At 65.7% G+C, this 95,494-nt stretch carries 94 protein-coding genes and 1 pseudogene (1 of these 95 only partly in view); 40 read left to right on the top strand and 55 right to left on the bottom strand.

Annotated elements, in window-relative coordinates; translation table 11 throughout:
• Positions 1 to 966 precede the first annotated feature (966 nt).
• The gene (locus BLU54_RS13530; protein ID WP_091909200.1) at positions 967 to 1,494 is read left to right on the top strand and encodes a metal-dependent hydrolase; all 528 of its coding nucleotides are present in this window, start codon (positions 967 to 969) and stop codon (positions 1,492 to 1,494) included.
• 20 nt (positions 1,495 to 1,514) lie between these two features.
• On the opposite strand, the gene BLU54_RS13525 is transcribed toward BLU54_RS13530, so the two are convergent.
• A complete protein-coding gene (locus tag BLU54_RS13525) occupies positions 1,515 to 2,531 on the bottom strand; it encodes an SDR family oxidoreductase (protein ID WP_235837951.1) in 1,017 nt (338 codons plus the stop codon).
• Between the two features lie 1,157 nt (positions 2,532 to 3,688).
• Between BLU54_RS13525 and BLU54_RS13520 the strand changes: the two genes are divergently transcribed.
• Together BLU54_RS13520 and BLU54_RS13515 are read left to right on the top strand one after the other, a co-directional pair.
• Positions 3,689 to 5,794, top strand: a complete 2,106-nt coding sequence (locus BLU54_RS13520) for a copper resistance system multicopper oxidase (protein WP_091909195.1) — start codon at positions 3,689 to 3,691, stop codon at positions 5,792 to 5,794.
• The gene (locus tag BLU54_RS13515; protein WP_170845150.1) at positions 5,791 to 6,987 is read left to right on the top strand and encodes a copper resistance protein B; all 1,197 of its coding nucleotides are present in this window, start codon (positions 5,791 to 5,793) and stop codon (positions 6,985 to 6,987) included. Before BLU54_RS13520 ends, BLU54_RS13515 begins: the two co-directional genes overlap by 4 nt.
• Before the next feature lie 247 nt (positions 6,988 to 7,234).
• Here the strand turns inward: BLU54_RS13515 and BLU54_RS13510 are convergent, their stop codons facing one another.
• From BLU54_RS13510 to uvrA, 3 genes and pseudogenes are all read right to left on the bottom strand, one after another.
• A complete protein-coding gene (locus tag BLU54_RS13510; protein WP_091909188.1) occupies positions 7,235 to 7,675 on the bottom strand; it encodes an Hsp20 family protein in 441 nt (146 codons plus the stop codon).
• Between the two features lie 280 nt (positions 7,676 to 7,955).
• Positions 7,956 to 8,519 carry a flavin reductase family protein gene (locus BLU54_RS13505; RefSeq protein WP_091909185.1) on the bottom strand — a complete coding sequence of 188 codons (564 nt, stop codon included), beginning with the start codon at positions 8,517 to 8,519 and terminating at the stop codon, positions 7,956 to 7,958.
• Between the two features lie 167 nt (positions 8,520 to 8,686).
• Positions 8,687 to 14,698 (bottom strand): annotated as a pseudogene (gene uvrA, locus BLU54_RS24240) (excinuclease ABC subunit UvrA); the annotation flags it as partial.
• 542 nt (positions 14,699 to 15,240) lie between these two features.
• Here uvrA and BLU54_RS13495 point away from each other — a divergent pair.
• Positions 15,241 to 16,083, top strand: coding sequence for an aldo/keto reductase (locus tag BLU54_RS13495; protein ID WP_211435353.1), 843 nt, complete (start codon positions 15,241 to 15,243; stop codon positions 16,081 to 16,083).
• A gap of 396 nt (positions 16,084 to 16,479) precedes the next feature.
• On the opposite strand, the gene BLU54_RS13490 is transcribed toward BLU54_RS13495, so the two are convergent.
• Positions 16,480 to 16,953, bottom strand: a complete 474-nt coding sequence (locus BLU54_RS13490; protein ID WP_091909178.1) for a MarR family winged helix-turn-helix transcriptional regulator — start codon at positions 16,951 to 16,953, stop codon at positions 16,480 to 16,482.
• A gap of 145 nt (positions 16,954 to 17,098) precedes the next feature.
• Entirely contained in the window at positions 17,099 to 19,462 is a 2,364-nt protein-coding gene (locus tag BLU54_RS13485; RefSeq protein WP_091909176.1) for an amylo-alpha-1,6-glucosidase, read from the bottom strand.
• A 582-nt stretch (positions 19,463 to 20,044) separates the two neighbouring features.
• Between BLU54_RS13485 and mutS the strand changes: the two genes are divergently transcribed.
• The 3 genes from mutS to loiP all read left to right on the top strand — a co-directional run bounded on the left by mutS (position 20,045) and on the right by loiP (position 25,732).
• Positions 20,045 to 22,855, top strand: a complete 2,811-nt coding sequence (mutS, locus tag BLU54_RS13480) for a DNA mismatch repair protein MutS (RefSeq protein ID WP_091909255.1) — start codon at positions 20,045 to 20,047, stop codon at positions 22,853 to 22,855.
• Positions 22,856 to 22,859: 4 nt separating this feature from the next.
• On the top strand, positions 22,860 to 24,374 hold the full coding sequence (locus tag BLU54_RS13475; RefSeq protein ID WP_091909174.1) for a hypothetical protein: 1,515 nt from the start codon (positions 22,860 to 22,862) through the stop codon (positions 24,372 to 24,374).
• Positions 24,375 to 24,964: 590 nt separating this feature from the next.
• The gene (loiP, locus tag BLU54_RS13470) at positions 24,965 to 25,732 is read left to right on the top strand and encodes a metalloprotease LoiP (RefSeq protein WP_091909170.1); all 768 of its coding nucleotides are present in this window, start codon (positions 24,965 to 24,967) and stop codon (positions 25,730 to 25,732) included.
• Positions 25,733 to 26,018: 286 nt separating this feature from the next.
• On the opposite strand, the gene BLU54_RS13465 is transcribed toward loiP, so the two are convergent.
• The gene (locus tag BLU54_RS13465; protein ID WP_091909168.1) at positions 26,019 to 26,585 is read right to left on the bottom strand and encodes an FKBP-type peptidyl-prolyl cis-trans isomerase; all 567 of its coding nucleotides are present in this window, start codon (positions 26,583 to 26,585) and stop codon (positions 26,019 to 26,021) included.
• A 32-nt stretch (positions 26,586 to 26,617) separates the two neighbouring features.
• Here BLU54_RS13465 and BLU54_RS13460 point away from each other — a divergent pair, with 32 nt between their 5' ends.
• Together BLU54_RS13460 and BLU54_RS23775 are read left to right on the top strand one after the other, a co-directional pair.
• Complete coding sequence (locus tag BLU54_RS13460) at positions 26,618 to 27,826, top strand: cupin domain-containing protein (protein WP_091909166.1); 1,209 nt, start codon at positions 26,618 to 26,620, stop codon at positions 27,824 to 27,826.
• 210 nt (positions 27,827 to 28,036) lie between these two features.
• A complete protein-coding gene (locus BLU54_RS23775) occupies positions 28,037 to 28,309 on the top strand; it encodes a hypothetical protein (RefSeq protein WP_091909164.1) in 273 nt (90 codons plus the stop codon).
• A 564-nt stretch (positions 28,310 to 28,873) separates the two neighbouring features.
• Here BLU54_RS23775 and BLU54_RS13450 read toward each other — a convergent pair.
• The 9 genes from BLU54_RS13450 to BLU54_RS13410 all read right to left on the bottom strand — a co-directional run bounded on the left by BLU54_RS13450 (position 28,874) and on the right by BLU54_RS13410 (position 37,837).
• Positions 28,874 to 29,650 (bottom strand): MBL fold metallo-hydrolase, encoded by a 777-nt coding sequence (locus BLU54_RS13450; protein WP_091909161.1) that lies wholly within the window; start codon positions 29,648 to 29,650, stop codon positions 28,874 to 28,876.
• A gap of 11 nt (positions 29,651 to 29,661) precedes the next feature.
• Complete coding sequence (bamC, locus tag BLU54_RS13445; protein WP_091909158.1) at positions 29,662 to 30,792, bottom strand: outer membrane protein assembly factor BamC; 1,131 nt, start codon at positions 30,790 to 30,792, stop codon at positions 29,662 to 29,664.
• Between the two features lie 123 nt (positions 30,793 to 30,915).
• Entirely contained in the window at positions 30,916 to 31,806 is an 891-nt protein-coding gene (dapA, locus tag BLU54_RS13440) for a 4-hydroxy-tetrahydrodipicolinate synthase (RefSeq protein ID WP_091909154.1), read from the bottom strand.
• Positions 31,807 to 32,010: 204 nt separating this feature from the next.
• Positions 32,011 to 33,219, bottom strand: a complete 1,209-nt coding sequence (locus BLU54_RS13435) for a tryptophan--tRNA ligase (RefSeq protein WP_091909151.1) — start codon at positions 33,217 to 33,219, stop codon at positions 32,011 to 32,013.
• Between the two features lie 2 nt (positions 33,220 to 33,221).
• Complete coding sequence (locus BLU54_RS13430) at positions 33,222 to 33,896, bottom strand: site-2 protease family protein (protein ID WP_091909148.1); 675 nt, start codon at positions 33,894 to 33,896, stop codon at positions 33,222 to 33,224.
• A 416-nt stretch (positions 33,897 to 34,312) separates the two neighbouring features.
• Positions 34,313 to 34,942: an L-threonylcarbamoyladenylate synthase gene (locus BLU54_RS13425; RefSeq protein ID WP_091909145.1), complete on the bottom strand. Its 630-nt coding sequence runs from the start codon at positions 34,940 to 34,942 to the stop codon at positions 34,313 to 34,315.
• Positions 34,943 to 35,097: 155 nt separating this feature from the next.
• Positions 35,098 to 35,940, bottom strand: a complete 843-nt coding sequence (locus BLU54_RS13420; RefSeq protein WP_091909142.1) for a PHP domain-containing protein — start codon at positions 35,938 to 35,940, stop codon at positions 35,098 to 35,100.
• Positions 35,941 to 36,057: 117 nt separating this feature from the next.
• Positions 36,058 to 36,975 carry an alpha/beta fold hydrolase gene (locus BLU54_RS13415; RefSeq protein ID WP_091909139.1) on the bottom strand — a complete coding sequence of 306 codons (918 nt, stop codon included), beginning with the start codon at positions 36,973 to 36,975 and terminating at the stop codon, positions 36,058 to 36,060.
• Complete coding sequence (locus tag BLU54_RS13410) at positions 36,965 to 37,837, bottom strand: ferritin-like domain-containing protein (RefSeq protein ID WP_235837955.1); 873 nt, start codon at positions 37,835 to 37,837, stop codon at positions 36,965 to 36,967. The genes BLU54_RS13415 and BLU54_RS13410 overlap by 11 nt, the downstream gene beginning before the upstream one ends.
• A gap of 358 nt (positions 37,838 to 38,195) precedes the next feature.
• Here BLU54_RS13410 and BLU54_RS13405 point away from each other — a divergent pair, with 358 nt between their 5' ends.
• From BLU54_RS13405 to BLU54_RS23325, 3 genes are all read left to right on the top strand, one after another.
• The gene (locus tag BLU54_RS13405; RefSeq protein WP_091909133.1) at positions 38,196 to 38,720 is read left to right on the top strand and encodes a gamma carbonic anhydrase family protein; all 525 of its coding nucleotides are present in this window, start codon (positions 38,196 to 38,198) and stop codon (positions 38,718 to 38,720) included.
• Between the two features lie 51 nt (positions 38,721 to 38,771).
• Positions 38,772 to 39,719, top strand: coding sequence for an Hsp33 family molecular chaperone HslO (gene hslO, locus BLU54_RS13400; protein WP_091909129.1), 948 nt, complete (start codon positions 38,772 to 38,774; stop codon positions 39,717 to 39,719).
• A 117-nt stretch (positions 39,720 to 39,836) separates the two neighbouring features.
• Positions 39,837 to 40,529: a hypothetical protein gene (locus tag BLU54_RS23325; RefSeq protein WP_139169693.1), complete on the top strand. Its 693-nt coding sequence runs from the start codon at positions 39,837 to 39,839 to the stop codon at positions 40,527 to 40,529.
• Between the two features lie 1,239 nt (positions 40,530 to 41,768).
• Here BLU54_RS23325 and ftsB read toward each other — a convergent pair.
• From ftsB to BLU54_RS13355, 8 genes are all read right to left on the bottom strand, one after another.
• The gene (ftsB, locus tag BLU54_RS13390; protein ID WP_091909125.1) at positions 41,769 to 42,173 is read right to left on the bottom strand and encodes a cell division protein FtsB; all 405 of its coding nucleotides are present in this window, start codon (positions 42,171 to 42,173) and stop codon (positions 41,769 to 41,771) included.
• A gap of 87 nt (positions 42,174 to 42,260) precedes the next feature.
• Positions 42,261 to 43,544 carry a phosphopyruvate hydratase gene (gene eno / locus BLU54_RS13385; protein ID WP_091909122.1) on the bottom strand — a complete coding sequence of 428 codons (1,284 nt, stop codon included), beginning with the start codon at positions 43,542 to 43,544 and terminating at the stop codon, positions 42,261 to 42,263.
• Positions 43,545 to 43,688: 144 nt separating this feature from the next.
• A complete protein-coding gene (kdsA, locus tag BLU54_RS13380) occupies positions 43,689 to 44,546 on the bottom strand; it encodes a 3-deoxy-8-phosphooctulonate synthase (RefSeq protein ID WP_091909119.1) in 858 nt (285 codons plus the stop codon).
• On the bottom strand, positions 44,543 to 46,225 hold the full coding sequence (locus tag BLU54_RS13375) for a CTP synthase (RefSeq protein WP_091909116.1): 1,683 nt from the start codon (positions 46,223 to 46,225) through the stop codon (positions 44,543 to 44,545). The genes kdsA and BLU54_RS13375 overlap by 4 nt, the downstream gene beginning before the upstream one ends.
• A gap of 267 nt (positions 46,226 to 46,492) precedes the next feature.
• On the bottom strand, positions 46,493 to 49,261 hold the full coding sequence (locus tag BLU54_RS13370; protein WP_170845149.1) for a DNA internalization-related competence protein ComEC/Rec2: 2,769 nt from the start codon (positions 49,259 to 49,261) through the stop codon (positions 46,493 to 46,495).
• Between the two features lie 495 nt (positions 49,262 to 49,756).
• A complete protein-coding gene (locus BLU54_RS13365) occupies positions 49,757 to 50,551 on the bottom strand; it encodes a TatD family hydrolase (RefSeq protein WP_091909109.1) in 795 nt (264 codons plus the stop codon).
• A 418-nt stretch (positions 50,552 to 50,969) separates the two neighbouring features.
• The gene (locus BLU54_RS13360) at positions 50,970 to 51,677 is read right to left on the bottom strand and encodes an ABC transporter ATP-binding protein (RefSeq protein WP_091909106.1); all 708 of its coding nucleotides are present in this window, start codon (positions 51,675 to 51,677) and stop codon (positions 50,970 to 50,972) included.
• Positions 51,670 to 52,923 (bottom strand): lipoprotein-releasing ABC transporter permease subunit, encoded by a 1,254-nt coding sequence (locus tag BLU54_RS13355; RefSeq protein ID WP_091909252.1) that lies wholly within the window; start codon positions 52,921 to 52,923, stop codon positions 51,670 to 51,672. Before BLU54_RS13355 ends, BLU54_RS13360 begins: the two co-directional genes overlap by 8 nt.
• A gap of 269 nt (positions 52,924 to 53,192) precedes the next feature.
• Between BLU54_RS13355 and BLU54_RS13350 the strand changes: the two genes are divergently transcribed.
• From BLU54_RS13350 to BLU54_RS13330, 5 genes are all read left to right on the top strand, one after another.
• The gene (locus BLU54_RS13350; RefSeq protein WP_235837950.1) at positions 53,193 to 54,338 is read left to right on the top strand and encodes a regulator; all 1,146 of its coding nucleotides are present in this window, start codon (positions 53,193 to 53,195) and stop codon (positions 54,336 to 54,338) included.
• A gap of 214 nt (positions 54,339 to 54,552) precedes the next feature.
• Positions 54,553 to 56,253 carry a single-stranded-DNA-specific exonuclease RecJ gene (gene recJ, locus BLU54_RS13345; RefSeq protein ID WP_091909100.1) on the top strand — a complete coding sequence of 567 codons (1,701 nt, stop codon included), beginning with the start codon at positions 54,553 to 54,555 and terminating at the stop codon, positions 56,251 to 56,253.
• Positions 56,254 to 56,321: 68 nt separating this feature from the next.
• A protein-coding gene (prfB, locus tag BLU54_RS13340; RefSeq protein ID WP_139169692.1) for a peptide chain release factor 2 occupies positions 56,322 to 57,426 on the top strand; the annotation gives its coding sequence in 2 pieces (ribosomal slippage) (positions 56,322 to 56,402 and positions 56,404 to 57,426; 1,104 coding nt in all).
• 363 nt (positions 57,427 to 57,789) lie between these two features.
• Positions 57,790 to 59,319, top strand: coding sequence for a lysine--tRNA ligase (gene lysS / locus BLU54_RS13335; RefSeq protein WP_091909097.1), 1,530 nt, complete (start codon positions 57,790 to 57,792; stop codon positions 59,317 to 59,319).
• A 267-nt stretch (positions 59,320 to 59,586) separates the two neighbouring features.
• Positions 59,587 to 60,249, top strand: a complete 663-nt coding sequence (locus tag BLU54_RS13330; protein ID WP_091909094.1) for a glycine zipper 2TM domain-containing protein — start codon at positions 59,587 to 59,589, stop codon at positions 60,247 to 60,249.
• 486 nt (positions 60,250 to 60,735) lie between these two features.
• Here BLU54_RS13330 and BLU54_RS13325 read toward each other — a convergent pair whose 3' ends face one another.
• The gene (locus BLU54_RS13325) at positions 60,736 to 61,632 is read right to left on the bottom strand and encodes an RNA polymerase sigma factor (protein WP_091909092.1); all 897 of its coding nucleotides are present in this window, start codon (positions 61,630 to 61,632) and stop codon (positions 60,736 to 60,738) included.
• Between the two features lie 56 nt (positions 61,633 to 61,688).
• On the opposite strand from BLU54_RS13325, the gene BLU54_RS13320 reads away from it, so the two are divergent.
• On the top strand, positions 61,689 to 62,288 hold the full coding sequence (locus tag BLU54_RS13320) for an ATP-dependent Clp protease proteolytic subunit (RefSeq protein ID WP_091909089.1): 600 nt from the start codon (positions 61,689 to 61,691) through the stop codon (positions 62,286 to 62,288).
• A 707-nt stretch (positions 62,289 to 62,995) separates the two neighbouring features.
• On the opposite strand, the gene iscX is transcribed toward BLU54_RS13320, so the two are convergent.
• From iscX to iscR, 8 genes are all read right to left on the bottom strand, one after another.
• Entirely contained in the window at positions 62,996 to 63,193 is a 198-nt protein-coding gene (gene iscX, locus BLU54_RS13315) for a Fe-S cluster assembly protein IscX (protein WP_091909086.1), read from the bottom strand.
• A gap of 70 nt (positions 63,194 to 63,263) precedes the next feature.
• Positions 63,264 to 63,602: an ISC system 2Fe-2S type ferredoxin gene (gene fdx / locus BLU54_RS13310; RefSeq protein WP_091909084.1), complete on the bottom strand. Its 339-nt coding sequence runs from the start codon at positions 63,600 to 63,602 to the stop codon at positions 63,264 to 63,266.
• Between the two features lie 25 nt (positions 63,603 to 63,627).
• Positions 63,628 to 65,484 carry a Fe-S protein assembly chaperone HscA gene (hscA, locus tag BLU54_RS13305; protein ID WP_091909081.1) on the bottom strand — a complete coding sequence of 619 codons (1,857 nt, stop codon included), beginning with the start codon at positions 65,482 to 65,484 and terminating at the stop codon, positions 63,628 to 63,630.
• A gap of 327 nt (positions 65,485 to 65,811) precedes the next feature.
• Positions 65,812 to 66,384 carry a Fe-S protein assembly co-chaperone HscB gene (gene hscB, locus BLU54_RS13300; RefSeq protein ID WP_091909079.1) on the bottom strand — a complete coding sequence of 191 codons (573 nt, stop codon included), beginning with the start codon at positions 66,382 to 66,384 and terminating at the stop codon, positions 65,812 to 65,814.
• Positions 66,385 to 66,390: 6 nt separating this feature from the next.
• Positions 66,391 to 66,714 carry an iron-sulfur cluster assembly protein IscA gene (gene iscA / locus BLU54_RS13295; RefSeq protein ID WP_091909075.1) on the bottom strand — a complete coding sequence of 108 codons (324 nt, stop codon included), beginning with the start codon at positions 66,712 to 66,714 and terminating at the stop codon, positions 66,391 to 66,393.
• Positions 66,715 to 66,766: 52 nt separating this feature from the next.
• Complete coding sequence (iscU, locus tag BLU54_RS13290) at positions 66,767 to 67,189, bottom strand: Fe-S cluster assembly scaffold IscU (RefSeq protein ID WP_091909072.1); 423 nt, start codon at positions 67,187 to 67,189, stop codon at positions 66,767 to 66,769.
• Positions 67,190 to 67,206: 17 nt separating this feature from the next.
• Positions 67,207 to 68,430, bottom strand: a complete 1,224-nt coding sequence (locus BLU54_RS13285) for an IscS subfamily cysteine desulfurase (RefSeq protein WP_091909069.1) — start codon at positions 68,428 to 68,430, stop codon at positions 67,207 to 67,209.
• A gap of 31 nt (positions 68,431 to 68,461) precedes the next feature.
• Complete coding sequence (gene iscR, locus BLU54_RS13280) at positions 68,462 to 69,010, bottom strand: Fe-S cluster assembly transcriptional regulator IscR (protein ID WP_091909067.1); 549 nt, start codon at positions 69,008 to 69,010, stop codon at positions 68,462 to 68,464.
• Between the two features lie 542 nt (positions 69,011 to 69,552).
• Between iscR and BLU54_RS13275 the strand changes: the two genes are divergently transcribed.
• Positions 69,553 to 70,524, top strand: a complete 972-nt coding sequence (locus BLU54_RS13275) for an NAD(P)-dependent oxidoreductase (protein WP_091909064.1) — start codon at positions 69,553 to 69,555, stop codon at positions 70,522 to 70,524.
• Positions 70,525 to 70,937: 413 nt separating this feature from the next.
• On the opposite strand, the gene BLU54_RS13270 is transcribed toward BLU54_RS13275, so the two are convergent.
• The 3 genes from BLU54_RS13270 to BLU54_RS13260 form a co-directional block, all read right to left on the bottom strand.
• Entirely contained in the window at positions 70,938 to 71,612 is a 675-nt protein-coding gene (locus BLU54_RS13270; RefSeq protein ID WP_235837948.1) for an MlaC/ttg2D family ABC transporter substrate-binding protein, read from the bottom strand.
• A gap of 400 nt (positions 71,613 to 72,012) precedes the next feature.
• Positions 72,013 to 73,548, bottom strand: coding sequence for an MATE family efflux transporter (locus BLU54_RS13265; protein WP_211435352.1), 1,536 nt, complete (start codon positions 73,546 to 73,548; stop codon positions 72,013 to 72,015).
• 726 nt (positions 73,549 to 74,274) lie between these two features.
• Positions 74,275 to 74,472, bottom strand: a complete 198-nt coding sequence (locus BLU54_RS13260) for a CsbD family protein (protein ID WP_091909058.1) — start codon at positions 74,470 to 74,472, stop codon at positions 74,275 to 74,277.
• Positions 74,473 to 74,772: 300 nt separating this feature from the next.
• Here BLU54_RS13260 and BLU54_RS13255 point away from each other — a divergent pair, with 300 nt between their 5' ends.
• Positions 74,773 to 76,155 carry an MATE family efflux transporter gene (locus BLU54_RS13255; protein ID WP_235837947.1) on the top strand — a complete coding sequence of 461 codons (1,383 nt, stop codon included), beginning with the start codon at positions 74,773 to 74,775 and terminating at the stop codon, positions 76,153 to 76,155.
• A gap of 497 nt (positions 76,156 to 76,652) precedes the next feature.
• Positions 76,653 to 77,663: a tyrosine-type recombinase/integrase gene (locus BLU54_RS13250; protein ID WP_091909056.1), complete on the top strand. Its 1,011-nt coding sequence runs from the start codon at positions 76,653 to 76,655 to the stop codon at positions 77,661 to 77,663.
• Here BLU54_RS13250 and BLU54_RS13245 read toward each other — a convergent pair.
• The 18 genes from BLU54_RS13245 to BLU54_RS13175 form a co-directional block, all read right to left on the bottom strand.
• Positions 77,647 to 77,919 (bottom strand): hypothetical protein, encoded by a 273-nt coding sequence (locus tag BLU54_RS13245; RefSeq protein ID WP_091909053.1) that lies wholly within the window; start codon positions 77,917 to 77,919, stop codon positions 77,647 to 77,649. The two genes, BLU54_RS13250 and BLU54_RS13245, sit on opposite strands and share 17 nt — an antisense overlap.
• Before the next feature lie 396 nt (positions 77,920 to 78,315).
• The gene (locus BLU54_RS24380; protein ID WP_268874523.1) at positions 78,316 to 78,720 is read right to left on the bottom strand and encodes a DUF551 domain-containing protein; all 405 of its coding nucleotides are present in this window, start codon (positions 78,718 to 78,720) and stop codon (positions 78,316 to 78,318) included.
• On the bottom strand, positions 78,653 to 79,093 hold the full coding sequence (locus BLU54_RS23320; RefSeq protein ID WP_139169691.1) for a 2-C-methyl-D-erythritol 2,4-cyclodiphosphate synthase: 441 nt from the start codon (positions 79,091 to 79,093) through the stop codon (positions 78,653 to 78,655). The genes BLU54_RS24380 and BLU54_RS23320 overlap by 68 nt, the downstream gene beginning before the upstream one ends.
• A 12-nt stretch (positions 79,094 to 79,105) precedes the next feature.
• On the bottom strand, positions 79,106 to 79,675 hold the full coding sequence (locus BLU54_RS13235) for a hypothetical protein (RefSeq protein WP_139169690.1): 570 nt from the start codon (positions 79,673 to 79,675) through the stop codon (positions 79,106 to 79,108).
• 40 nt (positions 79,676 to 79,715) lie between these two features.
• Entirely contained in the window at positions 79,716 to 80,126 is a 411-nt protein-coding gene (locus BLU54_RS13230) for a hypothetical protein (RefSeq protein WP_091909044.1), read from the bottom strand.
• Positions 80,123 to 80,779 carry a hypothetical protein gene (locus BLU54_RS13225; RefSeq protein ID WP_091909040.1) on the bottom strand — a complete coding sequence of 219 codons (657 nt, stop codon included), beginning with the start codon at positions 80,777 to 80,779 and terminating at the stop codon, positions 80,123 to 80,125. Before BLU54_RS13225 ends, BLU54_RS13230 begins: the two co-directional genes overlap by 4 nt.
• Positions 80,776 to 81,930 carry a hypothetical protein gene (locus BLU54_RS13220; RefSeq protein WP_091909036.1) on the bottom strand — a complete coding sequence of 385 codons (1,155 nt, stop codon included), beginning with the start codon at positions 81,928 to 81,930 and terminating at the stop codon, positions 80,776 to 80,778. The genes BLU54_RS13225 and BLU54_RS13220 overlap by 4 nt, the downstream gene beginning before the upstream one ends.
• Positions 81,931 to 81,932: 2 nt before the next feature.
• Positions 81,933 to 82,442, bottom strand: coding sequence for a siphovirus Gp157 family protein (locus tag BLU54_RS13215; protein ID WP_091909033.1), 510 nt, complete (start codon positions 82,440 to 82,442; stop codon positions 81,933 to 81,935).
• A gap of 8 nt (positions 82,443 to 82,450) precedes the next feature.
• A complete protein-coding gene (locus BLU54_RS13210; RefSeq protein ID WP_091909031.1) occupies positions 82,451 to 83,068 on the bottom strand; it encodes a hypothetical protein in 618 nt (205 codons plus the stop codon).
• A gap of 8 nt (positions 83,069 to 83,076) precedes the next feature.
• Positions 83,077 to 83,727, bottom strand: coding sequence for an AAA family ATPase (locus tag BLU54_RS13205; protein WP_091909028.1), 651 nt, complete (start codon positions 83,725 to 83,727; stop codon positions 83,077 to 83,079).
• A gap of 78 nt (positions 83,728 to 83,805) precedes the next feature.
• On the bottom strand, positions 83,806 to 83,967 hold the full coding sequence (locus BLU54_RS23765; RefSeq protein ID WP_170845147.1) for a hypothetical protein: 162 nt from the start codon (positions 83,965 to 83,967) through the stop codon (positions 83,806 to 83,808).
• Positions 83,964 to 84,152 (bottom strand): hypothetical protein, encoded by a 189-nt coding sequence (locus BLU54_RS13200; protein WP_091909025.1) that lies wholly within the window; start codon positions 84,150 to 84,152, stop codon positions 83,964 to 83,966. The genes BLU54_RS23765 and BLU54_RS13200 overlap by 4 nt, the downstream gene beginning before the upstream one ends.
• Before the next feature lie 26 nt (positions 84,153 to 84,178).
• Positions 84,179 to 84,601, bottom strand: a complete 423-nt coding sequence (locus tag BLU54_RS13195) for a hypothetical protein (RefSeq protein WP_139169689.1) — start codon at positions 84,599 to 84,601, stop codon at positions 84,179 to 84,181.
• A gap of 40 nt (positions 84,602 to 84,641) precedes the next feature.
• Positions 84,642 to 84,893 (bottom strand): hypothetical protein, encoded by a 252-nt coding sequence (locus BLU54_RS13190; RefSeq protein ID WP_139169688.1) that lies wholly within the window; start codon positions 84,891 to 84,893, stop codon positions 84,642 to 84,644.
• A complete protein-coding gene (locus BLU54_RS23760; RefSeq protein ID WP_170845146.1) occupies positions 84,890 to 85,042 on the bottom strand; it encodes a hypothetical protein in 153 nt (50 codons plus the stop codon). The genes BLU54_RS13190 and BLU54_RS23760 overlap by 4 nt, the downstream gene beginning before the upstream one ends.
• Positions 85,039 to 85,341: a hypothetical protein gene (locus BLU54_RS13185; RefSeq protein WP_091909017.1), complete on the bottom strand. Its 303-nt coding sequence runs from the start codon at positions 85,339 to 85,341 to the stop codon at positions 85,039 to 85,041. Before BLU54_RS13185 ends, BLU54_RS23760 begins: the two co-directional genes overlap by 4 nt.
• A gap of 99 nt (positions 85,342 to 85,440) precedes the next feature.
• On the bottom strand, positions 85,441 to 85,893 hold the full coding sequence (locus BLU54_RS13180; protein WP_091909014.1) for a hypothetical protein: 453 nt from the start codon (positions 85,891 to 85,893) through the stop codon (positions 85,441 to 85,443).
• 8 nt (positions 85,894 to 85,901) lie between these two features.
• A complete protein-coding gene (locus BLU54_RS13175; protein ID WP_091909011.1) occupies positions 85,902 to 86,564 on the bottom strand; it encodes a LexA family transcriptional regulator in 663 nt (220 codons plus the stop codon).
• 93 nt (positions 86,565 to 86,657) lie between these two features.
• Here BLU54_RS13175 and BLU54_RS13170 point away from each other — a divergent pair, with 93 nt between their 5' ends.
• Entirely contained in the window at positions 86,658 to 86,873 is a 216-nt protein-coding gene (locus BLU54_RS13170) for a Cro/CI family transcriptional regulator (protein WP_091909008.1), read from the top strand.
• A 33-nt stretch (positions 86,874 to 86,906) separates the two neighbouring features.
• Here BLU54_RS13170 and BLU54_RS13165 read toward each other — a convergent pair whose 3' ends face one another.
• A complete protein-coding gene (locus BLU54_RS13165) occupies positions 86,907 to 87,203 on the bottom strand; it encodes a hypothetical protein (RefSeq protein ID WP_091909005.1) in 297 nt (98 codons plus the stop codon).
• A gap of 90 nt (positions 87,204 to 87,293) precedes the next feature.
• On the opposite strand from BLU54_RS13165, the gene BLU54_RS13160 reads away from it, so the two are divergent.
• The 18 genes from BLU54_RS13160 to BLU54_RS13090 form a co-directional block, all read left to right on the top strand.
• Positions 87,294 to 87,515, top strand: a complete 222-nt coding sequence (locus tag BLU54_RS13160; RefSeq protein ID WP_091909002.1) for a hypothetical protein — start codon at positions 87,294 to 87,296, stop codon at positions 87,513 to 87,515.
• On the top strand, positions 87,515 to 87,736 hold the full coding sequence (locus tag BLU54_RS13155) for a hypothetical protein (RefSeq protein ID WP_091908999.1): 222 nt from the start codon (positions 87,515 to 87,517) through the stop codon (positions 87,734 to 87,736). The genes BLU54_RS13160 and BLU54_RS13155 overlap by 1 nt, the downstream gene beginning before the upstream one ends.
• The gene (locus BLU54_RS13150) at positions 87,729 to 88,520 is read left to right on the top strand and encodes a DNA cytosine methyltransferase (protein ID WP_091908996.1); all 792 of its coding nucleotides are present in this window, start codon (positions 87,729 to 87,731) and stop codon (positions 88,518 to 88,520) included. The genes BLU54_RS13155 and BLU54_RS13150 overlap by 8 nt, the downstream gene beginning before the upstream one ends.
• A gap of 9 nt (positions 88,521 to 88,529) precedes the next feature.
• Complete coding sequence (locus BLU54_RS13145) at positions 88,530 to 89,549, top strand: DUF1376 domain-containing protein (RefSeq protein ID WP_091908993.1); 1,020 nt, start codon at positions 88,530 to 88,532, stop codon at positions 89,547 to 89,549.
• Complete coding sequence (locus tag BLU54_RS13140) at positions 89,539 to 90,144, top strand: hypothetical protein (protein ID WP_091908990.1); 606 nt, start codon at positions 89,539 to 89,541, stop codon at positions 90,142 to 90,144. Before BLU54_RS13145 ends, BLU54_RS13140 begins: the two co-directional genes overlap by 11 nt.
• Positions 90,145 to 90,245: 101 nt before the next feature.
• Entirely contained in the window at positions 90,246 to 90,740 is a 495-nt protein-coding gene (locus tag BLU54_RS13135) for a RusA family crossover junction endodeoxyribonuclease (protein WP_235837945.1), read from the top strand.
• The gene (locus BLU54_RS13130; RefSeq protein WP_091908985.1) at positions 90,737 to 90,964 is read left to right on the top strand and encodes a hypothetical protein; all 228 of its coding nucleotides are present in this window, start codon (positions 90,737 to 90,739) and stop codon (positions 90,962 to 90,964) included. Before BLU54_RS13135 ends, BLU54_RS13130 begins: the two co-directional genes overlap by 4 nt.
• Positions 90,961 to 91,131 (top strand): hypothetical protein, encoded by a 171-nt coding sequence (locus BLU54_RS23755; protein WP_170845145.1) that lies wholly within the window; start codon positions 90,961 to 90,963, stop codon positions 91,129 to 91,131. The genes BLU54_RS13130 and BLU54_RS23755 overlap by 4 nt, the downstream gene beginning before the upstream one ends.
• A gap of 1 nt (position 91,132) precedes the next feature.
• Positions 91,133 to 91,606, top strand: a complete 474-nt coding sequence (locus tag BLU54_RS13125) for a hypothetical protein (RefSeq protein WP_091908982.1) — start codon at positions 91,133 to 91,135, stop codon at positions 91,604 to 91,606.
• Entirely contained in the window at positions 91,603 to 91,737 is a 135-nt protein-coding gene (locus BLU54_RS24375; protein WP_268874522.1) for a hypothetical protein, read from the top strand. The genes BLU54_RS13125 and BLU54_RS24375 overlap by 4 nt, the downstream gene beginning before the upstream one ends.
• Positions 91,734 to 91,937, top strand: a complete 204-nt coding sequence (locus BLU54_RS13120) for a hypothetical protein (protein WP_091908980.1) — start codon at positions 91,734 to 91,736, stop codon at positions 91,935 to 91,937. Before BLU54_RS24375 ends, BLU54_RS13120 begins: the two co-directional genes overlap by 4 nt.
• The gene (locus BLU54_RS23315) at positions 91,934 to 92,185 is read left to right on the top strand and encodes a hypothetical protein (RefSeq protein ID WP_139169687.1); all 252 of its coding nucleotides are present in this window, start codon (positions 91,934 to 91,936) and stop codon (positions 92,183 to 92,185) included. Before BLU54_RS13120 ends, BLU54_RS23315 begins: the two co-directional genes overlap by 4 nt.
• Positions 92,182 to 92,445, top strand: coding sequence for a hypothetical protein (locus BLU54_RS13110; protein WP_091908974.1), 264 nt, complete (start codon positions 92,182 to 92,184; stop codon positions 92,443 to 92,445). The genes BLU54_RS23315 and BLU54_RS13110 overlap by 4 nt, the downstream gene beginning before the upstream one ends.
• 3 nt (positions 92,446 to 92,448) lie before the next feature.
• A complete protein-coding gene (locus BLU54_RS23750) occupies positions 92,449 to 92,625 on the top strand; it encodes a hypothetical protein (RefSeq protein ID WP_170845144.1) in 177 nt (58 codons plus the stop codon).
• Positions 92,626 to 92,685: 60 nt separating this feature from the next.
• Positions 92,686 to 93,633: a hypothetical protein gene (locus BLU54_RS13105; protein WP_091908970.1), complete on the top strand. Its 948-nt coding sequence runs from the start codon at positions 92,686 to 92,688 to the stop codon at positions 93,631 to 93,633.
• Positions 93,634 to 93,639: 6 nt separating this feature from the next.
• The gene (locus BLU54_RS23995; RefSeq protein ID WP_211435351.1) at positions 93,640 to 94,053 is read left to right on the top strand and encodes a hypothetical protein; all 414 of its coding nucleotides are present in this window, start codon (positions 93,640 to 93,642) and stop codon (positions 94,051 to 94,053) included.
• A complete protein-coding gene (locus BLU54_RS13095) occupies positions 94,050 to 94,520 on the top strand; it encodes a terminase small subunit-like protein (RefSeq protein ID WP_211435350.1) in 471 nt (156 codons plus the stop codon). Before BLU54_RS23995 ends, BLU54_RS13095 begins: the two co-directional genes overlap by 4 nt.
• Positions 94,517 to 95,494, top strand: the 5' portion of a protein-coding gene (locus BLU54_RS13090) for a hypothetical protein (RefSeq protein WP_091908968.1). It continues 393 nt past the right edge of the window; only the first 978 of its 1,371 coding nucleotides appear in the window; its start codon is at positions 94,517 to 94,519; its stop codon lies beyond the right edge, outside the window. The genes BLU54_RS13095 and BLU54_RS13090 overlap by 4 nt, the downstream gene beginning before the upstream one ends.

Genomic DNA, 95,494 nt, shown 5'->3' with positions numbered 1-95,494 from the left:
CTCTTCAGTTCAATTCCTGTTACTTGTTTCATCCTTGCGGATGTGTCGCTCACTCAAAGTGCTGACAAGTCATGATGAATCACGACTTACCTATTACTTAGTGTGAGACTTGATTACTTTTGCAAAGACCGCGGCACGAATGCCACAGCCCGCTCGCCATCAAGTGCCCACACTTATCGGCTGTAAATTTTTAAAGAGCATCGCGCTAACTTGACAAACCAGCTATACTAAATCTGGCTTGCTTCGTTTGCTGCGTCGCTGCATCAGCAGCAGAGAAACGAGATTATGAAGCAATCTTCTTCGTTCGTCAACAGGTTTTTTTCGCTTACCGTTTCGTTCAACCACTCAACGAAACGCGCACTGCAAAACCCGCTCACTCACCGGAAGCTCGTCACTCACTCTCCCGTCCCTGCCGCTTGCACTCGTTGAAGTCCGTGCAGCAGAGGAACGAGATATTAGGACGAGAACCGCGTCTTGGCAAGCGTTTTCTTCGCCGGATTCATCAAGGGGTCATGTCGACCCGCCGACCGGCCTGTCCTGGGAAGGCGTTACCCTGCTTTGCGTTAAAAATTGAACGGAGCCGGCTGACGCAAGGGCTGCACGCGCACCCGCCCAGCCGCCTCCCCCGCCCGACCCGTGACCTTCAGGGGAATCAGCGTCGGATGGTAGTCGCCACACCTGTCGCGGCGTTGCCTCAATTCGTCAGGCCTCAACACGCCTCCCTGCATCCGGGTCCCGGAGCTGGTGCGACTATGCACGCCGTGTCTGCCTGGGCCTGAATGACGCGCGGCTGAGACAGGCCGCTCGCAGTCGCCTCCGCCCCACCTCCCGTGCCCTATCCGAAATCGGACTTTTCCCCGAGATCTCGGGCTTTTTTCCAAGTTAACTGTGCATTCGTACAGCTTTCTGCGAATATAGTCGTCCTGGATAGAAATACAGCAGAGCGCGCCTGTCGCGCCCGCATTGATGGCGTCGAATCGAGCACACCACGTAACCGGCTGGGCGGCCGGAGTCATTGCCGCCGCGATCGTCCACAAGGCCGGCGCGGCAGGCCCCTGGCAGATATGGACGGCCTTGAGTTTCATCGCGGCAGTGGCGGGCGGCACCGCGCCCGACTGGCTCGAAGTGGCATGGTGGTCGCGCAAGCGGCGCCTATGGATCACCCACCGCACGCTGACCCATTGGGGCCTCGGCTGGATCGGCCTGGCGGTCTATACCTATCGCCACCTCGGACAGCACCCACTCGCAGCGCTCGGGCTTGGATTCGCGTGCGGCGGCATCATGCACCTGCTCGCCGATTGGCCAAACCCCTTAGGGGTGCCTTGGCTGCTGGGCAGACATTCGCTGAATTGGTGGAACAGCGGCCGTTGCGACATTGCGGTAGTGGCATTGGCTTGGCTAGCCGCGTTCGCTGTATTCGATCATGCGTGGCTGCACGACGTGCATAACGATCGGGTGGTGCGGATGTTCCGCGCGATGCAGTCGTCAAGCTGACCCCCGCGCGGTCGCGAGCATCAGGTGCGCGGACGCCGGCGTGCCTGTTGCGCGAACAGCGCGATGCCGAGGCCGACGAGCCCGCTTGCCGCCAGCCAGGTGGTCGCGCGAGACTCATGGACCGCGCGCGTATAGGCACTGCTTTCGAGGACGAAGCCGTTCTTGCCAGATCGTTCCTGCAACGGGGCCGTGCTGGCATACAGCGAGTCGTCCTGGGTCTCCCGCGGTTTGGAGGTCAGTTGCATCCGCGCGCCAATCCGTTTCATCAACGCGTCGTATGTGCTCGGCGCCTGGCGCCCAGCAATCGAGAAGGCGCGCGATGCGCCGCCCACGTAGATATCGCGCTGCGGCCGTTCGGCGGCTTCGAGGATGGCACGGGCCACCACTTCGGGCGCATACACTGGCGCCGGCAGTTTCGGCTCGACGTCGAGATAGTTCTTTGCATGCGCGACGAACATCGTATCGATGCCGGCCGGCTTGATCAGCGTCACCGATACCGGCGCGTTCTCTGCCAACAGTTCCATTCGTAACGCGTCGGTATAGCCTTTCACCGCATGCTTCGACGCGCAGTACACGCCTTGCAGCGGCACGGCGATATCGGACAGCTCGCTGCCGAGGTTGATGATCGCGCCGCCCCGCGCCTTCAGGTGCCTTGCGGCAATGCGGGCCCCCTGCACGGTGCCCCAGAAGTTCGTGTCGAACAACCGCCGCTGATCGTCAAGGGAAACATCTTCCAGCTTGCCGTAAATCGACACGCCGGCATTGTTGATCCACGTATCAAAGCCGCCGAAACGGTCGATTGCCTGTTGGGCCGCAGTTTCCAACTGGTCGCTGTCGCCCACGTCCGCTACCGCGAACGCGGCGTTCCCACCGGCTGCATTCAGCTCGTCCGCCAGCGATTGCAGCGCAGCGCTGTCTCGCGCGATCAGGAACAGCCGTGCGCCGCGTCGGCTCGCCATGCGCGCCGTGACGAGACCAATGCCGCTGCTCGCGCCCGTGATGACGATTGTCTGTTGGTCGATAGGCTTCAGCTTCATCATCGCTCCTTGTGCTCAACTGCGTTTCGCCGGCCCGGTCGGACTGGCACCGAATGAATCGCGTGCAAGCGATTCATTCAGCAAACCGCGTTCCGGGAGAACCGGGGATCAGCCCGACACGCGCTTCGACGGACGACGGACGACGGACGACGGCCGGCGTGCCCTGCGTCATCCGGCGCCTACGTGTCCATGGCAGCCAGGGCGCCTCGCACACACTACGATAGGCAAACGGCTGGCGACTCCGACACAAACCATCCGACACAAACCATCCGACACGAACCCTCCGCGCCTCGCCGCGCTGATCCGCGTCTCTCCACGCCCAGTCGGCAGGCCCGTGCCGCCGCGACCGAAACGCATCGCAGCCGCGACAATTGCCGTCGTCCGGCCGCATGCTAGACTCGCCTCATGAAGGATTCGGGCCTTTTCAGACTGTTTCTCGTGCTGTGCCTGATAGGCAGCACGCTGCTCGCCGTAGCCGCCGCGCCAGCGGCTTTCCGCGCGAGTCGGCACGAGCATCGCGTCGATTCCGCCGCCCACGTGCGAACCCGGGTGCTTGCGGCGGCAGCGGCGACCAGGTTGACTGCAAGGTCCGATCGCATGGCGCATGCGATGCGCACGGGTGATCCCCAGCAGACCGTTGCAATCCCGCAGAGGCGGGCCTTGCCGATGGCGGCCATGGTGCGGATGGCTGCGCTCGCGTCCACCGCAAGCGCAGCCGGCGGCGATCAGCAAGACTGCTGTGCGGAGCATGATGCGGGGCCAATGCCGTCGCACAGCTCAGGCTGCGGCGCGTGCACTGCCAACGGCATACCTCAGTGCGCTTCTCAGCCCGCTTCTCAGCCCGCTTCTCAATGCGCTTCCCAGTGCGCTTCTCAGTGCATCCCTCACATTGCACTATCGGCCGCGGCCGCCCCTTTGCCACCCGTGCAGCGGCTCGTCCGACCCTCCCCGCGCCATTCGCCCGACACCCATCCAGCCGGTCCGCTGCCCGAGCGCCTCGACCGCCCTCCTCGCACGCGCTTCATCTGACATTGCCGACCCGTCGGTCGGCTGGCGGCGGCCATCGCGCTGCCCATGTCCGTTCTGGCGTCGTGCGCTGACTCAAGCCAGCGCACGACCGCCCGACTGCGGCGCCCACGGGCGCCAATGGAGCAATCATGTCGAACCCCTTTCCCAGGCGGGCGCCCTTGCGCGCCGCGCCGGATGCGTCGCGGCGCCGCTTTGTTACCGGCATCTCGGCGGTAAGCAGCGCCGTACTCCTTGGTCTTGGCAGTCGCGCTGCCCTGGCTGGCGAACGCCCGCCAGCCCTTGATCCGAGTCAGCCAGCCGCGGCATCGCCGGGCATTGTCGGACCGTCGCCTCAGGCGGATTCGCCCAGCCATCTAGAAATCGCGATGCAGCCGGTCAACTTCACCGGGCGCCCCGCCCGAGCGATCGCCGTGAACGGCAGCACTCCCGGCCCCACGCTGTACTGGAAGCAAGGCCAGACCGTTGAGATCAGCGTCTCGAACCAATTGTCCGATGCTTCATCGATCCACTGGCACGGGATCCTGCTGCCCTATCAGATGGACGGCGTGCCCGGCATCAGCTTCGGCGGCATTGGCGCAGGCACACATTTCACCTACCGTTTCCCGGTGCGGCAGGCCGGGACCTACTGGTATCACAGTCACAGCGGCATGCAGGAACAGCAGGGGCTGTATGGCGCGATCGTGATCGAGCCGGCCGACGGCGAGACGCCTGCCGTCGATCGTGACCATGTCCTGCTGCTGAGCGACTGGAGTGACGAATCACCAGCGGCCATCCTGAGACACCTGCGCCAATCGAGCGACTACTACAACGACCAGCAGCCGACCGTGAGTCAGTTCATGCGCGATGCCCGCGCCAATGGACTGCGCAACGCCCTCGGCACGCGTCGCATGTGGAACCGCATGCGCATGAGTCCGGTGGACTTCTCCGACGTGTCCGCGGCGACCTACACCTACCTGGTCAACGGCCGCACGCCCGACGACAATTGGACCGGCATTGCGCGCAAGGGCGAGCGCGTTCGGCTGCGGCTGATCAACGGTTCGGCGGAGACCTATTTCGATCTGCGCATCCCCGGACTGAAAATGACCGTCGTCGCAGCAGACGGTCAAGCGGTCCGCCCGGTTGACGTGGAGGAGATACGGCTCGCGGTTGCGGAAACGTACGACGTCATCGTCACCCTGCCCGATGCGCGTGCCTACACCGTGTTCGCGCAGTCGATGGACCGTAGCGGTTACGCCCGCGCAACGCTGGCGCCCGAGCCCGGCATGGTGGCAGCCGTGCCGGCGCTGGATCCCAAGACCTGGTTGTCGATGGCGGACATGGGGGACATGGGGATGGATCACGGCGACATGGCGCACGGCAGTGGCAGCCCGATGGCGCACGCGGGCATGCAACGCGCCAAGATGGTGGACGACGGAAGCATGGACGGCGCGGTCGCGGCCCGCGATGGCAATGGCAACGACAGCCGCAGCCACAGTCCCGGCCGCGATGGGCGCATGCCCAGCCGACCGATCGAGAGACACGTCCACCAGGCACCCGGTCACCTCGGCGCGGCAGTGCCTGGCACAGCGTCGATCATTGCCGGCGATGACCACGCCCACGGCGTCACGCATGCAGCGCACGGGACGCCGCAGCCAGTGGACGCGGCCACTGGCACAGCGATACCCGCAGAGCTGGGCACGCATCGGCACGGCGCGGCGCAAAGCGCGTCGTCGTCGTCATCGTCATCGTCGTCGTCATCGTCATCGGCGTCGGTCGACATGCGCGTTGCCCACCCGTCCCGCGCGCTCGACGACCCGGGCCCGCGCCTGCGAGGCAATGGCCGTCGCGTGCTCACCTACGCGGACTTGCACACGCTCGGCGGCCCGCTCGACGGGCGTGCACCCGACCGTGAGATCGTCCTGCGCCTGACCGGCAATATGGCGCGTTTCATCTGGGGCTTCGACGGGATCAAGTTCAGCGACGCGGCGCCGATCCGCTTCATGCCAGGCGAGCGGTTGCGGATCGTGTTGGTCAACGACACGATGATGAATCATCCGATCCATCTTCACGGCATGTTCAGCGAACTCGAAGACGAGTCGGGACAGTTTCTGGTGCGCAAGCACACGATCAACGTGCAGCCCGCCAAGCAGGTTGCGTTTTGTGTCACCGCAACGGAGCCTGGGCAATGGGCGTTTCACTGCCATCTGCTGTATCACATGGAAAGCGGCATGATGCGCAAGGTGGTGGTCGCATGAAACGCCAACCTTCGCTTCGCAACAGACAAGCCCAGCGAGACGCGCAACGTTACCGTCCGGTCGCAAACGGCTGGCTCTCACCGATCGTTGCGCTGCTCTGCATGCTCGGCGCCCCGCTGTCAGACGCCAATGCCAAGCCCGCGACGCCGGCGAACAACTCGGCCGTGCCCGCCGAGATGTCCGCGGGCGATTCGCCAAGCCGCTCGACGAGCGCTGCTCACGTCCATCGCGACAACGCGCAGTCGCGCGGTGCGCGGATCGATGAAGCCCGCGGGGACCACCAAAACCACGGACCCCATGCGATGCATCCGACCCGTATGAGCCACGCGAGCGGCGCAGAGCATCACGGCGCTGCGAGCGGCGTCGTACCCACCGCCCCCATCACAGATATAGCACAAGGGCAGTCCGACGAGGACGCGGCATCGACGGTCGGAGCCGCCGATCCGCAGCGCGCCGGCGATATGCGCGCCGCGTTGGCCGCCAATCGCATCCTGCCGGGCAACGCGCCGCCGGCGGCATTCGCGGATCCGTCGACCGGCGTCGAGTTCCCCGGCGCGGACATGCACGACATGTCGCCACGCAGCCGTTTCCTCGCCGACCGACTCGAATACGTGCAGGGACGCCGGCCCGAAGGCGCCTGGGATGTCGAGGCCTACATCGGCGGCGATCTCGACCGGCTGGTGTTGCGCAGCGAAGGGGAAGCCAACCGTGACGGCAGTGACGGTCGGATCGAGCTGCTGTATTCCCGTGCGATCTCGGCGTTCTGGAACACCGAACTCGGTGTGCGGCACGATTTCGGCAGCGGGCCGAACCGCCAGTGGCTGGCGGTCGGCGTTGCCGGCACCGCACCATACTGGATCGAAACGCAGCTCACCGCGTATGCGGGTCCGGCTGGCCGGACGGCGCTGCATGCGATGGTCGAACACGACGCGCGTCTGACACAGCGATTGATCCTCACGCCGCGCCTGGAAGCAATGGCCTACGGCCGCGCCGATCCGGCGCGCGAGCGCGGTGCGGGGCTATCGGATCTGTCCGCCGCCGTTCGTCTCCGATACGACATCGACAAACGCTTCGCGCCTTACATCGGTTTCGAAATGGTGTCGCGTTTCGGACAGACGGCACGGTGGGCGCGGCAGGCCGGCGAGCGCGCCATCGATCCCCGCCTAGTCGTGGGGGTGCGCTTCTGGTTCTGAGCCGTACGGCCAGCGTCGATACGGCAGCGACGCGGCGCCGATACCACCGAGGCGCGCACCATCCGGCTCACCGAGCGCTTCGCCAGTGATGAAAGCACATCGCCCCTCGCAGCGACGAACGCTGAGAGGGGCGATGACGACGCCAAGCACACTGAACTGAGGCAGCGCAGCCGACCCGACTCGTACGGTCAGGTCAGCCGACGCCGCGGCGGCATGCGCCGCCGGCAGTGCTCAACTGCTCGGACAATCAAGCGGCAGTGACACCTTCCAGCAGGCGAACATTGTCGCCGCCGATCTCGATCTTGCGCGGCTTGAGCGCTTCGGGCACCTCACGCACCAGCGAAATGCTGAGCAGCCCGTTTTCGAGTTGCGCCGACACCACCTTGAGATGATCGGCCAGTTGGAAGCGGTGTTCGAAGTCGCGCTCGGCGATGCCGCGATGCAGGAAGGTCGTGTTCGCGTCATCCTTCTTGCGGCGTCCGACGATCTTCAAGGTGTCGCGCTCGGTCTCGATTTCCAGTTCCGAACGATCGAAGCCGGCAACGGCCATGGTGATCCGATACTGGTTTTCTTCGACGAGTTCGATGTTGTACGGCGGATAGCTGGGCTGTGCGTCGTCGAGCAGACGAGCCAGACGGTCGAAGCCGATGGCCGAACGGTAGAGCGGGCTGAAATCAAAAGTACGCATGATCGTATCCTCGAAAAACAAGCGATAAGGTTGGCAGGCCTCCTCCGTTGAGCACCTGCTGATACCGAGATAGGCGCCAAGCCGTCCGTTTCAAGAGCGGCGATGCATATTTTTTCGAGGATCTGCACTGCGCGGCAGGCTGTCGCCGCGTGCCGGTCGGCGCGCGCTTTAGCGCGCCTTGGACCCAGCGCATTAGACCCAGCGCATTGGACGCAGCGCATTGGACGCAGCGCATTGACTGCGGAAAACCGCCGCGCGGCCGCGCCCGACGCTGGCCGGCCTACAGCATCTCCGGACGGAAATGGCTGCGCCGGCTGATGACCTTGCCCGCCACCATGAACACGCCGTCGCCGGTGTAATGCAGCGTCGCCGGGTGTGCCGGCGATACGGCGGCATGCGCCGCCACCACTTCAAGCATGAAGAAGTCGTAGCGGTCGATCAATGCGCGGTCGGCAATGCGGCACTCGAAACTGGCGACGCAATCGTCAAGCAACGGCGCTGCCACCTTGGAAGCCGCACGACGCGTCAGGCCGAAGCGTTCGAACTTGTCGACCGACGCGCCCGAACAATTGCCGATCCCGACCACCTCATCGACGATGTCGCGGGTCGGCAGGTTGATCACGCATTGACCACTGCGCGCGATCATCTCGTGACTGTGGTTGCCGCGCGCGATGACGCAGCCCAGCAGCGACGGGGAGAACTCCATCACGAGGTGCCAGCCCATCGTCATCACATTGTCCTGGCCCGCATGGCGGGAGGTGAGCAACACGATGGGACCGGGCTCCAGGTAGCGGCGGACGTTCGCGACGGGGAACGGCACCTTTTCGTAGCGCCTGCGGCTCATCGCCCGCTTTCCTCGGTGGCCCCGTCCTCCTCCTGCGAGGTCGGCGCGACGCGCTTGCGAGATGCGACCGTGCCGCCCCCCGCGCGTCTGCCGACCCATCCGGCCCGCACGTCGTTCGTCGCGTCGCCAGCTTCCGAGCCGCTGCCGCTTCCGTGCGCAGCGGACGAGCGGTCCAGCACGGGCCGTAGCGCCACGCCCGTATGGCTCGCGGGCGTGGCGACCAGATGCTCGGGCTCGCCAGCCGCGACGATGCGCCCGCCGCCGGTGCCGCCTTCCGGTCCCAGGTCGATCACCCAGTCCGCTTCGGCCACCACGTCGAGGTCGTGCTCGATCACCAGCACGCTGTGCCCGCCATCGGTCAAACGATGCAGCACCTCAATCAACCTCGCGACGTCGGCCATGTGCAGGCCGACCGTCGGCTCGTCGAGCACGTACAGGGTGTGCGGCGCCTTCTGCCCGCGCCGCGTGACGTCGTCCCGTACCTTGGACAGCTCCGTAACCAGCTTGATGCGCTGCGCCTCGCCGCCCGACAACGTCGGCGAAGGCTGACCCAAGGTCAGGTAGCCCAGGCCCACGTCCTTCATCAGTTGCAACGGATGCGCAATCGCACTCATCGACGCAAAGAACTCGACGGCCTCGTCGACCTCCATCGTCAGCACGTCGCCGATATTGCGACCGCGCCAAGTAACGGCCAGCGTTTCGGGATTGAAGCGCTGGCCATGGCACACGTCGCACGGCACCTTGACGTCGGGCAGGAAGCTCATGCCGATGGTGCGCACGCCCTGCCCCTCGCACGCGGGACAGCGCCCTTGCCCCGTGTTGAACGAGAAGCGCGACGCGGTGTATCCGCGAGCCCGCGACTCCAGCGTGTCCGCGAACAGCTTGCGTATCGTGTCCCACACGCCGATGTAGGTGGCCGGACAGGAGCGCGGCGTCTTGCCGATCGGTGTCTGGTCGACCTCCAGCACGCGGTCGATGGCGCCCCACCCGTCCATCGACGCACAACCCTTCCAGACCGGCGTGAACGAGACGGCGGTGCGCGGCGTCTCGCGCGCGAGTACGCTGTTGCGACGCGCGCGTTGATCGGCCTCGCGATCGGCGGAGTCGGCGGCCTGCGCCGCCTGCCGGGCACGACGCGCGGCTGGCGACGACAATACCGATCGTCCCACCACGTCGAGCAGATTGGTCATCAGGACGTCGCGCGCCAGCGTCGACTTGCCCGAGCCGCTGACACCGGTGATGGCGACAAGCCGCCCGAGCGGAATCCGTGCCGTCACGTGGTCGAGATTGTGCAACGTCGCATCATGCACGGTCAGCCACTGCGCCGGCACGGCAGCCTCACCGTCCGCGCCCGCCAGACGGACGGTCCGGCGGGGCTGCAGCGGATGCACCAGCGGGTGCGCCAGGAAACGGCCCGTCAACGAGTCAGCGGCGGCGGTCAGGTCCGACACGGTGCCCTGCGCGACGAGGCGGCCACCGCGCTTGCCCGCGCCGGCACCGATATCGATGATGTGATCGGCACGCCGTATCGTGTCCTCGTCGTGCTCGACGACCACCAGCGTGTTGCCCTTGTCGTTCAGCGAACGCAGCGCATCGAGCAGGATGCGATTGTCGCGCGGATGCAGACCGATGGTCGGCTCGTCCAGCACGTAGCACACGCCTTGCAGGTTGCTGCCGAGCTGCGCGGCCAGACGGATGCGCTGCGCCTCGCCGCCCGACAGGCTGGGCGCCGCACGCTCCAGTGTCAGGTAGCCGAGGCCGACCTCTTCCATGAATTCGAGGCGGCTGCGAATCTCGGCGAGCAGGTCGCGCGCGATCAACGCTTCGCGCCCATCGAGCACCACGCCGTCGACCCACGCCCGTGCCTCGTTGACCGTGAGACGGCCGACGTCTGCGATCGCCCGCTCGTCGAAGCGCACCGCCAGCGCGACCGGGTTCAGACGAGCGCCGTGACAATCCGGACACGGCGTGTCGACGAGGTCTTCAGGCTCCTGCTGCTCCGACGGCAGCGACTGCTCGCGGCCGCGATTGTCCTCGGCCAGCAAGGTGTCGTCGAAGGCGTCGCGCTGCGCGCGCGTCAGCGCGATGCCGGTCCCGACGCAGCTGCCGCACCAGCCGTGCTTGCTGTTGTACGAGAAGAGCCTCGGGTCGAGTTCCGGGTAACTGGTGCCGCATACCGGGCAGGCGCGCTGCGTCGAGAACACGGTGACGCCGCCGATGCGCGCGGTCGGCTTGCCAGCGGCCATCGCGATATCCAGACCGTCGAGCGGCGCAAGCAAATGCATCATGCCGCGGCCCGACTCGAGCGCTTCGGCTAGCTTCTGCCGCACCAGCGCCTCGTTCTCCGGTTCGATGACCAGGTCCGCTACCGGCAGCTCGATCGTGTGTTCCTTGAAGCGGTCCAGCTTGGGCCACGGATCGACGCTGCGGAATTCCCCGTCCACGCGCAGGTGCGTTGCCCCGCGCGCCTTCGCCCATTTCGCGAGGTCGGTGTAGATGCCCTTGCGGTTGACGACCAGCGGCGCGAGCATGCCCACATGCTGCCCCCGGTAGTCGCGCATCACCCGTGCGACGATCGCGTCCACGCTCTGCGAGGTCACCGGGGCGCCATCGTGTACGCAGTGCTGCACGCCCAACTTCACGTACAGCAGCCGCAGGAAGTGCCACACTTCGGTCGCCGTCGCCACCGTGCTCTTGCGTCCGCCGCGCGACAGACGCTGCTCGATCGCCACCGTCGGCGGAATGCCGAACACCGCGTCGACTTCCGGTCGGCCCGCAGGCTGGACGATCGACCGGGCGTAGGCGTTCAGCGATTCGAGATAACGCCGCTGCCCCTCGTGGAACAGGATGTCGAAGGCCAGCGTCGATTTGCCCGAGCCAGACACGCCAGTGATCACGTTGAACTTGCCGTGCGGAATCTCGACATCCACCGACTTCAGATTGTGCTCGCGCGCGTTGACGATCTGGATCGCCTCCGAGCGCGCGCGCTGGCGCGCCCGCACGACATGCTGGAGCGGCACGCCCTCCTCGGCGCCGTTTCCCGTCCGGTCTGTGGCCGGGTCGGCCACTCCATCAACGCCCCGATCGGCGGCCTCGTCCGCGGCCTGGCCGCGCGCCGTCCGGTTCGCGTCACGAGCCGCGCCTTCGCGCAGCGGCGCGGCGCGCGTGGTACCGCCCCCGGAGCCGCCTGACTCGCTGCCTACCGATTGTTCGTACTGCGCCAGCGCCATGCCGGTGTACGAACCGGCGCAGGCCGCGACCTCTTCCGGCGTGCCTTCGCAGACCAGCTGTCCACCGCCCTCGCCGCCATCTGGCCCGAGATCGATGACCCAGTCGGCCGCGCGGATCACATCCAGGTTGTGTTCGATCACGAACAGGGAATGACCGTGCTCGAGCAAGCGCCCGAACGCGCGCATCAGCTTGGCGATATCGTCGAAGTGCAAGCCTGTCGTCGGCTCGTCGAGCATGAACAGGCGCACCGGCTGCTTGCTTTCCTTGCCCTTGCCGCGTCCCCGGCCGGACTCCGCGGCCTCGGCCAGATAGCCAGCCAACTTGAGCCGTTGCGCTTCGCCACCGGACAGCGTCGGCACCGGCTGGCCCAGTTTCACATATTCGAGCCCGACGTCGACGATCGGCTGCAAACGGCGGCAGACCTCGCCGTCATCGGCAAACAGGCCAACGGCTTCGCTGACCGTGAGTTCAAGCACGTCCGCGACGTTCAGCACGCGAGTGGCACCGCCGGGATCGACGCGCGAGATATGCACTTCAAGCAGTTCGCTGCGATAACGCCGGCCATCGCAATCCGGACAGCGCAGATACACATCGCTCAGGAACTGCATCTCCACATGCTCGAAGCCCGAGCCGCCACAGGTCGGACACCGTCCGTCGCCGGAGTTGAAGCTGAACATGCCGGCACCGTAGTCGCGCTGCTGCGCGAGCGGCGCCTTGGCGAACAATTTCCGGATCTCGTCGAATGCGCCGACATAGCTTGCCGGATTGGAGCGAGCGGTCTTGCCGATCGGCGACTGATCGACAAAGACCACGTCGTCCAGCCGCTCGACGCCCTCGATCGCCGAATGCGCGCCTGGCGTGTCGCTGGCCTTGCCGAAATGGCGCGCCAGCGCGGGATACAGTACGTCTTGCAGCAAGGTGGACTTGCCCGAGCCCGAGACACCCGTCAGACACACCAGGCGCTCGAGCGGGAAAGCGACGGTGAGGTCGCGCAGATTGTGCTCGGCCGCACCCACCAGCCGCAGCCGGGGTGTGTTCGCATCGACCGCGCGACATTGCCAGTCCGCGGCGTCCGCGACGCGCCGTCGCCCGGCCAGGTAGTCGCCGGTCAACGTGTCGGCGCGGCGCAGCGCCTCGGTGTCGCCGTCGAACACGATGGTGCCGCCGCGTTCGCCCGGCCCCGGACCGATGTCGATCACCCGGTCGGCGGCCAGCATGACGGCGGGATCGTGTTCGACCACGACCAGTGTATTGCCCGCGTCGCGCAGCCGATGCATCGCGCCCACGATGCGGTCGATATCGCGCGGGTGCAGGCCGATACTCGGCTCGTCGAGCACGAACAGCGTGTTGACCAGCGACGTGCCCAGCGCGGTGGTCAAGTTGATGCGCTGCACTTCGCCGCCCGACAGGGTACGGCTTTGCCGGTCCAGCGTCAGGTAGTCCAGTCCGACGTCGCACAGATAGCCGATGCGGTTGCGCACCTCGACCAGCAGCAGGCGTAACGCGTCGTCCAGCATCGCGCTTGGCAGCGTGAGCAGTTCGAAGAAGCGTCGCAGCTTGCCGATCGGCATCAGCATCAGGTCGTGCAGCGTCAGGCCCGGCATCGACTCCAACAGCTCGCGCGACCATGTCACGCCCTCGGGCATGAAGCGCGCGGCCGGCGGCAGCACTGCGTCCGCCTGCTCCTTGCTGCCGAGCCGCCACTGCAGCGATTCGGTCTTCAGCCGCGCGCCGCCGCAAGTGCCGCAGGTGGTATAGCTGCGGTACTTCGACAGCAGCACGCGGATGTGCATCTTGTAGGCCTTCGATTCGAGATAATCGAAGAAGCGCCGCACACCGTACCATTTCTTCTGCCCGCGCGGCTTGTAGTCCGGCGCGCCGTCGATCACCCAGTCGCGTTCCGTGTCCGTCAGCTCGCTCCAGGGCACGCCGAGGCGAATCCCGTCGGCGCGCGCGTAGCGCAGCAGATCGTCGTGGTTTTCCTTCCAGGCGGGGGTCTGCATCGTCTTGACCGCCCCGTCCCGCAGCGTCTTGCGCGCGTCCGGAACGACCAGACCGAGGTCGACGCCGATCACCCGGCCGAAACCGCGGCAGGCTTCACATGCGCCATACGCCGAATTGAACGAAAACAGGGCCGGCTGCGGCGGCGCATAGCGCAGGTCGCTGTCGGGATCGTGCAAGCCGGTCGAAAAGCGCCAGATCGTCGGCGCCGCAGCAGCGGCACCCTCGGCGGCGTCGGCTTCAGGCAGGACGTAGACATCGAGCCGCCCGCTGCCGCGCTTCAGACCGGACTCGATCGCCTCCAGCGCGCGCGTCTTCTCGACGTTGCGGAGCCGGAAACGATCGGCGACGACATCGAGTACCTTGCGCTCGCCATCCGGCCCGGCCACGGTCCGCTCCGCCTGCACCCGGGTGTAGCCGCTCGCGGACAGCCATTGCTCGATCTCGGCGGGGCTGGCGGTGCCCGGCAGCTCCACCGGAAAAGTGATCGCGATGCGCGGATCAGCCGTCTCGGTGCGGGACAGCAGCGTCGCGTAGATGGTCTCGGGGGTATCCTGCCTGACCAAAGCGCCGGTCTCGCGGTCGAACAGTTGCGCGGCCCGCGCATAGAGCAGTTTCAAATGGTCGTTGAGCTCGGCCATCGTGCCGACCGTCGAGCGCGAGCTGCGCACCGGGTTGGTCTGGTCCATCGCGATCGCCGGCGGCACGCCGTCGACGCGGTCGACCTGCGGCCGGTCCATGCGGTCGAGGAACTGCCGTGCATAGGCGCTGAACGTTTCGACGTAGCGGCGCTGCCCTTCCGCATAAAGCGTGTCGAACACCAGACTGGACTTGCCTGAGCCGGACGGACCGGTGACGACCGTCAACTCACCGGTCTGCAGGTCGAGATCCAGATTTTTCAGATTGTGCTGTCGCGCGCCGCGGATGCGAATGACGCCAGATGACATTGATGAGTCCTGTGAGCAGTGCCGGCGAAGGCCGGACATGAGACGTTGCAGCGTTGGGCCTGCCAGCGCGCGGTCGCAGGCGGTGCTGCACGAAGCGCGCCAGCATGCGACGGCTGCGCATTCGCACGCCGTGACCCACGTCCGCCACAGATGAGGTCGAACGCGCGCTTTTCAAACGCCATCGGTCGTGGAAGCCGGGGCGATTCGCTTGGCCCGATCCAGCGCAAGCCGCGCGTGAAGGCCCCGATGCCGGACGCGCGCCGCATGACAGGCACGCGTGTCGCGTGGGCGCGATCGGCTGGTCGGGCTGGTCGGGCTGGTCGGGCTGGTCGGGCTGGCCGGGCTGGCCGGGCTGGCCGGGCTGGCCGGGCTGGTCGGGCTGGTCGGGCTGGCCGGGCTGGCCGGGCTGTCGGGCTGTCGGGCTGTCGGGCTGGCCGGGCTGGCCGGGCTGTCGGGCTGGCCGGTATGGCGCTTGCATCGACAAACAGTCTGGCGTCCAACGCAGTCAGCGGCGACGCTTTTCCTTCACGGAGTTCATACGAATGATCCACGAACGCCCGTTCGGCGCCACCGGTCGACGCCTGCCGGTCATCGGCCAAGGCACCTGGAATCTGGAGCGCGCCCCGCGACGCGAGGCGCTCGCCTCGCTGCGGCGAGGCATCGAGCTGGGCCTCAATCATATCGACAGCGCTGAAATGTACGGCAATGGCGCTGCCGAGGCACTGGTTGGCGAGGCGATCGCGGGACGGCGTGATGATGTCTTCTTGGTCTCGAAGGTACTGCCGTCGAACGCAAGCGCTGCGAGCGTCGTCACCGCCTGCGAGCGGTCGTTGCGGCACCTCGGCACCGACCACCTCGATTGTTATCTATTGCATTGGCGAGGCGCGGTGCCGCTGGCGGACACGTTCGAGGCCTTCGAGCGGCTACGCGAAGCAGGCAAGATCCTGTCCTATGGCGTCAGCAATTTCGACATGGCAGACCTCGAAGAGGCATTCGCCCTGGTCGGCCCCGGTCGCATCGCATGCAATCAAGTGCTCTACCACCTGCGCGAGCGCGCCATCGAACATGCGGTGCTGCCATGGTGCGCCCGCCACGATGTCGCGGTGGTCGCATACAGCCCGTTCGGACAGGACGGCTTCCCGGCGCCGCACACTGTGCAAGGACAGGCGTTACGGGACGTTGCGGACGCATGCCGCGCAACGCCCCGTCAGGTCGCACTGGCCTTTCTGACGCGCGAACCGGCCGTCTTTGCCATTCCGAAAGCCGGCTCGGTCGCCCATGTCGAGGAAAACGCCGTGACCGTCGATCTGGACGCAGCCGCGGTCGCGCGTCTTGAGGAAGCGTTTCCGCGTGGCGCCGCGCCCGACAGCCTGCCGATGCTGTAGGCGCCGCGCTGGAGCGAAGAGGTGTGTCCGATGCCAGCGCGCGAAGACCACGCGGCGCTCCCTGGCGATCCGTGGACAGTATCCCGCTGGCAGTTCACGGTGACGCTCCTCGGTGACGCTGCTCGGCAGTACGTCAAGAAAGCACCTCGGGGCAGCACTACATGGCAGCACTTCACAGCAGCACTTCACAGCAGCACTTCACAGCAGCACTTCACGGCGGCACTTCACGGCGGCACTTCACGGGAGCACTTCGGGGTGGCCCTTCGGGCGCTCGGAAGCGGCTTTGGATTTAGCGCTTCCGGGACTGACGCGGGCGGGCCACGTTGCAAGCGCTTCCCGGGCCTTTCACGCCCGACCTCCTGCCGCGCGCCGGCTTGTCGGCTGAACAGCCGGTGTTCAGTCGTCGCTTCGTTCGGCGCGCTCGGAAGACAGCGCGCTGGCATGGAAAAGCAAACGCTCCAGTAACGCGTCGAACACGCGCCGTTCGCCGGCATCCAGTGGATTCAGCAGCCGGTCGCGATGCATCGTCGCGATCGACAGCACGCGCGGGTAACACCGCTCGCCAGCGGCGCTCAACGCGACCTGTATCGCCCGCGCGTCGGCCGGGTCGCGCGCCGAGCTGAGCAGCCCTTTCTTGAGCAGGCTTTCGACCGCCCGGCTCGCCTTGCTCTTTTCCAGGTTGGCGCGGCGCCCGACATCCATGATGCGCATTGCGCCAAAATGCCCGAGCGCCGCAACGGCACGCGCCTCGCCCAGGTCGAGCCCGGTCTGCGCCCGATAATCAGCGGCGATCGCTGTGTCGAACAAGCGGTTCAACAGGTGCAGTCGGTAAGTGGTGAAGGCCGACAGGTCCGGCCGCTGCCCATCCATCCGCGTCTCCCAATCAATCGGGCATTCTAGGCCAGGCCGGACGCGCCGCCTATCGCATTTCGCCTATGTCATGGTGCACAGCCGGGACGGTCCGCGGCGCTCGGCCGCCCGCTCATCCCGACGCGCTCGACCGCACGCGCTGCCCTCAGAGCCGGACGCTCACGTCGACGTCGTCGCCTTCGCTTGACACCAGCACGCGCCCGTCGTTTTCCCGGAAGGTCAGCGAGACGGTGGCCTGGCCGAGCTGCAGGCCGCCGATGTGTAGCCGCTCGATGCCTGGCGGCAACATCGGCCGCTCGATCAAGATCCGCTGCGCGACACCGTCGAGCTTGATGCCCAGGCACGCCTCCAACAGCATGAAAGGCGCCCCGCTTGCCCACGCCTGCGGCAGACACGCCACCGGATAGGCGGTCGGGCTCTGCCCGCGGCCTCGCGCGAAACCACAGAACAATTCGGGCAGGCGCATTTCGAAACCGACCGCCGCTTCGTGCATCGCCCCCAGCAGGCGCGCCGCTTGACGCTTGTCGCCATAGCGCGCGAGACCGCGCGCGCAGAGCGCCGTGTCGTGCGGCCAGACCGAGCCGTTGTGATACGACATCGGATTGAAACGCGGTTCGCCGGCGGCCAACGTCCGGATGCCCCAGCCACTGTCGAAAGCCGGCGACGTCAGCACCGTTGCGACGGCGGCGCCGCGCGTGGCATCCGGCAGACCGAAGGCGAGCAGATGGCCGGCGTTGGATGCCCTGACCCGGCAAAGCGCGCCCTGCCCGTCCACCGCGATGCCGTAGAAGCCGGCTTCCGGCATCCAGAACATGGTCTCGATGCGCTCGCGCAGTGTCGCGGCACGCGCCGCGCAGTCGCGCGCGAAGGCGGCTGCCTCGGCGCCGTCCGCTGCGCCGGCATCGCGGGTCGCGGCGAGCCGCGCCATCGTTTCCAGCGCGACGCAGGCATAGCCCTGCACCTCGATCAACGCGATCGGGCCGTCGGGGAAGCGGCCTTCGGCATCGAACACCGAATCGCCGCTGTCCTTCCAACCCTGGTTGGCCAGCCCGCTCGCCGCCCCGCGGGCGTACGACAGAAGGCCGAAGCGGTTGCGGTCGCAAGCGCGTGCAATCCACTGCGTCGCACGCCGCAGCGCCGGCCACAACGTGTCGATCAACTCGCGGTCGCCGGTCCGGTCGAAATAGGCGCCGGCCAATACGATGAAGAGCGGCGTCGAGTCCACTCCGCCGTAATACATCCTGAACGGCACTTCGCCGGTCGCCGCCATCTCGCCCTTGCGAGTCTCATGCATGATCTTGCCGACTTCCGCATCACGGAATGCAGAGTCTTCCCTGGCCTGCGTCGAGGCCAAAAAGGACAGCACGCCGCGCGCCAACTCCGGCTGCAGCCACAGGGTCTGCAACGCCGTGATGATGCCGTCCCGGCCGAATGGCGTGGAAAACCACGGGATGCCCGCATACGGATAGGGACCGGTCGGCAGATTGGTGGTGAGCAAGGACAGATCCGCGCTGGCCCGCGCGAGCCAACCGTTGAACAACGGATTGGCGGTCCTGACCGTCGCTTGCGACCGGACGCGGCGACGCGCCAGCCGGTAGCTGGCCAGCATTGCGGCGCGCATTGCATCCCGCCCGCAGGCCGGCGGCGCGTCCGGTTCCAGATCGGGCAGCGGCGACGCGTCGGCCTCGTCCGCGGAACGCGCACACTCGTCGACGGTGACCGAAAAATAGAGCGTCTTGGTCGCGCGTGGCGCGAGCGTCACCCGATACGATGCCAGGCCCGGCCGCAACATGTCGGGCGTCGGCCCGAACGCAAAGCGGACCCGGCGCTGCACGCCGTCGAGTCCGACATAGGCGAGCCGCGCGACGCAGCCGTCGGCACGCGCGGGCAACAACCGTCCCCGCCGCGCCCGCTCGGCACCCCGCACTTCGAACATGTCCCGAAAGTCGCTGTCGAAGACCATGGCCAGTGGCAATTCCAGCGTCGTAGTGCCGTAATTGGTGATGGTGATCGATTCGTGCAGGGTCGCATCGCCCAGCACACGATTGCGCGCAATGTGAAGCACGCCCTGGTCCGGTGCCTGGTCGCCGAGCGAGGGCAGTCGGCGATTGGTCAGATGCGCCGTGAAGACCGTATTGCTCGCGTTCACCCCGCCGGACAACAGCGACAGCGGACGTCCTGCGATGGTCAGCATCAAGCGGGACACGACCCGCGTGTCGTTGACGAAGAAGCCATCGTCGCGACCGTGTATGTCGCCGAGCGCATCGTTCACGATGAACGTGTCGCCCGACTTCAGGACCGACTCGCGTACCGTCGCCGCCGACTCGGTGACCGCAAGCACGCCCTCGGCGCCGTCGGCATCACTGTCCTGCGTGGCCTGCAGCGGACCGGCGTCGATTACTGCGCTCGCCGGCGTGCCTGGCGCCGTCCGCGAGTCGCTGGTCACGCGCGCTGCCTCGGTGGCTTCTGCCTGCCCGTCGGCGTCGCGACGCTCGTCTTCGTACCCCATCTTTCCCCCTCTGGTCCAGATGCACCGGCCGTCGCGCGCAACCGACGACCGCGCCGGGCGACCGCGCTCGGCTCCTTCTACCTTACACCGATCCGCGACCGTTCAAGTACTGCCAGTCTGGCGTGTCGGTCCGCCCGGCCACACCTGGCCGTTTGGACTGGCGAGGCGAAGCCGGCGCTGCGTTACCATACGGAATCGCATGGCAATCGCATGGCAATCGCGTGGCAATAGCGTGGGAATCGCTGGGCAAGCGTATCGGAAGCCCGGCCGAATCCCTGGCAGACCGGGCAGGCGCGGCGGCCAGACGCGCTGGCGGCACGTCGGCTGGCGCCGGTCGGACGCATCGGAGCGCAGTGGCAGGGAACGAGACGTCCCGCCACTGCGCGGATGCCGCGGATGCCGCGGCCGACGCAGGACCCGGCCGTGGCGCGCTCATGCACCCTGCCGACGCGCGTTGGCGCATCGCAAGAAGACGGAAACGGTGGCACGACAGTGACGGAACAAGCACCAGAAGCAATCGAGGCGACGAACGCGCCTGCGCGACCGCAGGGCGCGGGCGCGGCGAAAGCGGCGCTCACGCCGATGATGCAGCAGTACTTCAAGATCAAGGACGCGCATCCGGACACGCTTGTGTTCTACCGGATGGGCGATTTCTACGAGCTGTTCTTCGAAGACGCGAAGAAGGCCGCGCGGCTGCTGGACGTCACGTTGACGCAACGGGGAACGCTGAACGGACAACCGATTCCGATGTGCGGGGTGCCGCACCATGCGGTCGAGCAGCACCTTGCCAAGCTCGTCAAGATCGGCGAGTCGGCCGCGATCTGCGAGCAGATCGGCGACCCGGCCACCTCGAAGGGTCCGGTCGAACGCAAGGTGGTGCGCATCGTCACGCCCGGCACGCTCACCGATGCGGCGCTGCTCGCGGAACGCCATGACGTATACCTGCTGTCGCTCGCACCCCGGCGGGGCAAACGCGGCAATCTGTTGGGCTATGGACTTGCCTGGCTCAGCCTGACCAACGGGGCGTTGCGTCTGGCTGAAATCGACACGCGCGCGCTGGCGTCGACGCTGGAACGCATCCGTCCCGCCGAAACACTGCTGCCGGACGATCCCCAACTTGACGACATCGTCGCGCATAGTGCCAACCTGGGTGCGATCGCGCGCCTGCCGGTCTGGCACTTCGAGCCGTCAAGCGGTCACGAGCGGCTGTGCCAGCAACTGAAGGTGGCGAACCTGACGGCGTTCGGCGCCGAGCAGCTGGGCGGTGCGTGCGGCGCGGCCGGCGCGTTGCTGCGCTATGCCGCGGCCACGCAGGGGCAACAGCTGCGCCATGTGCTCTCACTGCGGGTCGACGTCGACAGCGACTACATCGGTCTCGACCCGGCAACGCGTCGCAACCTGGAATTGACGGAAACGCTGCGCGGCCAGAGTGCGCCGACGCTGCTCTCCGAACTGGACAGTTGCCAGAGCGCGATGGGCAGCCGATTGCTTCGGCACTGGCTGCATCACGTGCCGCGCGATCCGTCGACCGGCCGCCATCGGCACCAGGCCATCGACACGCTGCTCGACCATGCCTGCGGTGCCACGCTGGACGCGCTGCGCGCGGGTCTGCGACGCATCGCCGACATCGAGCGCATCACTGCCCGACTCGCGCTTGGCACTGCGCGGCCGCGCGACCTGTCCTGCCTGCGCGACACGCTGGCCGCTCTCCCGGCACTGCATCCGCAACTCGACGGTGTCGCGCTCGCTTCGCCGCTGCTTGGTCAACTGCGCGACGGCCTGTCGGTACCGAACGACGCACTGACGCTGCTGCAGCGGGCGGTGGCCTCAGAACCCGCGGTGCAGCTTCGGGATGGGGGCGTGATCGCGACAGGCTTCGACGCCGAGCTCGACGAATTGCGCGATCTGTCGAGCAACTGTTCACAGTTTCTGCTCGATCTCGAAGTCCGTGAACGCGCCCGCACCGGCATCACGACGCTGCGCGTGGAATACAACCGCGTACACGGCTTCTATATCGAGGTAACGCGCGCGCAGGCCGACAAGGTTCCCGAAGATTACCGGCGTCGGCAGACGCTGAAGAACGCCGAACGCTACATCACGCCCGAACTGAAAGCCTTCGAGGACAAGGCGCTGTCGGCGCAGGAGCGCGCGCTGGCGCGCGAGCGCATGCTGTACGACACGCTGCTGCAGGCTTTGCTGCCGGCGATACCGGACTGTCAGCGAATTGCCGCCGCACTGGCCGAACTGGACGTCCTGGCGGCCCTGGCCGAGCGCGCGTCGACGCTCGGATGGACCGCACCGTCGCTGGACGACACGCCTGGAATCGACATCAAGGCGGGTCGTCACGCGGTGGTCGAACGGCAGATCGAGAACTTCGTCGCCAACGACTGCCGGCTCGACAACGGGCGCCGCATGCTGCTGGTGACCGGTCCGAACATGGGCGGCAAGTCGACGTTCATGCGCCAAACCGCGTTGATCGTGCTGCTGGCCTATCTGGGCAGCTACGTGCCGGCCGACGCCGCGCGCATCGGTCCGGTGGATCGCATCTTCACGCGGATCGGCGCGGCTGACGATCTCGCCGGCGGACGCTCGACCTTCATGGTCGAGATGACCGAGGCAGCGACCATCCTGAACGAGTCCACCGAATCCAGTCTGGTCCTGATGGACGAAATCGGGCGCGGCACTTCGACCTTCGATGGCCTTGCACTGGCGTGGGCGATCGCACGTCACTTGCTGACCCGTAACCGTTGCTTCTGCCTGTTTGCCACGCACTACTTTGAACTGACCCGCCTGCCGCAGACGTTCGAGCAGGCGGCCAACGTCCATCTCAGCGCGGTCGAGCATCAGGACGGCATCGTGTTCCTGCATACCGTCGACGAAGGACCGGCAAGCCAGAGCTACGGCCTGCAAGTCGCGCAATTGGCGGGCGTGCCCCCGGCCGTGATACGACAGGCAAGGCGTCAGTTGAGCGAACTCGAGATGCGTTCGCAAGGCGCGCCTTCGCCGCAGATGGATCTGTTCGGTCAAGACGCCAGCGCGGCGGACGACGGCGACAGCACCGACAATGCGGCGCACCACGTCTCGGAAGCGTTGCACCACGGTGACGAGACGACGCGCGGCGGCGAGCGGGCGGCCGAGCGAAACGGTACGTCCTCGGTTGTGCCTGCGGCAGTGGCGCCGGCTGGGCAAGCCGCGCTCGTATCCGCGGGCACTGCGTCTCACCCCGTCATCGAGCGACTGCGCGCCATCGACGTTGATGACCTGCGTCCGCGCGACGCGTTGGACCTGCTCTACACCCTACGTGCACTGGCCGACGGCGACGCTGGCTTGGCACCACGCAAGGACACGCGCGACGACGCGCGCCACAGCGCTCCCGAGACGGCGGCGAACTGACGCCATGACGACGCTGTGTGGTACCGCCGATGGTGACGCGGCGAAAAGCCCCGCCACCCCGTGCAATGCAGCACGCGAAGGACGTCGACCGAACATCGGTCCGGTTGGCGCCGCGGTCCACTATCCCCGTCTGACGCGGCCGCGCGGTCACGCGCCCAAGCGTCCGGCAAGCGCGGTGCTCTTTTGTCTGCTGTGGACCGTGCTCCTTGCACCATCGTCGCGGTCGCTGTATGCAGCGGAGAACAGTGCGCGCCGTACCGCCCCCGCCAATGCCGCCATTGCCGCCATTGCTACCGACGCCGGCGACGTTTCCTTGCGTGGTTTCTCATTCGGGGTGATCGGCAATCTGCCGCGCAGCGAGGCCGAGATCGGTGCCGCCGATACCGTGCTGGCATCGCTCGCGCTGGGCGACGTTGCCTTCGTTATCGACGCCGGGAATATCAAGGGTGCCGATGAAAATTGCAGCGATCGACTTTACGAGCGCCGCTACGACTGGTTGCAACGCGCGCCACTGCCGGTGATTTTCCTGCCGGGCGAAAACGACTGGGTCGCCTGCGAGTACCTGGGCACGGATGCAAGCGACCCGGTCCAGCGACTGGACGCGTTGCGTGCGCGATTCTTTCCGGACAGTCGCTCGCTCGGTGCCGTCAAGCTATCGCTCAGCCGCCAGAGCAGCTATGCAGGGTTTCATGCTTACCGCGAAAACACCCGTTGGCGCGTGGGCGGCGTGACGTTTGCCACGCTCAGCGTGGTCGGCATGAACAACCACTACGTGCGCGACGGCGGGCGCAACGGGGAATTCGAGGATCGCACGGTGGCCAACCGTGTCTGGCTGGAGCGAACCGTTGCGCTGGCGCGCCGCGACCGCTCGCGCGCGCTCATCATCGTGGTCGGAGTCAATCCCTGGTCGAGCGCCCCCGCAGGCGAATGGCAGCGGTGGTGGCGGGCCCTGACCGGCGCCAGCATCGATCCCTATCGCGAACTGCGACGCGACCTGTTGAAAGCCGTCGACGCCTTCGATGGTCCGGTTTATCTGATCCACAGAATCAGTACGGCAAGCGCCGTGCTGCCGCCGTCGAATCGCAAGACCACCGCAGCCGGCACTGCGGTGGCCGGCCTGAGCGTCGCCGGATCGCATGCCGCCGCCTCCCGCTCGCCGTCTTCAGGGCCGGCAATCGCGAGCGCGCCGGCGCCTGCTGCCGACGACGTCAACGCGAACACGGACAGCGGCCTCGCGATCGTCAGCATCACCCGCGATGGCCCCCGCGCGACCAAGGCCGGCGCGGGAACATGGCACGGGCGGTTCGGGTGGTTACGCATCAGTCTGTCCGCCGGACGCGCGCCGACGACGAGTGCGCACTGGTACGGCCTCGACGCGTCGGCGGTGGCCAGTCGCAGCGAAACGGCGGCATCGCCTTTGCCGACTGCCGCCGACCGCGGCGCATTCTTTCCCGCGGTAAACGACGTGCTTGCGCCCGATCTTCCGCCGCTGCCCCCTTCCCGTCCCGGCCCGCGCTGAGCCGCCCCGAGCAATGCCCGTGCGTTCGCCGGCTCGGCAGTTCCGACGGTGAGCCGAGGCGTTCGGGATGAACGTCATGCCGTGGCGAGCACATGTTTCGCTGTTGCCTCATCCGCCACAGGGTGCCGTCCCGGCCAGCCCGCCAGCCCCGATCCCTTACCCCATCCACCTTTCCAGGCCAGCGCCGCTATTATCCGGCCCAAGAAAAACGTGTGACAGTCGCAACGGCATGGCTCAGAAAGGCGCGGAAACGCGGATAGTGCAGCGTCCGATTTAGTAATTTGTGCCACCCAAATGCCACCTCGGTAATAAGTTCGCGTCGAACTATTTTCTCGAGTGCTCCCGTCGCATCGAGCGCCATCTGCCACGCGTTCGGTTACAGCTTTCGGGTACACCGATAACCCGATGATTAGACTAGGAAATTTCAGGATGGGCGGCGCTGCCGCCCGCTCTGACTGCGAGCGCACCGACACTCAGGCGAAAGTCCGATTCTCCGTTGTAGAATCGTAAGGTCGTTTATTACTAAACATTACCGATTATGTGCGGTAGAACGACGGACCTATAACCGCGTTATCAGGGGACTACAACTAATGACAATCAAGAGTGCGTGTCTTGCCGCCGCCGTGGCCGCTTCGCTGACGGCTTGTGCAAATGGGGATTTGAGCAGCCTGAACAGCAATGCCTTGATGGCGTCGGGCGGACAGGCCTACAAGGCAATGTCGCTCTCCGCGAGCGATGTGAAGCAGTTGTCGGATCAGGCTTGCCAGCAGGAAGACAAGACGCACACCGTCGCGGCAGCAAACAGCAAATACCAGCAGCGTCTGAACCGGATCGCCTCGCAGCTCGGCAACGACATCAATGGCCAGCCGGTCAACTACAAGGTGTACATGACCAAGGACGTCAATGCGTGGGCGATGGCCAACGGCTGCGTGCGCGTGTATAGCGGCCTGATGGACATGATGAACGACGACGAAGTACGCGGCGTGGTCGGCCACGAAATGGGGCACGTCGCACTCGGCCACACGCAGCGTGCGATGCAGGTAGCGTATGCGACGACGGCCGCGCGCGGTCTGGCGGGAGCTTCGGGCAATAGCGTAGTGGCGTCGCTCTCGAACTCCCAGCTGGGCGCTCTGGCCGAAGCACTGGTGAACGCTCAGTTCTCGCAAAGCCAGGAGACGGCGGCCGACGACTATTCGTTCGACGCCCAGAAGAAGAAGGGACAAAACCCGCGTGGCCTGGTCACGGCGTTCCAGAAGCTCGCCAAGCTCGACAACGGTCAATCGAGCATGTTCAGCTCGCACCCGTCGTCGCCGGATCGTGCCCAACATATCGAGCAGCGTATCGCGAACGGGCAGTAAGTCGCGCAGCGGGCGCGGCCGCCAGGCCCGCTCGCGGCCCTCGTTTCGGTAATCGCAGCGCACCGCGCCAACTCGGCTGGCCGGTCTCCCGTCGCATCGAGAACAGCCCGGGCGGCGCCGCGATAAACCGTCCGAACGGCATCAAAAGAAAACGCTCGCGTCCTTCGACGCGAGCGTTTTCTTTTGTATCGAGCGCGCAGTCCTCTGCGCGCCTGGTCGCCGCCCGTCGCGGCAAACCACGTTGCAGTCAACGTCGACTCCAATGCGCGCGTAGCAAGCCGCGCAGTCAGTGCAGCGTCGGCGTTTTCGGCAGACTCGCAACGTCGTCGACATCGCCCTCGTCGCCTTCGTCCTCGTCGTAGTCGACCACTTCGAGCCCGTCTATGCCATGTGCGTGCTCATGCTCGATTTCTTCCGGCGTCGCTTCGCGCACTTCAACGACTTCGAGCGCGAAGCGCAGTGCCATGCCCGCAAGCGGGTGATTGCCGTCGAGCACGACCTTGTCTTCCGCGAGATCGGTCACCGTGTAGATCAGCCCGTCTTCGGCGTCATCCCCTTCGTCCGGCGTGCCTTCGAACTGCATGCCGACTTCCAGCGGCTCCGGAAAACGGGCACGCGGCTCGACCTTCACCAACTCGGGATCGTAGTCGCCGAACGCATCCTGCGGCTCCAATTGAAGCTCCGCGCGGTAACCGGTCTCTTGCCCGTCGAGCGCTTCCTCGATCTTGGGGAACGTGCCATCATAGCCGCCGTGCAAATACACCATCGGCTCGTCGCTCTCCTCGATCATATTGCCCTGCGCATCGGTCAGCCGATACGTCAGGCCGACGACGGTGTCTTTCTCGATCTTCATTTTCTTCTCCTGAACCTGGCCTACATTATACGATGCGCGTTGCGTCATCCCCGCTCGCGGCCTCCAATCGCACGGTCGAGCGTTACGCCACGCTGGCCGTCGACGCGCCGTTGCCCTGGCTCGCCGGCCTGAGTGCCGCACAGTTCATGAAACGGTACTGGCAGCGCCGGCCGCTGCTGGTCCGCAACGCCCTGCCTGAATTCGTCGACCGCTTCGACCCGCAGACCCTGTGCCAACTCGCATGCGATGACGACGTCGAAGCCCGCCTGATCAGTCAGCGCCGCAAACGCTGGCAGGTCGAATCCGGACCTTTTGAACCCGAACGCTTCGACGCGCTACCCGCGCGTGATTGGACAGTACTCGTGCAAGGTGTGAATCTGCATGACGAGGTCGCCGACGCATTGCTTGATCGATTCCGTTTTGTACCGAGTGCCCGCCTCGATGACGTGATGATCAGCGTCGCCGCGCCCGGTGGCGGGGTCGGCCCGCACTTCGACTCCTACGACGTGTTCCTGCTCCAGACCAAGGGACGCCGCCGCTGGCGAATTGGCGCGCAACAGGACCTCACGCTGCGCGACGGCGTGCCGCTGAAGCTGTTGGCCAACTTCGTCGCAGAGGAAGAGTATGTGTTGGAGCCCGGCGACATGCTCTACCTGCCGCCGAAATATGCGCATGACGGCGTGGCGCTGGACAACTGCGTGACATGCTCGATCGGCTTTCGCGCGCCGTCCTTGCAAGAATTGCAAGTGCAGTGCCTTTTTCGCTTGGGTGACCGCCTGAGCGACGCCGAGCCAGCGTTGTATCGCGACGCGGGTGCACCGGCGACGACAAGCCCGGGCCGGGTGCCCGAGCGCATGGCAAGCCAGCTGCGCGCCGCGATGCGCAAGCTCCGATTCGACGAACCCCTGCTGGCTGAAACGCTTGGGGTGTACTTGAGCGAACCGAAGGCGACCACCTTCTTCGATTCGCCCGACCGCCCTGCGCCCCTGGCCCGCTTCGTGCTCCACGCATCGCAGGTCGGAATCCGTGCCGACCGGAAGTCAATTCTGCTGTACGACGAACGGCATTTCTTCATCAACGGGGAAGCGCTGGCGCTGGACGAGTCGACCCGACATGCCTGGCAAACGTTGGCGAACAGTCGGCAACTCGAACCGACACTTTTTGTAACACTCGCTAACCAAACGTCGATAGTGCAGCAGATATACGGATGGTATCGTGCCGGATGGATAGGCTTTGCATGAGGCGGTTTCGAAGCCGTTGTCGTGAATGGCTTTGACCGATGCGGGCAGCGTCTCCAGTCGACTGTTTAGGTAGAAATGCCTATAATCTTTGGCTCAGCGACTGCATCGGATGTTTCACGCGGGGTGTCGCCGAGCGGTTGGGCGGTACTGGAACACACGAAACGCTTTACCTCGCGCTATTGCTTACCTTTAACCATAAAAGGACTAATCATGAACAAGACTCTCCTCGTAGCGATGATGGCAGGTGCGCTGGCTCTCGGCGCATGCGGCAAGAAGGAAGACACGAACGCTCCGGGCGCTGCCAGCGACGCCGCTGCCGCTTCGGCCGCTGCAACCGACGCGAATTCGGCTGCCGCTTCGGCCAGCATGGCTGCGTCGAGCGCTGCTGACGCTGCGAGCGATGCCGCTGCTTCGGCTTCGATGGCTGCTTCGTCGGCTTCGGACGCTGCTGCTGCTGCCCCCGCTTCGGGCGCGAGCCAGTAAGGCTGACGCACTGGCTGCCCTGCGCAGCCGGTAGCGAAAAGGCGTGTCATCTCCGGATGACGCGCCTTTTGTCTTTTCGGGTCCGCCGACTGTGTCGCTGCCGCACAGCGGCGGGCATCGGAAGGTTGGGCGCGATTGCGGTGAGGTCAGCGGCCACTCATCCGAGTCGTGGCCAGCCCTGCGCAGGCGTTGGTTCGTCCCTCACTTCGCTCGCACCCGCTTGAGCGTGCGATTCGCGCCACACTGTACGGCGTTCTTGCATTTGAAAACAAGAAAGGGACGAACGGAACCAGGACAGTTCGAGCCAGCAAGAAGTCATGCCCTCGCTTGAATCGCGTACGATGTCGCCGCGTCCAAAAGCGCCGAAGCGCCAACGCCACACAGCCATACAGCGACAAAGCGATAAAGCGGCAACGGGCATTGCAGCGTGCTGCGGCTGAGCGTGCGCGACGGGGTCATTAACGACTGTCGCTCAAGCCGTCGTTCTCGGAGATTCGCGCCGTCGACCACTTGCGCTCCGATACGCCCGTCGGGCAACGCGCGGAACGCGCGCTGCGCAATGCCTCAGGCAATCGACAACCAGTCGAACCCGTCCGCCTGCGACGCCACCAGAATGTCGCCCGCATGCGCGCCGAGCGCGCCCGCCAGCGCCGCTTGCGCCAGGCCAGCCTGGTTGTTCTCGGCGCTGAGGTGGGCCGCCACGACGTGCCGCAATGCGCCGTGTGCAAGCGCCGCCAGAATCTCCGCCGCGGCGTCATTGGCGAGGTGGCCGTGACTGCCACCGATACGCGCCTTCAACATCGGCGGGTATCGGCCATTGCTCAGCATCTCACGGTCGTGATTGCACTCGAGAATCAATGCGTCGCAACGCGACAGCGTTTCGACGATATGGGGCGTGCCGATGCCAACGTCGGTCAGCACGCCGAGTCGTCGCGCGCCGTCTGAGAAGGTGAATTGCAGCGGTTCGCGCGCGTCGTGCGGCACGGTGTAGGGGTGCACGTCGAGATCGCCGATGCGCAGTGCTTCGCCGGCCTCGATGATGCGCAGATCGACCTTCGCATCGACGGCGCGCGTGGCGAGGGCCGTTCCCCAACTCATATAGACCGGTAGGCCGGTCTTGCGGGCCAGCGACAGCGCGCCGCCGATATGATCGCTGTGTTCGTGCGTGATCAGGATGCCCTGCAGTTGGTCCGGCGTCAGGGCTGCACGTTCGAGACGCCGGACCGCCTCGCGCATCGAGAAGCCACAATCGAGCAGCACGCGTGTCGTGGTACTGCCTTCGCTGCCCTCCACGACCAGCGCATTGCCGTCACTGCCACTGCCAAGACTGGAAAAACGCACGCAGCGCCGCCTCAGCTGAGCTGGTTCTTCAGCGCGGCCACGATGCGCTGTGCATCCGACGAACCGTCCGGATTGCCGCTTTCGTCGAGCACGCTGACGCGCGTGCGCCCGCTTGCGTCGGCACGCACTGCCACGCGGTACTGACGCGTCTCGTCCTGCTTGGTCGGCTTGCGGCCGAACAGCTTGCTGAACAGGCCGTTCTGGTCCACTTCCTCGTTCGGATTTGCATAGCGCACCACGAACACGCCCGTCGCGCGATCGCTGCGGTCAACCACGAAATTGCTGCGGTCGAGCGCCAGGCCAACGCGCAGCCACGCGCGATCGACCGGCTCGGTCAGCACCAGGCCGTTCGCATCGGTCGAGACGATGCGCTCGCCTGCATTCGCCTGCCGCGGATTGTCCGCGAGTTGCTTCGCACGCTCCGCGCTGACACCGAATTTTTCGGCGAGCAATTGCAGGAAGGCGTTTTCGAGCTGCGGGTTGCGCGGCCGTTCGACCCAACGCGACGATTCCTGGTAGCGCCCGGTCAATACTTCCTCCATACCGCGATGGGTGATGAAGATTTCAGTGCCGCCGTCCGGCGTGCGCTCGACACGCGTGCGGAACTTGTCGCGCGTCCCGGAGGAGTACGCCCAGTCCAGCAACTTGCCGACCGTCTTGCGGAACCAGTCGTTCGGAATGTTCGCGCGGTTCTCGGCCCAGTCGGTTTCCAGCACGCCGGTCGCCGGTGCGTCGGTGACCACGGCGAAGCCGTTGGCTTCCCAGAACGCTTTCAGATCGCCCCAGAGCTGATCGGGATCGCGTCCGTCGACCACCAGCCAACGTTGGTTGCCGTCGTACTCAAAGTGCATGCCGTATGGATCGGACGCAGTCGGCACGCCAAGCGTGGTGCCGCCGTCAGGCGTCTGCGACAGCCGGGGGTTGCTGCCAAGTCCGGCGGTGCTCGGCGGCGCGACATAGCGCTGCTTGTTCGCTTGCACGTCGCTGAGCCCGGGCGGTACGACCAGATTCGGGGCGGTCCCCGCGTCCTTGTACTTCACGCGATCGCCCTGCAGCATGTCGCTCACGCTACTGCAGCCGCAGAGCGTGGCAACCAGCGTCGCAGCGGCGAGGGTCGTCAAACGACGGTCGTTACGTTTCATGAGGGAGTTGATCAGACGGGAACGAAAGGCGGTCGACTTGACCGCGGCAAGGATGCCGCGGCGCGACGGAGAGACCAGACCGACGGCCGCGCATGCGACGCAACCGTGCGGCCAAGCGCGGACTCAGGCAATGCCGGCCTCGGCCAGCGCGGCGCCCAGGACGTCCTGCCCCGCAGCGGCCAGCGGCGTCAGCGGCAAACGGATGCCCGCGCCGATCCGGCCCATGCGGTGCAAGGCCCACTTGGCTGGAATCGGATTCGCCTCGATGAACAGCGCGCGGTGCAGCGACAGCAACTGGAAGTGCAGCCGGCGCGCTTCGGCGACGTCGCCGGCCATCGCCGCGACGCACAGCGCATGCATCTGCGCCGGTGCGACGTTGGCGGTCACGGAGATGTTGCCCTGCCCGCCGAGCAGCATCAGCGCGACGGCCGTCAGGTCGTCGCCGCTGTAGATTGCGAAGTCGGCCGGCGCGCGCTTGATGAGCTCGGCGCCGCGATCGATGTTGCCGGTCGCGTCCTTGACGCCGATGATGCCGGGCACCTGGGCCAGGCGCAGCAGCGTTTCGTTGCTCGCATCCGCGACCGTCCGGCCCGGCACGTTGTAAAGGATCACCGGCAGGTCGACGCGCTCGGCGATGGTGCGGAAGTGGCGATAGATCCCTTCCTGGCCGGGCTTGTTGTAATACGGTACAACCTGCAGCGTGGCATCCGCGCCGACCGACTTCGCGTAATCCGTCAGCTCGATCGCCTCGGCGGTCGAATTGCCGCCGGCGCCCGCGATCACCGGGATGCGGCCGGCGACGTGATCGACGGCCAGCTTGATCATTTCGCGGTGCTCCTCGACCGGCAGCGTCGGCGATTCGCCGCTCGTGCCGACGATGACGATCGCGTCGGTGCCGGATTCGACATGCCAGTCGAGCAGCGACTTCAGCGACGGCAGATCGAGCGTGCCGTCTTCATGCATCGGCGTCACGATTGCGACGATGCTGCCTTGGATACGATTTTCGCTGGTCATGGCGCGGTGTCTGGAACAGATGCGATGTCGGATTGTAACGGATGGCGGAACGGACCGGCGCATGGCGGGCCCGCGCCGTTCATCTTTGGTAATAGAAAGCAGAGAGCGCCGCGCGCCAATCGCCTGGCGAACCGGTCCGTCCAGCCCGCCGGGGCCGCCTGGCCCGTTCGGTCAGTCCGGCAAAGCCGGACCCGGCGACCTCGCTCAGCGATAGCCGATGCCCATCACCTCGCGCACTTCGCGCATGGTCTCCTGCGCCGCCTCGCGCGCCTTGTCGCAGCCGTTCGCGACGATCGCGCGCAGCAGTTGCGGATCGTCGAGGTAAGGCTGGGCGCGTTCGAGCATCGGCTGCTGCTCGGCGAGAATGCCGTCGATCACCGGCTGCTTGCATTCGATGCAACCGATGCCGGCAGTCCGGCAGCCCTGCTGCACCCATTCCTTCGTGCTGTCGTCCGAATAGACGCGGTGCAGTTGCCACACCGGGCACTTCTCCGGCTCGCCCGGGTCCGTGCGGCGCACGCGCGCCGGATCGGTCGGCATCGTGCGCACCTTCTTTTCGATCGACGTTTTGTCCTCGCGCAGGCCGATCGCATTGCCATAGGATTTGGACATCTTCTGTCCGTCCAGGCCCGGCATGCGCGACGCCTCGGTCAACAGGATCTGCGGCTCCGGCAGGATCACCCGCCGCGCGCCTTCCAAGTAACCGAACAGACGCTCTCGATCGTGCATCGACAGGCTGTGCGACTCGTGGAGCATCGCCCGCGCCTGCTCCAGCGCCTCGTCGTCCCCTTCCTGCTGGTACGCGGTGCGCAGCTTGAAATAGAGCTTGGCGCGCTTGCCACCCAGCTTCTTCGCCGCATCCTGCGCCTTTTCCTCGAAACCCGGCTCGGTCCCGTACATATTGTTGAAACGGCGCGCCAGTTCGCGCGCGATTTCAAGATGCGGTGCCTGGTCCTCGCCCACCGGCACCAGGTTGGCGCGGTACAGCAGGATGTCGGCAGTCATCAGCAGCGGATAGCCGAGGAAGCCATAGGTCGTCAGGTCGCGGCCGCGCTCGCGCAGTTTCTCGATCTGCTCCTTGTAGGTTGGCACCCGTTCAAGCCAGCCAAGCGGCGTGCTCATGCCAAGGAGCAGCGCGAGCTCGGAATGCTCGGGCACACGGCTCTGGATGAACAGGGTTGCGCTTTGCGGATCGATGCCCGCGGCCAGCCAGTCGATCAGCACGTCCCAGACGTGTTGCTCGATCACCTCCGGGGACTCGTAATGCGTGGTCAGCGCGTGCAGGTCGACCACGCTGAAATAGCACGGATACTCGTTCTGCAGCCGGACCCAGTTTTTCAAGACCCCGTGGTAATGGCCGAGGTGCAGCGTACCGGTCGGTCGCATGCCGGAGAAGATACGGTCGGGATACATGTTCAGTGGGCCAGGGCGACGAGGGAAACGAGAGGCGTGAGCAGCAGGTTCACGAAGCCGTAGAAGACATTGACCAGCGGCGAAAGCCAGTACGGCACGAACACATGCGTCATGACGAGAACCATGACGATGATGAAGCCGAACGGCTCCAGTCGCCCGAAAGTGATCGCCTGTCGCGCCGGCAGCAGGCTCGTCACGATGCGTCCGCCGTCCAGCGGCGGCAGCGGAAAGAGGTTGAAGGCGGCGATGACCAGGTTCACCAACACGCCGGCCGACGCCATTTTCACGAAGAATGCCTCCTGCACGCCGGCCGCCTGCAGGCCGAGCGCCAGAATGCCCCACAGCAGCGATTGCACCAGATTCGAGGCCGGCCCGGCTGCCGCGACCAGCATCGCGTGCCAGCGCGGATTGCGCAAGCGATCGAACATGACCGGCACCGGCTTCGCATAGCCGAACAGAAAGGCCCCGCCCGTCAACAGGTACAGCACTACCGGCATGGCGATGGTACCCAGCGGATCGATGTGCCGCGCCGGGTTCAGACTGACGCGGCCGAGCATATAGGCCGTCGAATCGCCGAAAAGCCGCGCTGCGTAGGCATGCGCGGCTTCATGCAGGGTGATTGCGAAGAGCACTGGCAGCGCATAGACCGCCAGGTTCTGGATGAGGTTATCGAACATTTGCGCGCATTGTAACAACACCCGGGCGCTCGCATAAGCCGGACGGCCGGCTCCGGCGCCGCGACCGGGCACGCGGGGCGGTGTCGGGCGTCCGTTGCGATGGCCTGGCCGAAGCAATCACAGCACCGTCGGCACCAGCGGCCCTTGCGGGTGCCGCCGCTCTCGGCGAGGCGCGAATGCGGTACAGGCGGCGTGGGCGGCCGGGGTTGGCTGCCCGAATGCCTCGGTGCGCGGGCGGCGCTCGGAGGGCGTCACGTTGCTGTCGGGCCGGCGCTGGGTTGCTGCCGGGTTGCTGCCGGGTTGCTGCCGGGTCGGCGCTGGGCCGGCGGGCGTGGCGAGACATCGCATGCCATCAAGGCCGCGCCGTGCTGGCCCAGCCTGCAAGCACCGTTGCGATTCCGGACCGAACGGCGCCGTCAGGCGCTCAGACCGAACGGTTCGAGCGCGCCCCGGCCGGCGCGCACCAGCTGTGGACTGGCGCCAGTCAGATCGATCACCGTCGACGGTTCGGCCGCACACGCCCCACCGTCGATCACCAGTTCGATCTGTTTTTCGAGCCGCTCGCGGATGGCCTCGGGGTCGTTCAGCGGCTCGTCGTCCGGTGGCAGAATCAGCGTCGACGCGATCAATGGCTGGCCCAGGGTTTCGAGCAACGCCTGGGTGAGCGGATGCGAAGGCACCCGCAGGCCAATGGTCTTGCGCGACGGATGCGACAGCCGGCGCGGCACCTCGCGCGTCGCTTCGAGCACGAACACGTAGGGCCCCGGCGTCACCGACTTGATCAGCCGGTATTGCTGGTTGTCCACCATCGCAAAGTTCGCCAATTCCGACAGGTCGCGCACTAGCAGCGACAGATGCTGTCGATCGTCGATACCGCGCAGCCGCCGCAGCCGGTCGACCGCCTGACGATCGTCCAGGTGGCAGACCAGCGCATAGCACGAGTCGGTCGGCAACGCGACCAGACCGCCGGCGGCCAGGATTTCGGATGCCTGCTTGATCAACCGAGGCTGCGGGTTGTCCGGATGAATCTTGAAGAATTGCGCCATGTTCGTCCTCGTCGTCGGCACCCGGACAGCGCGGCGCGCGCCGCAGGGCGCCAGCCGGGCTCGGGCGAGCCGTCACGCAGTGTAAGGGTCGATGCAACGGCCGAGCGGTGCTGCTTGCGGATCGTGGCCGTCACCGGCCCTCTGCTGTCGCAAGATCAGAGCCACTGCGCCCAGACCGGCGTCAGGTCGCGCGGCAACGCCGGCAACGTGCCCGGCTCGGCGCGTGTCTCGCCGGGGCCATGGAAGTCCGAACCGCGCGAGGCCAGAAAGCCATAGTGTCTGGCGACGTCAGCGTACTCGTCGTACTGGTCCGGCGTATGACTGCCGGTCACGACCTCGATCGCGGTGCCGCCAGCCTTGCGGAATTCGCCGAAGAAAACGTCGAACTCCAGCGGCGTGAAATCGTAGCGGCCGGGATGCGCGACGATGGCCGCGCCGCCGGACGCCAGGATCCAGCCGACGGCATCCGCCAGCCGCGACCAGCGATGCGGCACGCAGGCGGCGCGCCCGTCGCCCAGGTAGCGGGAAAACGCCGTCTGCAGGTCCGCCACGACGCCGCGCTCGACCATCCAACGCGCGAAATGCGTGCGCGAGATCAGATCGGGATTGCCGACATGCGCAAGCGCGCCGTCGAACGCGCCGGCGATACCCAGACTCGCGAGACGTTCGCCGATCTCCTGCGCCCGCCGGGTTCTGCCCGAGCGGGCATGCACCAGGCCTTCGTTGAGAACCGCCGAGGTCGGGTCGACATTCATGCCGACAATGTGAACCGTGCGCCCCGCCCAGGTTACCGAGATTTCGACGCCGGGCAGGTAACGCATGCCCAGTCGGCGCGCCGCGGCGGCCGCCTCGGCCTGGCCGGACAACTCATCATGGTCGGTCAACGACCACAGCGCCACGCCGTTGCGCGCGGCAAGCGCCGCCACCGCGGCCGGCGCGAGTGTTCCGTCGGACGCGGTTGAATGGCAGTGCAGATCGGCGTTGAGTGCGCTTGGCATGCTCCGATTTTAGTACAGCGCACCCGAAGCCGTCGGCTGCGGGTCGGCTGCGGGTCGGCTGCGGGTCGGCTGCGGGTCGGCTGCAGGTCGGCTAGTGGTGGCCCGTGGAGCGCTTCCCTAGCGCTGGCCGCCCCCATCCTCGGCGAGCAGGAACGCCCGGATGCTGGCGGCGACTGCTTCGGGTTGATCCAGATGGACCATGTGGCCCGCGTCCTCGATCCATTGTTGCCGGCGCTCACGCAGCGCTTCGAAGCGTTGCCTGAACGCAGGCTCGGGCACGTCTCCGGCCAACTGTCGCAGCGTGCCGCTGTCGCGCCCTTCCACCAGCAGCACCGGCGCTGTCACTGCGCCCCAGACCGCCAGCGTCTCGTCGAGCCGATAGGGCCGGCCCGCATGCGCGCGGTGCGCCGGATCGCCGCGCGGCGTGACGATGTCGCCGACGCGCACGCCGCGCTGGCGCGCCAACAGCCGCGCCCGTTCCGCACCGAGCCGCGGATTGTCGCGAAGGAGCCGGTCGGCCAGCGCGTCGAACGACGGATAGGTACGCCAGGCATGCGGCTGCGCGCGCTGGTCGAGCCACTCCGCCAGCCGGGCCGGCGCCCTCGAAGCCGGCTGGTCGCCGACGCCGAACCCTTCGAGGGCGACCACCCGGCGCACCCGCGCGGGACGCACGCCCGCGTAATGCAGTGCGACGTTGGCGCCCATGCTATGGCCGACCAGCGCGATCGGCTCGCGCGGGCTGTAGTGAGCGACGAGCTGATCCAGGTCGGCCAGGTAATCCTGGAACGCGTAGTGGCTGGCGTGGCCAGCGGCCACCGGCCAGTCGCTCAGGCCGAAGCCGCGCGCATCCGGCGCCAGGACGCGGCACTGCCCGGCCAATGCGTCGACGACGAACTGGAAGCTGGCCGACACGTCCATCCAGCCGTGCAGCAACCACACCGTCGGCGTCGCCGTGCCCGCGTCGCGCGGCTCCCAGCGCCGGACATGAACCGTCAGTTCCCGCAGGCGGACAAAGTCGCTGTGACTATCGCGCATCGTCGTCCGCTCCGCCAACCCTACCGACGAGCGCGCCGGCACTGGTGCGGTTCGGCTCGCCCGTCAGTGCCGCCAATTCGTCGTCGTCGAAACCGGCCTGCCGGCGCGCCGCCAGATTGAACGGCCCCTTCGGCCGGGGCGCCCCGTAGCGCTGCGCCAAGCTCTCATACAGCGCCAGCGGCGCCACGCCGGCGCGCGCGGCGAGATGGCGAAACCATCGATTGCCGATCGCGACGTGGCCAATCTCATCGCGCAGAATCACGTCGAGGATCGCGGCCGACTCATGGTCGCCCGCCTGGGCGAGCTTCGCGCGGATCGGCGGCGAGGCATCGAGGCCGCGCGCTTCGAGCGTGCGCGGCACGATTGCCATCCGCGCCAGCACCTCGCCCCGCGTTTTCAGCGCCATTTCCCACAGCCCGTCGTGCGCGGGAAAGTCGCCATATGCGTGTCCGAGGGCTGCCAGGCGGTCTTGGAGCAAGGTGAAGTGAAACGCTTCCTCGCCGGCCACGCCCAGCCAGTCGCGGTAGAACGCCTCGGGCAGGCCATCGAAGCGCGCCACCGCGTCCAGTGCCAGATCGATCGCATTGAATTCGATATGCGCCAAAGCGTGCAGCAAGGCGGCGCGTCCGGCCACGCTCGACATGCTGCGCCGCTCCAGCTCGCGAGGCGACACCAGCCGTGGCCGCTCGGGCCGGCCGGGCCAGTCCGACGGCGTCAGCGACTCGTCGGCACCGATTGGCAACCGCGACGTGGCGAGCGCACGCGCGGCCGCCACCTTGGCCTCGGGTTCGGACCGAGCCAGCGCCAACAGCGCCGCCCTGCGGGCGGTCGACGCGCCGGCCAGTGGCGCATCCGGCGGCAAAACATGCAAGGCGGGCGGGGAAAGATCGAAGGAATCGTTCAAGGGTTGAACGGCGGCGCCGGTGACATTCAGTAACGAAGCAGCATGGCGACACCGGCGACATTGCCGCGTCTCGCCCGCCCCGGCGGCTACAATATTGAGATTACGCCGGGCAGGCCCATATTGTAGAGCAGCCACTGCCGAGATCGTTCTGCACGCGGCAGCCGCATGCAGAACGGGGCCGCCGCATGGACGACCGCTGCATGGAGGACGTCCACGCCGCATTGGGGGACGAGCGCGCTGTCGCTCAAAGCGACGACGCTGCACGAACGACGACCGCGCTGCCGCATTGGCGACGGCGCCGCCACTGGGAGACCGAGTGACTATTTACGCCATCGGCGACATACAGCCGAGCATCGATCCGACTGCCTATGTTGCCGCCGAGGCCACGGTCATCGGCAACATCGCCCTCGCCGCGGAAGCCAGCGTCTGGCCGCAGGCGGTGCTGCGCGGCGACAACGACCTGATTTCCGTCGGCCGGCGCAGCAACGTCCAGGACGGAGCCGTCCTGCACACCGACGACGGCACGCCGTTGACCCTGGGCGAAGGCGTGACCATCGGCCATCAGGCGATGCTGCACGGCTGCACGATCGGCGACAACACGCTGATCGGCATCCAGGCGGTGGTGCTGAACCGGGCGGTGATTGGCGAGAACTCGTTGGTCGGCGCCGGCGCACTCGTCACCGAAGGCAAGCAGTTCCCGCCCGGATCGCTGATCCTCGGCACGCCGGCGCGTGTCGCCCGGGCGCTGACCGAGGCCGAAATTGCCGGACTGCGCCACAGCGCGGACGGCTACGTGGCGCGTGGCGCGCTGTTCCGCGACCAGCTTCGCGCGATCGGTTGACGCCGACGGGCAGCGCCCACCTCGCATAACGTATTTGACAGGATTGAAGTCGTGACCGATCAACTGCAGAAATTCATGTTCGACAAGGCGCCGGTCCGGGGCGAAATCGTCTCCCTGGAGGACACCTGGCGCGAAGTGCTGGCGCGTCACGATTACCCGCCGGCCATCGTACGCCTGCTGGGCGAGATGATGGCCGCCGCCGCCCTTCTGTCGGCCACGCTCAAGTTCGACGGCTCGCTGATCATTCAGATCCACGGCGACGGCCCGGTGCGAATGCTCGTCGTGCAATGCGATTCCGAGCTGAACATGCGCGCGACCGCTACGCTGGCCGACGGCGACGTCCAGATCGATGACGACGCGACCCTGACCGCGCTGGTCAACGTGGGCGGCGGCGGACGCTGCGCGATCACCCTCGATCCGCGCGACAAGCAGCGCGGTCAGCAGGCCTATCAAGGCATCGTGCCGCTCTCCGACGACGACCATCCGGAAGCGGGCGTGGCGACGGTCCTGCAGCAGTACATGCGCAGGTCGGAGCAGCTCGACACGCGCATCTGGCTCGCCGCCGACGACAAGCGCGCGGTCGGCATGATGCTGCAGAAAATGCCGGGTGACGGCGGTATCGCGCTGCCCGCCGACGAGCTGGACGCCGACACGTGGGACCGCGTCTGCCACCTGGGCGCCACGCTGTCAGCAGAGGAATTGCTCGGCACGGACAGCGACCGCGTGCTGAAGCGGTTGTTCTGGGAAGAGACGCTGCGTTACTTCGAGCCGAACCAGGCGCGCTTCAAGTGCACCTGTTCGCGGCTGAAGGTCGCGAACATGCTGCGCATGCTGGGCCGCGAGGAAGTGGACGGCATCATCGAGGAGCGCGGCGAAGTCGAGACGCATTGCGACTTCTGCAACCAACGCTATGCGTTCGACGCGGTGGACGTGGCGCAGGTCTTCGCCAGCGCCACCGAAGCCGGCAGCGTGACGCCTGCATCGGAGCAGCGCCACTAAAGGTTCACCGGACGCCGTCGCCGACGGACGTCAATGAAGCAAATGTCCCGCGGCGCTCGCCGCCCGGGACCTCTGTCGGCCGCCCGTGCGGCCGTCCCGATCGAGCAGAGGCTCATCATGATTGCGACCTTTCCGTCCCGCCACGCGCTGGCGCTGGTGTCCGCGACGCTCCTGCTGGGTGCCTGCGCGGCGCCCGGCTACTACGACCAGTATGGCGGCCCGATCCCGAACGGTGTCGTACTGAGCCGCTTGCCGCCCGGCGCGGCGGCGCCGGCGGCGGACGTGCAGCCAGTGCCCGCGCCGCAAGTCGTGAGCACGCCGCAGGCGACCGCCGAAGCGCTGCGGCAACCGCAGCGCTACGCGCCGTTCCCGCCGGAAGGCAACGCGCCCGCCTACGCACCGGGGACCGCGGCGCAGCCCGCGCAACCCTACGGCTATCCACCAGCCGCGACGCCATCCGCGCAGCCGTATTACGCGCCGCCGGGCACCGCCCCGACGCCCGGCACCGCCGTGCCGGCCCGGCCCTATTCCGGGCCGCTGACGCCTACCGAGAAGCAGCGCTACGACCAGATCGACCAGCAAGTGCTGCGCGAGCAGGATCGCGCGATGCGTGATGAGGAAATCGCGCGGACCGTGGTCGTCGCGCCAGCGCCGGTCTATCCGGTGGCTTATCCCGGCTGGTACGGCCCCGCGTGGGGCGGCCCTGTATGGGCGGCACCCGCCTGGGGACCGAGTTGGGGAGGTTGGTATGGCGGCGGCGGTTGGGGACGACGCGGCGGCTGGAGCGTCGGCTACGGCTTCGGATGGTGATCCGAAACGGAGCGGAGGGCCGAGACACGCCGGCCCTGCCGGCGTCGGCACGCCGCGCACGTCGGGCTGACGAACACGCCCGACGTGCGCGGTGAGGATCGGCGAACTTGCCGGCGTCGCGCCGCCATGTCCGTCCCTGCACCGGTCCCTACACCGGCTCCTGCGCCGGTCCCTGCGCCCGTCCACCACGCGAATGTGCACACAGGCGACGGTGTCCTGCCGGCTGCGGGGGCAGACGTCACCGAAGCGGCGGTCAGGAATCCGCGGCACGGCATCGGCGGAGAAACGACAAGGGGCGAGCGGCAAAGCGACCATAACGAATCGCAGCTCTGTGCCGCGGCAGCAGAGCGTTATCGGACGACGGGTCGAGTGCGCCGCGCTGCCACGTCTCGACGCGCTTCCGCTACTTCTCGGTTCCTCGGTTCGTCGATTTGCCGGCGTCTCGGCTTCCCAGCTTCCCGGCTTCCCGGCGTCTCGGCTTCCCAGCTTCCCGGCTTCTCGGCTTCTCGGCTTCTCGGCTTCTCGGCTTCTCGGCTTCTCGGCTTCTCGGCTTCTCGGCTTCCCGGCTTCTCGGCTTCCCGGCTTCTCGGCTCCGCACTTTGACCGCTTCACCGCTGGATGCCCCGTCGGCCTGACGCCTTCACCGCTTCACCGCTTCATTAGCGACGGCTTCGCGGCCGGATGGATTCTTCGCTCGACAGCTTGACGGGTGACGGCTTGACGGCTTGACGGCTTGACGGCTTGACGGCTTGACGGCTTGACGGCTTGACGGCTTGCAAGAATGTCACCGCTTCGACCGGGCCACTGCATGGCCGGTTGCACGGTGCTCGACCGCTGGCGCCCGTGGGCGGCTCGTCTGACTCAAAGGACACTGCCAACGCGCCCACGGATCGCTGGTGACGGTGACGGGTACAGACTCAACCGGTTCCAAGGGCGAAATGCCACCGCCCGACAACTGTCGAAGTGACAAGTTGGAAAACCTTCAGTATATAAACAGATGAGGCCGTGAGAACGATCTTCAGCGGGTCTGGCCGTCTGACGAATCGGAAGCGTTGCCATCGCGCCGCGCATCACAGAGAGTCCTCTGGAAATACCGCGTGCCTTCGCCAGCAGTCTTCGAGCACCAGTCCTTGCACACCGATCCTCAAGCGCTGAATCTCGATCACTCAGAGGCGTTCGCCCATCCACGACAGCTCGACGGGCGTCCGCGACGCGCTGCACGCAGCGACGCCCGACCGTTCAGTGCCGATGCGATTCGCGACGAGCCCGGCCACGCGCGGGCGGTTCGGGCACCACCGACAACGGCGCGCTCGAGACCGTCCCGCGTGTCGAACCGCTGACCGCGGGGCCCGGCGCGCTCGGTGCCGCTTGCGAGGGTTTCACGAACTGCACAAAGACTTCGTCGTTCTTGACCATGCCCAACTCGAAGCGCGCCCGCTCCTCGATGGCCGCGGTACCAGTCTGCAGATCCTCGACTTCGCCAGCCAGCCGATCGTTGCGTGCCTTGCTCTCGTTGTTCTTGCGCTGTTGGTCGATGAGCTGCTGCTCCAGGTCGTGCACGCTCAGCCAGCCGCCGTTCCCCCACCACAGCGGGTACTGGACGAGCGCCAGCAAGGCGATCAGGACAAGAGTGACAACGCGCATAGTGTTCGATTCGGGACGGCCGATGACAGTCGGCGCCGGGACGCATTGCGCGTCCCGGCGCCGATCTCGTCGAGGCGACGCGCCGCCTTACTTCAGATTGTAGAAAGCGGAGCGGCCCGGGTAGCTGGCGATGTCGCCGAGGTCTTCCTCGATGCGCAGCAACTGGTTGTACTTCGCGATACGGTCGCTGCGCGACAGCGAACCGGTCTTGATCTGCAGCGCGTTGAGGCCAACGGCGATGTCGGCGATCGTCGAATCCTCGGTTTCGCCCGACCGGTGCGACACGACAGCCGTGTACCCGGCGCGCTTGGCCATCTCGATGGCCGCGAAGGTTTCGGTCAGGGTGCCGATCTGGTTGATCTTGATCAGGATCGAGTTGGCGATACCCTGGTCGATGCCTTCCTTCAGGATCTTCGTGTTGGTCACGAACAAGTCGTCACCGACCAGTTGGACCTTGTTCTTCAGGCGATCGGTCAGGGTCTTCCAGCCCGCCCAATCGTTTTCCGACATGCCGTCCTCGATCGACACGATCGGGAATTTGTCGGCCAGCGTCGCCAGGTAGTCGGTGAACTCGCCAGACGTCAGTTGCAGGTTCTCGCCGCTCAGGTGGTACTTGCCATCGCGATAGAACTCGGTCGACGCACAGTCGAGCGCAATCAGCACGTCCTCGCTCGGACGGTAGCCCGCCTTCTCGATGGCCTGCAGAACCGTCGTCAGACATTCGTCGTTGCTGGCGAAGTTCGGCGCGAAACCGCCTTCGTCACCGACGGCCGTGCTCATGCCGCGGTCCGCGAGAATCTTCTTCAGTGCATGGAAGATCTCGGCGCCGCAACGCAGCGCTTCACGGAAGCTGGTCTGGCCGACCGGCACGACCATGAATTCCTGGATGTCCAGGCTGTTGTTGGCGTGCGCACCGCCATTGACGATGTTCATCATCGGCACCGGCATCTGCATCGCGCCCGAACCGCCGAAATAGCGGTACAGCGGCAGACCGGCTTCCTCGGCGGCTGCCTTCGCGACGGCCATCGACACCGCCAGCATCGCGTTCGCGCCCAGCCGGACCTTGTTGTCGGTGCCGTCGAGATCGATCAGCGTGCGGTCCAGGAACGCCTGTTCGGCGGCATCCAGGCCCATGATCGCTTCGGAGATTTCGGTGTTCACGTGCTCGACGGCGGTCAACACGCCCTTGCCGCTGTAGCGGGTCTGGTCGCCGTCACGCACTTCGATCGCCTCGCGCGAACCCGTCGACGCGCCCGAGGGCACGGCCGCCCGGCCCATCACGCCGGACTCCAGCAGCACGTCGCACTCGACGGTCGGGTTGCCGCGCGAATCCAGGATTTCGCGCCCGATGATATCTACGATTGCACTCATTCTCTTTCCTCTCAATGGCTAAACCGTTCACACCGGCATGGCGTTGGCCCTGCATCCGGCGTCATTCTTCCGCTTCGCTACGCATGGCGGCCGGTCGTCACGGGCGATGTCTCCTCCCGACCGGCGCCGTGCGCCGTGCCCGCCTCACGCCGAAAAATCGTCTTCCAGGAAAGGCGTGCGCTTGACCGTCTCGTCGAGCGTTTTCAACGTCTCGAGCAACGCGCGCATGCGACGCAGCGGCACCGCATTCGGACCGTCGGACAGGGCCTTGGCCGGATCCGGATGGGTCTCCATGAACAGGCCCGCGACGCCCACCGCAACGGCGGCGCGCGCCAGCACCGGGACGAATTCCCGCTGACCGCCCGACGCCGTACCCTGCCCGCCCGGCAACTGCACCGAATGCGTCGCGTCGAAGACCACCGGCGCCGCAGTTTCGCGCATGATGGCCAACGAGCGCATGTCGGAAACGAGGTTGTTGTACCCGAACGACGCACCGCGCTCGCAGGCGAGGAAGCGATCGTCGTCCAACCCTGCCTCGCGCGCCGCGTGACGGGCCTTGTCGATCACGTTCTTCATGTCGTGCGGCGCCAGGAACTGCCCCTTCTTGATGTTCACCGGCTTGCCGGAACGCGCGCAAGCATGGATGAAATCGGTCTGTCGGCACAGGAAGGCAGGCGTCTGCAGCACGTCGACCACGGAAGCAACCGGCTCGACCTCCGCCTCGCTGTGCACGTCGGTCAGGACCGGCACGCCCAGCTGCCGCCGAACTTCGTCCAGCGCGCGCAGGCCGCTCTCCATGCCGTGACCGCGGAACGAGGTGCCCGAGCTGCGGTTGGCCTTGTCGTACGACGACTTGTAGATGAACGGAATCTGCAGCGCGCTGCACATTTCCTTGAGCTGACCGGCGACATCGATCGCCATCTGCTGCGATTCGAGCACGCAGGTGCCGGCGATCAGGAAGAACGGCCGGTCGAGCCCGACCTCGAAGTCACACAGCTTCATGCGTCCGCCTCGGCAACCGGCACGTCGCTGCGCGCATGCTTGCGCTCGCGCGCCGCCTCGACGAACGACGAGAACAGCGGATGGCCGTCGCGCGGCGTGGACGTGAATTCCGGGTGAAACTGCACGCCGACGAACCACGGATGCATCGCGGCCGGCAGTTCCATCATCTCGGGCAGCGACTCGGTCGGCGTGCGGGCGCTGATCACCAGCCCCTTTTCCTCCAGTTGCGGCACGAAGTGGTTGTTCACTTCGTAGCGATGGCGATGCCGTTCGTTGACCGTCTCGCCATAGATGCGCGCCGCGCGCGTGTCGGGCTTGACCGGGCAGCGCTGCGAGCCCAGGCGCATCGTGCCGCCAAGGTCGGACTCGCCGGTGCGTTGCTCGACCTTGCCTTCCCGGTCATACCACTCGGTGATCAGCGCGACCACCGGCGACTCGGTCAGCGGGTCGAACTCCGTGCTGTTGGCCTTGCCCAGCCCGGCGACGTGCCGCGCGAATTCGATTACCGCCAGTTGCATGCCGAGGCAGATGCCGAGGTAAGGCACCTTCCGCTCGCGCGCATAGCGAATCGCCGCGATCTTGCCTTCGGTACCGCGCCGGCCAAAGCCGCCCGGCACCAGAATCGCGTCGAGGTGCGCGAGCACGTCCGTGCCGGCCGCTTCGATCTGCTCGGAGTCGATATATTCGATCGACACCTTGGTCGAGGTGTGGATCGACGCGTGGCGCAATGCCTCGATCAGCGATTTGTACGACTCGGTCAGGTCGACGTACTTGCCGACCATGCCGATCGTCACCTGGTCCTTCGGCGATTCCAGTGCGGTGACAAGGCCCGCCCACATCGACAGATCGGCCGCCTTGGCCTTGTCATGCAGTTGCAGTTCGTTGCAGATGATCTCGTCAAGACCCTGATCGTTCAACATCTGCGGTATCTTGTAGATGCTGTCGACGTCCCACATCGAAATCACGGCGTCCGACGGCACGTTCGAGAACATCGAGATCTTCGCGCGCTCGTCGTCGGGAATCCGACGGTCGGCACGGCACAGCAGTGCATCCGGGAAGATGCCGATCTCGCGCAGCTTCTGGACGCTATGCTGCGTCGGCTTGGTCTTCAGCTCGCCGGCCGTCGCGATGTACGGCACCAGCGTGAGATGGACGAAGCATGCCTGATTGCGACCGAGCCGCAGGCTCATCTGGCGCGCCGCTTCCAGGAATGGCAACGATTCGATGTCACCGACCGTGCCGCCGATCTCAACGATCGCGACGTCGGGCTCGCCGCAGGTCGCCATCTGGGCGCCGCGTTCGAGGAAGGCCTGAATTTCGTTGGTGATGTGCGGAATCACCTGAACCGTCTTGCCCAGGTACTCGCCGCGACGCTCCTTGCGGATCACCGACTCGTAGATCTGGCCCGTGGTGAAGTTGTTCGCCCGGCGCATCTTCGTGCTGATGAAGCGCTCGTAGTGGCCCAGGTCGAGATCGGTTTCAGCGCCATCCTCGGTAACGAAGACCTCCCCGTGCTGGAAAGGGCTCATCGTACCGGGGTCGACGTTGATGTACGGGTCCAGCTTGAGAAGGGTGACTTTGAGGCCGCGCGATTCGAGAATCGCGGCCAGTGACGCAGCGGCAATGCCCTTTCCTAGCGAGGAAACGACGCCGCCCGTGACGAAGACATATTTGGTCATCGCAGGATTGCTCGCGGGAAAGCCGGATTATACCTGAGGCGAGCCGATCGACCGAGCCGGGAATGCGCGCGAACATGCCGATTCCGGTCGCGACGGCGCCCGCCGCGTGCGGTATGGCGTGCGGTATGGCGTGCGGTATGGCGTGCGGTACGGCGTGCGGTACGGCGTGCGGTACGGCGTGCGGTACGGCGTGCGGTACGGCGGTCAGATTCGCCTGTCGCGCGGCGCGCCGCGCGACAGGCGGCCGGCGGCCGGCGGCCTCAACGGTCACGGTGACATCTCACGCTCCGCCGGCCAGTCCGGCATCCAGTAGCGGCGTTGCGCCTCCCGGAAGCGTTCGCTGCGCAACTCGCCGCCACGCGTCTCGAAGTGGATCATCCCATCCCGGTCGGTACGATGCAGGCGCGCGCCATGGCGAGCGTAGCGCGCAGTGACGGTGCGGTGCGGATGCCCGAAGCGATTGCGGTAGCCGACCTGGCACACGACCTCGCTGGCGCCAAGGGCGCGCACCCAGGGCAGCGTCGACGACGTCCGACTGCCATGATGCGGCGCGAACGCCACGTCCGCCCGCAGGCCTGGCAGTGTATCGCGTCCACTGTCCTCGAAACGGTTCGGTCCCGCCGCGGCGTCGAGATTCACCGCCGCACCGCGCACCGCCGGCGTGGGAGGACCGGCCGGCGCGCGGGCAGCAGGCACCCGGCGCGGCACGCGCCGCGACGCCCCGCGGGCATGATAGGCGAGCAGCCGCGCCTCCTGCGCGGCCTCGATGTCACCCGACAACAACGCGACGTGCCGACCATTGTCGACGCGCAGCACGCAACTCGACGCGTTCGCGCCGCCGCTGCCGCTGCCACTTTCGGGACGGGGCGGCCAGAGCACCTCGAAACGCACGCCGTCCCAGGTCCACCGCTGCCCGCGCACGCAGAAGGTGTTGGCGCCGCCGGCCGCCGCCATCGCCAGGCGCGCGGCATGGGTGCGCGGCAGGGAGCCGGACAGCACCCGGATCGGCACCGCGCGAATCACGCTCAGCGCGCCGCCCGTGTGATCGACATGGACATGACTGAGCATCAGCATGTCGAGGCGCGCAACCGCGCAAGCCCGCAGGTGCGGGACGATGACCCGTTCGCCGATGTCGGACTCGCCATGGGGTGGCCCAGTGTCAAACAGCAGCCGATGCGACGCGGTTTCGACCAGCACACCGCCGCCCTGGCCCACATCGTAGGCGGTCACACGGTATTCACCTTCCGCCACACGTCCCCAGGCGGCGGCGCCTGCCATCACGCAGATCGGCAGCCCGCAGCATGCCGCAATTGGCAAGCGCAAACGATCGGCACGACGCCACCGCATCCACGGTAATACCATCGCGGCAAACGCCAGTGCCGTGGCGACCGGGCCGGTCGGCGGCAAGGTTACCGAGGCAAGCGGCACGCTGGTCAGCGCCGCAAGGAAATAAAGCAGTCCATCGCTCAGGTGTGCCGCCGCCCGATAGCAGAAGTGATCAAACGGCGGCGGCATCAAGACACCGATCATCGCGACCGGAAGCAGAAGGAAACTCACCCATGGTATAGCGAGTGCGTTCGCGGCCGGGCTGATCAGGGAGACCTGCGAAAACCAGTCCGCGGTCAGCGGCACCAGTGCAAGCGTGACGGCCATCTGGACGCGGGTCGCCGCGCGCACCGATTGCCACCGCGCGCGCCAGCCGCCCACGTCGCGCGGCCCCATCGGTGGCCCGCCCGCGCGGCTGGCGGCATCGCTGCCCGGCGGACGAGGCGAGGTCGCCAGGAGAATGGCAGCAACCGCACAGAACGATAGCCAGAAGCCAGCGGACAGGATTGCCGACGGGTCAGCCGCCAGGACCAGAAGCAAGGCCCAACAAAGCGTCACGGTCGCCCGGGTCCGGCGGCGCAGTGTCCAGGTCACCAGCGCAACCGTGGTCATCCAGCCGGCCCGCAGCGCCGGGACCCCGAAACCCGACAGCGCCACCACGAAGCACGCGCCGATCGCGGCAATCGGCGCCGCGATCAGTTGCGCGGGCACGAACAGCGCCAAGGGCCGACCACGCCAGATCGCGCATCGCCACAGGACGCTGGCCAGCCACGCCACGCCGCCGGCGACGATGCCGACGTGCAACCCGGAGATCGCAAGCAGATGGCTGGTTCCGGTTTGCGCCAACCACGCGCGTACCGAAGACGGCAAGCCGCGCTGGTCGCCGATCGTCAATGCCGTCAGTACCGGCATGCGGCTGCGCGCGACGATTCCATCGCTCACCTGCGTGTCGCTCGAACGGCGTTCAGGCAACCGGGTCAGGCGTGACCGCGACGCGTCTGCTTCATCCGCTTCATGCCCCTCAACCGAACGGTCCGAACGGTCCAAACGGTCCGATTGAGCCGATCGAGCCGATTGAGCCGCGTCCGCGGGCTCGCCCCGGCTGCCCCGGCTGTTCCATTCGGCCCGCGTGCCGACGCGCGTCGATGCGGTGGCGCGTGGCGCCTTGACGCCGACACTCGCCTCGATATCCATCCTCAACCGCTGCCGCAGGCGGTCGATGCGGTCCCGCCAGCCGAGCGACGCGTCGGCCGGTTCGGCCAGTCGTGCCGCGCCGCGGTCGGTCTGGACATGGCCGGTGGCGTCGATGCCGCGCTGCAGTGCCCACGCCTCAAAGTCGAAGCCGTGCGCGTTCGCCGTGCCGTAGGGCCGCTGCAAGCGAACCGGCAGCCGCCACCGCTGACCCGGCCTGAGTGCCGGCAAGGCACGGCCGTCACCCGCGAAACGGCGCCACGACAGGCTCACCCGGCGCGGCCCCACAGCGCACAGGGCGGAAGCGACGCGGCCGAGACCTCTGCAATGATCGACTTCGAGCAGGAAGGACACCGCGTCGGGCCCGGTTCTCGGCAGTCCCACGATCCGGCCCGTCAGCGCGAGCGTCCTCCCTTCCAGCGCCACCGGCAACCGCGTCGATAGCCGCGCGTGGGCATCCAGGCCCGCATGCGCAACGCCCAGCGCCGACGCACACGCCAGGCCAACTGTCCGGACCACAGCGGCCGTCAGCGGAAACCGCGATCGACCGATGAAGCGATCGGCGGCGCAGCGTCCTCGACCGCGAAAGCGCGTACGCCAATGCCTGAGCGAATGTCCGAGCCTATGCCGCAGGCAATGCCGGCGCCGACGATTGAGGCGATGACTGCGCCGATGACTGCGCCAATAACTGCGCCGATGAGTGAGCCGATGACTGGGCCGATCTGCCCGCCGATGTCCTGATGCCCGCTCGCGCGAAGGCGGCGCGCGTTCCGACACGGCAACCGGCGGCAGCGACATCGAGCCTGCCGGCGCGGCAGCAAAGAGATGCAGGCAGACGAAAATGCCGAACAGCGCGATGGAGATGCCGATCGCGGCCAGCCGCAACAGCCATAAACTCGCTTCGGGCGGCAATGCGGGGCGATGCTGCAACCAGCACACGCCCAGCGCAAACGCGATCGCCCAACTCCGCATGCCCGCCCTCTCGCAATCGGTGGCCGGGCCGGCGCCCGACTTTTACCGCGCAGTATCGAGCAGCGTCGCGAGGCGAGGAAGTATGTCGATCGTATTGGCCGTCATCGCTTGCGCGAAGTCGGCGACGTCGATGCCGCGTAGTGCGGCGAGGTGCGCCCCGATGGCGGGAATCTGATCGGGCGTATTGCGCTGCTTGTAAAGCCAGGCCGGCGCAATGTCGGGGGCGTCGGTCTCGACCACCAGCGCGTCGAGCGGCAACGCGCCGGCTAGGCGACGTATCTGCCGGGCGCGCTCGAAGGTCGACGCGCCGCCAAAGCCGAGCTTGAAGTCGAGCGCGAGATAGGCGTCGGCCTGTTGGCGACTGCCATTGAACGCATGGGCGATGCCGCGGCGTACGCCGAAGCGGCGCAAGCCCGCCGCAACCTGATCCTGCGCGCGCCGGACATGGCAGATCACCGGCAGGTCGAAGTCGCGGGCCATCTTCAACTGCTCGGCGAACACGTGGCGCTGACGCGCGTCGTCGAGCGTCGTGACGAAATAGTCCAGGCCGATCTCGCCGATGCCGACGAAGCGTGGATCGTCGAGTGCCTGCGCGACGGCCGCGCGCAAGGCCAGCAGATCGGCATCGTCGGCGCCGCCGGTGAAGAGCGGATGAATGCCAAGCGCGTAGGCATTGCCCGTGGCATGCGCAAGCGCCCGCACGGTTTCGAAATTGCTGCGTGCGACGGCCGGGATCACGATGCAGGCGACGCCCGCCGCGCGCGCCGCGGCAGCCACCGACGCGCGATCCGCGTCGAACTCACCGGCGTCGAGATGGCAATGACTGTCGATCCACATGTGTCGAATCCTCCCGATGCGCGCCGCTTATCGTTCCCGACTTGCCGTTCGCGGCTTATTGCTGGCGCCTTACTTCTGACGGTTCATTGCTGACGGCTTGTCGCCGGCGGCTCCTCAGTCGCCGAGCCGTTGCCGCTCTGGAAGCATGTCGGCGCCGGGCGGCGCGGCCTGGCGCTGCCTATGGTGACCGGCCGCGACCGGTGGCTAGCGAAGGCTACCGGTGGCGCCCGGCAGCCTGAAGCAACTCGAAGCGACCTCGAAACCCCTTGCGCCGCGTGCTCGCGGCATCGATCGGCACGCCGGAGCAACCGTAAAACGGGCGGCGGCGCGGGCGCGCACCCGCCGCTGAACCCCGCCCGCATGCGCCCGGCCCGTCGACCGTTCGGCAGCGGCCGAGCCGCTGCTGCCGCGCCCGTCCTCAGGCGCCCGCGCCGCTCAACGCCGCATCGACCAGGCGACCGTCCAGCAGGCGCAAGGCACGGTCGCAGCGCGCCGCCAGTCCGGTGTCGTGCGTCACCAACACGAAACTGGTCGAGAGCGTCCGCGACAGTTCCAACATCAGGTCGAACACACCGTCCGCGGTATGAACATCCAGGTTGCCGGTCGGCTCGTCCGCCAGCACGCACGCCGGCTCGCCCACCAACGCGCGCGCGATCGCCACGCGCTGGCGTTCGCCGCCGGACAGCGCGCCGGGCCGGTGCTTCGCACGCGAGCCCAGGCCGACGCGCTCCAGCATGGCCATCGCCCGCTCGCGCGCGTCCGCCTCGGACAGCCGTCGAATGCGCAGTGGCATCGCGACATTGTCCAACGCGGTGAACTCGCCGAGCAGATGGTGGAACTGGTACACGAAGCCCAACTTCTGGTTGCGCATCACGTTGCGCTCGTGCTCGCCAAGCTGCGTGTAAGGCCGCCCCTGCAGCGACACCGTGCCAGCAGACGGCTCGTCGAGTCCGCCCAGCACGTGCAGCAAGGTACTCTTGCCGCTGCCGGACGCGCCGACAATCGCCACTTTCTCGCCGGGCATCACCCGCAGCGATGCGCCGTCGAGGACGGTCACCCGGGTGCGCCCCTGTTCGAATACCTTGCTCAGGTCATCGGCAGCCAGGACCGGAGTCATGTCATTCATAGCGCAGCGCCTCGGCAGGCTTGACGCGCGCGGCGCGCCAGCTCGGATACAGGGTAGCCAGCGCCGACAGGCCGAAGGCAATCAGGCCGATGCGGGTCACGTCGGCAACTTCCAGATCCGACGGCAACTCGCTGATGAAGTAGATGCTCGGCGGCAGGAACTGCACCTGGAACAGCCGCTCGATCATTGGCACGACGACCGGAATGTTCAGCGCGATCACGCTGCCCAGGATGACGCCAAGCGAAGTGCCGATGAAACCGACGGTGACGCCCTGCACGAAGAAGATCTTCATGATCGAGCGCGGCTGTGCCCCGAGCGTGCGCAGGATCGCGATGTCGGCCTGCTTGTCGGTCACGGTCATCACGAGCGACGACACCAGATTGAACGCGGCCACCGCGATGATCAGCGTCAGGATGATGAACATCATCCGTTTCTCGATCTGCACGGCCGAGAACCAATTCCGGTTCTGCTTGGTCCAGTCGCGGATGTAGAGGTCGCCGGACAGGCTGCGCGACAGCGCATACGCCACCTGCGGCGCGCGCTGCATGTCCGCCAGGCGAATGCGGATGCCGCTCGGCGCCTCCAGCGACAGCAAGGTCTGCGCGTCCTGGATGTTGATGACCGCGAGCGCGCTGTCGTATTCAAAGTGCCCCGACTCGAACACGCCGACCACCGTGAAGCGCTTCTGGCGCGGCAGCATGCCCGCCGGCGTCATCCGGCCCTGCGGCACCAGCAACATCACTGTGTCGCCAGCGGTGACCCCCACCGCCGAGGCCAGCGCGGCACCCAGCACGATGCCGAAGCTGCCGGGCTTCAGGTCGCTCATGTTACCGACGCGCATCTCCTTGCCGATGTCGGAAACCTGCGGTTCGAGCGTCGGGTCGACGCCGCGCAGCATCACGCCGGACATCGTGGTGCCCCGATTCAGCAGGGCCTGTGCATCGACATAAGGAGCGACGCCGCGCACCTCGGGGTTGCGGCGCGCTTCCTGCGCGGTCAAATGCCAATCCGGCATCGAACCGCTCGGCGAGAACACCTCGACGTGCGCCAGCACCGACAGCATGCGGTCACGCACTTCCTTCTGGAATCCGTTCATCACCGACAGCACGACGATCAGGGCGGCGACGCCAAGGGCGATGCCGGCCATCGAGACCATCGCGATGAACGAAATGAAGCCGTTGCCGCTGGTGCGCTTGCCGGCGCGGGTGTAGCGCCAGCCGATCTGCCATTCGTAAGGTAGTTTCAAGCGAGAGGTTCCTGCGTTGCGGCCACTGGTCGGCCCGTCAAGCTGGCGCTCGCGCCAGCCGGCGCGCATCCGCATGCGCGCCTGCTCGTGTCGTGTTGCTGTCTATTGCGGCGGCGCCCATGTGCCACCGCCGCCGTGCCCGTGTCCAGCCGCATGCCGGCCTCGTCGTGCGAACCATCGCAAGCCGTCACGCACCATCGACGACCATTCGGCGTCGGCCGCAGCGGACATTCGGTAACCGGCAAGTTTGCCATACAATGCCCGACATCATGCGCCTACCGCCGCTTCACCTGTTGCTGCCCGCGTCGCTGCCGGACGACCCGTCCCTTTGGCAGGGCCTCGACCTCCCCGCGCTTGCGCGCCTGTTCGCGCGCGCGCCGCGCATCGACGTGGTACGCGGTGAGGACTTCCAGCGCGCCACGGGGCACGAACGCTGGCTGGCCGAGCGCCATGGGCTGGACGGCGCCGAGGCGGCGCCCCTGGCGCCCTTCATGCTGCTCGGGGACGGCGGCGAGCCGGCGCTCGGCGAAGCCTGGCTCTGCGTGGAGCCGGTGCATGTCGAAGTGACGCGCGACCACCTGCGCCTGCACGGCCCGCATGCAATCGCCCTGGGCGCGCCCGAGGCGGACGCACTGCGCGAGGCCGCCGACGCCTCGTTCACCGAGCGAGGCCTGCGGCTGCTGGCGCCGACGCCGTGGCGCTGGTACGCCGCCGCGCGGACGCAAGGTGTCGGCGCGGCGGCGCCCGGCCCGTTCGCTGCCGCGTCGCCAGCGAAGGCAAGCGGCCGCAGCGTCGACCTGTGGCTGCCGCAGCCGGCCGCGCCGGCCGGCGATGCATCCGCCGCCGACGAGGCCCGCAAGACGGCGCGGCGCTGGCTGGCGCTGCAGAACGAAATCCAGATGGTCTGGCACGACCATCCGGTCAACGACCGCCGCGCCCCGCCGATCAACTCGGTCTGGCTGCACGGCTATGGCCGGTACAGCCAACCCAGCCGCCGCTACGCACGCGTGTATGCCGCAGCGCCGGCAACGCGCGGGCTGGCGCTGGCTTCCGGCGCCGACGCCGCCGATCCGCCACGCGACTATACGTCGCTGCTGGCGCAGGCAGACGCAGTGCCTGCCAGTACCGACGGCGCGCCCTGGCTGATCGAGTACGATGCGCCGCTGGCCGCGACCCTGGCCGAGGATGCGCATGGCTGGCGCGAGGCGATGAAGGCGGCGGAGCGGGAATGGTTTGCCCCGATCCTGGCGGCGCTCGCCGATGGCACACTGCCGGAAGTCACGTTGATCCTCACCGGCGACGTCGAGTCGCGAACCGTGCGGGTTGGCCGAGGCGATCTGCGACGCTTCTGGCGCCGGCGCCCATTGGCGTTGGCAGTCGGCAACGATTCGCGCGCACGCACGCTGCCCTCGTGAGCGCCCCCCGGCCGCGGGCCGCGCGATGGCGTGACAGTGCGGTCGTGGACATCGGCACCGAACACGGCGGCCTTGATACGCTTGATGCGCTCCTTGCCGCCCACGCACCCGACGCACCCATACCCATCGCGACGCCACGCCTGCTCCTACCCCCACTGCAACGCCCGCGCCGACGCCGCAGCAGCAGCGGCGTCCGGGCCCGAATCGATCACGCATGACACAACTCTTTGTTCGTCCGTTCGCCGATGACACCCTGCGCAGCCTGAGCGAGAGCGGCCTGCACCCGGTGCTTGCGCGGCTCTATGCGTCACGTGGCGTGCGGCATCCGGACGAGATCGACGTTTCACTGCCGCGGCTGCTCCACCCGTCGGGCCTGCGCGGCATCGAAGCGGCAGCCGGCGTGCTGGCCGATGCGATCGCCGCCGGCAAGCGGCTGCTGGTCGTGGCGGACTACGATTGCGACGGCGCCACGGCCTGCGCGGTGGCCGTGCGTGGCCTGCGCATGTTCGGCGCCAACGTCGACTACCTCGTCCCGAACCGCTTCGAGTACGGCTACGGCCTCACGCCCGAAATCGTCGCGCTGGCCGCCACGCGCCATCCGGACCTGCTGGTCACGGTGGACAACGGCATCGCCAGCGTCGACGGCGTAGCGGCCGCGCGGGCCGCCGGCATCGACGTCGTGGTCACCGATCACCATCTGCCTGGCGCGACGCTGCCGGCGGCCCGGGCCATCGTCAACCCGAACCAGCCGGGCTGCGACTTCGCCAGCAAGCATCTCGCCGGGGTCGGCGTGATGTTCTACGTACTGCTTGCGCTGCGGGCCTGTCTACGCGAACGGGGCGCGCTCGACCCGGCCGCGCAGCCGCGCCTGGTGGAACTGCTGGATCTGGTCGCACTCGGCACGGTGGCGGACGTCGTGCGGCTGGACGGCAACAACCGCGTGCTGGTCGCGCAGGGCTTGCAACGGATGCGGCGCGGCCGGATGCATCCTGGCGTCGCCGCCCTGTTCAACGTGGCGGGGCGCGATGCGCGCCGCGCCAGCGCGTTCGACCTCGGTTTCGCACTCGGGCCGAGGTTGAACGCGGCCGGCCGCCTGGCGGACATGTCGCTGGGCATCGAGTGCCTGCTCAGCGACGACTACGCGCGCGCGTTGGAGATCGCCAGCGAACTGGACGGCATGAACCGCGAGCGCCGTTCGATCGAAGCAGGCATGCAGGTCGAGGCCTTGGCCGGACTGGGCGAGCTCGCGCCGGGCCAGACCACCATCGCGATGTTCAACGACAGCTGGCACCAGGGCGTGATCGGCATCGTCGCGTCGCGGCTGAAGGAACGCTTCCATCGCCCGACCATCACATTTGCGCCCGGCGACGGCGATGGCGACTGGATCAAGGGTTCGGGCCGCTCGATTGCCGGCTTCCACCTGCGCGACGCACTGGACTTGGTATCGAAACGTCACCCCGATCTGCTGGCCAAGTTCGGCGGCCATGCGATGGCGGCCGGCATGACACTGCGCCGCTCTGAGTTGCCGCGCTTCGTCGACGCCTTCGAGACGGTGGGTCGGGAATGGCTCGACGAGCGCGCGTTGACGCGCGTCGTCGAGACCGACGGACCGTTGGACGACGATTGCTTCGCGGTCGGCTTCGCGACGCTGCTCGACGACGGCATCTGGGGCCAGGGCTTTCCGCCACCGGTGTTCTCGCAGCCCTTCGACGTGCATGCGCAGCGCCTGGTGAAGGATCGGCACCTGAAGTTGACGGTCGGCGTCGGGGCGCAGCGGCTCGACGCAATCTGGTTCAACCGTGTCGAGTTCCTTCCCGAACGCTGCGAAATCGCCTATCGCCTGGCACGCGACAGCTACAACGGGCGTGAACGCGTGCAGTTGATTGTCGAACATGCGCAGCCCTGCGCCGATTGAAGTGGGTCCGGGCGCGCCGTTCCGCTATAATTTCGGGTTTCGTCAAGCACACTAAGGGGACCCCCCTCATGGAAGCCGAACGCGTCAATGCGATCGCAGCCCGCCTCGCCGACCTTGCCCAGCGCACGGTCGAGCTACGGGGGTATCTTTGACTACGACGACAAGTCGAGTCGTCTGAAGGAAGTCAATCTGGCGCTGGAAAATCCGTCGGTCTGGGACGATGCGAAAGCCGCCCAGGCGCTTGGACGCGAAAAGAAATCGCTCGAAGACGTGGTGCTCACGCTCGGCGAGATCGACGACGGCCTCCGTGACACGTCCGAACTGTTCGACCTCGCGCGCGAGGAAGGCGACGAGGATACGCTGGTCGCCTGCGAGACCGATGCGGCGGCGCTGGAAGAGCGCGTCGCCAAGGTCGAGTTCCGCCGGATGTTCAGCAACCCGGTCGACCCGAACAATGCGTTCATCGACATCCAGGCCGGCGCCGGCGGCACCGAGGCTTGCGATTGGGCCGCGATGCTGTTGCGCCAGTACCTGCGCTATTGCGAACGCAAGGGCTTCAAGACCGAGGTGCTCGAAGAGACCGAGGGTGACGTCGCCGGCATCAAGAACGCATCGATCAAGGTCGAGGGCGAGTACGCGTACGGCTTCCTGCGCACCGAGACCGGCATCCACCGGCTGGTGCGCAAGTCGCCGTTCGACTCGTCGGGCGGCCGGCATACGTCGTTCTCGTCAGTGTTCGTCTACCCCGAGGTCGACGATTCGATCGAGGTCGACATCAACCCGGCCGACCTGCGGATCGACACTTACCGGGCGTCGGGCGCTGGCGGTCAGCACATCAACAAGACCGACTCGGCCGTGCGGATCACGCACATGCCATCGGGCATCGTCGTGCAGTGCCAGAACGACCGATCGCAGCACCGCAACCGCGCAGAGGCGATGGCGATGCTCAAGTCACGCCTGTTCGAAGCTGAACTGCGACGCCGGCAGGCCGAGCAGGACAAGCTGGAATCAAGCAAGACCGATGTAGGCTGGGGCCACCAGATCCGTTCCTACGTGCTCGACCAGAGCCGGATCAAGGATCTACGGACCAGCTTCGAAGCCAGCAACACCCGCGCAGTGCTCGACGGCGACCTGGACGACTTCATCGCCGCGAGCCTGAAACAAGGCGTGTGACACACCGTGGCGGCTGCATGACCGACGGCTGCGTCGGCCTGCAGCCGCCACGGCGCGCAGGCAATGCGCGACCGCAGTCGCAGCGGCAACGGCAACGGCGTCGAGGGCCGCTTCGAGCTGCCGAGCGGCCGCAAGGTCGGGCGGCATGGCCGCGCGCGTTGTTGCCGCTGTCGTAACCGCCGGCGTTGCGCTGCCTTCGCTGCTGTTCCTGTCGCTGGCTTTGCCGCTGCTTTTGCGGTCCCGGCCGCAGGGCGCGATATGCGTCCGACCGCCCCTGACCGCCCTTGACCGCCCTTAATCGCCCTTGACCGCCCCCGTTCTTTTCGACCGCTTCACTGCCCTCCGGGCTCACCTTTTCCGATCATGACCGAAGCCACGTCCGCGCAGACGGCGCCTGAAACCGACGATAACGCAATCATCGCGGAGCGCCGCGAGAAACTGCAGGCGCTGCGCAGCGCCGGCGTCGCCTATCCGAACGACTTCGAACGCACGCACCGTGTCGCGGCGCTGCGCGAGGCGCATGAGCAGAGCGACAAGGACGCGTTGGAGGCACTCGCAATGCCCGTCGCCGTCGCCGGCCGCATGATGCTCAAGCGCATCATGGGCAAGGCCAGCTTCGCGACGATCCAGGACGACGGCAGCCAGATCCAGCTGTTCGTGACGCCCGCCGATGTCGGCGCCGAAGCCTACGACGCCTTCAAGAAGTGGGATCTGGGCGACATCGTGGCGGCAACCGGCGTGCTGTTTCGCACCAACAAGGGCGAGCTGTCGGTGCGCTGCACGGGCCTGCGGCTGCTGGCAAAGTCGCTGCGCCCGCTGCCCGACAAGTTCCACGGGCTCGCCGATCAGGAAACGCGCTACCGTCAGCGCTACGTCGACCTGATCGTCAACGGCGAGTCGCGCGACACCTTCCTGGCTCGCACCCGCGCAATCGCGGCCGTGCGTCGCCACATGGCGGACGCCGGCTTCCTGGAAGTCGAGACGCCGATGCTCCATCCGATTCCTGGCGGCGCGTCCGCACGTCCGTTCGTCACGCACCATAACGCGCTCGATGCGGAGATGTACCTGCGCATCGCGCCGGAGCTGTACCTGAAGCGCCTGATCGTCGGCGGCTTCGATCGCGTGTTCGAAATCAATCGCAATTTCCGGAATGAGGGCGTGTCGCCGCGTCACAACCCGGAATTCACGATGATGGAGTTCTACGCCGCATACACCGACTATCGCTGGCTGATGGACTTCACCGAATCGCTGATCCGCAAGGTGGCCACGGACGCGCGCGGCACTGCCACGCTCAGCTACGGCGGGCGGGAACTCGACCTGTCGCAGCCGTTCGCGCGGCTGACGATCGTTGCAGCGATCCGCCGCCACGCGCCGCAGTACAGCGAGTCGCAGCTGCAGGATGCAGCGTTCCTGCGTCAGGAACTGAAGCAGACCTACCGCGTCGCTACCGATCAAGCGCCGTTGGCCGGCGCCGGCCTGGGCGCGCTGCAGCTTGCGCTGTTCGAGGAGACGGCCGAGGCGCAATTGTGGGAACCGACGTTCATCATCGACTATCCGGCCGAGGTGTCGCCACTGGCCCGCGCGTCGGACGGAGACGCGTCGATCACCGAACGCTTCGAATTGTTCATTACCGGCCGCGAGATCGCGAACGGCTTCTCGGAGCTGAACGACCCGGAAGACCAGGCGGCCCGTTTCCGCAAGCAGGTCGAACAGAAGGATGCGGGCGATGCCGAGGCGATGTACTACGACGCCGACTACATCCGCGCGCTGGAATACGGCATGCCGCCGACCGGCGGCTGTGGCATCGGCATCGATCGCCTGATCATGCTGCTGACGGACAGCCCTGCGATCCGCGACGTGCTGCTGTTCCCGCACCTGCGCCGGGAGGACTGACCCGCCCGGCCGGTCGGCGAGCATCGGGACCGGTTCGCTCGGTTCGCTCGGTTCGCTCGGTTCGCTCGGTTCGCTCGGTTCGCTCGGTTGGCTGTCACGCAGTGCACCGGGCGTGGTACGTAGTGCGCGGCATGAATCATGCTCTGTGTGCGGTAGCGATCGGAGACGGTTCGCTCCGCCGGTCGCAACAATTGCTCACATCTGGAAACGGCAGCGGGTTCTCCGATATTCCAGAATAAAGGCAAGCGTTCAGCGCGGAGAACAACAATGGCCGACACACTGCACACCCAACAACGCAACAAGCTTCACCCGCTCATCGCTACCGCCGCGGGTGCGGTTATCGTGGCAAGCGGCATCGGTATCGCGGCGATCACCGGCATCTTGCCGCATGCCGGGGGTACGGCGCAGCCGCCCGCCGCTCAGCCGCTGGCCGCGGCCCCGACGACAACCGTTCCGGCTCAAACCGCACCGGCTGCCACCGTTGCGCCTACTGTAGCGCCGACTGTCGCGCCCCGCGCGCCGGTTGTCGAACAACCCCGCCCGCATCAAGTCGCGGCGCCGCAGCGGGTTGCCGAAGCGCCGCCGCCGGCGCCTGTATGCAGCAGTTGCGGCCGTGTGACCTCGATTCGCACGGTGACGCGCCCGGCGAAGACCAGCGGTGTCGGCGCAGTGGGCGGCGCAGTCGCTGGCGGTCTGATCGGCAACCAGTTCGGACGTGGCAACGGCCGTACCGCAGCGACCCTGCTGGGTGCGCTCGGCGGTGGTCTCGCCGGCAACACGGTCGAGAAGCACGTGCGCAAGGAGACCGACTACCAGGTCACCGTCCGCATGCAGAACGGTGCGTATCGCTCGTTCACCTACAAGAACAGCCCGCCGTTCTCTCAGGGCCAACCGGTTCGCGTCGTGAACGGCAGCCTGCAGTCGGCTTGAGCTGACAACCCTTGGCCAGGCGGCGCGAAATCCGGCCGCCGCCCTGCCCGCGCAATGGGACAGGCATGGCATCGTGAAAGATGACCAATGCCGCCGGGTTTGCGACAGGCGCATCGAATGAGTCGTCGGAATTTGACGAAATTCGTCGGCATTCGTCAGCATTCGTCGGCGCGCCCGCGGCTGGAGTCGGGCGGCATTGGGCAGGCTAAGCGGGCGCACGCGGACAATAGCGACGCCCGCGCCGAACCAGTACCAGGTCATCCAGACGCAATCAGCCAGTGACGCGAGCCGATGGGCCATGCCGACTGGATCGGCGCGGTGCCGTCCGCACTGACTTTCGTTCGCCGTGAAAAGAGATTGCCGCACTGTGGCACTACCGACTACGCACTGGCCATTAAACGGTCCCCTCTCGTGCGCGGCATCGGTTGGCGCCCTCGCTGCCCGCCTCCTACCAGCGGTCGACGTCGACTACCCAGCGCCCCGGTGTCAGACGCACACCGCGTCGCCGCACGCTCGCACCCGCGCCTCTTCCTGCCATTCCTCCGAGCTTTCGCCGCCTGTCCTAGAGCCTGTATTGCAGCCCGTTTCACCAAGCGGCAAACAGGCAAGCGGTCCGCCCGCCGCCTGGCTTATCACGGTTAGCAGATTGCCAATCTGGAGCAGCTGCATCGACGCACGCTTCCCCGCCCCGACGCGCAGCTGTTGCGCACCCTGGACGGACGATGCCATCGCTTGCGGCCGCGCCGCTCGCAGCACCGCGACCAACCCCGCCGGATCGCGCTGCACCAGCGCGAACTGACACAGTGCGAACAGCCGCGCGGTATCGTCATCGGCCCCGGCATCCGCGTCGTTCGCCGCAGTCGGTCCGGTGGGCACCGTCCGACGCAGGCGCTGCAGCACGCGCAGCAATTGCTGACGCGACGCCGCTTCGCTGCGTCCGGTCAGCACGGCCAGTTCCGCATGGCTGAAACCGAAGACTTCATACAACAGCACCGTCGCTGCGTCGCCGGCTGAGACGGTCCGCACCACGTGCAGCAGCGCGTGTTCGACGCGCTCGGCTTGCGCCAGTAGCTCGACGGGATCGGAAGCCCTGACCGTCGCGATCGGCGGCACACCCGACTTGGTGAAGCGATCGAGAATGCCGTCGTAACGACGGCGGCGACGCCATGCATCGACGCACAGATTGCGCAGCACCGTAAGCAGCCACGCGTCGCGGCTTACGAGCCACGACGGCGTGGTGCTGTCCGCCAGCCTGAGCCAGGTGTCGTGGACAAAGTCCTCGGCGTCTTCGCCGTCGCTCAACCATTGCCGCGCCAGGCCTATCAAGCGCCGGCGCAGTGCTTCGTCGTCGGTCCAGGAATCTGAATGAACAGGCAATGTCACGTTCGCGCCCCGTTGTTCGTCTATCGGATGAACTTAACACAGAGGAGTGATTCCCCATGTTCAATGACGAGACGAACGCCCCGCCCCGCCCCAACGGCGGGCAGGACAGCGCATTCCTGGAAGAAAAGGCATTCCGATCGCGCATGGTGCTGGTGTTCGGCACCATCACCGACACGCTGGCCTCCGAGGTCGTGCGCAAGCTGCTGGCACTGGATGCGGAATCGGACCGGCCCATCACGATGATCGTGTCCTCCCCGGGCGGACACCTCGAATCGGGCGACGCGATCCACGACGTGGTGCGCTTCATCGCGTCGCCGGTCGATATGGTCGGCACCGGCTGGGTTGGCAGCGCCGCCACGCATCTCTATCTCGGCGCGCAGCGCGAACGTCGCTACTGCCTACCGCAGACACGCTTCCTGATTCACCAACCCAGCGGCGGCGCGGGCGGCCCCGCCAGCGACATGGCGATCCAGGCGCAAGAAATCGTCAAGGCGCGCGAGCGCATCGCGCAAGTCATAGCACGCGAAACAGGGCAAGCGCTGCAGCAAGTGCGCATGGACATCGAGCGGGACCGATGGATGTCGGCCGACGAAGCCGTCGCTTATGGCCTGGCGTCCCGCATCGTGCTGCGGCGTGACGAGTTGGCCGCGGCCTGACCGACTGGTCTGGCCGGTTCGCCGCGGCAGCCGACCGCCCCGCCCGCGCCGCCGGCCCGCGGTCAATCCTGGGCGGGCGCGCTGCCGCGGCGGCATTGCGCGTTGGCGGCATCCTCACGCGCGCCGGCGGGGCGAACCCCACCGATCGGCGCGTCCAGCGCTAGCCCGTCCGATCCGCGGCCGGGGCGAGCGACGACGGCGTGTCACTGCACGGACTGAACGACAGGGCTTTTCGAGCAGCCATCGGACTTTCGCCTGGCTCCCCGCTCGCCGGCTGGCGGCACCGTTGCGAGGCCAGCGCGGACGTCGGACGCGCGGCACATCGTATGTGGCAAGGGCGCAAAGTAACGCCATGGAAGTAACGCCATGGAAGGGACGCAGTCGTGCCGGACGATGCGCGCCAGAACGCCATCTCGCTGACAGTGCGCGACGGCGCCTCTCAACCGGGTCGGCAGCCACAACACACCGGCCGTGACCTCGCGCACTGGCAACCGCTGCTCCGCTTCCCGCCTGGAACTCGCGCGACAACCCGCAACGGCACCGTGATCGGCCTGCGATCGACGCCTGGCGGTGCCGACCCTTGCCGCGCAAGCAAGGCTCAGCGCTGGCCGGCACATGCGAACGAGTCTTGCCACCCGATCCAAGCAAGGCTTGGGCATAAAAAAAGGACGCTCGCGCGTCCTTTTTCGTTGCCAACCCTCAGCGTCTCAGTAATCGGATTCCTCGATCCATGCCGCCTGGATCGATTCGAGAATCCGTTCGTTCGAGCGCTCTGGATCGTCGTCGAAACCTTCGAGCTCACAGATCCAGCGATGCAGGTCGGTGAAGCGGACCAGTTGCGGGTCGACTTCCGGGTGGGCGTCGACCAGCGCAATCGCGATCTCGTCGGTGTCGTTCCATTTCATGGCAGTCTCCGTTTGGCGGCATCGGGGCGTCGGCACCGCACGCATGGGCGGCTTGCAGCGCAGCGGGCGCTCAGTGTTCCTTCGCGTGATTGATTGTATATCGCGGAATCTCGACCACGAGATCGGTATCCGCGGGAATCACTGCCTGGCACGAGAGCCGCGAATGCGGTTCCAGTCCCCATGCCTTGTCGAGCAGGTCTTCCTCGTCGTCCTCGGCGGCTTCGAGTGCCTCGAAGCCCTCGCGCACGACGATGTGGCAGGTGGTGCATGCACACGACTTCTCGCATGCATGCTCGATCTCGACGCCATGTTGCAGCAGTGCGTCGCATACGGTCTGTCCGGCCGGCGCATCGATGACCGCGCCTTCCGGGCACAGTTCAGGATGCGGCAGGACCACGATTTGAGCCATCTTCTTTCCTCTGCTGGTTGCGCGCTCAGATGTCGGCGACGCGTCGTCCGGTGAGCGCCCGACGGATGTTGCGGTCCATGCGTCGCGCGGCGAAAGCGTCGGTCGCCTGCATCAGCGTCTTGATTGCCGCTTCGACCGCATCGGCATCCTGCCCTGCCGCGGCGGCCCGCAGCGCGCTGCCGGCGGCGGCGATCGCATCGGCCTCGCCGTCGACAAGCAAGTCGGCATCCACGGCCAGCGCGGCGTCGGTCGCGTCCAGCACGCGCTGCGCTTCGACCTGCTGCTCGCGCAGCGCACGCTCCTGTTTGTCGGTTGCGGCGCTGGTGAAGCTGTCCGACAGCATCCGCGTGATGTCGTCGTCGGCAAGGCCGTACGATGGCTTCACGGTGATCGATGCCTCGACCCCGGAGCCGGTCTCGCGCGCCGACACGGACAGGATGCCGTCGGCGTCGACCTGATAGGTGACGCGAATGCGTGCCGCGCCGGCCGCCATCGGCGGAATGCCGCGCAGCTCGAACCGCGCCAGCGAGCGGCATTCATCCGCCAACTCGCGTTCGCCCTGCAGGACGTGGATCGCCATTGCGGTCTGCCCGTCCTTGAAGGTCGTGAACTCCTGCGCACGCGCGACCGGGATGGTGGCGTTGCGAGGCACGATCTTCTCGACCAGTCCCCCCATTGTCTCGACGCCCAGCGACAGCGGAATCACATCCAGCAGCAGCCAGTCGTCGCCAGCGTTGCCGGCGAGCATATCGGCCTGCCGGGCCGCGCCGAGCGCGACCACCTGATCCGGATCGAGGTCGCACAGCGGCTTCTGCCCGAAGAACGCTTCGACCGCGCGCCGGACGCAGGCCATGCGAGTGGCGCCGCCGACCAGCACCACGCCGTCGAGTGCGTTCGGGCGCAGCCCAGCGTCGCGCAGCGCGCGGCGTGTTGGTGTGAGGCTGCGCTCGACCAACGGCGCGGTGAGTTCGGCGAACCAGCTTTCCGAGATCACTCGCTCGAATGTTTGTCCGTTCTCGAAGGTCACGGCAAGCGTAACCGTATCCTGCGACGACAACGCCTCCTTCGCGCGGCGAGCCGCGGCCAGCAGACGCTGGCGATCACCGGCGCCGAGCGCGGCCACGGACGGCGTCTCGGCCTCCAGCGCGGCGACCAGCGCGCGGTCGAAGTCGTCGCCACCCAGCGCCGTATCGCCACCGGTCGCGAGCACTTCGAACACGCCCTCGCGCAATTTGAGAATCGACAGGTCGAAGGTGCCGCCGCCCAAATCATAGACGGCGAAGGTGCCGGCGGCACGACGGTCCAGGCCGTAGGCAATCGCCGCGGCCGTCGGCTCGTTGAGCAGACGCAGCACGTCGAGCCCGGCCAGACGCGCCGCGTCTTTCGTCGCCTGCCGCTGCGCGTCGTCGAAGTAGGCCGGCACTGTAATCACCGCGCCGACCAGTTCGTCGCCCAGTGTTGCTTCGGCTCGGGCGCGCAGCGTCGCCAGGATGTCGGCCGACACTTCGACCGGGGTCTTCACACCGGCCGCGGTTTCGATCCCGACAGTGCCTGGCACATCCTTCAATCGATATGGGCTGCGGCCCGGCGCCATGTCGGCAAAGGCGCGTCCCATCAGGCGCTTGACCGACTGGATCGTGTCAAGCGGCGCATCGGCGGCATCGCGCTTCGCGCGGCTGCCTACCAGTGGCGCCTGACCGGCGTGATAGGCCACTACGGAGGGAAGCAACAGCTCGCCATCGTCGTCAGGCAGCACGTCGGCGACGCTGTTGCGCACGGCGGCAACCAATGAATGCGTCGTGCCGAGGTCGATGCCGATTGCGAGGCGCCGCTGATGGGGCGCCGGCGCCATGCCCGGCTCGGAAATTTGCAGGAGTGCCATCGTAGAAACGGTTGGATGTTCTTGTTCTTGTCGTCAGCGGGAAAGCCGCAAGCGCTGGGTGCTCGAAGGGCCGTCTGCATGGTCGCCTTCGCAGCCCTCAGAAGAAGCTCGGCGTCTGCCGCGTCGGCGACGGAGCATCACGGCGGGGTAACTGCGTTGCCGCCATCATACGCGGCGGCTTCCCGGGCGTCATGCGGAGCATGGCGCAGCGGCATGGTCGCTGGCTCGCTAGCTCGCACGCGAAGTTCTCAGCGGCGACAGGCGCTCTGCCAGCGGTTTCGCCCGCGGTTCGGCCTGCGCCACAGCTCACATGCGCGAATCAGAGGCTCATTCGAGACGCGAAAGCTGCCGATCGACTTCGCTTTCGACACGCGCAATGAACAGCAATTCGCGTGCGGTTTCAGCCGCAGGCTGGTCGGCGCCCGAGTCGAGCCACGCGGCGAGCTTGTCGAAGCGCACGCGCCCCGCTTCGCGCAATTCGTCCAACACTGTTTCCAGCGCGGACACGTTGCGCGCCGCGCTCGCATCCTCGATCGCTTCGCGCCATTCCATCTGCTGCATCAGGAAACCCGGCGCAATCGACGTATCCTGCTCGGATCGCACATCGATGCCCCGCAGGCGAAGCATGTAGATTGCCCGTTCGAGCGGCGACTTCAAGGTGCGATAGGCATCGTTGGCCTGCGCGGCCCATTGCATCGCAACACGCTTTTCGGCATCCGCGGCGCGGGCGAAACGGTCCGGATGCACACGCTGCTGAATCGCATGGAACGCCTGCTCAAGCGCAGCGGTATCGACCTCGAAACGCTGCGGCAGATCGAACAGCGCGAAGTGATCGGCGAACTGCGATTCAGTCCGTAAAGCCGCGTTCACCCCGCCACTGCCCGTCGAATCGTTCGTCATTGCCGATCAGACCCGGAACGACTCGCCGCAACCGCACTCGTCCTTGACGTTCGGATTGTTGAACTTGAAGCCTTCGTTCAATCCTTCACGCGCGAAGTCGAGTTCGGTTCCGTCGATGTACACCAGGCTCTTCGGATCGACCACGATGCGCACACCGTGGCTCTCGAAAACCTGATCCTCGGGTTCGAGCGCGTCCACATACTCGAGCTTGTACGCGAGTCCGGAACAACCGGTCGTCCGCACGCCCAGACGCAGGCCCACGCCCTTGCCCCGGCGGGTCAGAAATTTGGCGACGTGTTGCGCCGCCTTGTCGGTCATAGTAATCGCCATGCTTCACCTGCTAACCGGCAGCGCCGCGTGCGCGACGCGCCTCGTGAACGAATCAGGCCGCGCGCGCGGCCGCCTCGTCGCCGGCCGGCGCGGCAGCGCCATGCTTTTGCTGGAAGTCCGCAACCGCTGCCTTGATCGCATCTTCGGCCAGGATCGAGCAATGAATCTTCACCGGCGGCAGCGCGAGTTCTTCCGCGATCTGCGTGTTCTTGATCGCCATCGCTTCGTCGAGCGTCTTGCCCTTCACCCACTCGGTAACCAGCGAGCTCGACGCGATCGCCGAACCGCAACCGTAGGTCTTGAACTTCGCATCCTCGATGATGCCGTCCGCGCCGACGCGAATCTGCAGCTTCATCACGTCGCCGCAAGCCGGCGCGCCAACCATGCCGGTGCCAACGCCGGCATCGTTCTTGTCGAACGAACCCACGTTGCGCGGATTTTCATAGTGGTCGAGAACTTTGTCGCTGTAAGCCATGATATTGCTCCTTCAGTTCAGTGCGCGGCCCATTGGATCGAATTGATATCGACCCCGTCCTTGTGCATTTCCCAAAGCGGCGACAGGTCGCGCAGCTTTGCAATCTTGTTCTCGAACAGGTTGATGACGTAGTCGATGTCCTGTTCGGTGGTGAACCGGCCAACCGTGAAACGGATCGAGCTGTGCGCCAGCTCGTCGTTGCGCCCAAGCGCGCGCAGTACGTACGACGGTTCCAGCGACGCAGAGGTGCAGGCCGAGCCCGACGACACGGCCACATCCTTCACCGCCATGATCAACGATTCGCCCTCGACGTAATTGAAGCTGACGTTGAGGTTGTGCGGCACGCGGCGTTCCATGTCGCCGTTGACGTAAATTTCTTCCATCGAGCGTAGGCCAGCGAGCAGCCGGTCGCGCAACGCGCGCACGCGTTCGTTTTCCGTGCCCATCTCTTCGCGAGCGAGCCGGAATGCCTCGCCCATGCCGACGATCTGGTGCGTGGCCAGCGTGCCCGAACGTAGACCCCGCTCGTGTCCGCCACCATGCATCTGCGCTTCAAGCCGCACGCGTGGCTTGCGGCGAACATACAGCGCCCCGATCCCCTTCGGACCATACGTCTTGTGCGCCGAGAACGACATCAGGTCGACCTTCAGCGTCGCGAGATCGATCACGACCTTGCCGGTCGCCTGGGCGGCATCGACGTGAAACACGATGCCCTTCGAGCGGCACAATTCACCGATCGCGGCGACGTCCTGAATCACCCCGATCTCGTTATTGACCATCATCACCGACACGAGCGTGGTGTCGGGACGAATCGCGGCCTCAAGCTTGGCCAAGTCCAGCAAGCCGTCTTCCTGCACGTCGAGGTAGGTCACCTCGTAGCCTTCGCGTTCAAGCTCGCGGCACGTGTCGAGCACCGCCTTATGTTCCGTCTTGACCGTGATCAGGTGCTTGCCCTTACCCTTATAGAAGTGGGCGGCACCCTTGATCGCGAGATTGTCCGACTCGGTTGCGCCCGACGTCCAGATGATCTCGCGCGGATCGCAGTTGACCAGCTTGGCCACTTCCTCACGTGCTTCCTCGACCGCGCGCTCCGCTTCCCAGCCGTACGCATGGCTGCGCGAGGCGGGATTGCCGAACTGCTCGCGCAAATACGGAATCATTTTGTCGACGACGCGCGGATCGATCGGCGTCGTCGCGCTGTAGTCCATGTAGATCGGCAAGTGGGGCATATCGTTATTCATTTCTCACTCCAGGACATTCAGCAACCCGCGCTCAAAGCCGCGCGAGGTTGAAAATCGAATTCGGTCCCTTGGGCCGGTTGACCGGCTTGGCCGCCGGGGCCGGCGCCGCTTCCGTGACGCTTTCGCCGCGGCGGTCGCGCACGACCGAAGGCTGCGGCTCGCGGGCCCGCTGCTGATCGACCAGATCCTTCAGCGAAACCGAGTCCAGGTACTCGACCATCTTGCGGTTCAACGTCGACCAGAGCTCGTGCGTCATGCAGTGGCCGTCAGCGGCCTTGCCGCTCTCGCAGTTGCCCTTGCCGCCGCACTGCGTCGCGTCCAGCGGCTCATCGACGGCGATGATGATGTCGGCCACCGTGACTTCTTCGGCGCGCCGCGCAAGCGTGTACCCGCCGCCCGGTCCCCGTACGCTGTCGACAATCTCGTGCCGGCGCAATTTGCCGAACAACTGCTCCAGATACGACAGCGAAATGCGCTGCCGCTGGCTGATGCCGGCCAACGTCACGGGACCGCCGTCCTGGCGCAAGGCCAGGTCAATCATTGCCGTCACGGCGAAACGGCCTTTCGTGGTGAGTCTCATGAAAGAGCCTCGCAAATAGGGTAGGAGTAATTCTCGACCATTTCCGTCAAGTATAAATGTCCTACCGAAATAGTCAAGTTAAGCTGGCGTGCTCGACGCCTGCCCGGCTGGCGATCCAAACGGAGCCGACAACGGGCGGCCGACGGTTGCGACAGCGACAGCCGATCGACGCGGCGCGGGGGACCGATGCGCTTGGCCACTACGACCGCGCAGCTCGTCCCGGCGCCACGGGCGATGCAATGCGACGCGATGCACGATGTTCGGTTCGGTTCGGTTCGGTTCGGCTCTGCTCTGCGCGGCGTCACAAGCGCGGGTGTGTGCCGAGAGTTCGTCGACTCCGGGGGCCTTCGTTCCAGCGCTTGATGAATGCGGTCCCGTTCGGTCCAGGCTCGTCCCACTCCATTCAGGCTCGGCTAGGCTCGGGCTCCGCTGCAGCGGATTCGCGTTCATCGGACGCGCATCGTGCACGCCGCAGCCGTGCCGGCGAGTCAACCATTCCCCCGACAGGTCCGGCCGTGGGCCGACACAGGCAGGAGTACGCGATGCCCTCTTCTCAAAACACCGCGCGGCGCGTGGCCGTGCTTGGCCTCGGATCGATGGGCGGCGCAATCGCCAAGGTGCTGCTTGACAGCAACGGTCCGGACAATCTGGTGGTGTGGAATCGTTCGCCCGGCCGCGCCGATGCGCTGGTCGCCACGGGCGCCACTCGCGCCGACAGCCCTGCCGACGCCGCGCAGCGGGCGGACGTGCTGATCACCATGCTGGCGAACGATGCAGCAGTGGAGGCGGTGGCTCTCGGCGAAGGCGGCCTGGTTCAGACGATGCAGCCAGGCCAGATCCACGTTTCGATGAGCACCATCAGCATTGCGCTGGCCGAACGCCTCACCGCTGCCCACCGTGATGCGGGTCACCGCTTCGTGACCGCTCCCGTGCTGGGTCGGCCGGATGTTGCCGCACAAGGCAAGCTTTTCGTCGCCGCTGCGGGCGAGCCGGCCACCGTCGCGGAGATCGAGCCGGTGCTGGCGACAATCGGACAGAAGGTGTTCAAGGTAGGCGACATGCCCGGCGAGGCGGTGCTGACCAAGCTCATCGCGAACTTCTTGATCTCGACCGTGATCGAGAGTCTCGGCGAAGCCGTCGCGCTGGGCCGTAAAGGCGGTATTGCGCCCGAACAGCTGTTGGAGGTGCTGACCGGCTCGATCTTCGGCGCACCAGTCGTGAACACGTACGGCAAGCTGATCGTCGAACAGGCATTTTCGCCCGCTGGCTTTGCGCTGCCGCTCGGGCAGAAAGACAACCGACTGGTACTGGAGGCGGCGGATGCGCTGGGCGCCGCCTTGCCGTTCGCCAACGTGCTGCGCGACCGCTTCGTCAGCGCACGCGGACGTGGCTGGGACAACCTCGACTGGTCTGCCGTGGCCCGTCTGCCGGCCCTCGACGCGGGTCTGGACGCGGGCCCGGACGCGCGCCTACAGGCGGGTATGGACAGTTCCGCAGGCGATACCGAGGCATGACCTCCGCCTTTTGACGGCCTTACAAGACCCTGCCCTGCGATGAGGCCGGCGAGGGCTCGGCGCACTCGTCGGAACATGACGTCCGGCAACGGTCGCGCGCCGCAAAGCGGACCGGCCGCTGCGCGCGACGCGAGCGTTCACAACACGTGAGCGATTCAGGTAATCAACACAGGTCATCAACGCTGCGGTTCGACATGAACGACTTGCGATGCGGGCCGACGCCCCTGCCACACGGTGGCCTTGCACACGCATGTGCAGCCACCGGGCGAGCGCGTGGCGAACAAGCGGTAGCCGGCGGGCGCGCTGGAGTGCCGTCGGCCGCTCTACAGCGATGAAAGCGTACTGGCCCGGGGCAGCGTTACCGCGTCCCCGGGCGTCATCAGAAGACTACGCGCCCGATGCGTGCCGCCTGCTCAGCGCGGCGCCGGCATTGCCGCGGCCGATGCCGGCGAAATCGCGCCCGTCGCCAGTTGACGATTGCGTTCCGTCAGGAAGTTCAGCAACCCGTCAATGCCCTGCTGGGCGATGACACTTGCAAACTGCTGGCGATACGCTTCAATCAACCATGCTCCAAGGACATTGACGTCGTAGATGCGCCAGCCGTTCGGCGTCTTCGCCAGACGGTAGTCGACTTCATACGGCCGGCCCTGGTTCGTCACTTCGGTCCGCACCACGACATCGGTCGCATCGGCCGCGGCTCGCAGCGGTTTGACGTCAACGGTTTGATCGCTGACCTTCGCCGTCGCGCCCGCATAGGTGTGAATCAGCAGCATCTCGAACTGTTTCGAGATTTCCTTCTGCTGGGCCGGCGTCGCCTGCCGCCAATAGCGGCCCAACGCAAGACGGGTGGTCCGCTGGAAGTCCGCATACGGCAGCAGTTTTTCGTCGACGAGCTGCGTGATGCGATGGATGTTGCCCGCCTTCACCTGCGGATCGGCCTTCACCGAGCGCAGAATGTCGTCCGCCATCGTGCGGATCAGCACGTCCGGCGCGCTCGCGTCGATCGTCGCCGCCGTGCCAGGGCTCGTCTGGGCTTGCGGTGCCGTCGAGAAGGCGACCAGACCCGCGAACATCAAGCTAAACAGCATGCGTCGATTCATCAGCAACTTTCTCCCGAAGTCGGCCGGCCGTCCCGCTGACGGCCGAGCCTATGACAAAGTGCGCGCCCCGTGCCGCAAGGGTCTGGGCGGCGGATCAGGCGCTCACTTTAACACCGTTGAAACCGCCTTTCGTTTCGAGTTGTAAGCAATCCTGCCGTGCATTACGGCGTGATGGCGGGCGGCGGCGGGGCGGACCGCGCGCTTCGTCGACCGCGCCAGCAGCCGCTCCACGGGCTACTGCCTGCCGGCTGCCGCTGAAGGTCCACACCCCCCCGTCCACACCTCCCCTCCACACCACCGGTCCGCACCACTCCTCCGCCCCACTCGTGGCACCTGAGGTCTACCGACGTCGCGCCGAGCCGAGGCGCGATCCCGAAGCCGGGGCGCCTCAGGCGGCTTCGTGCCGAGCCGGTGCGGAAGCGGCCACCGGACGCCGGCACAGGACGATGAAACGCGAGCCCAATGCGACCGCGGCGGCGCTCAGTCCGGCAATGAGTCCGATCCACAGTCCGGCCGCCCCCATGTGACGCGCGAACGCCAAATGCCAGCCCAGCGGCATGCCGACGATCCAATACGCCGCCACGGTGATGAACATCGGCAGACGCGTGTCCTTCAGACCGCGCAATGCGCCGTTCGACGACACCTGGATGCCATCGGACAGTTGGAACAGACCTGCCAATTGCAGTAGACCGACCGCGGCGGCCGACACCGCGACGTCGCGCGTGTACAGTCCCACGATCAGATGCGGCAGCAGCAGCATTGCACTGGCAGACACCATCTGCACGGCCAGCGCCATGCCGATGCCAGTCAGTCCCGCCCGTCGCACGCCGGCTCCGTCGCCGCGTCCCGCTGCGTTGCCTACCCTGACGGTGATCGCCATCGACAGGCCGAGCGGCACCATGAAGACAGTGGTCGCGACGCTCAGCGCGATCTGATGCGCCGCGGCGGTCGTCTCGCCCAGACCACCGACCGACAGCGAGATCGCGATGAACAGACCTGCCTCCATCAGCAGCGTCACACTCATCGGCACGCCGATCCGCAGCAGGCCGAGCAACGGCTCGGCTCGCGGACGATGGGCGCCGGCCACCGCAGGCGACGCGCGGCCGGTGTCGGCATAGGCCGGGAAGCGGAACAAGATCGTCGCGTAGATTGCGGCCTGCAGCGACAGCACCGTGACCAACGCGATCGCACTGCCCTGCGCGCCGAGCGCGGGCAAGCCGAGCCGGCCATACATCAGCACGTAGGCGATCGGCCCGAGCAAAAACATGCCGCCGATGCTCAGCACCGCCGTCGGCCGCGTCACCGACAAGCCTTCCGACAGGCCGCGGCACGCACAATAAATAGCGAAAGGGAACGCCCCCCAGCACACCGTCCGCACAAAGACGGTGGCATCGTGGGCGATCGATGGCACCACGCCCATCCATTGGATCAGGAGCGGCCCGACGAACCACAGCGTACCGGCGACCACCGTGCCAAGCCCGGCGGCAAGCCACAGTGCCTGACGATACAGGCTCCAGCTCTCGGCGCGTCGGCCGCCGCCGTGCAACTGCGCCACAGACGCGGCCAGCGCCATCAACACGCCGTTGATGGCCGTCATCCCGATGGCCCAGACGCTCGAGCCGATGGCCACGGCGGCGAGGACGTGTGCGCCCAGATGTCCGGCAAGCACCACGTCGATCAGGTTCAGGCCGACCGTCGAGAGCTGTCCCGCGATCAACGGCAGCGCAAGCAGCAGCAGGTGCCGACATTCGGCGCGAATGTGACCGCCGCCCTGCCCGCCGGTCGGCGCGGCTGGCAGCCTGGCCCCGCCATTGATCAGCGCGGATGACGTGGCATCGCGCACGGCCATTGCATCGGCAGCCATGCGCGCGCCGTCCTGTGCACGGCCTGCGTCGACGCCGGCCATCGTCGGTCCGCTGTTCATCGCGGCACCACACGCGTCGATGCCAGAGGCGCGACAGGCCGCTGCAAGCGGAGGGTCCCGTCAATCGCCAGCGACACAGAGTCGTAAGCAGAACTGACGCGGCCATGACCGGACTTCGGGCTGGTACCGCTTCCGCGGCCCATGCCACGCTTGCCGACGCAAATGCGATCGTCCCGACAACACACATACTGCATTACCGACTCACCTCATCATTCAGGACCGCGATTATACGCGCACCGCATTGGTGCACTGCTCAGTTGGGATGATTTTGGCCGCGCTCTTTGACATTGCCTCGTGTGTGAAGCCGGATGCGGCCTGTTCCGCGCAAGCCAGCGGCTTGGGACGGTCAGTTAGGGCATGAGAAAACGTCGCCGTTACGGCGTCGGCCGGGTCGCCAACAAGCCAGCTGGAGCGCCGGTACAAACCCCGCTCGGCCGCGTAGCGCGGCATCAACCCGGAGACCCATGTCGGGCACCACGGTCTTGCTAGATAGCTGGCTTGGCATAGCCGGCAACCGCGCATTTCCTCGCTGACTCGCAAGCACGCCGTGCGGCAGAATCGCAACGCTTCGGTTACCGACGCGCTGTGCGCGATCAGCGCTTGCCGTATCGCAGCCGACCATCGACGCGTCGTGGCTCGCTTGCGGCGGGACGCCGCAAAAGGAAACGGCCGCTAATGCGGCCGTTCCAGCAATCGTGGACCGGAGCCGGTCCACCGATTCGACACTTACACGGGATCGCGATCGTCCCGCAGGTTGTCCTTCAGATCTTCCTTCGCGTCGCCGTAGTTGGCTTGGGTGCGACCCGCGATCTGCTGGGCATCGCCCTTCAGTTCGGTCGACTTGTTGCCCGTGACCTTGCCGGCGACTTCGTTGATCTTGCCCTTGACTTGCTCGGCACGGCCCTTCACTTGGTCGTCGTTCATGTGTCTGCTCCATTTTGCTTTTAGGGTGATCGATCCGGCACTGCATCGCCGTCGACGATATCCCTTACGCAAGGGGCGTGCCCGCGGTCTCCATAGCGTTCCGGCGCTGCCCCGAGAGACCGCACAACGTCACTCGATATCCCCGAGACAATGCCGCGCGAGACACCGGACGGTACCGCATAATGACGGCTGTCCAAGTCTTCAGCCGTGGCATTGAGCTCGCCTCCCCCACCTCCCAGTCCAGCAGCTTCCGACCGCGCGCCGGCGGAGGCCTCAGGTCGCCCGTCGCCATCGCCTCGCGTGGCAGCCGACCATCGCCAGGTTGCAACCCTGGCGGTGCCGATCATCATCGCGAACCTGACCCAGCCGATGCTGGCTGCGGCCGACACCGCGGTGGCAGGTCACCTCGGCGCGGCTTCGATGCTCGGCGGGGTCGCGCAAGGCGGTCTTCTGTTGGGATTCATCTTCTGGAGCTTTGGCTTCCTGCGCATGGGCACCACCGGGCTGGTTGCACAGGCCGCCGGCGCTGGCGACGAGCGCGCTGTTGCCGCGCACCTGGCGCGAGGTTTGTCGCTTGCCCTCGCGCTGGGCACGCTGCTGTTGCTGGCGGCGCCATTGCTGCTGCCGAACGCATTGGCGCTGCTCGGTGGCAGCGCCGCCGTGCAGGCCGACGCGCATGCCTATTGCCTGGCACGCTTGCTGGCCGCACCCGCGGTGCTCGGCAACTATGTCGTACTTGGTCATCTGCTGGGACTGCAGCGCGTGCGAAGTGCATTGATGCTGCAAGTCGGCGTCAACATCATCAATCTGAGCGCACTGGCAATTGCCGTTGGTAAGCTCGGCGGCGGGGTCGCCAGCATCGGCATCGCCACCGCATGCGCCGATATCCTTGGCTTCGCGGCGGGGCTGCTGTGGCTGGCACACATGGCCCGACAGCGCGGCGCAATCAGGCAGTCGGCCGACGGCGCGCCAACTCCGAACCGCGCCACCACCGATCGGATGCAACGATGGCTGGCCGCGCTGTCGGATCGCGCCGCGTGGCGCCGACTGGTCGGCGTGAACCGCGACATCTTCGTTCGCACATTCTGTCTGCTGGCCGCCCTTGCCGCGTTTTCCCGCGGCAGCGCGCGACTGGGAGACACCATCCTGGCAGCGAACGCGGTACTGCAGGTGTTCGGCAACCTGACCTCGTTCGCGCTTGACGGTATCGCGCAAGCCGTCGAGGCATTGGTCGGCACCGCAGTAGGCCGGCGCGACCGCGCGGCCTTTGCGGCTGCCTTGCGGGCAAGCGCGCATTTCACCGCAGCGGGCGCAACATGCTTCGCGCTCTTCTACCTGGTCTGCGGCGACTGGCTGATCGCGAAACTCACCGCACTCCCTGAAGTCGCCATCGCCGCGCATCACGCCTTGCCATGGGCCGTGCTGCTGCCGCTGGTCGCCGCACCGGGATTCCTGCTCGACGGCGTGTACATCGGCGCCACGCGGACCGGGGCCTTGATGCGATCGATGGTGGTCGCCGCGATCGGCTTTGCCGCCACGTTGTACGCGTCTGCGTCGTGGGGCAACAACGGGCTGTGGTGCGCGCTGATCGTACTGATGCTGCTCCGAGGCGTGACGCTTGCGCTATGGCTTCCGTCGCTGCTGCGCGAGCACTTTGCGCTGCGCGCCGACGCGCCTACCTGAGTGCCGTGCCGCAATGGTAGAATCGCAGCCGCCCTGCCGGGGTGATGAAATTGGTAGACATAGCGGACTTGAAAATTTGAGTGCTCGTCCGGAAACGGGCGATGTAGAACCCCTCAAATTCGGCGAATCCCCTGACCGTCGCGGTCGAGGCAACGCCGAGCCAAGCCGTCGCGCATCGCGGCGGAAGGTGTAGAGACTAGACGGGGGGCACCTGGGGAGCGAAGGTTCCTGGTGAAGGCATAGTCCAGCGCACAAACGGCCGTGCCGGCGTCGAAAGACGCAGTGTGACGAAAATCCGCCGCCTTCGGGCTTGCCGGTTCGATCCCGGTCCCCGGCACCAACCATAACGCTTCGTTAAGACCGTTTAACACAAGTTAACTCGTCTTTTCAACGGGATAGCGCCTCCGCGCGTCCTTTATCGCTCCGTGACAATCCCCGTTTCTGCCGCATAATACGGCAGTCATTGCACCATATTCGCACCGGGGATTGCACCAAGCATGGCGACATACATCAAGCGCGCAGGAGCATGGCGTGCGCAGGTCCGCAAGCGCGGCGTTCAAGCGTCGCAGTCGTTCAAGTCCAAAGCAGAGGCGGTCGCGTGGGCGACCAAGTTCGAGGCCGAGATTCTGGCCGGCACGCGGACGCCCGGCAATGATCGCACAGTCGCCGATGCGCTAAAGGAGTATGGCAAGCGAGTGTCGCCGACAAAGCGGACGGAGCGATCGGAGCTGTTCCGCATCGCTGCCTTCATCCGTGAATTTCCCGATCTTGCCGCCCGCCCACTTTCGGAGGTCAACGCCAGCCACTTCGGCGACTGGCGCGATCGACGGCTCGAGCAGGTTGGCTCTGCCACCGTGCTGCGCGAAATCAACCTGTTCTCGCACGTCTTCACGACAGCTCGGGACGAATGGAAGTGGATCCAGCAGAGTCCGTTCGCCGGTATGCGCCGACCGGCCGAGCCCCAGCCGCGCCAGCGTAAGCTGACCGAAGACGAGATCACCGCTGTCACGCGCGCGCTCGGCTACGAGCCCGATTACCCACCCGTAACCAGTTCATCACGTGCCGCCGCGATGATGCTGTTTGCGCTGGAGACAGCCATGCGGGCTGGTGAAATCGTTGGGATGCGATGGGAGCAGGTGCACGTCGAGAAGCGTTTCGTTCATCTGCCGCGGACAAAGAACGGCAGTGCGCGCGACGTTCCGCTCTCGCCGGGCGCGCTGGCCATCCTTCGCCAGATGGAAGGCATGCGCGACGAACTGGATGGCTCGGTGTTCGGCATCACCAGTGCCAACCTGGACGTACTGTTTCGAAAGGGGCGGCTCGCAGCCGGCGTGGCGGGCTTCACATTCCACGATACCCGGCGTACCGCCCTCACCCGCATGGCGCGGATCTTCAACGTCATGGAGCTGGCGAAGATCAGCGGCCACCTTGACCTGCGCTTGCTCCAGAGCGTCTACTACGCCCCGGATGCAACTGACCTTGCCGACAAGTTCAATGCGTCTGAATGAACGATTCCGCCCAGGCGATCACATCCTTGGCGCGCCAGAGCGGCCGGCCCTGCCCCGACTTGCCGGCGGCCGGTAGCCGAATTGACCGCGGGAACCCTGGCTGCGTCACGATGCTATCGCGCGTGTAGGTTTCCTTGCGGCGCAGATACTCCGCAATGGCTGCAATGTCCCACAGGGCAACATCGATCGGCACGACACTGCGCTGCGAGCCGATCGCTACGCAGATCTGCCTCGCCAGTTGTTCGATCTCGCTCATCCCACCCTCCAAGCCTTCTTCGTCGTATCGATAATCGCCCGCGCGGCGGGCGTCAGTGCTGCGGTCATCTATTGCTAATCCTGGTCATTTTTCCGCAGTGCTCGCACTTCGTGCGGCTGCGTTCCTTCAGGCGCTTCATTTCATCCTGATACTGCTCGCGAGACTGGCGCCACCGTGTCTCGCTATTGCAAAGCTGCGAAAGCACCCACATCGGGTTCAGCCTCTCGCCGCACGTGCGGCATGTCACCTGTTCCAGACTTTCGTCCACGGTGAATCCATGAACGTGTGCACACTTGAAGGGGGCGCGGTCCAAATACGGACCATCCTCAGCGCGTGCCTTCGGCTTTACCGGTAAGGGTGTAACGGAAGCCGTCTCGCTCAGATCAACTTCTATCTTCATCGCCCCACCTCCGGCGCCGATGGCAGCGGCATCCAGTGCGTGACCGTGCGCTCCTCGCCGATTTCGTCCAGTGCGAACATCCATTTCGCGAAGTCCGATCGCGCGCCATGCCAGTAGGCCGCCCAAGCGGTCGCATAGCCGCCGTCGTCAAACATGACTGCCACGTTTTCGTGCTCCACTGGCAACCGCTCGTCCACGCTGATCCACCGCGGCACCGCATCATCCAGCACCAGCAGAGCCTGCCCAACCTCGCTGCAACCGCTGCCGCTCTCACGCACGCGCCTTGCGCGGCGGCGCGCCTTGCGCGGCGGCGCGCCTGTTTCAGGGTCATGGTCATGCCGCCTCCTTCCCGTCGCGGGCCGTAAGCCTAAGCGGCGCGTCCATAACTGCGGCCCAGGCATGGCGGATATCTGCCAAGCGCACGGGCGTCGTCGCGTTGTCAGCAACATAGGCAGTCATCACCCGCAACAGGTGGCGCGCACCTAAGCAAGTTTTCCGACCGAGAAAAACATCGTTAACTTGCGCAGATAGTGGGCGACGCCCCTTCGTGCTGGAATTCATGCCCAACATGTGCTCGCGCTGGAACGTCTCAACGCACGCGCGTCCAAGTCTGTCGACGCGCGCCAGCAGCCAGCGCCCGTCGCAACGCTCAAGCTTGATTTCGGCCTTCGGGCGCTCTCCGGTCAGGTCCAGGTCAATATGCGCAATCTCCCAGCCGGCGAGTGCCATGCACTTTTGAAGGGCAACCGAACTATTAACGACAGGAGTATTCATCGCTCTATGACGTCAGCGAGCGCGGGCCGTGGATTGGGCGATCACGCCTATCGCGTCTTCAAGCGCGGTGTTATATCCGTCTCGGTATTGCGATTCGTCACTCGGACCCAACTCGCCGGGTGGATTCGGGATGTACAACGCGCGCAACTTGGCGTCCGCATCCTCGCCGCGATTCTCTGCGCTCAGCGCCGCCGCTTGCGAGTTGTCAGGCGCTACCTCGATAGCAGGGCCGGCGAATAGCGGCGTCCAAAATCCCCGGCGCGTGTCACACATGCGGGCATCGGTATCCATGATCGGGCCTTCGAAACCGCCGTCGCTGCGATAACGAACCCACGCCACCGGCGCCCGCTTCTGCGCCGCCTCGATCTGCTGGCGAAGGCGGGCGTTTTCGGTTTCGAGCGCGGCGATGCGTGCGTCCTCATCTTTGATCGACTCAGCCTTCGCGGATGCCGTACGCAAAGCGACAATCCGCTCGGAGAAAATCGGAACGAAAAGGTCTTTTAGCGCTTGATTCAGTGCATCGGTGTTGTCGTTGCTCATGATGGTTCCACGCAGAGATAGATGACGATGAACAGCAGCCACACGGGCAGCGCCAGGCAGATGAGCAGGCCGATGATGCGGCTCATGATTGGCCACTCCCTCGAATCTGCGACGCCACCCACTGCCGCATGCGCTGCCAGCGATGCTCTGGCCTCTCGTTGTGGTAATAGCCCTCATCGTTTTCGAACATGATTTCAGCCGCGAGGGCAGGCGAGATACGAAATGCCGCCGCGACCGAATCCCTGTCCTCGGGATCGATGCTCGCGATGTCTACCCCGCGCGCGTTTCCAATGACGCCGAGAGTGCAGAAGTCACCATCGGCATCTCGCAGATCGTTCGCGATCAAGCATCTCTCGGGCATCGCATCGAGCGCGGCGAGAAGTTCGCGCAGGAAGGCTTGCCCGCGTTCGCCGCGGATTGCCGACGCGACAGCACCGCGCCAACGGATCAACGCCCAGTCGTCGCAGTCGTCGCTGTAACCGGAGCGGCTCATGATTGCTCGCCTCCTGTCTGGCTGGTCGGGCGGCCGGTCCAGCGCTCTAACGCCTGCTCGATGCTCGGATGCCGCATATATTGGCGGTCGGCATTGCGGCGGCGTGGGTGCATCGTCACAGCCAAGTGCGTGAAATTGACCGGGTCAATCTCCACGCGGATCGCCTGCTCGTGCGCGCCGAGAACCAGGGCAGTGAGTCCGTCTGTGTCGTAGGTCGAAAGTTGCGGCCGGCAAACTTTGAAGCGGACGCCAAGACCGCAATTCCAGTCGGCGTGCTTAAACGTGCTGGCGAAATCGTAGGGTCCGCACCGCATGGCCTGGCACAGCAAAACGACGGCTCGTCGCTGGAACGGCGTCAGCGTGCGCTTCAGGTGCCGCTCGACCCATTCGGCGCGGCCGTCGATCGGCTCGGGTGCGTGCCCGTCATTTTCCGCGACGATACGACCGGCATCGGTCACTCGGTAGAAGTGATTGCCGAATTCCGCGCTGCATCCTTCGAGCAGGCCGCGCCGCTCCAGCGCGACGCAGTCATCGAGGACCGGACCACGGTCCGGCGCGGCGTATAGGTTCCGGTAGCTCTCTGCTCGTTTGTTGAGGCCCAGCGCGTGTTGCAGAATCGACAGTTGGCTCGTGGTGACGGTTTCGTGGCTCATGGCTTCACCTTCTGGCCGCCGTCGCTCTCTGCAGACCTTTCTGCGCTCTCTGCAGCGCTGGCGGCGAGTGCCTGTTGCTGGTAGTTGCACACAGACTCAACGCTGTGATCTGGCCATTCGTTCCAGGCGTCGCAGTCGTCGCAGTTCTCTCCGTCGTTTTCGGGATGCCGGGCGCATGGCTCTGGCATATGTTCGAGTTGGGTCTGTGTCGTTACGTGCGTCACAATTCCCGAAACGATCTCGTCAACATCCACTCCCCATTCATCCCCGTAGTCCGCGCACGCCTCGATAGCAGCATCGTGCGCGTCGCGTCGCTCGGCGTCCGTCGAGAATTCGCGATAGCCGTCGCCCTCTCGGTCATAAACGAAGTAACGGACGGGCGCCGCCGCTGATACCAGAGTGTCATTTCGCGCCGAAATTGCACTCTGGTGCAACTGTGCGGGGGCGGCTGCTGCCTCGATGGCGCGAGCAACGGCGCGTGCAAATCGCAACCGCAGAATGCCGTCCCAGCGGCTTGGATCGCGCACGGCAAGATGCGCCACATCCGCGTACTCTATTGCGTTCCAAATTTCATCGACGCGAACAGCGGGCAGAAGCTCGGCAAGACGTTCATCCGTCAGCGCCCCTGCCGCCTGCTCGATTGGCACCGGGGCAAGGCGCGGTCCGCGCGACGCTCGATAACAGCTCTCCGCCCAACGAACCGCATCCTCAAGCAACGCCACTTGATCCGTGACGCCCGCAGGACCGCACGCGCGGATTCGTCGCTCCGCCCACTCACGAATGACGTGCAGCGGAATCGCCTCCTTCCCCTGGGCGGCGGGCGCTTCGGGCGCGGCAGACAGCAGCGCATCTTGGGCCTTGTCGCGCGCGTCAATGAAGGCGTCCCAATATTGCTGAAGCGCTACCTGGGCGAGTCCGTCCGGTGACTCGATTTCCTCTGCCTCAGCCCACAGGCGATTGGAGGCGGCCAAGAGCATGCGAAATGCGCCAATTAGTGGCTCCGGCACCGCTGCCTGCTGCGCCAGGGCGGCGCGGGCGTAATCGATGCCGGCTTTCCACGAGCACCAGTCAGGAGAGTCCGACAGGCTCTGCGCTTTCCAATCGCAAAACGCGTCAAGCTCGACTTGCGCCTTCTCGTTGATCCTCGTCATGGTCACTTGATCTCCACGCGTTGCTTGCGCTCAAGGCGCGCACCCGGCACCTCGAATCCGTCCTTGATCGCCTGGGCGATTAGCTTCTTGTCCGGCTTTGCTGGCGGCGGTGGCGGCGGAACCGGGTCGGTCATGTACTCAGCCGGTATCTGCCGCTCGTCGTCAATGACTACCGACACCGGGTTGTCCTTCACCGTGATGGCGAACAGTGGCGAGTCGATCTTCTTGATGCCGGCGTGCTGCATGTTGGCCAGCAGGTAATGCTTGATGCGGTCCGCCCGCGCTTCGATCGCCTTCGCACGATCCGTCATGCCCTTCGCTGCGTTCTTGACGGCTTCCGCCGTCGACTCAAGGTTCCGGATAAACGCCGCGACGTTCGTCGCCTTCTCGGTGATGTCGCCGCTGATCGACTCCAGCGTGTCGGCCACCGTTTGCTCGTCGAGGTCGAGTTCGGCGAGCGTGTCAGCAGCCTGCCGATACTCGCTCGCAATCACGTAGAGACTCGTTTTCATCGCTCGTCTCAAAAAGGAATGTCGTCGTCCGTCGCGTCGAAGCCGCCGCCCGCGTGCTGCGATGCGCTGCGGTTTGCAGTAGCTTTCAGCGGGCGATGCTTGAGCTGCTGGACCAGGCCAGCAAGCTTCAACGGCTGCGTGCGTCGATCGAGAATTTCGCTCGCGACCAATTCCGTATCGGCTTGGAAGAAGAAAGCCGGCACGACTCTGGTTCCGACTGTTCCGTCTTTCTTCTCGTAATCCTCGGTCTCGAACAGGATTCCGATATCGCGGTCCATCAGATCGGGAAACACATTGGCCATCACGTCTTGCATCTCTTCGGCATCTCGATCGTATTTTTTGACGATTTGTTGCCCTGGCTTGATGTTGCGCAAGCCGAGGCATGTCATCAAAGCCTGCAGGTGTTTGAAGCCGTACAACTCCTTTCCTTCCGCGTTGATCGTCCAGATCGTGAAGTACGCGCTCTGCTTGTCATGCGTCTCGAATTGGAAGTCGATGCCGCGCGTGCCCTTCTGGCTGGTCATATCCTCGGCTCGACTGAAACGGCCGAGGTACTTCCCGATTTCGGTGACGCGTCCGCCACGTTGTTCGGCTTGACGTGCTGCAGTGGTGTTGAGTGCGTACATGTGGTCTCTCAGTTGGTTACAGTCAGGTCGTAAAATTCGCAGATGCGTTGATCGACTGCTGCGAGGTCGTTGTCGATCATGTCGTGGTCGAACAGCCCCATCGGGCTCTTGACGGTGTCACGACCGTTGTTTCGCGTCGTGAAGTAGTACTGTCCATCCAGCACCGCGGTACGAAGAACGATGGTCACCATTCCCTCGATCGTGATCTTTTCATCGAGCATCTTCCCGATGGTCTTCATTTTGGTCGTGCCCGCTTGGTCTTCCTCGGTGTGGCTGAGGATGTACACGCGCACGTCATCGGGCAGCTCGCCGGCAGCGGTCAAGACGGACCAGGCGTGCTTGCCGATATCCGTGAATTTGTCGAATCCGCGCTCGTCGCTGCGCTTCATGAATTCGTTCGCGAGCAAGTATTGGAAATCGTCGATAACGATGACCTTGCGCTTTGTGCGCGTCATGACCGCGATCATCTTTGACCAGTCATCGGTCTGGAAGATGGAACCCTGTGGCGTTTCCTTGGATGCCACCTTCCAGCCGGACGCCTTAAAAGGCAGCGGCTTGCGAATGGTCTGAATCAGCAGCACGTCTGCCGGATCGATATTGCGCATGCTGGTGCTCTTGCCGGTGCCGCTCTGCCCCAGGATCAGTGTTGCGATGCTCATGGTGGTTTCCTTTGGTGTCTTGAAATTCAGTCAGTTCTTCGTCTTGCATCTGCTGTTGCCAGGGGTCCCCGTCGTTCACTACGCCCTCCCCTGGTAAGCCACAGCCGGACCGCGCGTCGACAGGTCCCACACGCCCAGGGCCAGGACCGCGAACAGCGCACCGATGAGGAACGCCGCGATGTAGCCGCCCCACCGGCGTGGCCGGCGCGGGGATGCGTCGAGGTCGGTGATGGCGCTCACAGGTAAGCCTCCTGCAGCAGGCGAGCGGCGTGCGCCTTGCGGTTACGCTCGTTCTCCGCTTCGAGGAAGCGCTTGATGCGCTGCGGTTCCAGGTCGATCACCTGCGCCGTCGGCGCGGCTTCCTGGCGGCGCATGCCTTCCGGGCTGATGCGCACGTGTACGTCTGGAGTGTCGTGGCGGATCATGTCTCGTCTCAGTTGCGCGCGCGTTCTTACTCTTTCGTGCCCTGATCGAGCGCTATTTCAGCGAGGCGCTTCATCGTGAGGGGCTCGGTGCTACCGATCGTCTGACGGGCGTGCTGGATGGACGAAACAACGTTGTCCGACACGGTGATTTCTCCGACATCGTCCGTGTCTTCTCCGGCCCAGATCAACCGCCCGCTGACCGAGATTCCCCACGTTTTCAGCAGGTCGCAAAGCCACGTCAACCACTCGATGTAGTCGTAGAACTTCTCGCCCTGATCCCACATGATGCCGTCGAGCGTTTCCGTGGGGACCCACTGCATGTAGCCGCGGACAGGCGGATTTTCGATCTTCGACGGCTCGTCGTTGAATTCGAGGATCGCGCGGGCTTCCTTGAGGATGAGCTTGCGGCTGAGGCTGAGCACGCCGCTGAACCTGGTGCTGTATCCCATAATGTTCGTTCTCCAGATGCCCGCCATCGCGGGCGGGTTGTCATGCGGCGATCGCAACGCGCGGCGCCATGAAGAGGTCGAGGCTGTTAGCGCCCTCGCGATAGCGCCCGAACTTTCCTTCCTCGCTGACAACGAGGATTTCCTTCGCGCCTCCCCAGTAGAAGATCAGCCCGACTACTCGTTGCGTCGAGTCGGCTTCCGGAACGTGGGCGACGAAGCGGACCTTCGCACCGCTGTCGGTCTCTGCCAGATCGCCCGCCATGAAGCGCGTCAGATCAAAAGGACTCCTCATTGCTGCACCTGAAAGAAGAGCGCCGAGAATGCGCAGATCGTGAACAGTGCAGCGATGAACGTCGCGCCCTGACGCGGCAGCGATGCGCCGACGAACGTCAGGATCGCGCACACGAACAGGACCGCGGCGAGTTGGATGTGATCGATCATTGCGACACCGCCCGGCCGATTTCAGCCTCGATATCGTCGGTTACGTCTTCGCGCAACAGGCGGTCGTACAGCGCGGCGAACTGAGGGCAAGCGGCGACGGCGGCGCGAAAGGCGTCAGCGTCCGACGGCTGCGCCCAGGCAAACGCCTGAAGCACGAGCGCGTCCGAAGCGAAGCGCTTGCGGAGAGAAACGCGCGAATCGATCAGGCCGGCGATCTGGCTGTCGAAGTCGACGGTGTCGCGGGCGAAGTAGTCCGGGGGCGTGGAGTCGCCGGGGCCGGGGAGGGAGAAGGAAAGCATCGCTTGCCTCGGTTCGTTTGAACATGAGGCAAGTTTAGAACACTATCCCTTAGCGAGTCAAGAACTCTAAACCCAAAAATTCGATTGATGGCCCAATCGTTAGGCAGCAGCGAACTGATGAGCTTTTGATCGCAACGTTTTCATGTTTAGGCTCGACAGCCTGCTCCCAGCTCGGCGGTCGAACTCCAGGAAAATAGCATCCTGGTCTTCAAAGTCGGCGAATACCGTATTGACCAACAGGCACACGTAATCGTGTCCTTCGCGGAAGCCCTCAGCAGGTCCATGTCGCTTAATCAATTCCTGCAATTTGAACGTGCAGAGCAGCCACTCATCGTCGGGAAAGCGAGGCCTGCATGGACCTTCGCTCTTGCGATACTCGCTTGCCAATGCCCGCTTTGCTCTTTGAGCATTAATATGCAGTTCGGCGCCCGTGCACGAGACAAAGTAGTCGAACTGCGTTACACCGGAATCCCTGCGCCCGTTGTAGACGTTCAACGTGATGGCAGCACCGGCGTTCGCGTAATTCCGCTTGAAGTATCCGAATAGGCCCATCGCGCCTCCTAGTCCGGCATCCACATGGCCGGCTTGACGATAGCCACCACGTAGTGCATTTGGTCAACATCACCTTCATCGATGGCGATTGGCGCGTGCTCGCGGTTGACGGATAAAAGGTGGACCCGCGAATCGCGTTTATACAGGAACGTCTTGACGAGCACCCGGCCGTCGTGCGCGCGCACCAGAACTTCGTCGCCAGGCATCACAGGATGATTCGGCTCAATGATGACAAATTCCCCGTCGCGGATGCGGGGCATCATTGAGTCCCCTTTGCAGCGCACGGCATAGGCGCCTTCGTCCGTCGTCGGAAAATCAATATATCCGTCGCCTTGCCCCACGGGATATTCAATCGGCACCCAGAATCCGTTGTCTCCCAACTGAGAAACTCCCAATACGGGAACCCGTCTCATACGATCGGACGGAATCGGTGCTGGCGCACCTGCATTCGATCCTGGCGCGCGCGGGTTGCCCTTGCCCATCACCAGCCAAACCGCGTTGTAACCGTAGCGGTCTTGGATCCCCACAGCATATTCGAGTTTGATCGATTTTATTTGCCCAGTCAGCCATTGGCTAACCGTTCCTTTCGTCACGCCGGCGGCTTCCGCCAGCTGCACCTGGTCGGCCTGGGTCTCGTCGAGGATGTGTTGGATGCGTTCACTGAGGTTCATGGGTTAGAAATCTAAACTTTTTCCGGTTTAGAGGGCTTTCCTTCTTTGGTTTAGGGTTCTATACTTACGGCGTGAACTCCATCGGGACGCCGCATGAACCTGACAAAGCAGCAAGCAATCGCCATTTTCGGCACGGGTGCCGAGCTCGGCCGCGCCCTAGGAATCACCAAGGGCGCCATCTCCCAATGGCCCGAGGAACTGGACCAGAAGCAGACGGCGATGGTCATCGGCGCCGCCGTCCAGTCCGGACGGGCCGTGCCGCGCGGCTTTATCCGAACCGCTCACGCCGTGCAGCAGGTGGCGGCGTGAGCGACGAACGAAAGCGGACGGTAGCGCTCAGCCCTATTCCGCCTGGCCGCGTGCTGATCTTTGATTCATCGGCGCGGTCGGGAGTGCGTTACTCAGAAACTGAGTACCGATTTCCCGAAACTGATCAAGCCCAATTTCAGGAAGACGCGAGTTCAGAAGCTCCGTTTCCTGGTCGGCTAGGAACCTTTCCAGATTCGGATGCAGGTGGCGCTTGTGCTCCACAGGAAGGCTCTGAATGAGCGCGCTGAGCGTCACGCCGAAGGCGGCTATCGCTCCCATGAATCGCGCTTCCTGCGGATCTTGGGGCATGCCGATGTTTTCGTTTCCCATGGGAATCCTCCTGGTTGATGGGTCTGACGGTGTGAGAGCCAACGATTCTATGCCGGGCCGGGATTCCCACCTTTTTCCCGGCAGTGAGCAATGACAGCCCGAGCAAAGCACCGCAACGAGGTCAAGACGCGCCTCAAGGATTCGACCTACGACGCCATGCAGATCTACAAGGAGGTCTATGGCATCGAGTCCGATTCCGCTGCACTCGCCCGCCTGGCTGACGTGATGTTGCTTGGCGTGGTCGGCATATTGCCCGGCGCCGTCACCGGCGTCAGTGCCAACTCGTCCCAGAACGTCCCACAGGTGCGCTGATGCCCAACGGCCGAAAAACCGTCGAAGTGGACCTGCCGGAGTACGAGGCGGACCAGTTGAACGCCCGCGCGCAGATGGAAAGCCTCGCGCCGGCCCGATATCTGGGCGTGCACGTCCTGCGCAGCGCCTATGGGCCCCTGCATCCCGAGGTAATCGCCTACGAACGTAGGGACGATCTGGGACAAGTTGGGACACTCAGCGACGGGGGCGACCGTGAATGAGCTGGCTCTTTTCGCAGGCGCTGGTGGAGGAATTCTCGGCGGGCACTTGCTCGGCTGGCGAACCGTGTGCGCAGTTGAACGTGATGCCTACGCCGCACAAGTTCTGGCGGCGCGACAAAACGATGGATGCCTCCGACCATTCCCGATTTGGTCTGACGTCACAAGTTTTGACGGCCGACCGTGGCGCGGAATTGTTGATGTCGTATCTGGCGGGTTTCCATGCCAGGACATCAGCAGCGCAGGCGACCGCGCAGGGATTGCCGGATCAAGGTCAGGATTATGGAAACAATTTGCAAGGGTGGTTTTCGAGGTTGAGCCCAGATCGGTCGCAGTGGAAAACTCCGCAGATCTCACTTCTAGGGGGCTCGGAGTTGTTCTTGGAGACCTGGCCGCGCTCGGGTTTGATGCTCAATGGGATGTGTTTTCAGCTGCCGACCTTGGCGCACACCATTTGCGTGAGCGCATCTGGATCTTTGCTACCCACCCTAACCGTCAATGGAAACCACAACAGGCCGTATCCGGGGAAGAAGTCCGGTCAAGGTTTGGTCACAGCAATCCGATTGTTGCCGACGTTGACAACGATCGGATTGAACGGAGGCAGCAATTCCAGGCGCGCTACCGCCAAGCGCGGCGAACCACCTACCCACATTGGCCCATTGAACCCGGTCTGGTGCGAATGGTTCATGGGGTTCCCAATGGGGTGGACCGAGTTAAAGCCCTTGGCAATGGACAAGTTCCGCGAGTGGCAGCGGCAGCATTCTCACTGCTCGCCGAGCGCCGGTGAGGTCGCAGCATGAACACCGCCCCCCTCACCCCGCCCGATTGCGACCTGCGCGACTTCGCGTTCATGCCGCTCGACGTTGTGCGCCTGCGAGACAGCGATCTGTCCATTCACGCCAACGGCGAAGAATTCCGCGCCGCGGTGCTGCTGTGGTGCGCGTCCTGGCACCAGATGCCCGCAGCGAGCCTGCCGGACGATGACGCCACGCTGTCGTCGCTCGCCGGCTATGGCCGCGTCCAGAAGGAATGGAAGAAGGTCCGCGCCGGCGCTCTTCGCGGCTGGGTCAAGTGCTCCGATGGCCGGCTTTATCACCCCGTCGTCGCCGAGAAGGCGCGCGACGCATGGACCGCGAAGTTGCGCCAGCGCTTCAAGACAGAGTGCGCACGCATCAAAAAGCACTGCCAACGACACCGGATCGAGTACGCGGAGCCGGACTTTGACCAGTGGGTGTCCGATGGTTGTCCCGTCGGATCGCCGCTTCCTGTCCCAAAGACAAACGAAGAATGTCCCAGGGACACATTCGAAATGTCCCAGGGACACATCCCACCTGTCCCTAGGGAAATCCACTCCAAGGGACAGGGAGAGGGAGAGGGACAGGGAGAATTTAAAACCATCAGTAAACCGTCATCGTCATCGGTACACCCCGCGAGGGGGAGCGACGACTGGACACCCGACACCCCTGCGGACTGGTGCCGACACTTCGCCGAGCGCCACGGCGTCGAGATCAACCCGTCGAGCGTCCACGACCGCAAGAAGGCCTGGCCGATCTTCACCGCCTGGTGCGCCGCGAAGCTATCCGCTCGCTTCGTCGACGCCGCCGTTGCTGCCGCACAGCGCGACGCCACCGAGCCTATCGCGTTCCTGCCCGGCTACGTCGATCGCGTCCTGGCGAGTCAACGCGTGGACCGCCCACAGCGCCGGACCGTGCACGACCAGCGCGCCGAGAACATCGCCGGCATGAGCGGACGCCTGAGCACCGCTGACGCCGACGACCCTTTCACCATCGAAGCCGAGGTTCGCCATGTCCGCTGACCAGCCCAAAGGCACACTGCCGCGCAAGTGGATCGACACCCTGTTCGCCCGCATGGCGGCCATGTACGGCTCGCGATTCGCGGACATGTGGCCCACGCACGGCGACGAGGCCGAGCGCGAAATGCAGCGCAACGTGACCAAGGAAGTTTGGGCGACGGAGCTGGGCAAGCTCTCAGGCCCCGAGCTGAAAGCGGGCGTTGCAGGCCTGATCCATCGCAAATTTCCGCCGACGCTGCCCGAGTTCTTCGCCATGTGCAAGGAAGCCCGCGCAGCGCAAGCGCTCGCCTCGTCGGCAACCTTGGCATTGCCGAACCTGCCGAAGGCAACGGGCGAATTCGTCGACGCGAACCTGGAGCGGATCAAGCGGGCGAGCGCGGGCGTCCGTGGCAAAGAGCCGACGGCGGAGTGGGCCTTTCGCATCCTGGCTGGCGAGCGCACCACGGCGCCGATGACGCCTCACACGACCGAGTGCTGCGAACGGGCTGTTGCCTCCTACGCCGGCCGGCTGTTCATGCGCCAGGCCGACAACGCGAAGCGCTACGCGACGATCTTCGAGAAGGCGAACGAGAAATTCGGGACGGCGGTGGCTGCATGACGATCACCGATACGTGCGCGCGTGACTCGCGGCAAGCGGATTTTCGGGATAGCGCCGATTCGTCAACCGAGTTTCGGAGGGAAAACGCGGATTCGTCAACCGTGGACGAGATAGCCGCGGTTCGAGACTCGCGAAACATCACTTCGCACGGAAGCATACGACTCGTCCTGCCCTATCCGCCGAGCGTCAACGCCTACTGGCGGCACCGCTCGATCCGTGGCGGGGGCGTCTCGGTCTACGTGTCCGCCGAGGGCAAGGCGTTCAAGGCCCAGGTCGCCGCGATCGCCCTCGCCGCGGGCTTCCGCACGCCGCTGGCGGGCCGCGTGGCCGTCGCCTACACGCTGTATCCGCGCCGGCCGCAGGACTGGCAACGCCGCGTGCGCCGGCTCGGCGATGCGTGGCACGACACGGTCAATTGCATCGACCTCGACAACGCGCAGAAAGCGCTGCTCGACGCGCTGACCGGAGTGGCGTTCGTCGATGACGCGTGGGTGCGCCGCATTGTGGCCGAGCGCGCGGAGCCTGACGGCGACGCCCGGCTGGTTGTGACGATTGCGCCGATTGGCGCGCCTGACGAAACGGTACTGACCGCATGAAACTCTCCCTCGCCAACGTCCCTGACGACCTGCTGTACACGGCCGCGTACAACGCCATCCGCGATTACCGCACGGTGCACGGCGTCAACCCGGACGTGCTCGAAATAACGCCGGACGACCTGCTGCGCATCAACGCCAGCTACCGCGACACGACGCGCCGCACCGACCCGCTGAGCGAGGTATTCGGCGTGCCGTTTCGCGTGGTGTCGGAGACGAAGCGATGAGCAAAGACGATATTGATTTCCTCATCGGATGGGTGATTGGCGTGGCCCTGTTTCTTTTCTTTTCCAGTCGTACCGAAAGCGTACCAAAAGCAATTGCCTACTCGCTGGTAGTGATAGGCGCATTTGGTCTGATCGGCATGCTGATCTTCCCACGGAGCCAGTGGTGAGATGAGTAAGTCCAAGAAACCCCGTCGCCCCTACGACCCGAACCGCTGGCTTCGTCGCGTCGAGGAAGGCCAGCAGCGCCGCCGCGGTGCATGCCTGCTGTCCAACGGTCAGGTGATCGACATCGGAATCGGTTGCCGTCTCGCGCTCGACACGATGCGCCACGGCGGTGATGAGGCGTCGTGGTACACGCTCGCCGCCGCCCTGAACATGTCGCTCATCCTCTGCGAGCGCGGAATCGGCGAGGACTATCTGCCGACGATCATCGCCGGGCAAGAAGCGCTCATGCGGATCAAGGCCAGGGCCAACACATGCGGCTCATGGGCGATGGACGGCGCCGGCCGCCAGGTAATCGAAACCGCCATCGCAGTGCACGAAGGGCACATCGAAGGGTGTACACACGGCGAGGTTCGCGGAGCGATCGGCGAAGTCGAGCGGCGCATGACTGCCGGCGACGTGTTCGAGGAGGCGGCATGACAGCAATCGCCCGCGCCATCGTCATCGCGTCCTTCGTCGCCGGGACAGTCGCCGCTGCGCACTTCCACTGCAACCTGCTGGCGTTCGTACTGTTCCTCTGCCTCATCGACATGCGCGTGGAGGGGAAATGAGCGACCCGATTGAAACCGTGGTTAACGGGGCTCGAGTCATCGGCATGGCCTTCGTGGTGATGCTTTGCACATACCTGTGGGTTCGCAAAGATCTGAGCGCCTTCGAAGCGAAGGCGTGGTGCTTCGCACTTGGGGTTGCCGGCGGCGTTTGGGGCGTAAGCCTCATTGCGCTGTGGCATCTCGTGAGCGCCGCGTCATGACCGCTCAACGCCTATCCGTCGCCGCCGGCATCCTCTGCCGAAATCCCGACTTCGCGCGGTTCTGCCGGTGGCTCGCCGGCACGGCCGGCCTCACCTTCCCCGATGCCGCGACGTGCGTGCGCGCCGTCTGCGAGGTTCGCTCGCGTGCCGAGATCGACACCAACCCGGAGGCCGCGCAGGCCTTCGTCACCCTGCGTCGTGGCTTCACCGCCTGGCGCGAAATGCAACACCACAGGAGAGCAGCATGAGGAGTGATTTGCTCAAGATCGAGGACATGACAATCATCGACGCAGTTTGCATCGTGCACACCGTGAACCGGCTTTCAATGGGGGATTCGGGTTCTGCTGAGCAGCGTGTTCTGGTGGATCAAGCCGAAAAACTCCTCGTTAAGCGCGGGCTTGATTGGTTGTCGCATCACGCAGTTCGCGAGCGAGTGAACCGAGCGAGCGTCGAATTAGCAAGAGCGCGGGAAGAACTCGAGCAATTGAGCTCGTCAAACGGAGCGTGAGCCATGTGCGCGGCACAAGACGCGGCCAAGTCGATAACCATCGACATCGATTTGGGCGATCAACAGATTCACGTCGACATCGATTCGGAACTGCTTCATCTGAGCGATGACAAGGCCGGTTTTCTGATCGGCGAATTCGCTGCCTTTCTCAACGACCATTTCGGACAGGCCCAGGCCTGATCCCATTCTTTCGAGGTATCTCCGGCATGGAGACACCTCATTACCTGGAGTAGCCACACCATGAGCGACGAAACGAAGGACCAAGCCACCGAGACTGCCGATGATGCGACTTTGGCAAGCGATCAAACTGCTGGCGCTGCTTCCGAAAGCGGCAGCGTGGATGCTGCGGCTGCTGTCTCGGATTCCGACGAGACGGTGAACAACAACCCGGTGACGGCCGACACCGTCATCCCGACCACCGACACGCCGGTCGACGCCGTCGAAAACGTGCCGGGGGAGTCTGCACAGGCTGCGGAGGCCGCGACGCAGGCCGATGCGACGGACAGCGCGGATGCCTCGGCCACGTCCACGGCGACGACCGAAGCTACTGGCGATGTTTCTGACGCGGACGGCCCCACGGAAATCACCGCGGCCGATCTCGACTCGGGAAAGGCTACCTCGTCGGTGGATGGTGGCGAGACCGGGGGGGCGGCGGCTGACAGCGCGTCGGGGGAGTCAATTTCGGGAAGTACGGAGAGCCCCTCGGTTACGTCCGCCTCCCAGGCAACGACGACATCCTCATCGTCACCCGACGTGCTTGGTACGTCGTCAAGCAGTGGTGAAGACACGGCGGATCAGACCGCGAGTGCCACGGGGGAGTCGGACGCCTTGTCGCATGCGGCGAGTACGACATCGGAACCGTCAACTCCGTCCACCGCTGCGACGGTCCTGGATGCGAGCGATTCCTCATCGTCGGCGGACGTGGCTGCGTTGTCGTCGAACTCCGAGGCGAATGACGCGCAGGGCTTCGTCCTGACGCTGACCCGCGGCGGGGCCGAGGTTGCGCGCTACACCGGCGACAGCGTACGCGAGACCGTCGAGCAGATCGCTGCCGCGTTCCCGGCCGCCCAGCATCCGCTCTCGCGCGTCTTCGTCGCAATCGAAGCGGAACTCGATCGCCCGAGCGGCATCGTGAAATCGGCCCTGCGGTCGCTGCTGGACGAGGGTCGCGAGATCATCAACCGGTAGCCGACCATGCAGATCCGCGACTATGACTGGAGTGAGATCGTCACCGACCTCCACCGACACGGGATGGAGCGGGCGGACATCTGCCGTGCGCTGAGTGGCGTCGTGAGCGATAGCACGCTGCGGGCTTACGTCCGTGGCGTGCAACTCCAACCCAGTCATTGGCGCGGCGAACTGCTGCTTGACCTGTGGTGCAGGCGAACCGGCAAGGCGCGCACCGAAGCGCCGACCCGGCCCGCCCACCTCGACAATTACTGCGAGCGTCGCGTCACGAAGATGCGGATTGACGTGAGCACCAGCGCCCTCGACGCGCTCGACGCCGTATTCCGCCCGGGCATCGCCAAGATCCTCCGAGGCACCGGCGCCGCGCCGCAAGAAAGCCATACCGATATGACCATGACACTGCCGGGGTTCGAGCGATGACCACGTCCAAGCGCTCAGCCGGGCGCCCTTCCAAATACACAGAGGCAATCGTCGACGAGATCTGCATGCGCATGGCCGATGGGGAAAGCCTGCGGCGCATCTGTCGTGACGAGGGTATGCCTGCCGCCTCCACCGTTTTGCTGTGGCGAAGCGAGCGCTCCGGTTTTGCTGAACGATACGCGCGCGCGCGAGAAGCCCAGGCTCAGTTGCTCTTCGACGAGATACTGGAGATCGCGGACAACACCTCGAACGACACCGTGCCCAAGGTCGACAAAGAGGGCAACGAGTACGGCGAAATGCCCAACGCTGAATGGATTGCGCGTTCCCGTCTGCGGGTGGATGCTCGGAAGTGGTACCTGTCCAAGGTGCTGCCGAAGGTGTACGGCGACAAGCTGGAGCTGGCCGGCGACAAAGAATCGCCGCTCACCGTCGTCGTTCAGAACCTGTCCGAGGCCACGAAGGAATGACGCGCATCGTACTGCCGGCGAACGGATGGCGGCCGCGTGATTACCAGATGCCCGCCTGGTCTGCGCTCGAGCGTGGCGTCAAGCGCCTGGCGCTGGCGTGGCACCGCCGCGCGGGCAAGGATGACCTCTGCCTGCACTGGGAAGCGCGCAGCGCCATGACGCGGGTCGGCGTCTACTGGCACATGCTGCCGCTGGCGAATCAGGCCCGCAAGGCGATCTGGGACGCGGTGAACCCGCGCACTGGGCGACGCCGGATTGACGATGCATTCCCGCCTGAGATTCGCGCCACCACGCGCGAGCAGGACATGTTCATCCGCTTCAAGAACGGGTCAACGTGGCAGGTCGTCGGGTCGGACAACTACAACGCGCTCGTCGGCTCGCCACCGGTGGGCGTCGTGTTTTCCGAGTATGCGCTGGCCGACCCCAGCGCGTGGGGCTTCCTGCGGCCGATCCTGGCGGAAAATGGCGGGTGGGCACTGTTCATCAGCACGCCGCGCGGCAACAATCACTTCGCGAAGATGGTCGACTTCGCAATGCGCGACCCGGACTGGTTCGGCCAGATCCTGGGCGTCGCCGACACAGGCGTCATCTCGTCAGAGGCGATTGAACGCGAGCGCCGCGAAATGGCTGCGGAGCGCGGCGAGCAGGAAGCCGACGCCATGATCGCGCAGGAATATGCGTGCGACTTCAACGCGGCGATTCCTGGCGCCTATTACGGCGCACTCATGACGCGAGCCGATAAGGAGGGCCGCATCGGTGTCTTCCCTCACCTGCCAAGCGAACCTGTCGGGACGGCGTGGGACTTGGGCAGCGGCGACAGCACGGTGGTCTGGATGTATCAGCAGACGAAGAACGGCCGTGTGCGGCTTATCGACGTGCTGGAAGGATCGGGCGTCGGCGTGGACTGGTACATCCAGCGGCTGCAGGCCCGGCCCTATACCTACGCCGATCACATATGGCCACACGACGGCGGG

The sequence above is a fragment of the Chitinasiproducens palmae genome (genome assembly GCF_900095735.1).
In the GTDB taxonomy this organism is placed as follows: Bacteria; Pseudomonadota; Gammaproteobacteria; order Burkholderiales; family Burkholderiaceae; genus Chitinasiproducens; species Chitinasiproducens palmae.
This window is presented reverse-complemented; position numbering and strand designations above follow the sequence as displayed.

Excerpts from the sequence above, each read along its gene's own strand:
- BLU54_RS13530 (WP_091909200.1), top strand. The coding sequence starts at position 967 with ATGGCGTCGAATCGAGCACACCACGTAACCGGCTGGGCGGCCGGAGTC.
- BLU54_RS13525 (WP_235837951.1), bottom strand. The coding sequence starts at position 2,531 with ATGAAGCTGAAGCCTATCGACCAACAGACAATCGTCATCACGGGCGCG.
- BLU54_RS13520 (WP_091909195.1), top strand. The coding sequence starts at position 3,689 with ATGTCGAACCCCTTTCCCAGGCGGGCGCCCTTGCGCGCCGCGCCGGAT.
- BLU54_RS13515 (WP_170845150.1), top strand. The coding sequence starts at position 5,791 with ATGAAACGCCAACCTTCGCTTCGCAACAGACAAGCCCAGCGAGACGCG.
- BLU54_RS13510 (WP_091909188.1), bottom strand. The coding sequence starts at position 7,675 with ATGCGTACTTTTGATTTCAGCCCGCTCTACCGTTCGGCCATCGGCTTC.
- BLU54_RS13505 (WP_091909185.1), bottom strand. The coding sequence starts at position 8,519 with ATGAGCCGCAGGCGCTACGAAAAGGTGCCGTTCCCCGTCGCGAACGTC.
- BLU54_RS13495 (WP_211435353.1), top strand. The coding sequence starts at position 15,241 with ATGATCCACGAACGCCCGTTCGGCGCCACCGGTCGACGCCTGCCGGTC.
- BLU54_RS13490 (WP_091909178.1), bottom strand. The coding sequence starts at position 16,953 with ATGGATGGGCAGCGGCCGGACCTGTCGGCCTTCACCACTTACCGACTG.
- BLU54_RS13485 (WP_091909176.1), bottom strand. The coding sequence starts at position 19,462 with ATGGGGTACGAAGACGAGCGTCGCGACGCCGACGGGCAGGCAGAAGCC.
- mutS (WP_091909255.1), top strand. The coding sequence starts at position 20,045 with ATGATGCAGCAGTACTTCAAGATCAAGGACGCGCATCCGGACACGCTT.
- BLU54_RS13475 (WP_091909174.1), top strand. The coding sequence starts at position 22,860 with ATGACGACGCTGTGTGGTACCGCCGATGGTGACGCGGCGAAAAGCCCC.
- loiP (WP_091909170.1), top strand. The coding sequence starts at position 24,965 with ATGACAATCAAGAGTGCGTGTCTTGCCGCCGCCGTGGCCGCTTCGCTG.
- BLU54_RS13465 (WP_091909168.1), bottom strand. The coding sequence starts at position 26,585 with ATGAAGATCGAGAAAGACACCGTCGTCGGCCTGACGTATCGGCTGACC.
- BLU54_RS13460 (WP_091909166.1), top strand. The coding sequence starts at position 26,618 with ATGCGCGTTGCGTCATCCCCGCTCGCGGCCTCCAATCGCACGGTCGAG.
- BLU54_RS23775 (WP_091909164.1), top strand. The coding sequence starts at position 28,037 with ATGAACAAGACTCTCCTCGTAGCGATGATGGCAGGTGCGCTGGCTCTC.
- bamC (WP_091909158.1), bottom strand. The coding sequence starts at position 30,792 with ATGAAACGTAACGACCGTCGTTTGACGACCCTCGCCGCTGCGACGCTG.
- dapA (WP_091909154.1), bottom strand. The coding sequence starts at position 31,806 with ATGACCAGCGAAAATCGTATCCAAGGCAGCATCGTCGCAATCGTGACG.
- BLU54_RS13435 (WP_091909151.1), bottom strand. The coding sequence starts at position 33,219 with ATGTATCCCGACCGTATCTTCTCCGGCATGCGACCGACCGGTACGCTG.
- BLU54_RS13430 (WP_091909148.1), bottom strand. The coding sequence starts at position 33,896 with ATGTTCGATAACCTCATCCAGAACCTGGCGGTCTATGCGCTGCCAGTG.
- BLU54_RS13425 (WP_091909145.1), bottom strand. The coding sequence starts at position 34,942 with ATGGCGCAATTCTTCAAGATTCATCCGGACAACCCGCAGCCTCGGTTG.
- BLU54_RS13420 (WP_091909142.1), bottom strand. The coding sequence starts at position 35,940 with ATGCCAAGCGCACTCAACGCCGATCTGCACTGCCATTCAACCGCGTCC.
- BLU54_RS13415 (WP_091909139.1), bottom strand. The coding sequence starts at position 36,975 with ATGCGCGATAGTCACAGCGACTTTGTCCGCCTGCGGGAACTGACGGTT.
- BLU54_RS23325 (WP_139169693.1), top strand. The coding sequence starts at position 39,837 with ATGATTGCGACCTTTCCGTCCCGCCACGCGCTGGCGCTGGTGTCCGCG.
- ftsB (WP_091909125.1), bottom strand. The coding sequence starts at position 42,173 with ATGCGCGTTGTCACTCTTGTCCTGATCGCCTTGCTGGCGCTCGTCCAG.
- eno (WP_091909122.1), bottom strand. The coding sequence starts at position 43,544 with ATGAGTGCAATCGTAGATATCATCGGGCGCGAAATCCTGGATTCGCGC.
- kdsA (WP_091909119.1), bottom strand. The coding sequence starts at position 44,546 with ATGAAGCTGTGTGACTTCGAGGTCGGGCTCGACCGGCCGTTCTTCCTG.
- BLU54_RS13375 (WP_091909116.1), bottom strand. The coding sequence starts at position 46,225 with ATGACCAAATATGTCTTCGTCACGGGCGGCGTCGTTTCCTCGCTAGGA.
- BLU54_RS13365 (WP_091909109.1), bottom strand. The coding sequence starts at position 50,551 with ATGTGGATCGACAGTCATTGCCATCTCGACGCCGGTGAGTTCGACGCG.
- BLU54_RS13360 (WP_091909106.1), bottom strand. The coding sequence starts at position 51,677 with ATGAATGACATGACTCCGGTCCTGGCTGCCGATGACCTGAGCAAGGTA.
- BLU54_RS13350 (WP_235837950.1), top strand. The coding sequence starts at position 53,193 with ATGCGCCTACCGCCGCTTCACCTGTTGCTGCCCGCGTCGCTGCCGGAC.
- recJ (WP_091909100.1), top strand. The coding sequence starts at position 54,553 with ATGACACAACTCTTTGTTCGTCCGTTCGCCGATGACACCCTGCGCAGC.
- lysS (WP_091909097.1), top strand. The coding sequence starts at position 57,790 with ATGACCGAAGCCACGTCCGCGCAGACGGCGCCTGAAACCGACGATAAC.
- BLU54_RS13330 (WP_091909094.1), top strand. The coding sequence starts at position 59,587 with ATGGCCGACACACTGCACACCCAACAACGCAACAAGCTTCACCCGCTC.
- BLU54_RS13320 (WP_091909089.1), top strand. The coding sequence starts at position 61,689 with ATGTTCAATGACGAGACGAACGCCCCGCCCCGCCCCAACGGCGGGCAG.
- iscX (WP_091909086.1), bottom strand. The coding sequence starts at position 63,193 with ATGAAATGGAACGACACCGACGAGATCGCGATTGCGCTGGTCGACGCC.
- fdx (WP_091909084.1), bottom strand. The coding sequence starts at position 63,602 with ATGGCTCAAATCGTGGTCCTGCCGCATCCTGAACTGTGCCCGGAAGGC.
- hscA (WP_091909081.1), bottom strand. The coding sequence starts at position 65,484 with ATGGCACTCCTGCAAATTTCCGAGCCGGGCATGGCGCCGGCGCCCCAT.
- hscB (WP_091909079.1), bottom strand. The coding sequence starts at position 66,384 with ATGACGAACGATTCGACGGGCAGTGGCGGGGTGAACGCGGCTTTACGG.
- iscA (WP_091909075.1), bottom strand. The coding sequence starts at position 66,714 with ATGGCGATTACTATGACCGACAAGGCGGCGCAACACGTCGCCAAATTT.
- iscU (WP_091909072.1), bottom strand. The coding sequence starts at position 67,189 with ATGGCTTACAGCGACAAAGTTCTCGACCACTATGAAAATCCGCGCAAC.
- BLU54_RS13285 (WP_091909069.1), bottom strand. The coding sequence starts at position 68,430 with ATGAATAACGATATGCCCCACTTGCCGATCTACATGGACTACAGCGCG.
- iscR (WP_091909067.1), bottom strand. The coding sequence starts at position 69,010 with ATGAGACTCACCACGAAAGGCCGTTTCGCCGTGACGGCAATGATTGAC.
- BLU54_RS13275 (WP_091909064.1), top strand. The coding sequence starts at position 69,553 with ATGCCCTCTTCTCAAAACACCGCGCGGCGCGTGGCCGTGCTTGGCCTC.
- BLU54_RS13270 (WP_235837948.1), bottom strand. The coding sequence starts at position 71,612 with ATGCTGTTTAGCTTGATGTTCGCGGGTCTGGTCGCCTTCTCGACGGCA.
- BLU54_RS13265 (WP_211435352.1), bottom strand. The coding sequence starts at position 73,548 with ATGAACAGCGGACCGACGATGGCCGGCGTCGACGCAGGCCGTGCACAG.
- BLU54_RS13260 (WP_091909058.1), bottom strand. The coding sequence starts at position 74,472 with ATGAACGACGACCAAGTGAAGGGCCGTGCCGAGCAAGTCAAGGGCAAG.
- BLU54_RS13250 (WP_091909056.1), top strand. The coding sequence starts at position 76,653 with ATGGCGACATACATCAAGCGCGCAGGAGCATGGCGTGCGCAGGTCCGC.
- BLU54_RS13245 (WP_091909053.1), bottom strand. The coding sequence starts at position 77,919 with ATGAGCGAGATCGAACAACTGGCGAGGCAGATCTGCGTAGCGATCGGC.
- BLU54_RS24380 (WP_268874523.1), bottom strand. The coding sequence starts at position 78,720 with ATGCCTGGGCCGCAGTTATGGACGCGCCGCTTAGGCTTACGGCCCGCG.
- BLU54_RS23320 (WP_139169691.1), bottom strand. The coding sequence starts at position 79,093 with ATGAATACTCCTGTCGTTAATAGTTCGGTTGCCCTTCAAAAGTGCATG.
- BLU54_RS13230 (WP_091909044.1), bottom strand. The coding sequence starts at position 80,126 with ATGAGCCGCTCCGGTTACAGCGACGACTGCGACGACTGGGCGTTGATC.
- BLU54_RS13225 (WP_091909040.1), bottom strand. The coding sequence starts at position 80,779 with ATGAGCCACGAAACCGTCACCACGAGCCAACTGTCGATTCTGCAACAC.
- BLU54_RS13220 (WP_091909036.1), bottom strand. The coding sequence starts at position 81,930 with ATGACGAGGATCAACGAGAAGGCGCAAGTCGAGCTTGACGCGTTTTGC.
- BLU54_RS13215 (WP_091909033.1), bottom strand. The coding sequence starts at position 82,442 with ATGAAAACGAGTCTCTACGTGATTGCGAGCGAGTATCGGCAGGCTGCT.
- BLU54_RS13210 (WP_091909031.1), bottom strand. The coding sequence starts at position 83,068 with ATGTACGCACTCAACACCACTGCAGCACGTCAAGCCGAACAACGTGGC.
- BLU54_RS13205 (WP_091909028.1), bottom strand. The coding sequence starts at position 83,727 with ATGAGCATCGCAACACTGATCCTGGGGCAGAGCGGCACCGGCAAGAGC.
- BLU54_RS13200 (WP_091909025.1), bottom strand. The coding sequence starts at position 84,152 with ATGATCCGCCACGACACTCCAGACGTACACGTGCGCATCAGCCCGGAA.
- BLU54_RS13195 (WP_139169689.1), bottom strand. The coding sequence starts at position 84,601 with ATGGGATACAGCACCAGGTTCAGCGGCGTGCTCAGCCTCAGCCGCAAG.
- BLU54_RS13190 (WP_139169688.1), bottom strand. The coding sequence starts at position 84,893 with ATGAGGAGTCCTTTTGATCTGACGCGCTTCATGGCGGGCGATCTGGCA.
- BLU54_RS23760 (WP_170845146.1), bottom strand. The coding sequence starts at position 85,042 with ATGATCGATCACATCCAACTCGCCGCGGTCCTGTTCGTGTGCGCGATC.
- BLU54_RS13185 (WP_091909017.1), bottom strand. The coding sequence starts at position 85,341 with ATGCTTTCCTTCTCCCTCCCCGGCCCCGGCGACTCCACGCCCCCGGAC.
- BLU54_RS13180 (WP_091909014.1), bottom strand. The coding sequence starts at position 85,893 with ATGGGCCTATTCGGATACTTCAAGCGGAATTACGCGAACGCCGGTGCT.
- BLU54_RS13175 (WP_091909011.1), bottom strand. The coding sequence starts at position 86,564 with ATGAACCTCAGTGAACGCATCCAACACATCCTCGACGAGACCCAGGCC.
- BLU54_RS13170 (WP_091909008.1), top strand. The coding sequence starts at position 86,658 with ATGAACCTGACAAAGCAGCAAGCAATCGCCATTTTCGGCACGGGTGCC.
- BLU54_RS13165 (WP_091909005.1), bottom strand. The coding sequence starts at position 87,203 with ATGGGAAACGAAAACATCGGCATGCCCCAAGATCCGCAGGAAGCGCGA.
- BLU54_RS13160 (WP_091909002.1), top strand. The coding sequence starts at position 87,294 with ATGACAGCCCGAGCAAAGCACCGCAACGAGGTCAAGACGCGCCTCAAG.
- BLU54_RS13155 (WP_091908999.1), top strand. The coding sequence starts at position 87,515 with ATGCCCAACGGCCGAAAAACCGTCGAAGTGGACCTGCCGGAGTACGAG.
- BLU54_RS13145 (WP_091908993.1), top strand. The coding sequence starts at position 88,530 with ATGAACACCGCCCCCCTCACCCCGCCCGATTGCGACCTGCGCGACTTC.
- BLU54_RS13140 (WP_091908990.1), top strand. The coding sequence starts at position 89,539 with ATGTCCGCTGACCAGCCCAAAGGCACACTGCCGCGCAAGTGGATCGAC.
- BLU54_RS13130 (WP_091908985.1), top strand. The coding sequence starts at position 90,737 with ATGAAACTCTCCCTCGCCAACGTCCCTGACGACCTGCTGTACACGGCC.
- BLU54_RS23755 (WP_170845145.1), top strand. The coding sequence starts at position 90,961 with ATGAGCAAAGACGATATTGATTTCCTCATCGGATGGGTGATTGGCGTG.
- BLU54_RS13125 (WP_091908982.1), top strand. The coding sequence starts at position 91,133 with ATGAGTAAGTCCAAGAAACCCCGTCGCCCCTACGACCCGAACCGCTGG.
- BLU54_RS24375 (WP_268874522.1), top strand. The coding sequence starts at position 91,603 with ATGACAGCAATCGCCCGCGCCATCGTCATCGCGTCCTTCGTCGCCGGG.
- BLU54_RS13120 (WP_091908980.1), top strand. The coding sequence starts at position 91,734 with ATGAGCGACCCGATTGAAACCGTGGTTAACGGGGCTCGAGTCATCGGC.
- BLU54_RS23315 (WP_139169687.1), top strand. The coding sequence starts at position 91,934 with ATGACCGCTCAACGCCTATCCGTCGCCGCCGGCATCCTCTGCCGAAAT.
- BLU54_RS13110 (WP_091908974.1), top strand. The coding sequence starts at position 92,182 with ATGAGGAGTGATTTGCTCAAGATCGAGGACATGACAATCATCGACGCA.
- BLU54_RS23750 (WP_170845144.1), top strand. The coding sequence starts at position 92,449 with ATGTGCGCGGCACAAGACGCGGCCAAGTCGATAACCATCGACATCGAT.
- BLU54_RS13105 (WP_091908970.1), top strand. The coding sequence starts at position 92,686 with ATGAGCGACGAAACGAAGGACCAAGCCACCGAGACTGCCGATGATGCG.
- BLU54_RS23995 (WP_211435351.1), top strand. The coding sequence starts at position 93,640 with ATGCAGATCCGCGACTATGACTGGAGTGAGATCGTCACCGACCTCCAC.
- BLU54_RS13095 (WP_211435350.1), top strand. The coding sequence starts at position 94,050 with ATGACCACGTCCAAGCGCTCAGCCGGGCGCCCTTCCAAATACACAGAG.